Genomic DNA, 112,879 nt, shown 5'->3' with positions numbered 1-112,879 from the left:
TACGGCATGCAACTGTCCAATTCCTGGGCCGCGCCGGAGCGTGGCGAGCGCCTCGCAGAAATGGCCGGCAGCGGTAAACAGGACGGTCGCAGCATGATCGCCATGCAGTACGACCAAACCACCACGTTCGCCGCCAAGCTGAAGAAAATGTTCGAAGCCCCGGGCATGGCACAGCCGCTGAAACAGGCGATCGATGCCCTGCCGGAAGCCGACCGCAGCAAGGCCCGCGAAGCCTACACCCGCTTGATGGCGTTCGACGGCAAACTCAGCCCGACCTCCGCCGACGCGGCGATCTACGAGCTGTTCCTGCAGGAAAGCATGAAGCAGATTTTCCTCGACGAACTCGGCCCGCAAAGCAGCCCGGCGTGGAAAGCGTTTATCGCCAATGGCGATCTGTCCTACGCCGCCCAGGCCGATCACTTGCTGGGCCGCGAAGACAGTCCATTCTGGGACGACGCCCGTACCCCGCAAAAAGAAGACAAACCGGCGATCCTGGCCCGCAGTCTGGCGGCCGCGATTACTGCCGGCGACAGTCAGTTGGGTGGCGATCACAAAGCCTGGCAGTGGGGAAAACTGCACCGCTACGAGTGGAAGAATGCCAACGGCCAGACCGTCCGCGGCCCGATCGCGGCTGGCGGCGATCACACGACGCTGAATACGGCGGCGTTTGCCTGGGGCCAGGACTTCAACACCACGCGTGCGCCGTCGATGCGCTTTATCGTCGACTTCGGTCAGAGCGAGCCGTTGATGGGGCAGAACGGCACAGGACAATCCGGAAATCCGGTGAGCCCGAACTACCTGAACGGCATCGATCCGTGGCTCAAGGGCCAGTACATCGGCTTGCCGATGCAGCCGCAGAACTTTGACCGGGTGTATGGCAAGACGCGGTTGACGCTTACCCCCGGCAAATAGCGCTACTCCCCAAAAGATCAAAAGCCCCCTCACCCTAACCCTCTCCCTTAGGGAGAGGGGACTGATCGGGGAATATTCAAGAGGTTCGCCGACCTGAACTTGCTGCACCGAATCCAGATGCGTATTGCTGCTTGGCAGATCCATAATCGACGCGGCCTCACAGATCGATGTACCTCGCCAGACACCTCCGTAGGCCCCCTCTCCCTCCGGGCGGTCCGACGCTTCGGGAGGGCTGGGGTGAGGGTGCTTTTGAAAATCAATAGAACTTCTGACTTCGCGCCAACCTCATAGCTAACAAGTCCCTCCATTCCGGTAACGCCATGGACCTTGTTATCGCCCGCCCCGAAGGCCTCTACTGCCCCGCCGGGGACTTCTATATCGATCCGTGGCGCCCGGTGGAGCGTGCGGTCATTACCCATGCTCATGGCGACCATGCCCGTACCGGCAACACTCACTATCTGGCCACCAGCGCCGGCGAAGGGATTCTCCGCGCGCGCCTGGGTCAGGACATCAACCTGCAAACCGTGGAGTACGGGCAGCGTCTGTCCCACCATGGTGTCACCCTGAGCTTCCACCCCGCCGGGCATGTCTTGGGTTCGGCGCAGATTCGCCTGGAGTACGGCGGCGAAGTCTGGGTCGCGTCCGGCGACTACAAGATCGAACCCGACGGCACCTGCGCCCCTTTCGAACCGGTGCGCTGCCACACCTTCATCACCGAATCGACCTTCGGCCTGCCGATCTACCGCTGGCAGCCGCAGGCGCAGGTGTTTGGCGAGATCAATCAGTGGTGGCAGGCGAATATCCAGGCTGGCAGGACCAGCGTGCTGTTCTGCTATTCGTTCGGCAAGGCCCAGCGAATCCTGCATGGCATCGACGAAACCCTCGGGCCGATCCTCAGCCACGGCGCGGTGGAGCCACTGAACCGGGTCTATCGCGAGGCCGGCGTGTATCTGCCACCGACGATCTACGCCGGCGACGTGAAGAAAAACGATCCCATGATGCGCCAGGCGCTGGTCATCGCCCCGCCGTCGGCCGGCGGCAGCAGCTGGATGCGCCGTTTCGGCGATTACAGCGACAGCTTCGCCAGCGGCTGGATGCGCCTGCGTGGTACCCGTCGGCGGCGCGGCGTGGATCGCGGTTTCGTGCTTTCGGATCACGCCGACTGGCCCGGCCTGTTGTGGGCCATCGAACAGACCGGCGCCGAACGGGTGATGGTCACTCACGGCTCGATCGGTGTGCTGGTCCGCCACCTGCGGGAAAAAGGGCTGGATGCTCAAGGTTTCAACACCGAATACGGTGACGATGAACAGGACACCCTCGCCGTCGAACCCACCGTGGCCGAGGTGCAACCATGAAAGACTTCGCCGGGTTGTACGCCGAACTCGACGCCACCACCTCCAGCAACGCCAAACTGGCGGCCATGCAGGCCTACTTTGCTCACGCGGCGCCGCAGGACGCGGCCTGGGCGGTGTACTTTCTGTCCGGCGGACGGCCACGGCAACTGGTGCCCGTACGGATCCTGCGCGAACTCGCCGTCGACGTGTCGGGACTTACGCCGTGGCTGTTCGAGGAAAGCTATCAGGCCGTCGGCGATCTGGCGGAAACCATCTCGCTGGTGCTCCCGGAAAACCCGTACACCTCCGAGGCCGGCCTTGCTCAATGGATCGAGCACAAGCTGCTGCCCCTGCGTGGTGAAACCCCGGAATACCTCGCCCATCAGTTGCCGGCACTGTGGGCACAACTGGATCGGCCGAGCCTGATGCTGTGCATCAAACTGATCACCGGCAGCTTCCGGGTCGGCGTGTCCAAACTGCTGGTGACCCGCGCCCTGGCCTCCATGGCCGGGCTCGACAGCAAACGCGTGGCGCAGCGGCTGGTGGGTTACACCGATTTGTCCAACCGGCCGAACGCCGCCAGCTACCTGAAACTGATCGCCCCCGAATCCAGCGACGAACATGCCCAGCGCGGTGGTCAGCCCTACCCGTTCTTCCTCGCCCATGCGCTGGCGCAACCGGTGGAAACCTTCGACGCGTTGCTCGGCCCCGCGAGCGACTGGCAAGTCGAATGGAAGTGGGATGGCATTCGCGCGCAGGTGGTCAAACGCGACGGGAAACTGTGGGTCTGGTCGCGCGGCGAGGAATTGGTGACAGAGCGTTTTCCCGAATTCGACACCCTGCTGCACGGTTTACCCGACGGCACGGTGATCGACGGCGAAATCGTTGTGTGGAAAAACAACCGCCCGGTCACCGAAGACGCTTTTGCTCCGCAGTCGACAGAAGCGCCGGCGGTGCAACCGTTCGCCTTGTTGCAGCAACGGATCGGCCGTAAGTCGCTGGACCGGAAAATCCTCGAAGACGCGCCGGTGGTAGTACTCGCCTACGACCTTTTGGAGTGGCAGGGTGAAGACTGGCGCAACCAGCCTCAGGCCAGGCGTCGTGCACAACTGGAACACGTCATTACCCAGTGCAACAACCCGGTGTTGCTGCCGTCGCCGATTCTGACGGGTGACGACTGGTTCGACCTCGCCCGTCAGCGCGAGGCCTCCAGGCGCCTGGGGGTCGAAGGCATGATGCTCAAGGCCCGGGACGCGATGTATGGCGTCGGCCGGACCAAGGACATGGGCGTGTGGTGGAAATGGAAGGTCGACCCGTTCAGCGTCGACGCGGTGCTGATCTACGCCCAGCGCGGGCATGGTCGCCGCGCCAGCCTCTACAGCGATTACACCTTTGCAGTGTGGGACGGCCCGCCCGGTTCCAGTGCACGGGCGCTGGTGCCGTTTGCCAAGGCCTATTCCGGGCTGACCGATGCAGAAATGCGTGAGGTCGACAGCATCGTGCGCAAGACCACTGTGGAAAAATTCGGTCCGGTCAGCAGCGTGAAGCCGAGTCTGGTGTTCGAACTGGGCTTCGAAGGCATCGCCCTCTCTCGCCGGCACAAGAGCGGCATCGCCGTGCGCTTCCCGCGCATGCTGCGCTGGCGTCAGGACAAGACCGTCGAGGAGGCCGACAGCCTGGCGACCTTGCAAAACCTGTTGGTCTGATCCTTGCCCTCACGCCTCCCCCATCGTTCCCACGCAGAGCGTGGGAACGATCCCTCCGAACCATCCTGGTGCAGCATTTGCGGCGTGCCCGTTTTCGTGCACTGACCGTCCCCGGCATGCACTTCATACACCTTTTAAAACACTTGTTCGGGACTCTGGTTCGGAAATTGCTACTTTCTATAAGTCGTAAGCGTTCCAGTAACAATCATTCTGCGCCACAAGCGCTCATATTGGTTCTTAGGGATTGAATAATGAAAAAAGCATTGCTGACCCTTTCTGCACTGGCGTTGTGCATGGCCGCCGGCTCCGCGCTGGCCAAGGAATACAAAGAGCTGCGTTTTGGCGTCGATCCTTCCTACGCACCGTTCGAGTCGAAAGCGGCCGACGGCAGCCTGGTGGGCTTTGACATCGATCTGGGCAACGCGATCTGCGCCGAGCTGAAGGTCAAGTGCAAATGGGTCGAAAGCGACTTCGACGGCATGATTCCGGGCCTCAAGGCCAATAAGTTCGACGGCGTGATCTCGTCGATGACCGTTACCGAAGCCCGCGAAAAAGTCATCGACTTCTCCAGCGAGCTGTTCTCCGGCCCGACGGCCTACGTGTCGAAGAAAGGTTCGGGCATTACCGACGACGTCGCCTCGCTGAAAGGCAAAACCGTCGGTTACGAGCAAGGCACTATCCAGGAAGCCTATGCCAAAGCCGTGCTGGACAAGGCCGGCGTGAAAACCCAGGCCTACCAGAATCAGGACCAGGTGTATTCCGACCTGACTTCCGGCCGTCTCGATGCGGGCATTCAGGACATGTTGCAGGCCGAACTGGGCTTTCTGAAGTCGCCGCAGGGCGCCGACTATGAAGTCAGCAAGCCGGTCGACAACCACTTGCTGCCAGCCAAGACCGCTGTCGGTATTAAGAAAGGTAACACCGAGCTGAAAGCACTTTTGGATAAAGGTATCAAAGCGTTACACGATGACGGCAAATACGCCGAGATTCAAAAGAAACACTTTGGCGATCTGAATCTGTACAGCGGCAAATAATGCCCCGGCGCCCATCCTCGATGGGCGCCTTTTTCATTCAGTCAGGTTGCTGATTTATGTTCGAAAACCTCTTACAAAATCTGGGGCTATCCGCCTTCAGCCTCAAGGGCTTTGGTCCTTTGCTGTTGGAAGGCACCTGGATGACCATCAAATTGTCGGCGTTGTCGCTGCTGGTGGCCGTGCTGCTCGGCCTGCTCGGCGCCAGTGCCAAGCTGTCAAAAGTCAAACTGCTGCGCCTGCCCGCCCAGCTCTACACCACGCTGATTCGCGGGGTACCGGACCTGGTCCTGATGCTGCTGATCTTCTACAGCCTGCAAACCTGGCTGACGACGCTCACTGACTACCTGGAATGGGAATACATCGAGATCGACCCGTTCACCGCCGGGGTCCTGACCCTGGGCTTCATTTATGGCGCGTACTTCACTGAAACCTTTCGCGGCGCGATTCTCGCGGTGCCGCGCGGGCAGGTCGAAGCCGCCACCGCCTATGGCCTCAAGCGCGGCCAGCGCTTTCGTTTCGTGGTGTTCCCGCAAATGATGCGCTTCGCCCTGCCGGGCATCGGCAACAACTGGATGGTGATGCTCAAGGCCACCGCACTGGTTTCGATCATCGGCCTGGCCGATCTGGTCAAGGCAGCGCAGGACGCCGGCAAGAGCACCTATCAACTGTTTTACTTCCTGGTCCTCGCCGCGCTGATTTATCTGCTGATCACCAGTGCCTCGAACTTCATCCTGCGCTGGCTCGAACGCCGCTACGCCGCCGGTGCCCGGGAGGCCGTACGATGATCGAACTCCTGCAGGAATACTGGAAAGCCTTCCTTTATACCGACGGCCAGAACATCACCGGGCTGGCCATGACGATGTGGCTGCTCAGCGCCTCGATCTTCTTCGGCTTCATCGTGTCGATTCCGTTGTCGATCGCCCGGGTCTCGCCGCACTTCTACATCCGCTGGCCGGTGCAGTTCTACACCTACCTGTTCCGCGGCACGCCTCTCTATATCCAGCTGCTGATCTGCTACACCGGGATCTACAGCCTGGCCGCGGTGCGCGCCCAACCGCTGCTCGACAGTTTCTTTCGCGATGCGATGAACTGCACGATCCTGGCTTTCGCCCTCAACACCTGCGCCTACACCACGGAGATTTTCGCCGGGGCGATCCGCAGCATGAACCACGGCGAAGTCGAAGCGGCCAAGGCCTACGGCCTGACCGGCTGGAAACTGTATGCCTACGTGATCATGCCGTCGGCGCTGCGCCGGTCGTTGCCGTACTACAGCAACGAAGTGATCCTGATGCTGCACTCGACCACCGTGGCCTTCACCGCGACCATCCCCGACATCCTGAAAGTCGCACGGGACGCCAACTCGGCGACCTTCCTGACCTTTCAGTCGTTCGGCATCGCCGCGCTGATCTACCTGACCATCACCTTTGCGCTGGTCGGCCTGTTCCGCCTCGCCGAACGCCGATGGCTGGCCTTCCTTGGCCCGACCCACTAGGACCCTTTTGAGATGCGCCACCAGATACACGATCTGCTGGCCCCGCTGCCGGGGACTGCACGACAGATTCACAGCTTTCATTTCGGCCCGGACAAGGCCCAAGGCAAGATTTACATCCAGTCCTCGCTGCACGCCGACGAACTGCCCGGCATGCTCGTGGCCTGGCACCTCAAGCAGCGTCTGGCGGAGCTGGAAGCCGCCGGGCGGCTGATCAGCGAATTCGTGCTGGTGCCGGTGGCCAACCCGGTCGGCCTCGAACAAGTGCTGATGGACGTGCCACTGGGCCGCTACGAACTGGAGAGCGGGCAGAACTTCAATCGCTGGTTCGTCGACCTCAGCGAAGAAATCGGCAACGAGATCGAAGCGCTGCTGTGCGACGATCCGCAGCGCAACCTGGAACTGATCCGTACCAGCCTGCGCAATGCCCTCGCCCGCCACACCGCCACGACTCAGCTGCAATCCCAGCGCCTGACCCTGCAACGGCTGGCCTGCGATGCGGACATGGTGCTGGACCTGCACTGCGATTTCGAATCCGTGGTCCATCTCTACACCACGCCCGAGGCCTGGCCGCAGGTCGAGCCGCTGGCGCGCTATATCGAATCCCAGGCGAGCCTGCTGGCCACCGACTCCGGCGGTCAGTCGTTCGACGAATGCTTCACCCTGTTGTGGTGGCAATTGAAGGAGCGCTTCGGCGAACACTTCGAAATTCCACTGGGCAGTTTCTCGGTCACCGTCGAGTTGCGTGGCCAGGGGGATGTCACCCATCCGCTGGCCAGTCGCGATTGCCAGGCGCTGATCGATTACCTGATCCATTTCGGTGCCATTGCCGGCGAGCCCAAAGCCTTGCCGGCGCTGCCACACCCCGCCACACCGCTGGCCGGCGTGGAACCGGTGGCCACTCCCGTCGGCGGCCTGCTGGTCTACACCGCCACGCCCGGCCAGCTTCTGGAAGCCGGGCAGAAAATTGCCGAAATCATCGACCCGATCAGCGACCGGGTCACGCCAGTCCATTGCACCGCTTCCGGTCTGCTCTATGCCCGCTCGCTGCGGCGCATGGCCACGGCCGGTATGGTGATCGCCCACGTCGCGGGCGCCGAAGCCTATCGCAGCGGCTACTTACTTTCGCCTTGAGGATGCCTGTCCCATGTACAAATTGACCGTTGAAGGCCTGCACAAAAGCTATGGCGACCATCAGGTGCTCAAAGGCGTCTCGCTCAAGGCCAAAACCGGCGACGTGATCAGTCTGATCGGCGCCAGCGGCTCGGGCAAAAGCACCTTTTTGCGCTGCATCAACTTTCTCGAACAACCCAACGACGGCGCGATGAGCCTCGACGGCCAGGCGATCCGCATGGTCACCGACCGCCACGGCATGCACGTCGCCGACCCCAATGAACTGCAACGCCTGCGCACGCGCCTGGCGATGGTGTTCCAGCATTTCAATCTGTGGAGCCACATGACCGTGCTGGAAAACATCACCATGGCACCGCGCCGGGTGCTGGGCTGCAGCAAACAGGAAGCCGACGACCGCGCCCGGCGTTATCTGGAAAAGGTCGGTCTGCCGGCGCGGGTGGCCGATCAATACCCGGCGTTCCTCTCCGGCGGCCAACAACAACGGGTGGCGATTGCTCGGGCGCTGGCGATGGAACCGGAAGTCATGCTGTTCGACGAACCGACTTCGGCACTCGACCCGGAACTGGTCGGCGAAGTGCTCAAGGTGATTCAGGGCCTGGCCGAGGAAGGCCGGACCATGATCATGGTGACCCATGAAATGAGCTTTGCGCGCAAGGTGTCGAGCCAGGTGCTTTTTCTGCACCAAGGGCTGGTGGAAGAAGAAGGCGCGCCCGAAGAAGTGCTGGGCAATCCGAAAAGCGAACGCCTGAAGCAATTCCTCAGCGGCAATCTCAAGTAAAACTATTGCCCGGCCGGCGCGGTCACTGAAGGAACACCTTCAGAGCACTCGTCGCCGGCATGGGCACTTCCACCGACTTCGCCAAACACTGGTTCAGCGCCCGCGACTGGAAGCCGTTCGCCTTTCAGAAGCAGGTGTGGGTCGCGGTAAAACGTGGCGAGTCCGGCCTGCTGCACGCCAGCACCGGCGCCGGTAAAACCTACGCGGTGTGGTTTGCCGCGCTCAATCGCTTTGCCCGCTCCGGGCCTGTTGCTGAAACCACCCGTAAACGCAAACCGCCCGCCGAACCGCTGACTGTCTTGTGGATCACGCCGATGCGCGCACTGGCCGCCGACACCGCGCGCGCCCTGCAAACGCCGCTGGACGATTTGCTCATTCCCTGGAGCGTCGGCCTGCGTACCGGCGACACTGGCAGCAGCGAACGCGCCCGGCAGAACCGGCGCCTGCCGACCACGCTGATCACCACCCCGGAAAGCCTGACCCTGATGCTCGCCCGCGCCGACGCGCAAACGGCGCTGTCGACCTTGCGCATGGTCGTGGTCGATGAGTGGCATGAACTGCTCGGGAACAAGCGCGGCGTGCAATTGCAGCTGGCCCTCGCCCGGTTGCGCCGCTGGCATCCTGAGCTGATTGTCTGGGGTGTTTCCGCGACGCTCGGCAATCAATCCCATGCCGAACAGGTACTGATCCCGCAGGGCGGTGGCGTGAGTGTTCAGGGTCAAAGCGAAAAAACCCTGCGTGTCGATACCCTGCTCCCACCACAGATCGAGCGCTTTCCCTGGGCCGGGCATATCGGTCTGAAGATGTTGCCGCAGGTGGTCGCCGAACTTGAGGTTTGCGCCAGCAGCCTGGTGTTCACCAATACTCGGGCACAATCGGAAATCTGGTATCAGGCCTTGCTGGAAGCGCGGCCGGACTGGGCCGGGTTGATCGCCTTGCATCACAGCTCGCTATCCCGCGATACCCGGGACTGGGTCGAGCAGGCGCTGAAGAATGGCCAGCTCAAAGCCGTGGTCTGCACTTCGAGTCTCGATCTGGGGGTGGACTTTCTGCCGGTGGAGCGGGTTCTGCAAATCGGTTCGGCCAAAGGCGTGGCGCGCCTGATGCAGCGGGCCGGCCGTTCGGGCCATGCGCCCGGTCGAACGTCGCGGGTCACCCTGGTGCCGACCCACAGTCTGGAACTGATCGAAGCCGCTGCCGCACGCGATGCCGTGGCGCAGCGCAGAATCGAGCCGCGTCTGTCACCGCACAAACCGCTGGATGTACTGGTGCAGCACCTGGTGAGCATGGCCCTGGGCGGTGGTTTTATTCCCGATGAACTGTACGAAGAAGTCCGCAGCGCCTGGGCCTATCGTGACCTGTCGCTCGCGGACTGGGCCTGGGCGCTGGCATTCGTGCGCCACGGCGGGATGTCGCTGACGGCGTATCCGGATTACCGTCGTGTCGAGCCGGATGAGCACGGAATCTGGCGCGTCCCCGATGCCCGGTTGGCGCGTCGCCATCGGATGAGCATCGGCACCATCGTCAGCGATGCCAGCATTCACCTGAAATTCTGGAGCAAGGGCGGTGGTGGCAAGCAACTGGGCAGCGTTGAAGAAGGCTTCATTGCCCGACTCAAACCCGGCGACGGTTTCCTGTTCGCCGGACGCTTGCTGGAACTGGTGCGGGTGGAAAACATGACCGCCTACGTCAAACGCAGCACCGCCAAAAAAGCCGCCGTGCCGCGCTGGAATGGCGGGCGCATGCCGCTGTCCAGCGAACTCGCTGACGCGGTGGTCAGCCGATTCAGCGCGGCGGCGCAAGGCGAGTTTGCAGGCCCGGAAATGCAGGCCTTGCAGCCGCTGCTGGAAACGCAGATGCGCTGGTCGGGCCTGCCGACCGTCAACAATCTGCTGGCCGAGGTGCTGAAATCCCGCGAAGGCTGGCACCTTTTCCTCTACCCGTTTGCCGGACGTCAGGTGCATCTGGGGCTGGCCAGTCTGTTGGCGTGGCGAGTCAGCCAGCGCCTGCCTGTGACTTTCTCGATTGCGGTCAATGATTACGGACTGGAATTGCTCAGTGCCACACCGGTTGACTGGTCTGCGCAACTGGATGGCACCCTGCTCAGCCCCGAGGATTTATTGAGGGATGTGTTGGCGAGTCTCAACGCAGGGGAACTGGCGCTGCGCAGGTTCAGGGAAATCGCACGGATCGCCGGACTCGTATTCGCTGGCTACCCCGGCGCGCCGAAAAGTACCCGTCAGGTACAGGCCTCCAGCGGGTTGTTTTTCGAAGTGTTCAAACAATACGACGCCGACAACCTTCTACTGGCCCAGGCCGGGGAAGAAGTCCTGCGCGAAGAACTGGATATTCATCGACTGGAACAGGCACTGGAGCGAATCAACCGGATGAAACTGGACATACACCTGATCAAACACCCGACTCCACTCGGCTTTCCATTGCTGGTGGAACGCATGCGCGAAAGCATGAGTTCGGAAAAACTCGCCGACCGTATCCGGCGCATGGTCGGTGATCTGGAGAACACTGCCGACAAGGGCCAATCCAGATGAACGCGCCCTACCCTGTGCGTCTGGCGGGTGAAGAACTCTGGCTGTTGCCGGAAAAGGCATTGTATTGGCCGGCGCAACAGGCGCTGTTGATTGCCGATGTGCATTTCGGCAAGGCTGCCGCCTACCGTCGCCTGGGGCAGCCGGTGCCGCAGGGCACCACGGCGAGCAACATCGCGGTGATCGAGCAGTTGCTGGCGAAACTGCCGTGTCGACAACTGATCTTTCTTGGGGACTTTCTGCACGGGCCCGGCTCCCATGCCCCCGACACTTTGCAGGCATTGGCGCAGTGGCGGGCGCGTCATGCCGATCTGCCGATCACGTTGATTCGCGGTAATCACGACAAGCGCGCCGGTGATCCACCGCAGACGCTGAACATTCGGGTGGTGCCGGAGCCGTTACTGCTCGGGCCCTTCGCATTGCAGCACGAACCCGATCCGCACCCTGAACGCCACGTACTCGCAGGACATGTGCATCCGGTTTATCGATTGAACGGCAAGGGGCGTGAGCGTCTGCGGCTGGCGTGTTTCAGTCTGGGAGAACGCATCAGCCTGCTGCCGGCGTTCGGTGCCTTCACCGGCGGCTATCCGGTGGAGAAGGACGAGCGTTGTCGGATCTTTGTCATTGGCGACAACGAAATATGGCCCGTCGGCTGACGTCCTGTTCAGGATTCAGCCGACGGGCCATGCATTCAATCACGCGACAGGCGCAGGTGGCGGTTTGTCCGGCAACGTCGGCTCGCCGGGCTCGGTCGGTTCTTCGTTAGGGGTATCGGGATCGGGCTGGTGAGGAATTCCGCCAGCCAGGGTGACGGGCGGGTGTGCCAGCAACGACCAGGCCAATACGCCAACCTGATTGGGCTCGAGCCTTGCCAGTTCGGCAGTGATTTGCGGATCGATCTTCATGGAGCACTCCTCGGCGAAGGCCCGTCCCGCTGTTCGCGAAACGGGCAGTACACCCCATAGAGTGTCTACCCGCCGAAGAATTCCCGGTAACTGCCGGATGGACGGATCAGGTGCGTGGCAGGGTCACGCCACGCTGGCCCTGGTACTTGCCGGCGCGGTCCTTGTAGGAGACTTCGCATTCCTCGTCGGATTCGAGGAACAGCATCTGCGCCACGCCTTCGTTGGCGTAGATCTTCGCCGGCAGATTGGTGGTGTTGGAGAACTCCAGGGTCACCTGGCCTTCCCACTCGGGCTCGAGCGGGGTGACGTTGACGATGATGCCGCAACGGGCATAGGTGCTTTTGCCCAGGCAGATGGTCAGGACATTGCGTGGAATACGGAAGTATTCAACGGTCGTGGCCAGGGCGAAGGAGTTCGGCGGGATGATGCAGACGTCGCTGTGGACGTCGACGAAGCTGCCGGCGTCGAAGTTTTTCGGATCGACAATGGCCGAATTGATGTTGGTGAACACCTTGAAATGGTTGGTGCAGCGCACATCGTAGCCGTAACTCGACACGCCGTAGGAGATCACACGGCTGTCGTCGCTGCCGCGTACCTGGCGCTCGACGAACGGCTCGATCATGCCGTGTTCCTGCGCCATGCGGCGAATCCACTTGTCCGATTTGATGCTCATGGCGGGGTGTCCTGAATAGCGAGGTGGAAAAAACTGTCCGGCATCTTACCGGGCGCGCCGCCCGGTTCAAAGTCCGTGGTGCAAATCTCGCCGAACATGCAGGAATTACACGGCTTCGCGACGAACCGTCACACCGCCGATCCTTAAAACGGAGAAACCTTCGCAAGAAGCATTGGCACGTTCCGGAAAAAGGGTTAAGGTGGCGCCACTGTGCTGCTTGTGTCACTGAGAATCTCTACACGATATGTTGAATTTCGATCCAACCATCTACAAGAATTTTTCCTGCTCTTTGCACTCAGTCTCGGCCAGGGTTCTTCCTGAGTCGCAGTTATCTTTGTTCAAGGAGTTACACCATGTCTAATCGCCAAACCGGTACCGTTAAGTGGTTCAACGATGAAAAAGGCTTCGGCTTCATCACTCCACAATCCGGTGACGACCTGTTCGTTCACTTCAAAGCTATCCAGTCCGACGGCTTCAAAAGCCTGAAAGAAGGCCAACAGGTTTCTTTCATCGCTACCCGCGGTCAGAAAGGCATGCAAGCTGAAGAAGTACAAGTTATCTAACTTGTAGCTTCTTTGGTAAAAAGCCCCGCCCTTAAAAGCGGGGCTTTTTTGTGGGCGCCTGTTTTGTACAGGCAAAAAAAATCGCAGCCTGTCGAAGGCTGCGATTTTTTCGGCCGGGCGTTACCAGGCCACGCCAAATCCTGCGGTGTAGCGGGTCTTGTTCAGATCCGCGTCCTTGGTACCACTGATGATGTCACGCTCGGCCTTGAGATTGAGCGAGGCCCAGTCCGTCACCTTGTAGCGCAGGCCCACTTCCGAATCCAGGGCATAGTTGGCGACGTCCGACAATGGCTTGCCCAGTTCGCCGGTGGTGAAGAACTGTACCTTCTTGCCGATCAGGTAGCGGTTATAGTCCCACTTCATGGCAACGGAATAGAAGTTGTCCTTGCCGCCGTCGCTGTACTCATAATCGGTGCGGTTGAGCAGCGAGCCGAGGGAAAATGCGCCCAGCTCATCATCCCAGAACTGATAGCCAGGACCCGTACCGACCACACGCTGGCGTGACAACTCTTCGACGTAGTCACGCTTGTAGTTCAACCGTCCCTGCCAGAACCACTTGTCGGTCAGGAAGCGGTCCAGGGCGTATTCGGCGCGCCAGTTGTTGGTGGTCACCACCTCATCCTGAACTTCACGGTTGTACTCGCCCTCAGCGGTATGACGCCAACGGCCATGGCGCGCGGTGGTCTTGAAGCCGACGTCGTAATCATCGGTGTCTTTTTCGGCACGCTGATAATCCAGGGCCAGGTCGACATTGCCCTTCCATACCAGATCCTCGACCACGGGTTTGGGCTTGAGAATCTGCTGGATGCTCGCCAGCTCGACGGTTTTCGGCGCTTCGCCGTTGGCCAGAGTGACCTTGCCGTCTTCGGCGGCAGTCAGCGATTTGGCCTTCTCACCGCTGTAGGCATCCTGCTTGACCAGCAGCTCTTGATCGCTTTCCAGGGTCTTGACCTGCTTCCAGTCGATGGTGACCGCGCCGGCGTACTGGGTCTGGACCAGCAACTTGCCGCCATCGAACAGGGTGATTTTGCCGCTCAGCTTGTCACCGTTCTTCAACCAGACGGTATCGGCAAGCAAGGGCGTGGACGCACTGAAGACAGCAAGGCACAACAGGGTTCTGGACAACATAAGCGAATCGGAAACTCGGGTTTGCGAAAAAGGGTCGGCATTATCCGTAGGAATAATCCTCTGACAAGGAGTGACCCGGCTATTTCTGTTGAGTTCATTTCTCAATTGCCCGATCACGGATTACCCTTGAACCCCATGAATCGATCTTGTTCAGGAACGGCGCCCGTGACAGACCCGATACCTGCCTGCGAAAACGACCCGCAAATCCGACGCACGGCACTCTATTCGACCCTTGCCCAAGTGCCCGAAGGCAAGGTCGTCAGCTATGGTCAGTTGGCCGAACTGGCCGGGTTGGGGCGCGCCGCCCGCTGGGTCGGCCGTACCCTGAGCCAGTTGCCCGGCGACACGAAGCTGCCCTGGCACCGCGTGCTCGGTGCCGGCGGTCGGCTCAGTCTGCCGGCGGGCAGCCCTTCAGGCGATGAACAGCGGGCACGATTGCGTATGGAGGGCGTTACGATCCTGAACAATCGTGTGGATATTCAGCGTCATGGCTGGCGCCCGGTAGAGCACAGCGGTTAGAGTGCGCGCTTTGTTTTCGCAATCTTGAGGCAGACTTCAGCCCATGCCCCGTAAAACCTGGCGCGCCGCGCTCGCCGCCTATGCCAGTCCTTCGACGCTCGTGCTGTTGTTGCTGGGTTTCGCCGCCGGCCTGCCGTACATGCTGGTGTTCTCGACACTTTCGGTCTGGCTGCGTGAAGCCGGTGTAGCCCGCGAGACGATCGGCTATGCCAGCCTGATCGGTCTGGCCTATGCCTTCAAATGGGTCTGGTCGCCCCTGCTCGATCAATGGCGCCTGCCATTGCTGGGCAAGCTGGGTCGACGCCGTTCGTGGCTGGTGCTTGCGCAATCGCTGGTAATCCTCGGCCTGATCGGCATGGGTTTCTGCGACCCCCAGAAACATTTGTCCTGGCTGATCGCCATCGCCGTGATCGTCGCCTTCGCCTCCGCCACCCAGGACATCGCAGTCGACGCCTACCGCCTGGAGATCGCCGAAGACAACCGCCAGGCCGCGCTGGCCGCCAGTTATATGTCCGGTTATCGGGTCGCCGCCCTGCTCGCGACGGCCGGTGCCCTGTTCTTCGCTGAAGGTTTCGGCTCCACCGGGTTCAACTATCAGCATTCCGCCTGGACCGGCACCTATGTGCTGTTCGGCGCCTTGATGGTCCCCGCCCTGATCACCACCCTGCTGATGCGCGAACCGCCGGTACCGCTGCGTACCCAGCTGCAGGCCGGACGCTACACCTTCATGCATCAACTGATGTCGGTGTTCGTACTGATCGTCCTGCTGGTTTCCGTACCGGCCATGTTTACCCAGCTCTACAACACCGATTTCGCCAGTGTGCTGTTCGGCAGCATGAGCCCGCTGGACCTGCTGCTGGAAGACCGGGCGTTCCTGCGTGCCATCCTCTACACCCTGCTGACCGGTCTGTGCCTCTCGGCCATGGGTCGCCGTGGCCTGGCGCCAGTACTGACGCCAGTCAATGACTTCATCCTGCGTTACCGCTGGCAGGCCCTGCTGCTGCTCGGTCTGATCGCCACCTATCGCATGTCGGACACGGTGATGGGCGTAATGGCCAACGTGTTTTACATCGACCAGGGATTCACCAAGGACCAGATCGCCAGCGTCAGCAAGATCTTCGGCCTGATCATGACCCTGGTGGGTGCCGGGATGGGCGGTCTGCTGATCGTTCGCTTCGGCATCCTGCCGATACTGCTCATCGGCGGTGCGGCGTCTGCGGGCACCAACCTGTTGTTCGTGATGCTGGCGGACATGGGCCCGAACCTGAAGATGCTGATCGTGACTATCTCCCTCGACAACTTCAGTTCGGGCATGGCCACTTCGGCGTTTGTCGCTTACCTGTCCAGCCTGACCAATCTGAAATTCTCCGCGACCCAGTACGCGCTGCTCAGCTCGATCATGCTGTTGCTGCCTCGCCTCATCGGCGGCTACTCCGGGGTGATGGTGGAGAAGTTCGGCTACCACAACTTCTTCATGATCACCGCACTGCTCGGTGTGCCGACCCTGGTGCTGATCGCCCTGCACTGGTTCCAGGAGAGTCGCCGCGAAGGCCCGACGCCGACACCGGACCCCGTGCCGACGCCCGTCGCCGAAGAGTCGTAAGACATCTCGCACCCGGCGCAGGGTATTGCGCCGGCCCTGCGCTTCTGTACGTAGGCAGCTCTCGCCGGTACACTGCTCCGTCATTTCCAGTCATAGCAACCGACAACGGCCAACCATGCGCACCAGTCAATTTTTGCTCGCCACACAGAAAGAAACGCCTTCCGACGCGGTCGTCATCAGCCATCAGCTGATGCTGCGCGCCGGCATGATCCGCAAACTCGCCTCGGGCCTGTATACCTGGCTGCCGATGGGCTTGCGAGTGATGCGCAAGGTGGAAGCCATCGTTCGCGAAGAGATGAACGCCGCCGGCTCTCTGGAAGTGTTGATGCCGAGCACCCAACCGGCCGAGCTGTGGCAGGAATCGGGGCGCTGGGAAGAATACGGCCCTGAGCTGCTGCGCATCAAAGACCGCCACGGTCGCGATTTCTGCGCGGGCCCGACCCACGAAGAAGTGATCACCGATCTGATGCGCAACGAGTTGAGCAGCTACAAGCAGCTGCCGATCAACCTGTACCAGATCCAGACCAAATTCCGTGACGAAATCCGTCCACGCTTCGGCCTGATGCGCGGTCGCGAATTCATCATGAAAGACTCGTACTCGTTCCATGCGGATCAGGCGTCGCTGCAGATCACCTATGACCGCATGCACGAAGCGTACTGCAACATCTTCACCCGCCTGGGCCTGAAGTTCCGTCCGGTGGAAGCCGACAACGGTTCGATCGGTGGCGCCGGCTCCCACGAGTTCCACGTGCTGGCCGAGTCCGGCGAAGACGATATCGTCTTCAGCAACGGCTCCGACTATGCGGCGAACATCGAGAAGGCCGAAGCCGTACCGCGTGAAACCTCGCGCGCCGCGCCAAGCGAAGAACTGCGTCTGGTCGATACGCCAGACACCAAGACCATCGCGGCCCTGGTGGAGAAATTCAGTCTGCCGATTGAAAAGACCATCAAGACCCTGATCGTGCATGCCGAAGAAGAAGGCAAGCTGATCGCCCTGATCATACGTGGCGATCACGAGCTGAACGAAATCAAGGCCGCCAAGCAGCCAGGCGTTGCCAGCCCGCTGGTCATGGCCTCCGATGCCGAACTGCGTGACGCTATTGGCGCCGGCGCCGGATCGCTCGGCCCGCTGAACCTGCCGCTGCCGATCATCATCGACCGTTCGGTCGAGCTGATGAGTGACTTCGCCATCGGTGCCAACATCGATGACAAGCACTACTTCGGCGTGAACTGGGAGCGTGATCTGCCGGTTCCGACCGTGGCCGACCTGCGCAACGTCGTGGCCGGCGACCCAAGCCCGGACGGCAAGGGCACCCTGGAAATCAAGCGTGGCATCGAAGTCGGGCACATCTTCCAGCTGGGCAACAAGTACAGCAAGGCGATGAAGTGCGAAGTGCTGGGCGAGAACGGCAAGCCGGTCACCCTGGAAATGGGTTGCTACGGCATTGGCGTGTCCCGCGTGGTGGCTGCCGCCATCGAGCAGAACAACGACGAGAACGGCATCATCTGGAGCGACGCCCTGGCACCGTTCCAGATCGCCCTGGTGCCGCTGCGCTATGAAACCGAGCAGGTGCGCGAAGCCACCGACAAGCTGTACGCGGAACTGACCGCGGCCGGCTTCGAAGTGCTGCTGGACGACCGCGACAAGAAAACCAGCCCGGGCATCAAGTTCGCGGACATGGAGCTGATCGGCATTCCACACCGGATCGTGGTCAGCGACCGCGGCCTCGCCGAAGGCAACCTGGAATACAAGAGCCGTACCGAAGGCCAGGCGCAAGCGCTGCCGGTTGCCGACGTACTGTCCTTCCTGCAGGCCCGTATCCGCCGCTGAAACCAGATAGAGTCCTCATGTTCAAGCGAAACACCTTAGGCCTCGGTGGTGCCGCCCTGTGCGGCACCCTGCTGGTCAGCGGCTGCGCCAATCACATGTCACAGCGCAGCGAGCACGAAGAGCGGGTCGAGCGAAAGTTGCTCGATCACAGCCTGCAGATCGATGTCGGTGAGCCTAAGGTGCTTGAGCTGCCGCAGCGCCGCGTGAAGATCAACGAGCAGAAAACCTTCGAGGTCACCGAATACGAAGTGACCCGTCGTTATGACCGCTACACGCCTTACCAGCCCTGGCGCGAAATCTACGAGATTCCGCTGGGTGCCGTGGCGGTGGTGGCCGGCGTCGGCGCCAACGTGGTCAATGTGTTCGCTCTCGGCAACCTGCCGGACAGCGTGACCAAGGACTGGCTGAGCTACGGATTCGCCGGGCTCAATCCGTTCATGAACGTGCAGTCCCACGGTCGTGCGCAACAGAACCTGGCCGGTATCGATGAAGTTCAGCGCGACAAGCGCATGGAGTATTCGAGCCTGCCGTGGAGCGAGCGCCCGGTGCAGGTCAAGGCCGGCAAGCAGACCTTCGACATGACCACCGATCGTAACGGCGTGCTGCGTCTGAACCTGCTGGACAGTCCGTTCGCCGAAAACGATCTGAATCACGTGGGCAAACTGCAGATCAGCGTCGAAGACGCCAAGGATGACGTGCATTCCGACTCGTCCCTGACCATCAGCAGTCACCTGCGCGGCAAGCTGCTGGAAGCGCATGGCCTGATTTACGACGATCTGGAAGACGACGAAGTGAGCCAGTGGGTGCACCGGGTCAAGCGCCTGTCGGAACTGGGTCTTGAAGAAGAAGCCAGTGAGCTGGAGCAAAGCCTGATCGAGCTGACGCGCAACGATCCCGAGTTGCAGGCCGAGTTTCTCAAGTCTCTGACCAAGGATGCCGGGCGACTGGTGGCGGACCCTGGTCCGAACTGACAACACTTATAGAAGAGCCCGAACCTGTTTCGGGCTTTTTTATGCGCGCTACCGCTCGAACAACTCCATCTGCTCGAACCCGCCGCGCAAATCCTCAAGCCGCACCCCGACCCCGAGCAGTCGCACCGGTTTGCCACCGCGATTGAAAGCCTGCGTCAGCATCAATTGATAACTGCCCAGATCCCGCCCTGCCCCGGCCTGCTCCAGCGTGGTCTGGGTGAAATCATGGAATTTCACTTTGACGAACGGCTTGCCCGGTCGATAGCTGCTGTCGATCCGAGCCATGCGGGTTTTCAGGGTCTCGAGCAATTCAGGAAGCTTGTCCAGGCAACTGCGCAGGTCGGGCAGATCGACGTCGTAAGTGTTTTCGACACTGATCGACTGACGACGACTGTCGTTATGCACCTGCCGCTCATCTATCCCACGGGCCAGACTCCAGAGTCGCTCGCCAAAACTGCCGAATTCGCGCACCAACGCCAACTTGTCCCACTCGCGCAGTTGCGAGCAGTCGTTGATTCCAAGCTTGCCCAATTTGTCCGCAGTGACCTTGCCAACGCCATGCAACTTGCTCACCGGCAGGCCGCTGACGAAGTCTTCGACCTGATCCGGGGTGATGACAAACAGGCCGTTGGGCTTTTTCCAGTCGCTGGCGATCTTGGCCAGAAACTTGTTTGGCGCGACGCCGGCGGAGACGGTGATGTGCAATTGATTGGAGACGCGGCGCCTGATGTCCTGGGCGATCCGAGTGGCACTGCCACCAAAATGCGCACTGTCGGAGACATCGAGGTAGGCCTCGTCCAGTGATAGCGGTTCGATCAGGTCGGTGTAGTCGCGAAAGATCGTGTGAATTTCCTTCGATGCCTCGCGGTAGGCGTCCATCCGCGGCTTGACGATGGTCAGGTCCGGACACAACTTCAACGCATGCCCGGAAGACATCGCCGAACGCACCCCGTAAGCCCGCGCCTCATAGTTGCAGGTAGCAATCACCCCGCGCCGGTCTGCCGAACCACCCACCGCCAGCGGTTTGCCGGCCAGACGCGGGTCATCCCGCATCTCGATGGCGGCGTAGAAACAGTCACAGTCGATGTGGATGATTTTTCGCTGAGTCATGGCAGAAAAGGAAACATGGCAAGCCGGACGGGCAGTATCTCACTGACACCTGTATATAGCACCAGTGGTATGAAGGTTCTTTTCCATCAGTAGGAAACTTCCTTTGAATTTATTTTCTCAATCGAAATTCACCACCCGATAGAGCTGAGACCCACGTCCTGCCTGACCTGCGGCCCCGCGAGCACCCTCCAAAAAGAGCTAAGCAATTGAACCAGAACAGATTTCACCCGGATACAAGGTTGACACCCCGGCAATTCTCTGTAGAATGCCGCCACACAGACGCGGGATGGAGCAGTCTGGTAGCTCGTCGGGCTCATAACCCGAAGGTCGTCGGTTCAAATCCGGCTCCCGCAACCAAACATCAAAAAAGGCTACTCGAAAGAGTGGCCTTTTTTGTGCGCGTCTGTTTTTCATTTGGCAATCATCCGGGCCAAACAGGAATTCGTTGCAATTCCGAAACTTACCCCCTCTTCTGCGGCGGATTGACGCGATTTCACACTTATTTGACCCTTCCCGGGATTATCGGTTGACACCCCGCCGTTCGCCTGTAGAATGCCGCCACACAGACGCGGGATGGAGCAGTCTGGTAGCTCGTCGGGCTCATAACCCGAAGGTCGTCGGTTCAAATCCGGCTCCCGCAACCAAACATCAAAAAAGGCTGCTCGAAAGAGTGGCCTTTTTTGTACCTGTGGAAAAAGTCCTTTCGCAACAATGATCTGTCATCGTGCAGTGAACCGTTCAGGATCGTCAGACCCGCGAGTTGCGACTATGCTTGAGTCGCAGGCAAGAGGTCTCCAATCCGAGACCTGCCCTCGCCGATACCCGACGAGAGGCGTAGTATTTTGTGATTATTTTTTTCTACAGGGATTGGTAACTTGGCTGGATACCCCCATCCTGTCGCGCACAATCCAAGAGGTGATTGATGCGCGCCAACTCGTCTGATCCACAAGACACCCTCACCGAGAATCCATCGATCAAGCCCGAGCGCATGCGCCTGCTGGATCGAATCAGCAAATACCGGCAACCGATCGGTCTGGCGGTCACGTTGCTGCTGTTCGCCATCGCACTGATCGCCTGCCGCCATCTGCTCAGCGAACTCGATCTCTATGCCTTGCACGACTCGATACTCGATGTGCCCAAGCCGGCCCTGCTGGGTGCTTTCGGTGCAACGGTCGTGGGTTTCATCATTCTGCTGGGCTACGAATGGTCGGCCAGTCGCTACGCCGGCGTGACCATCCCGCCGCGCACGCTGGCGCTCGGCGGCTTCACCGCATTCGCGATCGGCAATGCCATCGGTCTGTCGATGCTGTCCGGCGGCTCGGTGCGCTACCGTTTATATGCTCGGCTTGGCCTGGGCGCTTCGGAAGTTGCGCACATGACCTTGTTCGCCAGCCTGTCGCTGGGTTGTGCGCTGCCGCCACTGGCGGCGCTGGCTACCCTGAGTGACCTGCCGGCAGCCTCCCAAGCCCTGGGCCTGTCCGAGGGCCTGCTGGCCACGATTGCCTCTGCCGTGCTGCTGCTCGGCGCTATCCTGGCCGTCGGTATCTATCGTCGGCGCCTGCCGGAGCAGCCTTATCGCGACAACCTGCTGGTCAAGGTCGGCCGCCGCACCCTGCGCTTGCCGGGCCGACGCCTGACGTTCCTGCAACTGGTCATCACCGCCCTCGACGTGGCCGCTGCCGCTACCGTGTTGTACATGCTGCTGCCGGAAGCACCGCCATTCGGCGCGTTCCTGTTGGTGTATCTGCTGGCCCTTGCTGCCGGCGTGCTCAGCCACGTGCCGGGCGGGGTCGGGGTTTTCGAGGCGATTCTTCTGGCCGCGTTCGCCGACAAGCTCGGCGCGGCGCCACTGGCCGCCGCCCTGCTGCTCTATCGCATGATCTATGTAGTGCTGCCATTGCTGGTGGCTTGCGTGCTGCTGCTGATCAATGAAGGTCAGCGCCTGTTTCAAACCCAGACCATGCGCGCCGCTTCCGGTCTGGCGGCACCGATCCTCGCGGTGCTGGTGTTCCTGTCCGGCGTGGTGCTGCTGTTTTCCGGCGCGACACCTGAAATCGACACGCGCCTGGAACACATCGCCTACCTGATTCCCCATCGCCTCGTCGACGCCTCGCACTTCGGCGCCAGCCTGATCGGCGTGCTGTGCCTGATGCTCGCACAGGGCCTGCGTCGCCGACTGTCGGCTGCGTGGATGCTGACCACCATTCTGCTGCTGGTGGGCGCCCTGCTCTCGCTGCTCAAGGGTTTCGACTGGGAAGAAGCCACGCTGATGACCCTCACCGCCGCACTGCTGGGGGTGTTCCGCCGCTCGTTCTATCGCCCGAGCCGCCTGACCGAAGTACCGTTCTCGCCGCTGTATCTGGTGGCCAGTCTGTGTGTCCTCGGCGCCTCGACCTGGCTGCTGCTGTTCGCTTACCAGGACGTGCCGTACAGCCATCAGTTGTGGTGGCAGTTCACCCTCGACGCCGACGCCCCGCGCGGTCTGCGCTCGCTGCTGGGTGCGGCGGTGCTGTTGCTGGTGATCGCCCTGACCTGGTTGCTGCGTACCGCCCGCCCGGTGATTCATCTGCCGACAGCGGACGAACTGGAGCGCGCCACGAAGATCCTGATGGCCTCCTCGCAACCGGACGGCGGCCTGGCCCTGACCGGTGACAAGGCGCTGCTGTTCCACCCCAACGACGAAGCCTTTCTGATGTACGCCCGTCGCGGCCGCAGCCTGGTGGCGCTGTACGACCCGATCGGCCCTGGTCAGCAACGCGCGGAAATGATCTGGCAGTTCCGCGACCTGTGCGACATCCACCACGCCCGTCCCGTGTTCTATCAAGTGCGTGCCGAGAACCTGCCGTACTACATGGACATTGGTCTGACCGCGATCAAACTGGGCGAGGAAGCCCGGGTCGACCTGCATCGCTTTGACCTGGATGCCAAGGGCAAGGAGATGAAGGACCTGCGCTACACCTGGAACCGCGGCACCCGCGACGGCCTGTCGCTGGAAATCCACGAGCCGGGCCAGGCACCCATGGATGAGCTCAAGGTGATTTCCGATGCCTGGCTGACCGGCAAGAACGTACGCGAGAAAGGCTTCTCCCTCGGCCGTTTCAGCGACGATTACCTGAAGCATTTCCGCATCGCGGTGATTCGCTTCGAAGGCCGTCCGGTGGCGTTCGCCAACCTGCTCGAGACTTATAGCCATGACCTGGCCAGTCTCGACCTGATGCGCTCGCACCCGGACGCCCCCAAGCTGACCATGGAGTTTCTGATGGTCGGCCTGATTCAACATTATAAGAGTCACGGATACGCGCGTTTCAGCCTGGGCATGGTGCCGCTGTCGGGGTTGCAACCCCGTCGTGGTGCACCGCTGACCCAGCGTCTGGGCTCGATGGTTTTCCGCCGTGGTGAGCAGCTGTACAACTTCCAAGGCTTGCGCCGCTTCAAAGACAAGTTCCAGCCTGACTGGGAACCCCGTTATATGGCGGTGCCCGCCGGACTCGATCCGCTGGTGGCACTGGCCGATACTGCTGCCCTGATCGCGGGCGGCTTGACTGGATTGGTGAAACGCTGATGATTCAACGCTCCCTGAAGTACATCCTGGCCGCACTGATCGTGCTGGCCGTGATTGCCGGTGGCGGTTACTGGTACCTCAAACGCCCGGCACCGGAACCGACCCTTGAAAAGCTCACGCCGGCTGACGGCACCGTCATGACCCGGCTCATCCCCGGCACCAAGCCCAAGGCCCAGGTGCTTGTGGCGGTCGAGGACGACAAGAAACTCACCGACAATCAACTGACCACCCTGAGCCGCAGCGCCTCGGCGCAGATCGTTCAGGTGATTCTGCCCAAGGATTGCCTGCTGCAGAGCCGCGCACTGCAAAGCGGTCTGCGCGAACTGAACGGCCCGGCGACCCTGGTCAGCGGCATCGGCCCTGGTGCAGTGCTGGCCTGGCGCTGGCTGTCTGAACAGAAGGACGACAAGGCCCAGGCCGTGTCGGTCGACCTGGCGCTGGAAAAAGGTGGCTGCACCCACCTGCTGCCAAAATCCGCCGCCCACGGCCACTGGCTGGTGGCCTGGAACGACAACCCGGACGACACCAGCGCCGGTTTCGTGCGCGACCAACCGAACGCCGAAACCAGCATCAGCGACTACGACATCAACCTGCCGCAAGTGCTGAACAACGAACTGCGCAAGATTCTTGTCGGTGGTGACAAGGCGGCCGGCGGCCTGCAGATCCCGGTCGTGGAAGTCCCGGCCGGCCAGGCCAAGGACACCGTGACGCTGTTCCTGTCCGGTGACGGCGGCTGGCGAGATCTCGACCGCGATGTGGCCGGTGAGATGGCCAAGATCGGCTACCCGGTGGTCGGCATCGACACCCTGCGCTACTACTGGCAGCACAAGAGCCCGGAACAGAGCGCGCTGGACCTGACCGAACTGATGCAGCACTACCGCCAGAAGTGGGGTACCAAGCGCTTCATACTGACCGGCTACTCGTTCGGTGCCGACGTCCTGCCGGCCATCTACAACCGCCTGCCGGAAACCGAGCAGCAACGCGTCGACGCAATCATCCTGCTGGCCTTCGCCCGCACCGGCAGCTTCGAAATCGAAGTCGAAGGCTGGCTCGGCAACGCCGGCAAAGAAGCCGCCACCGGCCCGGAAATGGCCAAGCTGCCACCGGCCAAGGTTGTGTGCATCTACGGCGCCGAAGAAACCGATGAGAGCGGCTGCACTGACAAGACGGCAGTGGGCGAAGCGGTGAAACTGCCCGGCGGCCACCACTTCGACGAAAACTACCCGGCGCTGGCCAAGCGTCTGGTGGATCTGATCGAGAAGCGTCAGACCAAGGATCAGCCGGCAGAGTGATCTGAAGCGCACCAACGAAAAGCCCCCGCCAGTCGCAAAACTGACGGGGGCTTATTGTTTAAAGGCGCCTTTCAGCAGCGCCATACACCTCTTTGTCACGTCGAACCCCCACCGCAACGATCAACACCTGGATTTCCCGACCATCGACTCGATAAACGATTCGCGTGTCGCCCGTTCGAATTCGTCTGCAACCCGCAAGACTGGCTCGCAGAGGCTTACCACTTTTGTCTGGCTCGCCATGGATGATCCGTTCTTCGATCACATCCAATATCCGGTTGGCAGCTACTGATCCCAATTGATCAAGATCCCCTTGGACTTCCGGATGATAAATCACTCCCCAAACCATCCAGCGCTCCCTTAATCCTTCCGAGCGTACCTTGCCCGCATATCCTCATGGCTGACAGCCTTGGTCTGATCAAAATTGCTCAGACGTTCACGGGCAGCCGCTTCGATGCGAAGGTTCTCAAGTTCATCCAGCATTTCCTGATAGGCCTGCACGTTGATGATGACCGCTGCCGGTTGATTGTCCTTGAAGATGACCAGACGCTCAGTGGCACGACTGGAAATCTCCTTGAGCTTCGCGCTGAAGCTCCTGACCATGGCAGTCACGGAAATTGCCTGGTCAGCACGCTCTAATAATGCCGTCATAATCACCTCTCACTCACATGCTGATGCGTACGTTAATGCACAGAGTATTGTGCTGAATTAAACATAGTGCAACTTGCTGTTTCCACTATCCGACCAAGCCCTCGTAAACCGAACACGCACAAAAAAGCCCCCGCCAGCCGCAAGGCTGACGGGGGCTTTTTGATGACGCCGGTTTACATCTCCACCTGCGTCCCCAACTCAATCACCCGGTTCAGCGGCAGATTGAAGAACCGCAGATTGCCGTTGGCATTCTTCAACATGAACGCAAACAGCGCTTCACGCCAACGGGCCATGCCTTCGAGTTTCGAGGCGATGACCGTTTCGCGGCTGAGGAAGTAGGTGGTGCGCATCGGGCTGAAGTCCAGGTCGTCCAGATGGCAGAGTTTCAGCGCCTGCGGCACGTCCGGCTCGTCGGTGAAACCGAAGTGCAGGATCACCCGGAAGAAGCCTTCACCGTGGGCTTCGACTTCGAAGCGTCGGGATGGTGGAACGCGCGGAATGTCTTCGTAGACCACGGTCAACAGCACAACCTGCTCGTGTAATACCTGGTTATGCAGCAGGTTGTGCAACAGCGCATGCGGGACAGCGTCGGAGCGAGCAGTCAGGAACACAGCTGTACCCTGCACACGATGCGGCGGCTGGACGCGGATACTGCTGATGAAGATCGGCAGCGGCAGTGCGCCTTCGTCCAGGCGCTCGACCAGCAATTGCTTGCCGCGCTTCCAGGTGGTCATGAGGATGAACAAGGCGATACCGGCGATCACCGGGAACGCACCGCCCTGGACGATTTTCGGCACGTTGGCGGCGAAGTACAGACCGTCCACCAGCAGGAAGCCGATCAGCACCGGCACCGCCAGCACCGGTGGCCACTTCCACAGCAGCAACATGACGGCCGACACCAGAATCGTGGTCATCAGCATGGTCCCGGTCACAGCTACGCCATAGGCCGAGGCCAGTGCGCCCGAGGACTCGAAACCGATCACCAGCAACACCACGCCCACCATCAGCGACCAGTTCACCGCGCCGATGTAGATCTGGCCCTGCTCATCGCTGGAGGTATGCTGGATGTACATGCGCGGGATGTAACCGAGCTGGATCGCCTGACGGGTCAGCGAGAACGCGCCAGAGATCACCGCTTGCGAGGCGATCACCGTGGCCAGGGTCGACAGACCCACCAGTGGAATCAACGCCCAGCTCGGGGCCAGCAGGTAGAACGGGTTGCGCGCCGCTTCCGGGTTATCCAGCAGCAAGGCGCCCTGACCGAAGTAATTGAGCACCAGCGCCGGCAGCACCAACAGGAACCACGCCCGGGCAATCGGTTTGCGACCGAAGTGGCCCATGTCGGCATACAGCGCTTCGGCACCGGTCAGCGCCAGCACCACGGCGCCGAGGATCGCCACGCCCATGCCGGCATGCACCATGAAGAAACGCACGGCCCAGATCGGGTTCAGTGCCTTCAGCACTTCCGGGGAATGGCTGATGCCATAGACGCCAAGGGCTCCGAGCACCAGGAACCAGGTGACCATGATCGGCCCGAAGAGAATGCCGATCCGCGCCGTACCGTGACGCTGGATCAGGAACAGGCCCACCAGCACCACCAGTGACAGCGGCACGACCCAGTGGTCGATGCCATCGAACGCCAGTCCCAGACCTTCAATGGCCGAGAGCACGGAAATTGCCGGGGTAATCATGCTGTCACCGTAGAACAGCGCCGCGCCGATCAGGCCGCAAACCACCAGCAGCGAACGCAACGTCCTGCGCTTGCCCGCCGCCCGCCGTGCCAGCGCGGTCAGTGCCATGATCCCGCCTTCGCCCTGGTTGTCGGCGCGCAGGACGAACATCATGTACTTGATCGATACGACCCAGATCAGCGACCAGAAGATCAACGACAGAATACCCAGCACTCCGTCGTGATTGACCGGTACGCCGTAACCGCCGGAAAACACTTCTTTGAGGGTGTACAACGGGCTCGTGCCGATGTCGCCGTAAACTACCCCGACTGCCGCGACCAGCATGCTCAGCGGTTTTGCAGCCGAATGCTCGGCGCCCGCCGCCTGACTACTTGCCTGACCCATCCAACACTCCTGATTCTCGAACCGGCTTCTTTGAATGAAGCACTATGCTTTGTGGTGCAGCATGCGCTGTTTTACCTGTTGTTACAGACGTTTTGTTGACTGTAAAAAATCGGTAAAGCTTCACGGCGCGAAGCATAGCGCAGCACTCGTCGTATTTCCCTGCATAAAGCTGGTCAAGTGCGTTGCTCATCGCTAGAATTGCGCACTTTTTGATCAGAGGCGCGTTTCAAGCGCCCGTCCGTCGGTTTCCGAACCAGGCAAGCGACGTCACAAAACACCGAGGTTAGACATGTCCACCACTCCTGCGCCGGCCAATCCAAAGGTTGGCTTCGTATCTCTGGGTTGCCCGAAAGCACTGGTCGACTCCGAGCGCATCCTGACCCAGCTGCGCATGGAAGGCTATGACGTGGTGTCCACCTATCAGGACGCCGACGTGGTCGTGGTCAACACCTGTGGGTTCATTGACTCGGCCAAGGCCGAATCCCTGGAAGTCATCGGCGAAGCGATCAAGGAAAACGGCAAGGTCATCGTGACCGGCTGCATGGGCGTGGAAGAAGGCAACATCCGTGACGTGCACCCGAGCGTGCTGGCCGTCACCGGTCCGCAGCAGTACGAGCAAGTGGTCAACGCCGTCCACGAAGTCGTACCGCCGAAACAGGATCACAACCCGCTGATCGACCTGGTGCCGCCGCAAGGCATCAAGCTGACCCCGCGTCACTACGCGTACCTGAAGATCTCCGAAGGCTGCAACCACAGCTGCAGCTTCTGCATCATCCCGTCGATGCGCGGCAAACTGGTCAGCCGTCCGGTCGGCGACGTGCTCGACGAAGCTCAACGTCTGGTCAAATCCGGCGTGAAGGAACTGCTGGTGATTTCCCAGGACACCAGCGCCTACGGCGTTGACGTCAAGTACCGCACCGGTTTCTGGAACGGCGCGCCGGTGAAAACCCGCATGACTGAACTGTGCGAAGCACTGAGCACCCTCGGCGTCTGGGTCCGTCTGCACTACGTTTACCCGTACCCGCACGTCGACGAGCTGATCCCGCTGATGGCCGCCGGCAAGATCCTGCCGTACCTGGACATCCCGTTCCAGCATGCCAGCCCGAAAGTCCTCAAGTCGATGAAACGCCCGGCGTTCGAAGACAAGACCCTGGCGCGGATCAAGAACTGGCGCGAGATCTGCCCGGACCTGATCATCCGTTCGACCTTCATCGTCGGCTTCCCCGGCGAAACCGAAGAAGACTTCCAATACCTGCTGGACTGGCTGACCGAAGCCCAGCTCGACCGCGTCGGCTGCTTCCAGTACTCGCCGGTCGAAGGCGCACCGGCCAATGACCTGAACCTCGACATCGTCCCGGACGACGTCAAGCAGGATCGCTGGGAACGCTTCATGGCGCACCAGCAGGCCATCAGCTCGGCCCGTCTGCAGATGCGCATCGGCCGCGAGATCGAAGTGCTGGTGGACGAAGTCGACGAGCAAGGCGCGGTCGGTCGCTGCTTCTTCGATGCTCCGGAAATCGACGGCAACGTGTTCATCGACAACGGCAGCAACCTCAAGCCGGGCGACAAGGTCTGGTGCAAAGTGACCGACGCCGACGAATACGACCTCTGGGCCGAACAGATCTAAACGCGGAAAATACGAAAAGCCCCGCTCTCTTTTACGAGATGCGGGGCTTTTTTACGGCTATCGTTTGTGAGGGGAAGGACTCCCTCATTAATGACAAAGAGGCTAACGGGCATGCGTCACCATTCGGTCATTCACACACCGAAACTCAGCGATTATCAGGAACTGACCCGGGTCTGGGAGGCCTCGGTTCGCGCGACCCATGATTTTCTGCCGGACAGCTATATCGAGCTGTTGCGCAATCTGGTGCTGACCCGCTACCTCGACGCAGTGATGCTGATCTGTACCAAGGACAACCACCAGCGCATCACCGGGTTTGCCGGCGTGGCGGCGGGCAAGATCGAAATGCTGTTCATCGACCCCGAGCATCGCGGCCAGGGCCTGGGCAAAAAGCTGCTGAGATACGCCATGGAACACCTCAACGCCGATGAACTGGACGTCAACGAGCAGAACCCGCAGGCCCTGGGTTTTTACTTCAAGCAGGGCTTCGAGGTGATCGGACGGTCGGAAGTCGATGGCATGGGCCAGCCGTATCCGTTGCTGCACATGCGTCTGAAACAACCGGAACAGCGCGCCGTACGCGGCTAAAAGCCACACGGTACAAATGCAATCGCGATTAACCGGCGCCAGGCAGGTACAATGCCCACCCCTTTTTTGTTACGGCCCCTGTCATGACTGACCCGATTCGCCTCTCCAAACGCCTCATCGAACTGGTCGGTTGCTCCCGCCGGGAGGCCGAACTGTTCATCGAGGGCGGCTGGGTCACCGTGGACGGCGAAGTCATCGACGAGCCGCAGTTCAAGGTCGGCGACCAAAAGGTCGAACTCGACAAGGACGCCAAGGCCACTGCGCCGGAGCCGGTGACCATTCTGCTCAACGTGCCGGCCGGCATGGATGTCGATACGGCGATGCAGTCGCTGAGCGCCGACACCCTCAGCGAAGAACACCGCTACGGCAAGCGACCGCTGCGCGGGCACTTCCTGCGCCTGACCGCCAGCGCCGACCTGCAACCCAAGGCCAGCGGCCTGCTGGTGTTCACCCAGGACTGGAAGGTGCTGCGCAAGCTCACCGCCGACGCGGCGAAGATCGAGCAGGAATACGTGGTCGAAGTCGAAGGCGACATGGTCGCCCACGGCCTCAATCGCCTGCAGCATGGCCTTACCCACAAGGGCAAGGAGCTGCCACCGGTCAAGGCCAGCTGGCAGAACGAAAACCGCCTGCGCTTCGCCATGAAGAACCCGCAGCCGGGGATCATCGCCCAGTTCTGCGAATCGGTCGGGCTGAAGGTCGTCGGCATCCGCCGTATCCGCATCGGCGGCGTATCGATCGGCAAGGTGCCAGCCGGCCAATGGCGATACCTGTCCGGTAAAGAGAAGTTCTAAGGCCCCGTTGCCGCCATACATTCCGGCATCGCGCCTGCGCGGTGCCCACAGCGAACGATCAGGATTGCAAACATGGTTCATAACGACGTATTGCGCAGCGTGCGCTACATGCTCGACATCAGCGACAAGAAAGTCGTCGAAATCATCAAACTGGGTGGCATGGACGTAACTCTTGCCGACGTGGTGACCTGGCTCGACAAGAAGGAAGAAGACGAAGAAGGTTTCGTGCGCTGCCCGGACGAAGTCCTCGCGCACTTCCTCGACGGTCTGGTGATCTTCAAGCGCGGCAAGGACGAGAGCCGTCCACCGCAGCCGATCGAAGTGCCGGTGACCAACAACATCATTCTGAAAAAACTGCGCGTGGCCTTCGAACTGAAGGAAGACGACATGCACGCGATCCTCAAGGCTGCCGAGTTCCCGGTGTCCAAGCCTGAGCTGAGCGCGTTGTTCCGCAAGGTCGGCCACACCAACTACCGTCCGTGCGGCGACCAGTTGCTGCGCAATTTCCTCAAGGGCCTGACCCTGCGCATTCGCGGCTGATCCTTGAAAAAACGGCGACTTCGGTCGCCGTTTTCATGCATGCCTCTCCATTCCCTCAAAAAATAGTGGCTCCGCTTTTCGCGGCCGGCGACTAGGGTGTACTGAACCCTAGCCCTCAGGATTCGCCATGCACCCGTATTTCTCCCTGCAAGGCCGCACCGCCCTGGTGACCGGCGGCACCCGTGGTATCGGCAAAATGATCGCCAAGGCGTTTGTCGAGGCCGGCGCCCGTGTGTACGTCTGCTCCCGTGACGCTGAAGCCTGCCATCAAACCGCTGAAGAACTCAGTGCTCTGGGCACTTGTCGGGGCATGGCGGCGAATCTGGCGACGGAAGAAGGCGTAAAAGAGCTGGCCGCGCGACTGGGCGAGCAGATCACTCATCTGGACATTCTGGTGAACAACGCCGGTACCACCTGGGGCGCGCCGCTGGAGAGCTACCCGGTCAAGGGCTGGGAAAAGGTCATGCAGCTCAACGTGACGTCGGTGTTCAGTTGCATCCAGCAGTTTCTGCCGTTGCTGCGCAAGGCGGGCTCGGCGGCGAATCCGGCACGGATCATCAACATCGGTTCGGTGGCCGGCATCTCTTCCTTCGGCGAACAGGCCTACGCCTATGGGCCGAGCAAAGCGGCGCTTCATCAATTGTCACGAATCCTCGCCCGTGAACTGGTGAGCCAGCACATCAACGTCAACGTCATCGCGCCGGGGCGTTTCCCGAGCAAGATGACCCGGCACATCGTCAGCGACCAGCGGGCGTTGGCCGAAGACACCGCGCTGATCCCGATGAAACGCTGGGGCCGTGAAGAGGAAATGGCAGCGCTGGCGATCAGCCTGGCGAGCACTGCCGGGGCCTACATGACCGGAAATGTCATTCCGCTGGATGGCGGGTTCAGTCTTTAGGTCGGCAACAAGGCCTGCCGGGTTATCATGCCCGCCCTGTTTCCTGCCTTGACCCAAGACCATGACTTACAGCGTCTCCCCCATCGGCTTCGTCCGCTCTTGCTTCAAGGAGAAGTTCGCCATCCCGCGTCAGCCGCAACTGGCCCCTGCCGCCCGTGGCGTGCTGGAACTGATGGCGCCGTTCGACCAAGGCGACGCGGTGCAGGGGCTGGAGCAGGTCAGTCACGTCTGGCTGCTGTTCCTGTTCCATCAGGCGCTGGAGGAAAAGCCGCGACTGAAGGTCCGCCCTCCCCGTCTGGGTGGCAACAAATCCATGGGCGTGTTCGCCACCCGCGCCACTCACCGGCCGAACGGCATTGGTCAGTCGGTGGTGAAACTGGACAAGGTCGAAGCCAATCGCCTGTTCATCTCCGGCATCGATCTACTGGACGGTACGCCGATTCTCGACATCAAACCCTACGTGCCGTACGCCGACATCATTGCTGACGCCTCCAACAGCATCGCCAGTGCCGCGCCGCAACTGATCGACGTGCAGTGGACGGACGCGGCGCTGCAACAGGCGCACACGCACGCTCAGCGCCTGGCCGAGCCGCTGGTCGAGTTGATCGAGCAATGCCTGGCCCAGGATCCGCGTCCGGCGTATCAGACGCCCGTGCCCGAACGCGAATACGGCGCGCAGTTCTGGGATCTGGACGTTCGTTGGCACTACCCGACGCCCGAACAGATCCGCGTTCTGGAAGTGATTCCCGCCGCTGACTGAATCGCGGAAACGAAAAAGCCCGCGCTGCCTTCTCAGGCAACGCGGGCTTTTCTATCGGCATCGTCGGGATTATTTCTCGACGAATGCACGCTCGATCAGGTAGTCACCCGGCTCGCGCATACGCGCCGAGATCTTCAGGCCGAAGCTGTCGAGCACTTCGCTGGTCTCGTCGAGCATGCTCGGGCTGCCGCAGATCATCGCGCGGTCGTCCTGCGGGTTGATCGGTGGCAGGCCGATGTCGCTGAACAGCTTGCCGCTGCGCATCAGGTCGGTCAGACGGCCCTGGTTCTCGAACGGCTCGCGGGTCACGGTCGGGTAGTAGATCAGCTTGTCACGCAGCGCTTCGCCGAAGAACTCGTTCTGCGGCAGGTGCTCGGTGATGAATTCGCGGTAGGCGACTTCGTTGACGTAACGAACACCGTGAACCAGGATCACTTTCTCGAAGCGCTCGTAGGTTTCCGGGTCCTGGATCACGCTCATGAACGGCGCCAGACCGGTGCCGGTGCTCAGCAGGTACAGGTGCTTGCCCGGGTTCAGGTCGTCGAGCACCAGGGTGCCGGTAGGTTTTTTCGAGATGATGATCTCGTCGCCTTCCTTCAGGTGCTGCAGCTGGGAGGTCAGCGGACCATCAGGCACCTTGATGCTGAAGAACTCGAGATGCTCTTCCCAGTTCGGGCTGGCGATCGAGTAAGCGCGCATAAGCGGGCGGCCGTTAGGCTGTTGCAGGCCGATCATCACGAACTGACCGTTCTCGAAGCGCAGGCCCGGATCGCGGGTGCACTTGAAGCTGAACAGAGTGTCGTTCCAGTGATGAACACTGAGGACACGCTCGTGGTTCATGTTGCTCATGTACGTGGGACTCCTGGAGATTGATCTGCGCTTGCCCGGCTCACGTTGAAGGATGCCGACGGTGCGCAATTGCATCGCATTCTAATAGCGCCGACAATATCTGTTAACTGGATTATTAAGATAAGGGTTATCGGTTATATCGATATGCGATTTACTCTTCGTCAACTGCAAGTCTTCGTCGCTGTCGCCCAGCAGGAGAGCGTGTCCCGTGCTGCGGGCCTGCTCAACCTATCGCAATCGGCCGCCAGCACTTCCATCACCGAACTGGAGCGCCAGTCCAGCTGCCAGCTGTTCGATCGCGCCGGCAAACGCCTGAGCCTCAACGCTCTGGGCAAGCAATTGCTGCCGCAAGCGGTGGCCCTGCTCGATCAGGCCAAGGAAATCGAGGACCTGCTCAACGGCAAATCCGGTTTTGGCTCGCTGTCGGTGGGCGCGACCCTGACCATTGGCAATTACCTGGCCACCCTGTTGATCGGCGGCTTCATGCAGCGTCACCCGGAAAGCCAGGTAAAGCTGCACGTGCAGAACACTGCCAATATCGTGCAACAGGTGGCGCATTACGAAATTGATCTGGGTCTAATCGAAGGCGATTGCAGCCATCCGGACATCGAAGTGCAGAGCTGGGTCGAGGATGAACTGGTGGTGTTCTGCGCCCCGCAGCATCCACTGGCCAAACGCGGTAGCGCGACGATGGAGGAGTTGACCCACGAAGCGTGGATTCTGCGCGAACAAGGCTCCGGCACCCGCCTGACTTTCGATCAGGCCATGCGTCACCATCGCAGTGCGCTGAACATTCGTCTGGAGCTGGAACACACCGAAGCGATCAAACGCGCCGTGGAATCAGGTTTGGGGATTGGCTGTATTTCGCGCCTGGCGCTGCGTGATGCCTTTCGGCGCGGCAGTCTGGTACCGGTGGAGACGCCGGATCTGGATCTGGCGCGGCAGTTCTACTTCATCTGGCACAAACAGAAGTACCAGACCTCCGCCATGCGCGAGTTTCTCGATCTGTGCCGCGCCTTCACCGCCGGGGTCCAGCGCAGCGACGAGATCGTCCTGCCGACAATCGCTTAAAGCAGAATCACCGCCCACACCAGGGCAATCATGCTCAGTGCCACGAATTGCGCGGCGCTGCCCATGTCCTTGGCATTCTTGGACAGCGGGTGCAGTTCCAGGGAAATGCGGTCGATAGCCGCCTCCACTGCGGAATTCAGCAGCTCGACGATCAGCGCCAGCAGGCACACGGCGATCAGCAACGCCTGCTCGACACGGCTGACATTCAGGAAGAACGTCAGCGGAATCAGTACTACGTTAAGCAGCACCAGCTGACGGAACGCCGCTTCGCCGGTGAAGGCTGCGCGCAGGCCGTCCAGCGAGTAACCGGAAGCGTTGAGGATGCGTTTCAGGCCCGTCTGGCCCTTGAAAGGTGACATAAAATACACAACCGACCAAAAAGAAGTGGGGAAGCTAGTTCAACGAAAGTCAAAAAAGCGTGAAGAGGCCTGGTATTACTGGCTCGGAATTGACTCAAGTTGTTGCAAGAGTAAAGCCGCCTGGGTGCGGGTCCGCACGTTCAGCTTGCGAAAGATCGCCGTGACGTGGGCCTTGATGGTCGCTTCCGACACGCTCAACTCATAAGCAATCTGCTTGTTGAGCAAGCCTTCGCAGACCATGGTCAGCACCCGGAACTGCTGGGGCGTAAGGCTCGCCAGGCCATCGCTGGCAGCCTTGGCCTCGTCGGAAACACTGACGGCCTCGAACGCCTGGGGCGGCCAGAACACATCGCCATCCAGCACTTTGCGTACCGCTTCCTGAATCACGCTCAGGTCGCTCGACTTGGGAATGAAACCGCTGGCACCGAACTCCCGCGACTTGACCATCACCGAAGCTTCTTCCTGCGCCGAGACCATCACCACCGGAATCTGCGGGTACTGTCCGCGCAACATCACCAGCCCGGAAAACCCGAAAGCGCCCGGCATGTTCAGGTCCAGCAGCACCAGATCCCAGTCGGCCTTCTCGGTCAGGCGCGCCTCCAGCTCGGCGATGCTCGCCACTTCCACCATTCGTACATCCGGACCAAGGCCCATCGTCACCGCTTGATGCAGTGCGCTACGAAAAAGAGGGTGATCGTCGGCAATCAGGATGTCGTATGTGGCCATTTTTCAAATGATCCTGTTTTTGATGGCAGACCCGATGCATTCGGGACTCGCCAAGGCAACTCAAGATGCCGACGCTTGTGCGGCGGCATCCACAGGGGCACGTTCAACGCCAATCACGGACAAAAACGGCGTTTCAAACCTTGGCCGTACCCCAATCGGCGCCAAGCATGCCCAGCGAAGCCGGGGTGGTCAAGCAACACGGCCACTGCTTTAGCAGTATGGGCCAGGATCAGGCCGGCACCGGCTGCGGGTTTGCTATAAAAGGCAGCAACTCGGCATGGGCCGGTGTCGATACATTCACCTCAAGCTGCTGCTTGGCGCCCAGGTAATGCTGGCTGAACACATCGAAATAGGCGTCCAGCGCCGAGGCGGCATCTGTGTCACCCGCCAGTTCCAGGCACAGCGCCGCGACTTCGGCGGTGCACAGGTGCTCGCTGCGGGTCGAACGGCGCAGGCGATAACGCGACAGCTTGTCGGGCAGCAGACTGAGGATCGGCAGGCGATCGAAGTACGGGCTCTTGCGGAAGATCTTGCGCGCCTCGGTCCAGGTCGCGTCCAGCAAAATGAACAGCGGACGCTTGCTGCTATCGAGATCCACGGTATTGGTCACCCGCGAAGGCTCGACGTACTCGCCGGGAAACACCAGATACGGCTGCCATTGCGGGTCGTTCAACAGCGCCAGCAGTTGCTCGTCCGGTTCGGTCCGCGACCAGATGAAGGCGTGATTGTCCCGCACGATGTCGGCGATCAACCAGCCTGTGTTGCTTGGCTTGAACACTTCCTTGCCGGTCATGATCAGGCAGACACCGGAGCGGGTTTCAACGGTCGGGCGCCAGGCGCACAGGCAATGGCTGATGATTACCCGGCAGTCGCGGCAACGCTCGGAGCGAAAACCACGGGCCTGGATCGGCTTGATTCCCTCGTCCTCGCGCTGATCGCGCAGGCGGGCCACGGCGTTGGGGGCATGGTTCATTGCGGGCGACGCCGACTGACAGGAAAACTCGACACGAACAACTCTCGGCAAGGCAATAAAGGCCGGCAGTTTATCAGAGCAACGAGCACAAGCCTGTACCCTCCCGACCGGCTCCCCTATAATTCGCCGCCACTGAACGCACAGCCCCGGGGCTGGTCGAACCACCAGTCACTGAATCAGGAGAGTTTCATGCTGCGCCTTATCGTTCCTACCGCGGCCATCGCGCTGGCGTTGTCCTTCAGCGTACAGGCTGCGTCCCTGAAAGAGCAGAACCTGAACAAAGAGCTGCAAAACGTCGCTGCACAAAGCAGCGTCGGCACGCCACGGGCGATCAACGAAGACATCCTCGATCAGGGTTACACCGTCGAAGGCACTACGCTGATCAACCACCTGAGCGTCCAGGCAAGTCATGCCGACAAGATGCGTGCCGATCCCAAGGCCGTGTATTTCCAGCTGGGTGCTTCGGTCTGCAACAACCCGTCGTACCGCAAGTTGATGGCCAAAGGGGCCGTCATGCGTTATGACTTCAGCGAAGTGAAGACCAACAGGGCCATCGGTTCGGCCAGTTATCAGGAATCGGACTGCCCGAAAGCGGCTCCGGCGAAGAAAAAGTAATCATCGCGAATTGGCGCGCCGCTGTTCATCCTCGGCGCGCAGTTCGGCCAGTAAAGCCTGCAGATAGCGCGAGCGGCGCTCCCCTCCCGAAAGACGTCGGCAGCACTCCTCTTCGAGACTCACATGATTGGTCTCGGCCGATGCCTTCAACATTCGATACAGTTGTGTATCGATCTCCAGAATGACTCTGGTCATGTGTCCTGCCTCCTTGCCACCCGCAAATCCTTGAATCGCATGCACCTTGCGTACGCTCGCTGACGCAAAGTTGTCGTACGGCGCCTTTAACTTAGTAAATCAGAGCATTTTGCCCTCGGTGCGACATCGGACGAGCGGTGAAAGCACTTCGCAAAACGACAATAAGCAGTTGCCAGGCAAGACTTTGTGGCGCAATGCTGGATGCAGCGAAAAATGCTTCGAGGGTCTAGATTCAAAGTATTCACGTTGATCACTTCACGGCAGGAAAGGAGCTGCCGGGCGTTTGTTTTTTCTTGCAGCGCGGCACTGACGCCGCACGTCAGGGCCGAAGGCTCTGTGCAGAAGGAGAAGTTGCATGCCTTACCAACCGAATGACCTGCTCAGCCGTCATTTTCAGGAAAGCGGCCACGACCTCACCGGCAAGGTCGAAGAACAACTCAACCTGGTTTCACCCAACAGTCCGAATATTCCCATCTACCGCGACATGATCCTGACCGTGCTGCGCATGGCCCAGGAAGACCACAATCGCTGGAACGCCAAGATCACCCTGCAAGCCCTGCGGGAGCTGGAGCAGGCGTTCCGCACGCTCGAGCAGTTCAGGGGCCGGCGCAAGGTCACCGTATTCGGCTCGGCGCGCACCCCCGTCGAGCATCCGCTGTACGCCATGGCCCGTGAACTGGGCGCAGCCCTGACGAGATCGGACATGATGGTCATTACCGGTGCCGGCGGTGGAATCATGGCGGCTGCCCATGAAGGAGCGGGCCGCGACAACAGCCTGGGATTCAACATCACCCTGCCCTTCGAACAGCATGCCAATCCCACCGTGAATGGCACCGGCAATCTGCTGCCGTTTCACTTTTTCTTCACGCGCAAACTGTTCTTCGTCAAAGAAGCCGACGCGTTGGTGCTGTGCCCCGGTGGCTTCGGTACGCTGGATGAAGCACTGGAAGTCCTGACCCTGATCCAGACCGGCAAGAGCCCACTGGTGCCGGTGGTATTGCTGGATGTGCCGGGGGGCACGTTCTGGCAAGGAGCACTGGATTTCATCCGCCAGCAACTGGAGGAAAACCGCTACATCCTGCCAACCGATCTGAAACTGATGCGGCTGGTCTACAGCGTTGATGAGGCGGTGGAACAGATCAATCAGTTCTACGGCAACTTCCATTCCAGCCGCTGGCTCAAGCGCCAGTTTGTCATTCGCATGAACCACAAACTGAGCGATCAGGCCCTTGATCATATGCAGGAAGCCTTTGCCGATCTGTGCCTGAGTGACCGGTTCCATCAACACGCCTACAGTGGCGAGGAACACGACGAGGCGCAATACAGTCATCTGGTCCGGCTGGCCTTCGCCTTCAACGCCCGGGATCACGGGCGCCTGCGTGAGCTGGTGGATTTCATCAACCTGCCGGAAAACTGGGCCCAGTCCAGGCCTCAAACGACGCAGCACAACCGCGAACCGTCGAAGGTAATCTGAAGGCAAAAAAAAACGGCCCGCTATCGAAATATCGGGCCGTTTTTTATTGAATCGTTTTAATCGTCCATCCCTCTGCCGCTGAACAAGCGGTTGATCATCTCCATTGAGAACCCCCTGTATGCCAGAAACCGGCCTTGCCTGGCTCGCTCCTTGGCGTCGACGGGAAGTTGTCCGGAGAACTTCCTTTGCCACGTGTCTGTTAGCTGTTCCTGCCAACTGATACCGCTCTCGCGCAAGGCAAGTTCGATATCGGCACGCTGCAGGCCGCGCTGGCTGAGTTCTTCTCGAATCCGCAACGGGCCATAGCCTGAACGGGCGCGGTAAGAAACAAAGCTTTCCAGATAACGGGCTTCGGAAAGCAGGCCTTCTTCCGTCAATCGGTCGAGGGCTGTTTCGATCATCTCGGGTGGAGCGCCACGCTGACGCAGCTTACGCGTCAGCTCGACTCGACCGTGCTCGCGGCGTGCGAGCAGGTCCATGGCAGTTCGCCGCACCGCGACGAGGGTATCGAGTACGGCGGTTGTCATCGGTGCAATCAGATGTCAGCGTCAGCCAGGTCATCTTCGGTCTCTTTGACCGCAGAAGCCTTGGAATCAGCGATCACGGCTGGCGACAGCAGCTTGTCACGCAGTTGCTTCTCGAGCTTGGCCGCGACTTCCGGGTTGTCTGCCAGGAACTTGGCCGAGTTGGCCTTGCCCTGACCGATCTTGGTGCCTTCATAGGCATACCAGGCGCCGGACTTCTCGACGAAACCGTGCAGCACGCCCAAGTCGATCATCTCGCCGTTCAGGTAGATACCCTTGCCGTAAAGAATCTGGAACTCGGCCTGACGGAACGGCGAAGCAACCTTGTTCTTCACGACCTTGACGCGGGTTTCGCTACCAACCACTTCGTCGCCTTCCTTCACCGCGCCGGTACGGCGGATGTCGAGACGAACCGAGGCGTAGAACTTCAACGCGTTACCACCGGTGGTGGTTTCCGGGCTGCCGAACATCACGCCGATCTTCATGCGGATCTGGTTGATGAAGATTACCAGGCAGTTGGCGTTCTTGATGTTACCGGTGATTTTACGCAGCGCCTGGGACATCAGACGGGCTTGCAGGCCCACGTGCATGTCACCCATTTCGCCTTCGATTTCAGCCTTCGGTACCAGGGCGGCCACGGAGTCGACGATGATCACGTCAACGGCGTTGGAGCGCACCAGCATGTCGGTGATTTCCAGGGCCTGCTCGCCGGTGTCCGGCTGGGAAACCAGCAGGTCGTCGACATTGACGCCCAGCTTGCCGGCGTACTCAGGGTCGAGGGCGTGTTCGGCGTCGACGAAGGCGCAGGTCGCGCCGGCTTTTTGAGCCTGGGCAATCACGGACAGCGTCAGTGTGGTTTTACCGGAAGATTCAGGACCGTAGATTTCAACAATACGACCTTTTGGCAGGCCGCCGATGCCGAGCGCGATGTCCAGACCCAGAGAGCCGGTGGAAATGGCCGGGATCGCCTGACGATCCTGATCGCCCATACGCATTACGGCACCCTTGCCGAATTGACGTTCGATCTGACCCAGGGCCGCAGCCAAGGCTTTCTTCTTGTTGTCGTCCATTAAAGTCCTCACGTAATCAATAAGGCCTGACGGCCAACACCTGTATAAGTAGCCAGTATTATTCCACAGCGTTCGCGGATCGCCTACCCCTGATTTTCGATTTCTCGTGCCGCTAGTCGCAGGAGCCCCTCTAGCGCGGCCTTCACCGTTTGTCGGCGGACTTCATCGCGGTTGCCGGGGAAGTGCTGAACCTCGCTGGAAACCGCATCACCCACACCCCAGGCCAGCCACACCGTGCCCACCGGCTTGTTCGGTGAACCGCCGTCGGGCCCGGCGATACCGCTGACCGCTACGGCAAAACGCGCTCGGCTGTGTTTCTGCGCACCGCGCACCATGGCTTCGACCACTTCGCGACTCACGGCACCCACCGTGCCGAACAGCTCGGCGGGGACATTCAGTTGCTGGGTTTTCTGTCGGTTGGAGTACGTCACGTAGCCGGCCTCGAACCACGCCGAACTCCCCGGAATGCGGGTGATGGCTTCGGCAATCCCGCCACCGGTGCAGGACTCGGCCGTAGTGACGTGGGCATTGAGCAACTGCAGACGTCGGCCAAGTTCGGCCGCCAGTTGAGTGATTTCTTTCACGGCGCGCTCCGGATCGGATGGAATGGGTACCACCGTACACGAGCCGGTTGCGCTTTCAATACACAAGCTTATTCAAAATGTGCAGGCGCCAGCGCTCTGATATAGGCCTGACAGGCCTGCAAGGCAATCAGTCCGCGGTCGCCTTCGCCGGTGATGGCGACAATTCGTCGAGCATGCGCCGGGTCAAGTCGGGCGCGTACGGCTGCATGATCCACGCTGCTGGCGCCGGAGGCGGCTGGCACACCGCAGCCTTGGGCAGCGTCGCCTGCGTCGATGAGGACTGACAGGCGCAGATCAGCAGTGGCAAGACGATCGCGCAGGCGATCCTGATCACGTTGGGCATCGTTCAGTGCTCGGTAGTGGGTTTGTTCACTGGCCGCGAGCCGTTGCTCCAGGGCCAGGCGCTTGTCCTGCTCGGCCTGTTGCGCAGTGGCGGCAGCCTGAGTCAGCTGGTTGAGGGTTTCGGCATGCTGCCAGGCCTGCTCGGCCAGTTGGCGGCCGTAGCGCCAGTCCTGAAACTGCCAGGCCAGCGCCGCCGAACCTGCGGCCAGCAGCACCATGCCCACTAGCCGCCAGACGCTCAGACCGAAGGCAGGCATAACACCGCCCTCGCCCGCCCCCAGAGTTCCAGGCGATCCTGCAATCCGTTCAACCCGCCGTTGATACGCCGGGTGATGCTGTTGAACTCATCACGGTCGGCCAGCGCGTTCAGGCCGTTCTGCGCCCAGAACCACGCCGCGGATTCGGCCGCCCATTGCGGTTGTTCCAGCAGTTCCGGCAGCGCCAGCAAGCGCTCGTCACCGAACAGCCCGAGGCTGCACTGGCGATAGTTGGTGCGGCCGGTGATCTGGATCAGCCCGCGCCCACGATACTTCTGCCCGTCGCCATCGGCCTCGGGCGTGTTGCCCAGACGCAAGGCCAGCGTACCGGTGTCGTACTTGCTCAGGTATTGGTTGTTACCCAGCTCGCGCACGTACTGCAACTGCCCCGACTCGTGTCCGATTTGCGCGAGAAACGCCGCCACGCGCTTGGGCGTGTCGATACGATGGCGAGCCATGGCATCGTTGAGTGCAGAAACAAAAACGCCCGCTTGGCGGCGGGCGTTGGGCATGATGGTGAGTAGGTTGTCTTCAGTAATTTGCATAATGCTCGATCCTCCCTGGATACGCCGATTGAATCACGGTTGGCGACCAACGCCCCCCAGCCATTTTTTTGCCAGAGTTGTCAGGGTGCTGTTCGGTGCAGACTCCTCAAATGCTTCATTCGAGGGCAACACCTGGCCACCGGACAACAGCCACGCTTGATATTCCAGCCAATCCCGATTGGCAGGATCCTGTGGAACATATGCCAGGTCGCTCAGACGAAGAACGCCGTTGGCGGTCAATTGATAACTCATGGTTTCTCCTAAAATTCGGCGTCGGCAGTCCATTCGATCTGCAAGGTCTGACCGGGCAAGCTGCCGACCGGGGTAACGGTGGCAAACGAAATGGCACGCTCCGTCAATCCCTGCACAATACTGCCGGTACATGGCCCCACGGCCTGATTCCACACCTGATTGCTGGTATTGCCAGGGCAATACATGACGACGGTAGGTAACACCCTCTTTTGCACCAACATGCCTGTCGTCATCGCGAACTGACCGCTATTGGCAGGCGCCGCTTGCGTGAACGTTGAAATGCAGGTGCTAGAGCCATTGTTCGCCCGTACCGGCAACGAAGTGGCAAAGGACTTCTCGAAGTAACGCTGGCAAAGCATCAACTCTTCAGCCACTGGACGATACTCGAAAGGTGTGGATACCGGTCCTTCCTCCATTTGGATCTGCGCCAGATCCACGGTCTGCAGCACATTCAAAGGCAGGTCAAACGCAAGCCTCAGAAAGTTGCTGGCGCCCAGCATTTTCCCGGCAATGCCCGAGACTTGAAACGTTGCGCTGTACTTCTTCCACGATGTGCCCAACTGGAAAACATCGATGGTTCTTTCAACAGATTCGGAGCCTGCAGAACCGAAGTTCTGAGTAACCGACACTCTTAATGGCCGGGCAGCATCGGACCGGGCCCAGAATGTAACGGTGGCGTTTTTACCTGCCAGGGTTCGTACCGACTCAATAGCTTGGGAGATTCTGTGTACGGTGGCTCCGGCTCCCGCCTGGGTTTGTTGCCACCGCAGGAAAAACCGCGGCTCGTCGGCGACTTCCGTTTGACCGGGTGCAAAACCCTGCTGAGATATGGCGACTCCTGCACTGCCATTCCAGTCGCAACGAAAACGATCAGCCACATAGCCGCCAATGTTTGGCCCGAGGTTGGTTGGACCGCGTTGCCAGATATCAAACCCGCCATTGATCAGAACGTTCCGGCGATACACCTGCACCGGAAATTGTTGCAGCGGATCGGGCTTTGCCAATTGACGAATCGCCTGCGCCAATTGATCGGTCTGCTGCTCGTCAGGCTTAAGGCCTGCGGCGGTAATCGCGCCGAGAATTTCCTGAGTAACGCTGTTGCCCCAGCTCGCAGGTATCAACGATCCAGGGGTGCCGGCGATCGCGTCTTCGTCGACGAATCTGCCGTCGACCAGACCTGACCCCGGGACACTTTTTGGGTAGTCCATAATGATTTTCCTTGATAGTCCGGTGTTGCCGCATCGGGCAATCCGCTCAGTTGTTTGCTCGCAGCACACCTTCCAGCCAATCCGGTTCTAGCGGACGCGAACGCGCATCCGGAAACTCCGGATCATTGGGCCAGTCGCGCAGGTCCTGTCGGTAGGCGAGCAGTTGTTTGAATTCTTCGGCGCGCAGTGTGGTGCCCTCGCCGATTTCCAGCTCTTCGGCATCGCGAAGAACCAGCCACTGAGTGCGATCCAATACCTTGTCTCGCCAGGCCCGTTCTGTGGCATCAAGAGTTTGTTCAGCCAGTAGCACCCGTTCCGGGCGTCCGTTGGCAGTCAGGCCAAGCACGGTTCCTTTTGGAGCGTTCGAGACCAGCGCGCAATACTCGCCTTCGCTTAATTCAAACGCGTCCGCGGGGATGTTGGTGCCGTGTAGATCGGAGTGATAAAAGCCGGAAGTGGCCGGAGAAAAGTAATACATACTCAATATCCTATTCCGATGACACGAGCGGCAATGGAGCCTGACGGCCATTCAGGACAACGAACATTGATGCCTGCCTGCCGACTCACGGTCGCGTTGTTGTTCCAGATCAGCTGCGTTCCGGCTGCCGTGCCTTCATGGGTAGCGACTGCAAGGAACAGTGCGTTGGGAAAGACCAGCGGCCATAGGTTCAGATCGCCGTAACCGTTATTCCCCGCCTGGCTGGCCCCCCCGGTGATCCACTGGATAATCACTCCACCCATCCACGAGGGGAAAACGACGTAACCCGATGCCCCCAGCCTTACCATGAACCCGAGCCTGAGTTTTTTAGGGGTCACGACAGAGGTGTCACTGACACCGGCGTTGACCTCTGCCTGAGAAGCAACTTTTGCAATCCCCATCAGCGACTCTGTCGCCTGTTGCATCTTTTTCGCTATGGATTGAAACACTCGTAACGGCGTCATCAACCGGTTGTTGCTGATCCCCGCCTCAGCGTCTTCCTGACTGGCCAGACTGTCGCTTTGCTTCTTCGAGATCAGCGTATCGATTGCCGCCCTGAGCTGAGTGTTATCACTTTCATCGGCGGCCGTCCCTGCGCTCTTGATGACTTCAAGAATCTCTTGCGTCACGCCATTTCCCCAACTCGCCGGAATCAACGAACCTGGTGTTCCGGTCAGAGGGTTTTCGTCAACAAACCTGCCATTCACCAAACCTGCGCTGGGAATGTTTTTTGGATAATCCATTACCTGTCTCCTGAATGTGAATACATCGGCATCCGGTTGCGTCAGGCAGAAACTGCCGTGAACCCTGCTGGCTCCGCCGGCCGTTCAGCGAAGGTCTGAAACGGGCTCGCGGCAGGATCATTGGCTCACCGATTTCAACGTTGACGCCCTCGGGCACCGGAACCATCGCCGCGACAAACTCAGGCGCGAAGAGTTGGTCGATCGCGTAGATGCTGTTCCCTGTGCTGCAATCAGTTGGTTACGCTTGCGCCGGGCACCGTCGGCCAAGTGACTTCGCCGGGAAAGCCGGCCTGTTTTTCGATGCGGTTCAGCTCCACGCTGTAGAGCTTCCATTCGAGCAATTGCAGTTGCTCTTCGTGGCTGGCATCGCCGATGTCTTCGGCGTATTGCAGGGGGGCGATGCGCAGGACGGCGTCGCGCAGCAGCGTGTCGCGTTGATTGAGGACTTTGGTAGTGAGATCCGACCGGTGTCGTTGCTCATCGAGCACCCACCCGTTGTCCTGCCAGACATGAAACTCGTCCGGGCAAGGTTGCGCGGTGAACTCATCCGTCAGCGCACCCAATTCGCTCCAGGTCTGCTGGGCACCGTTGTCCTTGCGGTACACGATGCCGCGCAGATCAATCAGTTCACGCGGAACGCCGTTGGACATCGCCCACGTGCGCCCCTGCTCTGCCGCCGGCAACTCGTAAGCCAGTTGAACGGCATTGGCTGGTAATTGAACGCCGATTCCGGGCGTCACGAAAAACTCCACCGGCCCCACAAGGGCGCCAGCGTCATCGACCAGATAATTGAACATTGAAAAAACCTCAGATGACTTTCATGCGGCCGGGATAGGCAACGTTGCGGGGACGGGATGAGAAGGAATACAAAAGCGTGTTGGCCGTATCCATCTGATAGCTGGTGCCGGCAGGGTAGATCGGGCCTCCGTTGGTAGGCGTGGAGTAGGTTTTCGTTTCGTGAGTCTGCGCGCCGACCGCCGCCAGACTGTCAGACCAACGTGAGCCAATGGCTCCCCCGCCCTGAGCCCCCATGGCATACGAGTGCACCGTACCCGCCTGGTTGCTGCCCATCATGCGGCCCGAGTCGACGTTGCGGCCTTCGTCCAGTACGCGCAGGAACTCGCCACGCAACTCCGGGCCTCGAAATGTCAGAGCACCATCACCCGGCGTCCAGTTGCCCTCGTTGCCCACGCGGGTGGCTTCGGTATTGAGCATTCCGGAGCGCTGCGCGTGGTCCCAAAGCCAAGGCCATTCGGCACGATTCATCAGCGTGCCGTTCAGCGCACCATATCCACCAGGACTGAGCACGATGGTGGTTTCAAAAAACGGCCGCCCCAGTGGCGTGTTGTCGAAGCGCCCCACAGGCCACCAACTGCCAGCACCGTCGCTGCGCAAATGCCACCAGTCACCGCCGCCCATCAATACGAAGAATGGATAACCACTCGGCGAGAGATGGGTGTGAAAGCGTATGCGGTCAGTGCCGGAGGCCTGGATGACCATACGGTTTCCGCTGTTGTCCACGCGACGAACAATCACGTCACGCACGCCAAGAGCGACGTCGGCGGGAGGCAACAAAAGGGTCAAGGCTCCGGGACTGCCGTCAATCAGCAACAGGCCGAGCTCTTGCGCGGACAATGTTTTGGAAGCCGCCAATCGTGTAATGACTGATCGCATCGGACTGGTGTTGCCGACGATCGACTGAATCGCCTTGTACAACTGAGCTGTATCGGTCTCGGCGGCTGCCAGCCCGGCGCCGGTAATCACGTTGAGAATTTCTTGTGTAACGCTGTTGCCCCACACCGCCGGAATCAACGAACCGGGCGTTCCCGCCACCGGGTTTTCATCGACGAAGCGGCCATCGACCAGGCCGACGCTGGGGACGCTTTTTGGATAATCCATGGGATATTCGTTCCTCTGTCATGACAAATGAAACGTGGCGGCACGAAGACTTTCGCAACGGCGCTAGCGTTTCTGTTCCTGAAAATAAAAAGCCCACAATGAAGTGGGCTTGGGTGAAGCGAATGGCGATTACGGGGCCGGGTTGGCCGTCAGTTGATGAATGGCCTGCAGCGCTTCATCGGCGGCAGTGCGAGCCTGATCCATCTGGCTCTTGCCCGCGTACGCACGTATCTGGCTCTTGGCTTTCAGGCGCAAGGTGCGCAGGGTCAGAAGGTTCTCGCTGAGTTGGGCAGCCTTGTCGAGGATCTGCTCGGCCGACTGTTTGGCCGACCGGCCCTTGGCAACCCAGGCAGCAACGGACAGCGGCACTTCCTTTTTCGGGTAGCCGGCGTCCTGGAAGGCCTGAGCGTCGATGGCGGCCTGGGCGTATTCCAGGGCTTTGAGTGGATCACCCGCCAGTGCGGTGCGCGCGCTGTCGGCGGCGGCATCGACATTGGCGCAAAGGCGTTCGATTTCCTGCTGATCCAGCAGCGCTACCTTCTCGGCATTGACGACCCACTGCTCGCCGTCCCAATCATGAGCCGCGGAAGGTTGTGCAAGGCGCAAACCGTCCTCGAACTGATGCAGTTCTTGAATGATGATCATCGGATCAACTCCCAGGCTAAATTGACATTCACAGCAGCGGTAAAGTTGATCGCAATACCATTGGAATAGTCGGTTTGAGCGAAACTCTTGAGGCCCATGCTGAACAGCAATTCGTCACTGGCCGCGGTGCCCGCACCCAGCGTGTGTTCGGCCTGATAGACCTGCCACAGCGAGCGCAATTCGGCGTGGTCAAAACTGGCGGTCAATGTCGAAACAGTGGTATCGCTGACCACGTTACTGGAGAAGATCAGCGCCGCCGCACCTGCCGTAGACCAACCGTCCCAGTTGTTGGAGGTTGCGACAGTCGGGTTCAGGTAGCAGTAGTTGCCCCCCAACCAGCCTCCCGGTGCAAACGACACGCTGGTGATGCCTGTCGGGTGCGGAGTCGGGTTGCCGACCACCAGACGCGCCGCACGTGCATGAGGATCGAGCGGCAGATAGACAACACCATTGCCATTGACGACCTGCGTCCAGCTCAACCGGTTGCGGTTGTAGATTGGCCTGACAATCGGCACCGATCCAGGTCCTGCTGTCACCACCCACGCCAGACAGATATCCAGCGGTGTCGACTGGAAACCACCCCCCGCCGCACCATTGACCGTCCCCTTCAAGCCATCAGGGCTGGCGTCATAGATCGTCCCGCGCTGCATGTAGAACGTCAGCGCACCACCCACCACTTGCGCCCGCAGAAAGTAACCCGAACTCGGCAACAGATCGGCGCTGCTCCAGGCCTGAGTGGTGAACGTACGCGAACGTCCCAACTGCCCCGCCACCACTTCCTGACCGATGCTGACGTAAACACCCGCCGGCACCGACACCCGCCCACCACTGGTCGAGGCCGCAGCCGGCGTGATCGGCATCCGGGCATCCGACGTGGCCACGGTCGGCAACGGCAACGCTGCCAATGGCAACGCCAGGTCCTGATTCCAGCCCTTGGCCGTCACCGTCTGAATCGCCTGCAACAACTGATCGTATTTCTTCTCGTCCGGGGTCAGATCCCCGGCCTTGATCACATTGATGATTTCTTGCGTGACGCCGTTGCCCCAGTCAGCGGGGATCAGCGATCCCGGTGTCCCGGTCAGCGGGTTTTCATCGATAAACTTCCCATTCACCAAACCGGCGCTGGGCACACTCTTCGGATAATCCATTGCGTTATTCCCTAGTCATAATTGATGTGCACCCTGGTGTGCGCCGGCGCCGCCCGATGGATCAGGCATTCCAGCGCCGAGCCCGGATTCACGCCAAAGCGCTCGCCCCAATAGCTCGCGCCGAAACGCCGGCCGAGCAGCAGGCGGCCGCCGGTGTTGAGCGTCCACATGAACTGCGCCTCCCAAGTGCCCCAGTGCGCCGCACCGAAGCGCGAACGGCCCATGCGCGGGGCTTCGAGTTCGGTGATGGTGGCATTGGGATAACCCTGGCTTTTGGCGATTTCCAGGTAGTAGCCGACGGCCTGGCTGCCGACCGCCAGCAAGCGGCGGCGCACAGCGAGGCGACGGTCGTCGAACAGCGGCGTGGCGCCGAGGCACGGGTCGGGCAGGTTCATCACCTGTTCCCAGTCCGGCACCAGTTCGCTGACGCCGGCCGGGTCCATCTCGTTGAGCAGGTCGGCGGCGCGGGCATCGAGGCGTGCCAGTTCGACGGCGACGCCTTGCAGCACTTGCTCAAGCTCCGGCACCCGCTCCGGATCCCATGCCGGGCCACTGGGCAGCAATGCGCGAAGCTGCGCCTGATATTGCGCAGCGGATCTTATGCCCCCCATACGCAACCTCCGAAGGTGAGCAACTCGCTTTTACCGGCAGGCACGTCAGCGGCCGGCGCGGTCAAGGTGTGATCGTACTCACCACCGGCGCTGCTGATGGCTTCGCGGATATGGCTGATCAGCAACGGCACACCCAGGTCGGCTTCACGGTTGTGCAGGTCACGCAGTTGCGATTCGATGGCAGCGCGCACGGCGGTGGTGTCCGGGTTGACACTCTTGAAGCTGTACACCACCGGCACTTGAATCGGTCGCTGCACATTCACTTGCGCCGTCACCGGACGCAGCGGTTCGATGTAATCCTGAACTTCCGCCAACTGCTCATCGTTGGGCACCGGTTGCGGATCTTCATCACGCATGATGAACACCGTCACCGTACCCGGCCCGAGCTGGCCGCCCCGGCACCAGGCCCGTGTCACGCCCGGCACTTCCAGTGCCCAGGTTTCATAGTCGCTGGCCGAACCGCCGTGAGGAATGACGCGATAGGACCGGATCACCCGCGAACGCAGCGACTCCAGACTTTCCCGCGCCACGCCGCCGCTGAGGCCCGGCGCCAGCACGACAAAGCTGTTGCCGACCACACCGGTAACCGGCTGCACCGGAGTCAGCGCCAGTCCGGCCTCGGCATTACCGAGACTGCCGGCATCCAGCGCTGCAATCGTGGTGGTGTTGCTGCCATTGACGGTAGTGCGCGCGGTGGTGACTCTGTAGGTACGGCCATCGCTCGATTGCAGCAGCGTATCAACGTCCAGCACAGCGCCCGCGGTCGCGGTAAAACTGACGCTGCCGGTAGCGACTTGCGCCGGTTTGCGCGGCTGGTTCAAGCGCAGCGCGGCGATGCGTTCGAGGGTCGATTCGTCGGCGGTGTCGGGCAGGATCTGCTCGGCAATCCAGTCAAGGTAGCCATACAGACCGTAAGCCGCACCACCGACGGTGCGGGCCAGGACTTGCGCATCGGACTGGCGCAGCGAATCGCCGGCCAGGTCGCTTTGAGTGCGCTTGATCAGCACCGGCAGCGAAGGGGTTTCAAACGGCATAAATCACCTGCCAACTGTTATCGGGGTTGATGTCCAGGCGCTCGCCGTCGGCCAGGGTCAGGACCGTGCGCAGGTTCAGGCGCTGGGCGTCGAGGCGTTCGCTGATGATGTCGATGGCGCTGCAGTGGCCGTCGTCGATCAGCCATTGCAAGGCTTCGCGGGCATAGAACTCGGCGTCCATCTGGGTCTGGCGGGTCAGCTTGACCCGGCGCAACAGCCACAGCCGCGAGCCGATGCGGTCGTCAGCCACGGTGGGAAAGGTGTCGCCCCACCAGCCGAAACGCTCCTCGTCGTCGAGGGCATCGTCGTCGGCGGCGCGGCGCCAGGTGAACAGGCTGATCAGCACCGAGCGGGTCAGCGCGGCGTGAAGGTTCTGACTGAACAGCATCACTGACCTCCCGCCGGCGCGCCGGTCTGGCCACTGCCCGCCTGCACGCCAACGTGCACGTGCTTGATCTGGCTGATGCCGCCGGCCACTTGATCGCCTTTGGAAACGATCTTGCCGGTCTGGTTGATCACCGGCGTCTCGAAGTTCACGGCGGTGCTGGCGCGGATGTTCAAAGTTGAGGTTTCGATGTCGATGATCCGCCCGCGCCTGAAGTGGATCTTGTCGCCTTCGTCGGTGTAGATCGCCACTTCGCCGGCCGCCAGCGATTGCAGGCGGTAACGGCGGTCGGCGACCACCAGGGCGATGGCGTGGGAACGGTCGCCGCCGAGAAACGTGACGACGCCTTCGGCACCGGCCAGCGGGTGGCTGGTGAAGCCGTAGGGTTCGAAGTGCTCCATGTCGTCGTTCACTTCACCGGCGGTGAGGCGCATTTGCAGCGATTGCAGCTTGGAGGCCGAACTGGCGAGCACGACAGTGCCGCGCGCCAGCAGGCGTGTCAGTAGGCTCATAGGGTTTCCTCTAGACCTCGGCCAGACACTGGCAAACCCTGTGGGAGCGGGCTTGCCCGCGATGGCGGTCGTTCAGGCAAAGATGTGTTGCAGCCACCACAGCTTTCGCGGGCAAGCCCGCTCCCACAGTGTCCGGTGGTGTTTGCAGAACTTGGGCTCAGGTTTTTTTCGGGGGAGTCGGGTTCGCGTCGAAGGTATGCGGTGGCGCTACTTGCAATGTGGTGACCGAGCCTTGCGCCGACAGCGAATACGTCACCTTGGAAATCAGCATGTCTTCATCGAAGCCAAGCACCGGGTCCTTGACCCGCACCAACGTGTTGTGACGCCACAGATCGCCATTGGACTGACGCCAGCCCTGCACCTGATACGTGGTGGTCAGCGCCCGGCCCATACGCGTGGCGCTCTCCCACTGTGCCCGTTGCTGGGCCAGTTCGAACGTCAGTTGCGAGCCTTCGTTGATGATCGTGGTGCGCCGGCGCTTGAAGCTCAGGTCCGTCGCCGTCGATTCAACTTCGCTGACCGCCGCCCCGCTCTTCTTGTCGTTGCCCTTTTGCTGACCGATCACCCGGTACTCGGAAAACACCTGGCTGAAGTCCATCGGTGCATTGGCCGAAAGAATGTTCTTGCCCAGCTCCAGCGCATCGCTGGCGCGGCCAGCGCTGCCGGGTTTGGCGAGCACCAGCCGGCCTTCGGCGTCATCGGTGGAAAACACCCGGTACAGCGAGAGCAGACGGTCGATCGACTGAAACACTGTTTCACCCGGGACGATCGTGTGTTTGCTCAGACGTGCAGTCTCGGGAATTTCGTTGACCACAAACTGCGAGTATTCCCCGGCCAGGGCCTGGACGATGTTCAACAGCGACTGATCCTGCCATTGGCCGGGGATGTTTCGGGCCGCACAATCCACCAGGTCCTGAGTTTTGGAACTGCCTTCGATGCTCAGGCTGATCTGCCGCCCGTCATAACTGATCGGCGCCTTGAACACATAACCGGTGAGCACCAGATCCTGGCCGATCCTCACTTCACAGGGGTCACCGGCCTTGATCCGCTGATCCACGGTCTGCCCCGGCCATTGCCAGGTGATGTCGAGTTTGAAGGTGCGGAACTGGCGCTCCAGGTCCGCGGTGATCTCCACGCTTTTCCAGCCGCCGTATTCCATGCTGTTGACGGTCAGCGTCACGCGGTTGTCAGTCTCGTTCATGACTCACTCCCTGGAAACCTTGACTTCGTTGGGTGAGAAGCTCGGATGAGACAGACCATTGCGCTGAATGACCTCGGTCACCCGAGTGGCGTCGCCAAACTGCTTGTAGGCCACGACCAGCGCCGGGAAGGTTTCCTGGAAGGTTTTGCTGACCAGCCGCACACCGGACGATGCCACAGCCTTGAGGTGCGCGATCAGCGCTTCCTTCACATCGGCGATGGCCTGATAGTGCGCGGGATCGGCCTTGTCCTGGGCCTTTTGCAGCGCTTCGATCAGCTCTTTTTGCAGCGCTTGCAGATCGTCGGTGACCGGCACTTCCTGACGGCTGACCGGCTGTTTCGACTGTTGGTCCAGCGAAGGCGTCGACGACAGTTTCACCGGTGTCGACGCCACCGGCATCGAGGCTACCCATTGCGCCGCTTTGACGATCAGGGTGTCCTGCACCAGATTGGCCAGGGCCTGCGCTGCAGCGGTGGTGTCCTTGCCGGTGGTGATTTTCGGGGCGTCGGCCTTGCGGATGGCTTCGATCTGTTGGGACACGTCGGCAATCACGCCACGGTAGCCCTCCTTCGCGAATGCCTTCAGCTCCTTGATATCGCCAAGCAAGCCCTTGAACTCCGCTGCCACTTCCTTGGGCAGCTCCTTGACGGCCCTGACCAGTTCGGTGATCTGCTTGTACTGCGCGATCAGCGGCTTGAGCTGCTCCTTGATCACGTCGTACACGCCGGTAAGGCTGTTGCGCAGATTGGCGATGCCGATCCGCGCCGCCTTGATCAGGGTCATGGCCTGTTCGAAGCGCGCCACCGCCGAACCGAGCAAACCGTCGGCCTTGATCAACAGGACTTTTTGCGTGCTGACCGTCGCCGTCGGAAACGGCAGCGGTCGGTCCGGGTAGAACTTCAGGGTGAAGGTCACCATCCCGCCGTCCTGGCGAGTGTGGGTCATGTCGCATTCGCCGACCTTGACCTGCAGGCGGCCCAGCCACGGATGCACCAGTTCGCCGCTGCCCTGCTCCAGAGCCTGGAGCAGCTTGTCGCGCTGCTCCAGGCAATCGGCACCGATGATGAACGCCGTCAGATCGTGGGTCTTGGCCTGCTGGCCGAGATCCTCGAAGAACGGCAAGTCCCGTTGCGGGTATTCGTGCAACTGCCCCTTGCGACCGACCGGGGTTTTCGCCTGGTCGATCCAGAAACCGACACCGCGAAAGGATGCCGGCAACAAACGGTCACGCCAGTTCATTGGAACCTCCTGCCGATAGCGAGCGATAGCCGATGCGCGAACTGAGCGCCAGCCCCGGTTGATTGGTTTGCGGTTGATCAGTGCGCAGCCCCGCCGGCGCGTTTTCGAAGCGCACCGTCAGGCCGCCTTCGAGTTGCGTGCGGTTGTTGGCGGCGCTTTGCTGGATCAGGGCGCTGGAGGATTGCGGCAACGAACCGCCCTGCAACGCACTGCCGCCCTCGGGTTTCGAGCTGGCACCGAAGAATGCCGGCGCCAGTTCACCCTTGCCTTCGGCATTGGTCTGGCGCTGCGCCTGGGTCAGGGTTTCGACCTTGCCGGTGACCTTGGCGATCAGCCCGGCGAAGCCGCCGTCGAACAACTCCTTGATCGGCGCGATGACGGTTTGCAGCTTTTGCCACAACTCGCCGAACCACCCGACAATCGGCCCCCAGCTCTCGATGATCTGATCCAGGGGTTTCCATTCGAACAGGCCGTGCAAAAAGTCCACGACCGGCGCGGACAGCGCCAGCACAACACCCCACAGCGCCGAGAAAACCTCACCGATCGGCTGCCAATACTGCGCAATCTGCTCCAGCGGCGACCACTCGAACAGACCGGTGAAAAAACCTTTGACCTGTTGCACTGACGTTTGCAGTGCCGTCCAGATCGGTTCGAAGAATCCAACGACACCACCCCAGGCGCTGGTGATAATTTCCATCGGGAAAAAATCGAACAGTGCCCGCAACGTATCCCGGGTGCTTTGCACGGCCGATTGCAGCGTCGTCCACACCGGCTGGAAGTACGCGACAACACCGCCCCACGCACTGGTGATCATCTGCATCGGCGAGAAGTCGAACAACGACACCAGGAACTCTTTCGCCGTTTGCGCGGCTTTTCGCAGGCCGCTGAACATCGGTTCGAAGAACCTGACAACACCGCCCCATGCACTGTTGATCATCTGCATCGGCGAGAAGTCGAACAGGTTTCTGAGGAACGCCATCATCGGCACACTCAAGGCCTTGAGCAGCTCCCAGATCGCCGAAAAAAGACCGGTCAACGGCCCCCAGTTTTCCAGGATCATGCCTGCGGGCGACCACGAGAAAACCGACTTGAAGAAGTCGATCACCGGCGCGGTCACGACCTTGACCTTGTCCCAGATTCCCGAGAAGAACCCCGTGACCGGCTCCCACAACGCCGCCAGTGCCTCCAGCGGCCGCCAGTCGAGCACCGAGCGCAACGTCGCCATTGCACTGGCCCCGGCGTTTTTCACGCCCTCCCACAATCCGGTGAAGAACGCGGAAATGGGTGTCCAGTTGGCCACGATCAGACCGGCCGCCACGGCAATGCCCATGGCGATCAGCATGATCGGGTTGGTCTTGAGCACCATGCTCATGACGTCCATCACCTGAGTCATACCGGTGACGGCGGTCTGCATGGCGGAAAACGCAATCGCCCCCGCTGCCAGCCCTTCGACCAGCTTCGGGTTGTCGGCCAGCAGGCTGCCGACCTGGGTCAGCATCGGCTCCAGCCCGACCACCAATGCGCCCACCGCCGGCACCAGTGCGGCGTCCACTGCAGCGGACACCTTCTCCATGGATGCGCTGAACACATTCATGTTCTGCGCGGCGGCTTTCGGTGTTTCCGGCAGGTCGACGGTTTTCGCCGCCTCGCCGACCTCGGCAAGCTTGCCCTGAAACGCCGCAGCCGATTTGATGCCGTCCACGAACGGCGTAATCACGCTGCCGCCCTTGAACAGACCGCTTATGTCCAGTTTGCCGAGGCCGGTCTGTTCGAGGTTTTTCTTGAAGTCATCGACCTTCACTCGCAGGGCGCCGAGTTTGGGTGACAGTTCGTCGATGCCAGTAAGCAGCACCGACGCTTTAGCTTTGGTTTCTTCTGCCATCACTGCACCTGCTGCATCGCATTGATCCGTTGCGCGTGCTCCAGCGATTCGCGAAGCACATCCAGTGGCCTGGCCATCATCTGTTCGGGGTCAACCTTCCAGAACCAGGCCAGGTCATAGGCGACCGAAATCAGGTCGGTGATGGCTCCGACGCCGCACTCATGAAAAAACTCGCAACGGCCCAGCTCAGCGCGTTGAGGTCAGCCAGATCGAGCTGGTTGACCGACGACGGCGGAATGCCGGCGCACACGGCGATGTATTTGGCCGCCACGTCCATGTCGAGGCTGACCTCTTCGCTCTTGTCGATCTTGTACGGCAGCGCCTTGATCGCTCGCACCTCCTGCACCGTCGGACGGCGCAGGACGAGTTCGGTCAGGGGCTCGCCGTGAGCTTCGATCGCAACTTGAAGCTTCACGGCGCCGCTCATTGCCAGGTCCCCTTGATGCCTTCGAATTTCAGTTCGATGGTGGCGTCATCGCCCTTGGAGACTGGCTCTTCGACCAGGTACGCACCGGCCAGCACGTAGACTTTGCCGTTGCTGAATTCGCAGGTGACGGTGATGTCGGTGCCTTCGATCAGCTTCTTCAGCGGGAAGTCGGCGGTGTGCAGCGCGGTCACCTTGAACGATGGCGCGATGTCGGTTTCCTTGTAGAAACCCGGTACGACGGTTTCGCGTTTGACGGCCATCAGCGGGGCTTCGCAGCCGCCGTTGATAGTCAGTTGTGCACCGTCGACCTTGACGTAGCAGGTGCCTGCAATCAGTTGACCCATGGTGTTACTCCCTTCAAATAAAAAGCCCACGCGAGGTGGGCTGAAATCACAGTGTCAAACGAGCCGATCAGGCGACGTCGTCGTACTGCAGACGGAACTGGTTGAGCAGTGCGAACACGCGCAGACCGTTGATGTAATCCGGCGGGAACAGCACGTTCACGCGGCTCGGGTCCTGCACGTCGCGCTCGACGATCAGGTGCTCGGCGAACAGCTCGGCGTTTTCCACGTGGCCTTCGAGTTCGAGCTTGGCGTACTGGGCGATCAGCTCACCGCGAATGGTCGCCGGGGTGACGATCGGCTGGCCGGCGCCGAAACGGGTGCCGTCGGAGGCCAGTTTGTGGCGACCGTATTTGCTGGTGATCACGCTTTGCAGGCGACGCACGATGAACGCCGACTGGTGCATGGTTTCGCTGTCCAGGTACGAGTTGTCGGCCTGGCCGTAAGCGTTCTTCTGGTAGGTCGTAATCGAGCGCTGGATACGCACGTAGCCGCCTTCGTAGTACGCGGTGGCGATGCCGTAGTTAAGCAGCGACTGACGCTCGGTCAGGGTGAAGCGTTCGCTGGCCGGGGCCGGATCGACGCCTGGCAGGCTGCCGCTCTGGGTCGGACGGCTGGCGTCAGCGGAGATGAACACCGCGGTGCGCGCAGCCAGTGCCGCAGCTTGTACCCACACCGGTTGCGGAACGCCCGGCTCCAGCGCCTGAATGGTCATGTGCTGGTCGTTGCGCGCCTGACCGGCCGCCACCAGAGTACCGACGGTGCCACGCTTGGCGCTGTAGACATGACCGAACAGTTGCTTGGCCCACGACCAGCGACCGGTGCTGTCATCCATCACCGCTTGCCAGGTGTTGAGGGTGGCCAGGTCGGACCACGGCAGTGTGATGAACTCGAACGGCTCGTCGCCCAGTGCCGCAACCGCTTCAACCTGGTCAGGCACACCGACGCCGCCGGTCATGGCGGTGATGGCGGTGGTCAGGCCAGCCGGGGTTTCTTCGCCGTTGCTCTTGCCCAGGCGATTGAATTGCAGGCTGATGTCGTTGCCGCTCTCGCCAGTCCATTTGGCGCTCAGAGTGACGACGCCTTCGGCGGCGGCTGCGCTCACCGGCAGATCGGCGGTGGCGTTGATTTTCTGTGCCAGGGCGGTGGCCGCCTGGGCAGCGGTGGCACCGTTGACCACGGTGGCCTGGACGCGAACGCCGCCGACATACAGGTTGAGCATGCCAGCCTGAGTCGCGGTGCCGGTCAGGGTCAGCACGCCTTTGGCGATGGCGCCGGTGGCGTTGTGCAGCGGCAGGCACCAGATCTCACCGATCGGGTCGGCCTTGCGGAAAGTCTCGTACATGGAAGCCAGCATCGAGCCCTGGCCGCCAATGCTCTTGGCCAGTGCCACGCTGGAGACCAGCACCAGTTTGCCGACTTCGCTCGGGGCGATGTTGTCGTTGACCTGCGCCACGATCAGGCGGCGCATGGACGAGGACGCGCTATTGGCGGCCGAGTTGTCCATTTCGGCATAGAACAGCGGTACACGGATGTCCGCAGGGATGTTGCTGAATCCGATCGCCATTATTTGGCTCCCTTTTGTTTGGTTGTAGCGGTTTTGAGGGTGATATCGCCGTCGGCCAGACGTCGGCGCCACCAGGCGCTGTCCAGCACTTCACGGCCTTCCAGTGGCAGCAGGTCGCCGGCTTCAGGGTCCGGCACGGCACGGCCGGCGGCCGGCACTACGGTGATGCGGTTGCTCATGGGGTTACGTCTCCAGAGAAAGTCATTTCCACGCGCCCGTCAGGGCCCGGGCGTTTCAGATTGGGGTCGGCCGGGTCGATCGCATCGACCCGCACGGTGACCCCGGTAAAGGACGACAAACCGTCCAGTTCGCGTTCGTGCCAACTCTCCGCAGGCTGACTTGGCAGATTGCGGCCCAGCTGGAACTCGGCAAAAAAGCGCAGCCGGTAGAACGCGCGGCTGCTGTTGATCGAGACCGTTTCGCCGCCGTCGTAAACGATGGCGCTGTCGTTGGAATCGGGTTTGAAACCCACCAGCGCACGCCACAGTTCGGCGCGCAGGTCGTGCAACAGATCCAGCGCTTTTGTGCCGTCCGTGGCATCGAGTGCCAGGATGATTTCGAAGCGGTCGCGGATCGGTTGGCTGGGGGAGTTCTGGGCGGTGCCGGCGCTGGCTACGTCAGCCAGCGGTAAAACATGGGCCGAGGGCATCGGCAGATTCGGGTCGCCTTGCAGCAGCGCCAGGTCGACACCTGTCGCGATATGGCCGGCAAGGCTTGGGCATTGCGCACGCAGCTGCGTGAGGATCGGGGAGATCTTCATGGGGAGCGTTCCAGGATGTGTGAGTGGCCACAGTGATGCGTGTGGCGGGTGAGACCGGGGGGGATCAGTCCTTGGCTTTTGCCTCGGGATCCCGGCCGTTTGCTTCAATCAGGCAGCGATAACTTTCTTCGGGCTTGCCGCTGGCAGTCACCTTTTCAATCGACCAGCGACCGCGCATGAAGTCCGGCCAGGAATCGTCGAGCACCAGCAGACCTTCGGCCGCCAGCAACGGATCGCCCGGACAGGTGACCTTCAGCTTGTATTTCTCGCGCAGCATCTTGCGTACTTCGGCCTCGCCGATGGCTTTGGCTTCTTCTTCGCTGGCCAGTTTCTGGCGCATGACCTTGTAGGGTTCGGACCCGGTGATCACCTCCCGCAGCTTGCCGAGCGCACTGTCCCAGAAGCTGGTCTTGCAACCCTGATTCTGGGTACGGGCGGTCTCTTCCAGCGTGGCGCTGATGAAGGCGTGATCGCCCGGCCGGTTGTTGTGGGTCACCGACAGCCTGACATCCGGTATCACCTGGCCCGACAGGTTTTTCAGTTGCGCCGGTTTCGCCAGTACGTAGAGGTCGTTGAACGGTTTGGCCACCGCGTCGTACTTTTTCGCCAGGCGTGTGATGAAGCTCATGTCGGTTTCGTTCGACTGGTCGACATGAGCGATCCTGATCAGCGCCAGTTCGGGATCCACGCGCGGCGAGAATCCGTGTCTCGAGACCAGCTCGCGAAACAGTCCGCCAAGGGTTGTAGGGCCATGACTGGCCGTGCGCCGTTCCTTGAATCCGGTGTCGTCCTTGCCGCTGAAAGGCGCGGCGGTCGCGACCAGCGTCAGGCGCAGCGGGAACAGCGTCGGTGTGAGTCGAGTCACCTTGAACTGGCCCTTTTCGACCAGTCCGGTCTCCAGATAGCCCACCCGCAGGCCGATTGTTCCGCCCAGGGTCGGCAAGCCTTCAAGGCCTTCCAGGTCGAGCACCAGCGTCAGTTGATCGGACTCCATACCGGCGGCATCGATGTGTTCCCAACTGATCAGGCGCTGATTAAGCAGAGCCGCGTTGGCGCCGTAGATTTCGATCGCCGGCGTAAATCCCTGTGCCATGCAGCCTCCTTAATCCCAGGCCAGAACCGGTTTGATCGCGGCGGGTTTCGAGTCGAGTTCCGGCAGCGTCACCCAGACACCCGCCGGCAGGATCGGGCCGTGCTCGGCCAGGGTCGGGTTGAGCGTCCACAGGGCTTCCTCGGCGCTGTCATCGCTGCGACCGGTCTCGCGGTACAGCAACAGATTCACCGAATCACCGGCCACGCTTCGTACCTTACGCATTGTTGAACTCCGACAATCCGATGACCCACTTGATCACCATCGCGGTGCCGTCATCGATGACCTCGCTCTGGTTTTCGTCGATGCTGTTGATCCGCCACAAACCCCAGTTGCGACCAATGCCGTCAATTAACGGCAGCGGTACTCTCAACGCTTGCAGCGCACGCAGTTCATCGAGCCGCTCCATCGCCACGGCGTACATCGAGGTGCCGGAGATGGTCAGGGTTTCAGGCTTCTGTCCTGTCTGATGGGACCTGGGTTTGCTGTTGAGAATCTGCAGGTCAGTCCAGCCCCCCTCGGATTTTCGCGACAGCGTGCTGTAGGCAAAATCCCGAGACAGGCCGAAGATGAAACTGCCCAGTGCCATTTGTTGTTTCATGTACCGGCTCCGTCAGTCAGGGCTGCATCACGACGCGTCCCGAGTGGGTTTGCGCCCATCAGCAGCGGCATGAATTGGCCATGGAATTGACCGGAAATCTGTTGCTCGATAATCGACTGAATCTGTTGGGCAGTATCGGGGGCAGGACAGGTGACCTGGATCGTCGGAGAGAAGGAAACCTGCTGGTTTTGCGTCTGTGCGCCAGCCAGGTCTTTGGCGACTTCGGCCGGCGGGGCGAGTTTGTCCGGCGCGCTGGACATGAGCTTCTCACCTAAAAAGCCTCCTCCCTCAGCGCCCAGCCATCCCCCGACCAGTCCACCAATCAAACCGCCAAGTGCAATGCCCGGCGCCAGCCCCACACTTCCTATGGAGGCGCCGATCGAGCTGCCGGCGACCGCACCGGCCCAGGCGCCACCAGCGGCACCGAGACCTTGCGCGATCTGCTGTTTGTCACCGCTGGCAATACCTGCGGCGACAGCCGAAGCACCAATCGCCGCCTTCGCCTGCCAAGGCATCCAGCGCGAGGCCGGCTGCACCGATGCGAGCACAGGCTCCAGCCCCGGGGCAGCAACCCTTGCAGTCTGTTCGAGTATTTTCAGACCGTTGCCAGCGCTGGCACTGCGACTGGCCAGAGCCAAGCCCTGAGTTTCAGCCACGGCCGTCGCAGAGGTTGCTGCAGACAAGCCGAGCTTTGAACGACCGGGAAGGTAACTGGCAGCTTTATCAACGATCCATTTGCCTCCCCGGTCTTTCAGTTCACCGACCACCGCATCGGTCACGGCGTCGAACACCGGTTTGATCCAGGCCGTCGCCGTCAGAACAGCACCCGTGGTTTTCGGGTAGGTTTCGGCCAAATCGCTCAGCGCGTCTATCGAATGGCTCTCACCGGTTTTTTCGATATCCGGCGCCAGTGCATTGCCTTTGGCGACCGACAAACGTTCCTCACGGGCATTCTTGATGTTCCACTGCCCCTGCTGAGTATCGGCAAGTGCCAGTGCGGACTGTCTTACCGAGCCTTTGTCACCCAGCTTCGATGTCGCGTATCGGCTTTTGTCGCTCACAAGGAAAAAGGCTTCATTCACCTTGCCCAGGTCCTGGGACAGCGACAACGCGGCCTCTCCACTGTCCGCGAACAAGGTCCGGGCTAATGTCGAGCGCTGTTCTACCGGTCTGGCATTCAGCGCTGCAAGCACTGATAGAACGGCGCCTTGGGCATTCTGTTTGTCAGGATCACGCATGGCTTCGGCCACTGCCTTGGGATCCAGACCCAACTGCTTCCAGGCACCTTTTTCGGCTATGGATGCTTGATCGCCCTTGCCCAGCGCACTGGAAATGTTCTTCAGCGCATTGCCAGCATCGTCTTTTTTCGCGCCGCTGTTAAGCAACGCTGCCGTCAACGCCGCAGCCTGTTCAGGCTGCAAGCCGGCGCTGATTGCCGCCTCGCCCGACTGCTGCAAGACAGTACCGATATCCGCTGTCTGCACATCTCCGGGCATTTTGCCGAGATGGTTGGCCGCATCCGCAAGATCAAGGGCTTGATCGCGCGAGAGCTTCATCGAGGTGCGCCAGACCTTCAACATTTCGCCGGCTTCCAGCCCCGAAACCTTGAATGCCGATGCAGTGATGGCCGCATCGCTGGCAAAGGTCAGCAACTCGTGCTTTCTGCCCTCCTCGTTCACCGCTTCGCTGCCGATTCCCGCCTTGGCTGCCAGGGTTTCAATCCTGACCAGTTCGACCCCGGTCGTACCTCCGGCAGCCACCAGGGTGGCACTGGCCATTTTCAGGCTCGTGAGCGCCATGTCTTTCCCGCCATCGCGGGAAAGCTGCGCCACACTGGCGAGAGTGGCCGCCGCCGAATCCATGGCCATCGCGGCCTTGCGCATCTCGGGAAGCTCAGCTCCCCCGGAGGATTTTTCCGGTGTTTTCTGTCCGCCGGACGACTCACTCCTGGCTCCGGCACTCACTGCCTGCGGCAACGCACGCAAGGCGGACAGTGTCACGCTCAATGCATCGATTGCCGTCGTCAGCAGCTCGATTTTACCGCTGGCCGTCATCAGTGCCTGACGCAGGCCGCTGGTCTGTTCCACGGCAAACTGCCCGGCTCCTGCGTTCAGCGCGGCAGTGCTCAGGGTGATACTGCCGAATCCTGCGCTTGTGCTGTCACCGGCATTCATGAGCGTATTTTTACTCTCTGCCATGCCGCTCTACTCCCTTTTCACGCCAAGGCGAGTGATCGCTATGTCGTAGCGGCGCAACGCCTTTTCGGCGTCCCACTCCAGAATTTCCGCCTCACTTACCGGGTAAATGAGCGGCACGATATCGAGGATTACTTCGATGTCGCGCTCTGAAAGAAGGCCGCCGGCTGGTTTAAAAAATCGTCGATGCGCACCTGCAATTGCGTCCAGTCCGGCACGCTCAACAGGGCCAGATCGGGGATCATCAGGCCGGTGCAATGGGCGGTGATGAACTCGGCGCGTTCCTTGGCCGTTTTCAGTTTCTTCATCACTTTGGTGGCCCGCAGCGCCGGCATTTCCAGGCTCAGCGAAGTCACGGTGCGGCCGGTGACGGCGAGCGGTTGCAGCAGTTGCACCTGATCGGGATCGTCGGATTTTTCCGCGTCTTCGACCTGGTCGAGAAAGTACGACGCCGGACGGGTCGACATCTCGTGCACGTATTGCGCGATGGTCACGTAGTCCGGACGCTTGAGCTGGTCGAGTTCCTTGACCGACAAGCCGGTGGCCAGCAGCGCCAGTTCGAAGAACTGATCGTCTTCATCGTCGCCAGCGCGTTCCAGCGCTTCTTTCTGGGCGGCGTAGAACAGCGGCTTGAGCTGAATCGATTCGATCTGCGAGCCGTCGTCACCGGTAATCGGCGACAACAGGTCATGCTTGGGTGGCATCCACGACATGTATGAATTCCTTGGTGATTCTTGAGGGGGTGTTGCTAAACATCGGCCAGTCACACTGGCCCAATGTGGGAGCGGGCTTGCTCGCGAAGGCGGCCTATCAGATGAATGTGTGGCGACTGTCACACCGCATTCGTCGGATCGCCACCCGGAGCAAGCCCGCTCCCACAGGGGCAAGTGCCTGGTTTGCTTACAGCGTTACGGCATCAGCACCGCACGACGGGCATCACCGAGGATGTCGACGCCGTTGAGCACGAACTTCTGGGTGCGCACGTCGATGTCGATCACCGGCACGCCGTTTTCCAGGCGGTTGTAGGTGCGGCAGGAGAACTCAAGAGTCGTCAGGGCTTTGCTACCCATTTTGATTGCTTCTTCACCCATGGTTTTGAGCTTGCCGCCAATGGTGTGATAGGTGAACCAGGTGTTGCCGTCCTGATCCTGACCGGCTTCACGCACGTTCAGCAGAATGTCGTCGCCCAGTTTCACGCCCATCGCCAGCAGCACTTCAGCGCCGGTGCCTTGCAGCTTGAGCGTGGCGTTCAGCGGCTTGGCGCTCTTGGCCATTTCCTCGACGATGAAGCGCCCGCCCGTCATGCTTTCCATGTCGAAGTCGATCTTCGGCGGAGTGAATTCCTCAACGGTCGCCGACAACGGCAGGCCTTGCAGGGTGGCCGCGATGGCCTGTCTTACGCGGTTGGTAAACATTAGAGAACGTCCTCCAGGAACTGCTCGATGATTTCATCGCGGGCGTTGAGTTGATAAACCATGTGTTCGTTCGGCGCGTAGCGGCCGTAGTCGATGACCACGTACCAGGTGCCGTTCTTGTACTTCTCGACGCTGTTGAGTTCCGGATGCAGATACACGCTGCCGCCGGGAATGGTTTCGTCGGCGACCAAGGTTTGCAGCCAGTCGTTGATGCGTTTGACTTCCTGATCCATGAACGACTTGGTCAGGTTCTTGGCCATGGCTTTCTGGCCGGCCTTCACCAGCTTGCGGCTGATGGCGTCCTCCAGACCGACGTAGCTGATGAACTTGCCGGTAATCGAGCGGTTGCCCAGCAGCGAGAAGCCGCCAAGGATGGTGCGGGCGTAGTAGCTGACGCCGTAGCGGTTGAGCAGATCGCCTTCGGTGGAGGTGTCGAGGATGTTGTACTCAACGACCCGCGACACGTCTTCGGCGTAGGTCACCTGGTTGCCCGGGCTTTCCCACTGTTTGACCTTGGCCAGCGCGGCAATCGCCAGGCTGGATGGCGCGAGGAAGACGTTTTTCTTCGCGGCTTTCGAGTACACGGCCGGCATGTTGTGCACCACCAGGCAACGGTCGAAACCCAGATCCGCACCGCCCAGTTCCTGGCTGTACAGCACCTGATCGGCGACCGAGACATCCTTGCCGTCCAGCACCACACGGGCCTTGATGCGCTTGCCGAACGAGGCGAACTCGCTGGCCACCGCTTTAGTGCCGGTGAAGCCCGGCGCGCCGATGATGGTCAGGTCTTCCGGGACGCTGCCCAGTGCGGCCAGACCGAGCTTGCGGCCGGTGGCCGGTTCAACACCGCCGATCACCGCATTGACGGTATCGGCCGGGGTCGCGCCTGCTTCGACGATCACTACGTACACCGGCACCTTGACCACTTTGAGGATCTGGTAAACGGCGTGGTACAGGGTGCCCTCTTCCGAACCGGTCGGATCCAGCAGCGCGTGGGTGGTGAAGCTGTTGATGCGAAACGGTGCGTTGCGCGGAATCAGCGGATCGGCTTTCGGCGCGGTGCCGACCAGACCGATAACGTTGTCGCCCAAGCCACCCATGGCCTCGGGGGATTCGGTGGCATTGACGGTAATGCCGTTGTGCTCGAAGTTCAGAACCTCAGCCATAGTCAGTCAGCCTTCTTGGCAGCGGCCTTCACGGCCTTGGTGGTAGGTGTTTTCAGCTCCAGTCGACCGGCGCTGTGCAGCGCACTGGCCTCGACATCGAGCAGATCGAGTTCCTGGCCGACGCTCGACCAGTGCCCACCGCCGGTGGGGAATGGAACGAGCACGGTGTAGGTTTGGCGGGTTGCCATTTTTCGTTTCTCCATAAACGGGAAAGCCCCTCGTTGGGAGGGGCTTGGCGGGTGTTGAATGTGTTGGGCGGACAAGAAAATGCCCCGGGGTGCGGGGCGTTTATTCGAGATCTGCGGTATCGGTCGACGATGAATCCGGCCAGCCCTCGGCCAGCATTTCGTCGTGGTACTCGCCTGCCTCGATTGCGCGTAACAACGTCAGCTCGCGGTCAAAACAGGCCTGTACGTGCGCCCGCACGGCTTTCGCAATTTCGATGATTTGCGCAGCGCCAATCTCGACGAACCCCTTCGCTGTTTTGAAATTGCAGCGGTATTCGGGATCGAGAATGGCTGAAAGCCCCGTGCTTGCGATCAGCGCCTGGCTGACGCGAGTTGTCTCAATCAGAAGCTCACCGACCGACACGCCAGAGGCTTCCCGGCGGAATCGCTCGGCAGCGATGACGTCTTCTTTTGAGACCGGGGCATTTCCGGTTTTTGAAGCGATGTAGGCCAGATAGCGGACATCGTCTTCCGTAACGACGCCCTGGTTCGGCCAATACGCCTCATCTTGCGGCTCTGCAAAAACCGCCGTCACGGCAAGCTGGTGCTCGTCCGTAAATTGGACATAGATGCTCATAGGTCAGCCTTAAAATGTATATGCCGAGATGTTGATGCTAAAGGTTGCGATACCCGCAGACGCCGACAGGGTGTGATACAGCGTCTGAGGACTCGTCAGCGGCAGAAGCGGAAAAGGACTTTGAGGGCCACCGTTTGCAGCGCCAGAGGGATTGCAAGCGAACTGTACGTTGCCCACACCATTTTCGCCGCCCAAGGCTGCATAGGTATTGACACCAGCCGTGGCGTTGGAAAGCCCAATGTAGCCTTGACATTGCTTTGCATTCATCGGAACAGCAGAAGCCACCGAGAACGGCGCAAAGCTGGACCTGCCGCCCTGTGTCGACAACACTTCCTTGCCATTACCGGAGAACATTCGGTTTTCCTGATAACCATTCGGGAACTGGCCGCTGGCGTTCGTTGGCCACACCCCGATCAGCGCCGAGTAGGTGTAACCCGCTGGTGGAGCCGACCCACCGTACATAACAGGCGCCACAGCCGACGTGCAGTTCCACGCCATCACGCCCTGAGCTTCGGTTACCGGGTTGTAAAAGGCATAGAGGGCCACATAGCCATTGACTGGCGCAGCCCCTGCATCCATGGCCCCGAGGCCCTTGGCTGCCGACGCCAGATCAACCAACTGGCTGAAGTTTCGCAGGGTGCGCGTCTTGCCATTGGCATTGCCGACAACAACCTCCGCCACCTTGATCGTTCCGGACGACGACGCGACCGAAATCTGCATCTTGTCGCCACGCATGCTCCCAACAAGTGGGCCATTGCTGGAGGCGGTTTCAACGGCCGCTGCGAGTGCGGCTATATCGATCGTTCCCTGGTTGACCGGCGCGTTCCAGGCTTTGATGCACCACATGACGCTGATGTTTCGTGGGCGAGTGCCAACAAGGTTGCCACGCTCAAACATCAACGGTGTGTCTAAAAAGGACTTCCCAGGGTTGTCAGCCGTGCTGACGGTAATGCCGGTTCCCGGATACATGGCCTTGTTGACCACGTCGCCACCAACGTATGAATGAGCATTTTCGGTAAGGGTCGGACCCAGCGTGAATGCAACTGTGGTGTCTTGCAGCGCCTTGAGATCAGGAGTTGTCGCGTCAGTCGCCAAAAGCGTTGCCTTCTGGAAACTTCCCAGCTCCCGTCCAGCGTCCACACCTCGTCCATGATCCCAACCTCGCAGGAACTCACCGCGAGACTCTGGCAGGCGGAAATTGCCCGCGCCTTCGTCCCCTTTGTTGAACTTTGTTCCGAGATACGCCGCCAGATCCGGGTAGGTCGCAATGCTCTGCACGCTGCCATCCAGCTCCAGATAACCGGCAGGCACGACCCCCATTGGAAACGACAGAACAGCACCCACCGGAACAGACGATTTCAGCTGCGAGACTTCCTTGGCCAGTGCAGCCACATCGATGCTTCCCTGATTGATCGGCGCGTTCCAGGCCTTGATGCACCACATGACGGCGAGGTTGCGTGGTCGCGCCTCGCTGCCTCCCGACGTGTTCATGTAGCTGGCGAAGTTGGAACTGCCTGTCTGCGTTCCATTGTCGGCAACGATACCCGCGGCGTTGGCGCCACCGGTATTGCCGAAAACGGGAATCCGGGTGTAGGTGTGGGCGTGAGCCTTGTTGTCATCCGCCTGCCAGCTACCGAGCCCGCGACCTATATCGATCCCGCGACCATGATCCCAGCCACGCAGGAATTCTCCGCGAGACTCCGGCAAACGGAAATTACCGGTGCCCTCATCGCCCTTGTTGAATTTTGTGCTCAGGTACGCCGCCAGATCCGGATAGGTCGCAATGCTCTGCACGCTGCCATCCAGCTCAAGAAAGCCGGGCGGTACGATCCCCGTTGGAAACGCCATGACAGCACCCACCGGAACGGCCGACCCCAGCCGGGAGACTTCCTTGACCAATGCTGCTACGTCGATGTTTCCCTGATTGACCGGGGCGTTCCAGGCTTTGATGCACCACATGACGGCGATGTTGCGTGGACGCGCCTCTGAACCGCCCGCCGAGGAAGTAGTGACATTGGAACTCTGAAAGTCACGCCCTGGACCAGCCGCCAAATGACCATACGAGTAAATCGTACCAACGGCTGTATGCGTATGTGCCTTGTTGTCATCAGCCTGCCAACTGCCAATGCCACGCCCGGCATCCACCCCACGCCCATGATCCCAACCCCGCAAGAATTCCCCACGCGCCTCAGGCAACCGGAAATTCCCGACACCCTCATCCCCCTTGTTGAACTTGCCACCCAGATAGGCGCTCAAGTCAGGGTAGGTCGCGCTGCTCTTGACGCTGTTGTCCAGCTCCAGAAAACCCGGTGGCGGTGTATCGACAGGGAACGCCACAATCGATCCCACCGGCAACGCAGAAGCCTTGGCAATCAGCGCCTCGACTTCAGCCTTGGTGTACGAATCTTTGATGCCAAACCCGGACAACGTGTCGGGATTCGAGCCGGCCGTCGCGCGGCCGTATTCGTCGACGCTCAGACTCTTGTAAGTCCCGGCGGCAATCCCGGTGCGCCCTGCCAGCATCTTGAATGTCAGCGCGGTTGTGCCAAGAGTGATCGGCGCGTTGGTGGTCAGGTGCCACAGCGAATCGCCGTTGAGCGTACCCTCCTCCACCATCACCGTCAGGCCCGGTGTGACCTTGGCGCTGACGTTGGCATCGTTGGCCCGAACCCAGTCGCCGTTGGCGACGATCCACAGGCCGTTGTCCTTGGCCAGGGTCTGATTCGGCAGCAGCACACGGTCGCCGGCGATCACCGCCACGCCGTCGATCTGCTGCGCGCCGTTCAACACCACGTTGGCGGTGGCGGCGACGCGAGCCGACTGTTTGCCGTCGAGTTTGCCGAGTTCTTCGGCGAGGTAGCTCATGACCCACGCCCGAGTGGCCTTGACCACCGTGTCATCGATCAGCAGCGTCACCAGTGAGGCATTGCTGGTCTCGAAAATCGAGCGGATGTAGAACTCTTTGCCCGAGCCTGAAGTGGCCAGCACCGGTTTGAACGACTCCGGGTATTTGACGATGGCGTAGAGAATGCCGGTGTCGGTCCAAAGGCCGGCTTCACGCACGTACCAGCCGCCGACGTCCGGCGGGATGGTGACTTCGGCGAGCAGCCAGCTCGGATTCTTCTCGTCCTGGAACAACGCATTGAGCGGTCCGCGCCAGACTTCGCGTTTGAGCGCGGTGGCGGTCGCGGCCGGGTTGTAGACCGCGCCGCCGCCGTCGCCGACGGAAATCTGCGTCAACTTGATCGGTACGCCCGCTGCCTTGCAGGCGGTTTCGTAGGCAATCCCTGCATTGGTGAGCAGGGTGTAATAGTCAGCCATTCAGGCCCCCTGAGGATAAATAGTGGATGTTTCGACGGTGTACAGCGCAGCCGCCATGAAGGCCTCGCCAGATGTCTCGAGCCCTTCGAGGAACACCGGATAAACCGTGGTCAACTCACCGCAGAAGGTCGCGGCGCCGATGACGTGTTTGCCGAAGGCGCTAAGCCCTACCGACACCGACAGCACGTCCCGTTCGCTCTTGGCATCGGCCAGGCGTCGGTCGAGACGGGCGTCGATTTCTTCGCTGTAGGGTTGTTCGCTGAAGGCCCGCACGGAAAAGCTGTAGGGTTCGCCGGGCGGTGTCTGTTCATACCAGGCGCGGACTTCAGGCCTGAGTTGCAAGCCCTTGGCAGCGTTTTCCAGTGCCTTGTGGGTGCCGGCCTGACGCGCGGTTGGCCAGGCCAGTTCGACGGTCAGGCGCTTCTCGGCTTCCGGTGCGTCGGTGCTCCATTCGGCCACGCCGCGATCCGCTGCGAGATACGGCAGGAACGCGAGGGGTGTCGAGCTCGGGTTCATCAGTTCGGGGAACGGCGGCGCGATGCGGTCGAGCAAAGCGCCGAGGCCGATGTCGAGTGCCCGTTCCAGCGCCGAGCTATTGGCCGGCAGCAGGGTCGGTCGCGGTGTCTGATCGGTCATAGCGTCTGCACCTCGACTTCGACCGCCGTGCAGTACGGTGCTTGAAACGCGCTGCACACGATCGGTGTCAGCGGTTCAAGAATCCGCAATTGCACGGCGCCGGCGCTGTGCAGCGTGTAGTCGATCCAGCTCGGGTCGATCCGGCCTTCCAGGCGATGGCAGCTGTCGGCGTAGGCTTGCAGATGTTGCTCGGCGGCGACTTTGGTCAGGCCCGAATCGGGGCCGGAATTGATCTTTGCCACGACGCGGATTTTGTAGCGCTGAATCTCGGCGCCTTTGACCGTGACCTTGTCGGTTTCCGGACAGACATCGGGCCGGGCGAAGTGCTGGCGCACGCCGTCGAGCAGTGCGGCGGACGGTGTGCCGTCGGCGTCGCGGGACAGCACCGTCACCTGCACTTCACCGGGGGCCGTGCGGCGGCCATTGCCATCCTTGACCTGCGCAGCGAGGCCGTCCGGGGCAAAGGTGTAGGTGACGTTGACGACGCCGGCATCGGTGGATTCGACTTTCACCGCCGGCCGTTCGCCGAGGGTGAACACCTCGCGGCGATACTGCATCCGCGACCCCGCCGCCGGCGCATGGGGCGCCAGGTAATAACGCAACCGGGCATCATCGTCGCTCTCGTAAATCGCCGGCACCGGCGGAAACGCTGCCGGGTCGCCCGGGTCGAGCAACTGCCGCTCCAACCCCATGTCCGCGAGCCGCGCATCAAGGTTGCTGCCGGTGGCCCACCACGCCAGCATTTGCTTGATGCGAGCGTTGTATTTGCGTTCGTGGCTTTGCAAGCGAACGCAAAACGCTTCGAGCGCCATCGTCAGCAATTCGCTTTCGTTGTCCAGGCTGGTCTTGAGTTTCGCAGCGCTCTGCGGCGAGCGGGTACCGACGTATTCCAGGACGAAGGTCTTGAACTCGGCCAGCAGATCCTCGAAGGCCTCGACCTTGATCAAAGAGGGTTCGGCCAGTTGGTTCTGGCCCGGGATCAACATGCTCATGTCACGACCTCGAAAGTCTGTTGGCGGTTTTTCCAGGTGCCGGCGAAACGCAGCAGCAGACCGGCGCCCTGACGCGTGGCGACGATCACGCCTGGCTGGAAATCTCCGATGCCGTTCTGCGCGTTGTAGAAAGCCTGCGCAGCGTGACTCTGGGCCAGAAGCAGAACGTCATCGCCCAGGTTTTGCCCCAACAGCGTGGGGATCAACGAACCATAAAGGGGCCTTTTTTGCCGGGTGCCCAGCGGCGTGGTCAGGGCCCGGGTCGCGCGCTGCACGAATTGCAGCCAGTCGTCGACCGTGGCCCCGGTGTCTCTATCGATTCCGATCATGGGAAGCTCTTGATTCAGGGGCTGATGACGCGACCCTGGTGATCCACCAACGGGCCGCTGAAGTGCACGCCCGAGGCGTCGATGGTCAGGCCGACCGCGCCCAGCTGCAGGTTGATCGCTTGCGCTGTCATCGCCAGCCGCGCCGGGCCGATGCTCAGTTCAAGCGATTCTCGGGAGCCGTTGAAGGCGGCCGGACCGTTTTGCCAATGCAGCGTGTGAGTGGCGTCGTCGTAGCCGCTTTCGCTGCCGTCCTGATGGACGCGACGGGTCAACGTCGGCACCGTCGAGGTCGGTGGAAAACGGTCACTGTTCAGGCCGAACAACGCCACGCTTTGCGCGCCGCTTTCGCCGCTGCCGTAGTTGAACAGCAGGCATTGTTCGCCCACCGTCGGGATCCGCGACTCGCTCTGCGCGCCGGCGCTGGGGTTGAAGAACTTGATGGCCGGGGTGAGCAATCCACCGTGGCTGACCTTGCAGGTGTTGCTCGCCGCATCGACCTCCTGACAGATGCCGATGCGGCAATAACTCTCGGCGCGTCGGTGCAGGTCTTCGATCTCGGCCTCCATTTCCGCCAGGCGTTCGATGATCGGGCCCAGTTGCATACGCAGTAATGCGTCGAACATCGGTCAGGCCTCCAGCGTGGTGTATTGGTCGGGATCGTCGATGTCGCTGACTTCCCAGGTGCGGGCGAATTTCGGTGTGCCGAGCGGGTCGTCCAGCAGGGTCGGACCCAGGTACAGGGTCTGATTGAAGGTCAGTGTCCAGGCCTTGTTGGGCTGATCGGCGCGAATCGCCAGTGACGGCAGCCCATCGATATTCATCGGCAGATCGCATTGATCGCCGGGCAGGCCCCAACGATTGTCGGTGATCAGGTTTTTCAGGGCGGCGATCAGGTCACAGGCAGCGAACGCCGTGGCGGAAAGCGCCGGGATGACTTGCAGTGACAGCGTCAGCACATGGGCGATACGCCCGTTGGCAGCGCGTTCTCCTGGTGCATTGCGTTCGATGTCGATCAGCACCCAGGCCTTGTCGCCGGGGGCCGTGAAGTCATCCTGACTGCCGACCTGCACGTTCAGGTCGGCGTTGTTGCGCAAGGCTGTCGCCATTGCCGTGAACAGTTGCGACGGCTGCCGGATCGGTGTAGGCATGCATGACCTCCTTTTCGAATGTCCACGCGCAGTCCCACCGCACAGCGTGCAGCGAGACAGGAAAGTGAAAGGGTTACTGCGGATCGCGCGGGGGAACTTCGCAGACGCCAATGCGCTTGGCGGCCCAGCGTTCGTACAGACCGATGGCCACGTCGGCACCGGCCATGGCCGTCAGGCAGCCAAACGCGCCAGCAGCCCAGATCGACATGCCGGCGGCGTACAGCAGCATGATCGCCGAGACGCCGCAGATCATGCAGGCGCCGGAGCGCAGGGCGAGCCGCCGAAGCAGTGGCCAGCCACGGGCGCCCTCCTTGTCGGCGCGCCACATTTCGCCGGACACCCCGCCCACGACGGCAAGGAGGATGACCAGCCAGATCGGCATGTCAGCCAACGCTTGTTGCTCGGTTGTCATGTCACGCCTCCTTGAAAGTTTGATGTGTGATGTATTTTGGTTTCAAACGATGTCTCTGAAAGCGGGCACTCAAGGAGTGCCCGCAGGCTATCCCTTAAAGAGGTACTACGCTGACCTTGTCAATGAACGCGAAATGAGCATTGGGATTCTGCTCGTTCCAGAAGCTCAGGGTCGTTTGCGAAGTAGTGGCGGTGAAGTCCAGACTTCTGGTTTCCCATACGGTTGCATCACCTGTCGCCACAGGCGTGTCGAAGCTTGTGGTTTGTCCGGCTATCTTGACGTTGATGACACCATTGCCGGTGCGATTCACATACTTCGAGTTACCGGCGCTAAAAGTCAGGCGATACTTTGCGCCCACGACGGTGTTGATGTTTTGCTGAATTCCGCCGCCGTTTTCGTAAACATAGTTGGCAAGATCAACGGCCATTGCGCCATCGGCAGCAACCGAACTGCCGATGGCGGCGCGGACGTTCATGTACTCGACACCGGACAGGAACGTTGTCCAGCCGCTGATGAAGTCAGCCTGAGCGGGTGTATTCAAGATGCAGTCGTTAGCGCAACCGGGGGTTTCAAAGCTTCCATTGACGACCAGTTCGGCCGCAAAGGCGGAACCGCTGGCAGCCAGCAGCGTCAGGGACAACAGCATCGAACCCAGATGAGTTTTGATCGATTTCATTTTTTACCTATAGAGTCGGATAGTCTTGTGCACTTGATTGTGCTCATGTCGCTCACAGGCGATCGCTCGAGACTCGTGGCCTTCACATGATTCAATGTTCCGCAGCGGGAACATTTGATCTGGAGTTCTGTGTACTCACCCACCCGGGCGAGCAGTCGTTTGCAATAGCCGCAACGGCAGTCTTTCAGCATCTGCAAATCCTTTTGATTCTCCGCCTGACTGCGTTTATGCCGTGAAGCTTCGGTGAAGCGGCCTGCGTCAGGTAGGCATTCCAAAAAGCCCGGCAGTCCGCCGGGCTTTTCAGTAATGCGCTCCTTCGCCTTCCTTCAATCCTGTGTACGTGTGAAGGAAGCTGACTTTTCGGCGCTACTGGCGCGGTACGAGTCCATTCAAATTGTTTTTCCGACCGCGGTCCCTGCCCGCCGGATAACTGCTTCTGGTGCTTTACGCTGCACACCCGGGTCAGTTGCCAACCCTCTGAACCGTTGAGGCCGGTTCATCGCTGCCTGTTCTTGTGGAACTAAAGAGCTGTTGTTGCCAGCCGCTTTGTCGAGCGGCTTGGTGGCAAGAATATGCATGGATGCATATACAGTCAATGCGTAAATGCATTTATTTATGCATGAGAAATGCGCGGATGCATGAAACCCCCGCCAATCAAGGGTTGTCCGGTTTTCTAGGGGCGAAAAAAAACCCGCCGTGGGCGGGTTCTATCTGAGAGAGGGATCGTTATCGGGCGTACATGCCCCACCAGAAGACGTGACCGAGGATGACGATCTGCTCGTCCTGCATATCCTGGAAGCTGTAGTCCTCGTCCGGATGCTCGTCGCGATTGAAGCTGCGCAGACGGATACCGGTAGGCAGGCGGTAGAGCTGTTTCACCCGCAATTGACCGTTGTGGTTGATCGCATAAAGGTCGCCATCGATGATGTCGCCGATCCCGCACTTGCCGGCGTTGACACCGACCGTGGCGCCGTCGCGCAGCACCGGCAACATGCTGTTGCCCCGTACGGTCACGCATTTGGCCTGGTCGAACTGCACGCCATTATGGCGCAGGCTGCGCTTGCCAAAGCGCAGGCTGGAGCGCTCGCTCTCTTCGATGACGAATCTTCCTGATCCAGCAGCCAATTCAACCTCGCGAAGGAAGGGCACGGACACCTCGTCGTCATCGACGGGCGTGTCATCGTCCCACAGGCTTATGTCCTTGAGTTCGGAATGCAACTCCTCGCGCCCGCCGCCGGCAACCGGCGCGACATCCGCGCGCCCGCGCAACTGATCGGTGCTCACGGCGAAGTACTCGGCAATCTTCGAAATATGTTTATCCGAAGGATCGACGATCTTCCCGCTGAGAATCCGCGAGAGAGTGGATTGAGGCACGCCGGTGCGACGGTGGAGCTCCGTGGGGGAGATCCCGTGCTGATCGAGCAGTGCTCTTAAGACGGAGGATACGTTGCGTTTTTGCATAACGCGCATAGTGCTTGAAGTTTTTCGGGATGACAAATGCTGATTTGCATAAATCGTGCATAGTCGAGCTTTTTGCGCCATATACCTGTCACCCGGCCGCGATGCCTGCGTCCAACAGACCGCCCATGGTAACCTTGCGCCCATCGCGGAAAAGCCCGGCGACCGCCCCGCTTTTGCCCCACATCTTCCAACGAGTTACCTGACAATCCGATGAATAAAGCCGTCTCCGACCTGTCCTCCCACACTCCGATGATGCAGCAGTACTGGCGCCTGAAGAATCAGCACCCGGACCAGCTGATGTTCTACCGCATGGGCGACTTCTACGAGATCTTCTACGAAGACGCGAAGAAGGCGGCCAAGTTGCTGGACATCACCCTGACCGCCCGCGGGCAGTCGGCAGGGCAGGCAATTCCGATGTGCGGGATTCCGTATCACGCGGCGGAAGGCTATCTGGCGAAACTGGTCAAGCTGGGCGAGTCGGTAGTGATCTGCGAGCAGGTTGGCGACCCGGCCACCAGCAAGGGCCCGGTCGAGCGTCAGGTAGTGCGAATCATCACCCCGGGCACGGTCAGCGATGAGGCATTGCTGGATGAGCGTCGCGACAACCTGATCGCGGCGGTGCTGGGGGACGAGCGCCTGTTCGGCCTCGCGGTACTGGACATCACCAGCGGCAACTTCACCGTGCTGGAAATCAAGGGTTGGGAAAACCTGTTGGCGGAGCTTGAGCGGGTCAACCCGGTCGAGCTGCTGATCCCGGATGACTGGCCAAAGGATCTGCCGGCGGAAAAACGCCGAGGCGTTCGCCGCCGCGCACCGTGGGATTTCGAGCGCGACTCGGCGCTGAAAAGTCTCTGCCAGCAGTTTTCGACCCAGGATCTGAAAGGTTTCGGCTGCGAAACGTTGACCCTGGCCATCGGCGCTGCCGGTTGCCTGCTGGCGTACGCCAAGGAAACCCAGCGTACCGCCCTGCCCCACCTGCGCAGCCTGCGTCATGAACGGCTGGACGACACCGTGGTGCTGGACGGTGCCAGCCGCCGCAACCTCGAACTCGACACCAACCTGGCCGGTGGCCGCGACAACACCCTGCAATCGGTGGTCGACCGTTGCCAGACCGCCATGGGCAGCCGCTTGCTGACCCGCTGGCTGAACCGCCCACTGCGCGATCTCACCGTGCTGCTGGCGCGCCAGACCTCGATCCGTTGCCTGCTCGACGGTTATCGTTTCGAAAAACTGCAACCACAGTTGAAAGAGATCGGTGACATCGAGCGGATTCTCGCCCGGATCGGTCTGCGCAATGCCCGTCCTCGCGACCTCGCCCGTCTGCGTGACGCACTCGGCGCCCTGCCTGAACTGCAAGTGGCGATGACCGACCTCGAAGCGCCGCACCTGCAACATCTGGCAAGCACCACCAGCACCTACCCGGAACTGGCAGCGCTGCTGGAAAAAGCCATTATCGACAATCCACCGGCGGTGATCCGTGATGGCGGCGTGCTGAAAACCGGTTACGACAGCGAACTCGACGAGCTGCAGTCGCTGAGCGAAAACGCCGGACAATTCCTGATCGATCTGGAAGCCCGGGAAAAGGCCCGTACCGGCCTGGCCAACCTGAAAGTCGGTTACAACCGGATTCACGGCTACTTCATCGAATTGCCCAGCAAGCAGGCTGAATCGGCTCCGGCGGACTATATCCGTCGTCAGACCCTGAAGGGCGCAGAGCGCTTCATTACTCCCGAGCTGAAAGAGTTCGAGGACAAGGCACTGTCGGCCAAGAGCCGCGCCCTGGCTCGCGAGAAGATGCTCTATGAGGCGTTGCTGGAAGATTTGATCAGCCAGTTGCCGCCGCTGCAGGACACCGCTGGTGCGCTGGCAGAACTGGATGTGCTGAGCAATCTCGCCGAACGTGCTCTGAATCTCGACCTGAATTGCCCGACCTTCGTCAGCGAACCGTGCATGCGCATCAACCAGGGTCGCCATCCGGTGGTCGAGCAAGTGCTGACCACACCGTTCGTGGCCAACGATCTGAGCCTGGACGACAACACCCGGATGCTGGTGATCACCGGTCCGAACATGGGCGGTAAATCCACCTATATGCGCCAGACCGCGTTGATCGTGCTGTTGGCGCACATCGGCAGCTTCGTGCCAGCGGCCAGCTGCGAACTGTCGCTGGTGGACCGGATTTTCACCCGCATCGGTTCCAGCGACGACCTGGCCGGCGGCCGCTCGACCTTCATGGTGGAAATGAGCGAAACCGCCAACATCCTGCACAACGCCACCGAACGCAGCCTGGTGCTGATGGACGAAGTGGGTCGCGGCACCAGCACGTTCGACGGCTTGTCGCTGGCATGGGCGGCGGCCGAGCGACTGGCGCATTTGCGCGCCTATACTCTATTTGCCACGCACTATTTCGAACTGACCGTGTTGCCGGAAGCCGAGCCGCTAGTTGCCAACGTGCATCTCAACGCGACCGAACACAACGAACGTATCGTGTTCCTGCACCATGTCCTGCCGGGGCCGGCGAGCCAGAGCTATGGCCTGGCCGTGGCGCAACTGGCCGGTGTACCCAGCGAAGTGATCGCGCGAGCCCGCGAGCACTTGAGCCGACTGGAAGACACTGCGCTGCCTCATGAAGCGCCAAAGCCGGCCGTCAAAGGCAAGCCGGCCGCCCCGCAACAGAGCGACATGTTCGCCAGCCTGCCGCACCCGGTACTGGACGAATTGGCCAAGCTGGATCTCGATGACGTGACACCGCGCCGGGCACTCGAAATGTTATATGCACTTAAGAACCGGATCTAAGCACTGAAGAACCGGATATAACGCAAACGGCTTCAAGCTGTTAGAATCTCGCGCGGTTCGGGATGCTGCTGGCTATTTAGCCTGGCTGGCAGACATCGCTCCCGAACCTGGCGACCCCAACCGTGAAGGGGCAACGCTGCCGCCGCCTGAGGAGAAAATTAGAAATGACCTTCGTCGTCACCGACAACTGCATCAAGTGCAAGTACACCGACTGCGTAGAAGTCTGTCCGGTGGACTGCTTTTACGAAGGCCCGAACTTCCTGGTGATTCACCCGGATGAATGCATCGACTGCGCACTGTGCGAACCGGAATGCCCGGCCGTCGCCATTTTCTCCGAGGACGAAGTTCCGGAAGAAATGCAGGAGTTCATTCAGCTGAACGTTGAATTGGCCGAAATCTGGCCGAACATCACCGAGAAGAAAGAATCGCTGCCAGACGCCGAAGAGTGGGATGGTGTCAAAGGCAAGATCAAAGACCTCGAACGCTGATTACCCCCGCGTTCACGCAAAAGGCCTCATGAGGGCCTTTTTGCTTTTCTGCGTTTTGCTTTTCTACAGGCAAAAAAAAGGGGCGGTTTGACCCGCCCACATTTTTTCCCTATTCCCTGTGTTCCTTTTCATCGTCCTGATGAATCGCGTCCTGCGATGTCCATTCCCCTCTTCCGTGAAGGGCGTGTCTATCCGTCGACACAACCCAGATACTAAAGAGTTCCCCGGTTTGGGCAACCGGCCCGTTCCGGTAAAGTCTCGTGTCATAAGCATTTAACATTTGAAAATATTCATATAAATCAAAAACTTGATCACGTCTCCACAGCGCAATGGATGTCTTCCGCAGTGTAAAAATAACGAACACTTACGAAAGAGTAAGCCAGGGCTTACACCGCGAGACTACAAACCCGGGAAATGACGACCGATCGTCAGGTTCCAGGCCGCTCGCCAGAGCCGGCCAACAAAAAGCCCCGAACGGTCGGGGCTTTTTGTTGGCGGTCATGCAGAACGCTTACTGGAACAGCGACTCGCTCGACAGGCCGTTTTTCTCAAGGATTTCCCGCAGGCGCTTGAGGCCTTCCACCTGGATCTGTCTCACCCGTTCCCGGGTCAGGCCGATCTCCAGGCCTACATCTTCCAGCGTGCTGCTCTCGTGACCGCGCAGACCGAAGCGGCGTACCACCACCTCGCGTTGCTTGTCGGTCAGCTCCGAGAGCCATTGATCGATGCTCTGCGACAGATCGTCATCCTGCAGCAGTTCGCATGGATCGGTCGGACGGTCGTCCGTGAGGGTGTCCAGCAGGGTTTTATCCGAATCCGGACCCAGCGAGACGTCGACCGAAGAAACCCGCTCGTTCAGGCCCAGCATGCGCTTGACTTCGCCCACCGGTTTTTCCAGCAGGTTGGCGATTTCTTCGGGTGAAGGTTCGTGATCGAGTTTTTGCGTCAGCTCCCGTGCCGCCCGCAGGTACACGTTGAGTTCCTTGACCACATGAATCGGCAGCCGGATCGTCCGGGTTTGATTCATGATCGCGCGCTCGATGGTCTGACGGATCCACCAGGTCGCGTAGGTCGAGAAGCGGAAGCCGCGCTCGGGATCGAACTTTTCCACCGCCCGGATCAGCCCGAGGTTGCCCTCTTCGATCAGATCCAGCAGCGACAGCCCCCGGTTGACGTAACGCCGGGCGATCTTGACCACCAGCCGCAGGTTACTTTCAATCATGCGCTTGCGCCCGGCGGGGTCGCCACTTTGCGACAGACGCGCAAAATGAACTTCTTCCTCCGGGGAGAGCAATGGGGAAAAGCCGATTTCGTTGAGGTACAGCTGCGTGGCATCGAGTGCCCGGGTGTAGTCGATGTACTTGTGTTGTTTAAGTGAAGCGGAGTGTTTGGATTTGGCACGAACGGAAGGTGGAGCAGCCCCTTCATCATTCGACATCGAATCCGAATCGATGCCGGTCTCCATCAGGAGAACCTCATCGTCGATGTCAAACTCCGGCACTTCTTTACTGAGAGCCATTGTTATAGTCCTTTGGTGAGTTCGACCCCAAGCTCAAGCGGCGCCTTTATCCTTGGCAACGCTGGAGCCTGTCCCCTCTACGTGAAAGAACAGGCTGGTCTGCAAATCAACGTCTTGGCAGGAACTGCAGCGGATCTACAGGTTTACCTTGTCGGCGAATCTCAAAATGCAGTTTCACCCGGTCTGTACCCGTTGACCCCATTTCGGCAATTGTCTGTCCGACTTTGACCTGCTGCCCCTCCCGTACCAACAGCCGACGGTTGTGTCCGTAAGCACTGACGTAGGTTTCGCTGTGTTTGATGATGACTAATTCGCCGTAGCCCCTTAAGCCACTCCCGGCGTAAACCACAGTCCCATCAGACGCAGCTAAAACAGGCTGTCCCAAATCTCCGGCGATATCAATTCCTTTATTCAAACTACCGTTTGAAGAGAATTTACCAATCAGAATGCCATTAGATGGCCATCCCCAGCCGGTCGGGGCTGGGCCCGGTGGAGGCAATGGAGCCGGTGCCGGCTTGTTGGCGACGGACGGTACAACCGTCGTCGAAGCGGCCCCGGAACCGGTGGTTGTGGTGGTCGTCGTGCCATTCGCCTGGCGCCGGATTATCGTGGTTTTGCTCGACGAAGACGGTGCCGAACCACTGCTGCTGGCCACCGCAGTCGACGTTGAACCCGGGCGCCCATCAAAGCGAATCGTCTGACCCGGGTGGATCGTGTACGGCGTAGGAATATTGTTCCGGGCAGCGAGGGCTTTATAGTCCCAGCCGTAGCGAAACGCGATGGAAAACATCGTGTCACCCGGACGGACTACATACTGTCCGGTCGTCACTGTAGGACGCTGGGCGACCGCGTTGTTGCGATCGACGACCCGAACGTTGTTCGATTTGGTGCTGGAGCAACCGACCAGCAAGGTGCTCAAGACAAGGCCAGTCACCAGGCGCTGAAAGCTCGTGTTACCCATACGCTGCGCAATGACTGTGAGACTCACCCGCCGCTCCCTTTGTGGTGGCTGAAAAATGTGGAATGCCGATTTCGGCCTGTAACGTCGCAAGTATAACGGGCGAATGCGGCTTTACCTTTAATGAAGCGTTATCGCTCGGCGCACACGTTTGCTCATGGACGATGAATTCTGTTTAAACAATCGGTGCCGGTGTAAGACAGGTGCACTCGCAAGGAATTCAGCGCCGAAAAACAAATGCTCAGGCCAGAGGCCCGTTGAGCAATGGCACAAAACGCACCGCCCCGAGGACGTGTCGGGAAAAGCCGTTTTCTTCGCGCACGATCAACATCAATTGCTGAACTTCGCCCGAGCCGACCGGGATGACCATCCGCCCGCCCGGTGCCAGTTGATCGAGCAGCGCCTGCGGCACATCGGTCGCCACTGCGGTGACGATGATGCCGTTGTACGGCGCCAGCGCCGGCCAGCCTTCCCAGCCATCACCCCAGCGGAACACCACGTTACGCAGGTTGAGCTCGACCAGTCGTTCCTTGGCCCGGTCCTGCAGCACCTTGATGCGCTCCACCGAGAACACCCGCTCGACCAGTTGCGACAACACAGCGGTCTGGTAACCGGAACCGGTGCCGATCTCCAGCACCTTGTCCAGCGGCCCCGCCTCGAGCAGCAGCTCGCTCATGCGCGCGACCATATAAGGCTGGGAGATGGTCTGGTTGTGGCCGATCGGCAGCGCGGTGTCTTCATAAGCACGGTGCGCCAGCGCTTCGTCGACGAAGAGATGACGCGGCGTGCGGCGGATCACTTCCAGCACGTTCGCGTTGGACAAGCCTTCTTCATACAGTCGCTGAATCAGGCGTTCACGGGTGCGCTGGGAGGTCATCCCGATACCACTGCGCAACCGGTCGTCGTGTTCACGAGCCATCAGTTGAGCCCCTCCAGCCAGCCGTCGAGACTTCTGAAAGCATCATTGAAGGTGCGATCGAGCTGCAACGGAGTGATGGAAACGTAGCCCTGCATCACCGCGTGGAAATCGGTGCCCGGCCCGCCGTCCTCTGCATCGCCGGCGGCGGCGATCCAGTAACCGGCCTTGCCACGGGGATCGACCACTTTCATCGGCGCTGCCGCACGGGCGCGATGCCCCAGGCGCGTCAACTGAATGCCACGAATGTGATCGATCGGCAGGTTGGGAATGTTCACGTTCAATACCGTACGCGGTGGCAGATCGAGCCCGGCGTGGGCCTCGATCAGTTTGTGCGCAAAGTGGGCGGCCGTGGGCAGATTGTCCACCTGCCGGGAAACCAGCGAGAAGGCAAACGACGGTCGCTCGAGAAAACGGCCCTCGAGGGCTGCCGCCACCGTTCCGGAATACAGCACGTCGTCGCCCAGGTTGGCGCCGAGGTTGATGCCCGAGACCACCATGTCCGGCTGGCGCTCCAGCAGGCCGTTGAGTCCCAGATGTATGCAGTCGGTCGGCGTACCGTTTAGGCTGATGAAGCCATTGGCCAGGTATTGCGGGTGCAGCGGACGATCCAGCGTCAGCGAACTGCTGGCGCCGCTCTTGTCCTGCTCCGGGGCGATAACCACGCATTCGGTGTAATCCGCCAGCGCAGCATAAAGCGCGGCGAGACCGGGTGCGGTTACCCCATCGTCGTTTGAAATCAGAATACGCATGGGCTGTCCGTCTGCCCCACCGGCACCAGATCAACGAGTTCGCGCACCAATACGGTGGCGAAGCATCCGGCCGGGAGGACGAATTCCAGTTGCAGAATGTCAGGCTCGGGATAATGCCACGTCAACCCGCCAATGGGCAGCCGCAGGATACGACGTTCGTGGCTCATACCGGCATTAATCAACCAATCGCGCAGATCCGCCTCGCGTGCGGCAATTGCCTGCTCCAGATCATGGACAGCGCCGGCGGCCGGTGAGTCACCTTCGCCCCACTGCGGGCCGGTCGGATGCAGGTCGAGAATCGCCAGGCGCGGGTCGCTGCATTCGGCAACACCCGCCGGGAAAAAGCTGCGGCTGTCGGTGAACGCCAGCAGATCGCCGACCTGGGCGCGCTGCCAGGTGCCATCGGCAACACGCGCCGCCAGCACCTGGTTGAACAGAAAACTGCGGGCGGTCGACAGCAGGCGCGAACGCACATTGCGCTGCTCCGGCAAAGCCTTGCGCGCTGCCCATGAACGAGCGTCGACCACATTGCCGCCGTCATGGCCGAAACGCTGGGCGCCGAAGTAGTTCGGGATACCTTGTTTGGCAATCTGTTGCAGGCGCTCGTCAATGGCGGCCTTGTCGCCATTGAACTGGGTCAGGCGCAAGGTGAAACCGTTGGCCGAATGCGCGCCGCGTTGCAGCTTGCGTTTGTGGCGGGTGGTTTTGAGGATCTTCAGCGTGTCGTTTTCCGCCGCCGACAGATCCGGGTCGGCCTTGCCCGGCAATTGCACGCTGAACCACTGGCGCGTCAGCGCCTGACGGTCTTTCAGGCCGGCATAGCTGACCGTGCGCAGCGGCACACCGGCGGCCTTGGCAATGCGTCGAGCCGCTTCCTCGGTGTTCAGACCGCGCTTTTCCACCCAGATCCACAGGTGCTCGCCGTCACCGCTGAACGGAATGTCGAGGACTTCATCGACCTGGAAATCTTCGGCGATGGCTTTCAGTACCGCGGTGCCAAGGGCGTCGCCATAGGCCCGCGGGCCCAGCAGTTGCAGTTCGTTCATGCGCGCAACAACAAGGCAACGGAATGCACGGCGATGCCTTCTTCGCGACCGACGAAGCCAAGCTTCTCGGTGGTGGTGGCTTTTACGTTCACTAGATCCAGTTCTACTTGCAGATCCGCGGCAATCAGCGCGCGCATCGATTCGATATGGGGGGCCATTTTCGGGGCCTGGGCAACGATGGTGTTGTCGACGTTGCCGACCTTCCAGCCTTTGGCGTGGATCAGACTGACCACATGACGCAACAGCACACGGCTGTCGGCGCCCTTGAATTGCGGGTCGGTGTCCGGGAAGTGTTTGCCAATGTCACCTAACGCAGCCGCGCCGAGCAAGGCATCGCTCAAGGCGTGCAGCAGGACGTCACCGTCGGAGTGGGCGAGCAGCCCGAAGCCGTGTGCGATTCGCACGCCGCCCAGAGTAATGAAATCGCCTTCAGCGAAACGGTGCACATCATAGCCGTGGCCAATACGCATAAAAAAACGCCCCGATTTTTGTCAGGGCGTGATTCTACCTGCATTAGCCCTTGAGGGCGCGCGCGTGATGCTGCAAGTGGTCGTCAATGAAGCTCGCAATGAAGAAATAGCTGTGGTCATAACCCGGTTGCAGGCGCAACGTCAGCGGATGCCCCGCCTGTTTTGCCGCTTGTTGCAGCGCTTCCGGTTTGAGCTGGGTGGCGAGGAAGTCGTCGCGATCACCCTGATCGGCCAGCAGTGGCAGTTTCTCGTCCGCCTCGGCAATCAGTGCACAGGCATCCCACTCGCGCCACTTCGAACGGTCTTCGCCCAGATAGCGGGAGAACGCCTTTTGCCCCCACGGGCAATCCATAGGGTTGTTGATCGGCGAAAACGCCGACACCGACTGGTAACGCCCCGGATTGCGCAATGCACAAACCAATGCGCCGTGACCGCCCATGGAATGGCCGCTGATGCTGCGTTTGTCCGAGGCCGGGAAATGCGCTTCAACCAGTGAAGGCAATTCCTGCACGACGTAGTCATGCATCCGATAGTGCCGCGACCACGGCTCCTGCGTGGCATTCAGATAGAACCCGGCGCCCAGACCGAAATCCCACGCGCCATCCGGATCCCCCGGAACGTCGGAGCCACGAGGGCTGGTGTCCGGTGCCACAATGATCAACCCCAGCTCGGCCGCCATGCGCATGGCACCGGCCTTCTGCATGAAGTTTTCGTCCGTGCAGGTCAGGCCCGACAGCCAGTACAGCACCGGCAGTTTGCCGCCCTGCTCTGCCTGCGGCGGCAGATACACGGCGAACACCATGTCGCAGCCCAGCACATCGGAGCGATGGCGATAGCGCTTGTGCCAGCCACCGAAACTCTTCTGACAGGAGATGTTTTCCAGACTCATGTAGGACTCCTACGCAGCCACGGCTGCGCATTGCAGCCGTGGCATCGCGATTGATCAGAAATGAATGACGGTGCGGATGCTCTTGCCTTCGTGCATCAGGTCGAAGGCCTTGTTGATGTCTTCCAGCCCCATGGTGTGGGTGATGAAAGTGTCCAGCGGGATCTCGCCGCTTTGCGCCATGTCGACGTAGCTTGGCAATTCGGTACGGCCACGCACGCCGCCGAATGCCGAACCGCGCCAGACGCGACCGGTCACCAGCTGGAACGGACGGGTGGCGATTTCCTGGCCGGCACCGGCAACGCCGATGATCACCGACTCGCCCCAACCTTTATGGCAGCACTCGAGGGCTGCGCGCATCAGTTGCACGTTGCCGATGCATTCGAAGGAGAAGTCGACGCCGCCGTCGGTCATGTCGACGATCACTTCCTGGATAGGACGATCGAAGTCTTTCGGGTTCACGCAGTCGGTGGCACCCAGTTGTTTGGCGATTTCGAATTTGGCCGGGTTGATGTCGATGGCGACGATGCGCGAGGCCTTGGCCTTCACTGCACCAATCACGGCCGACAGACCGATGCCGCCGAGACCGAAGATCGCCACGGTGTCACCCGGTTTGACCTTGGCGGTGTTGATCACCGCACCGATACCGGTGGTCACGCCGCAACCGAGCAGGCAGACCTTTTCCAGCGGGGCATCCTTGGAGATCTTGGCCACGGAGATTTCCGGCAGCACGGTGTACTCGGAGAACGTCGAAGTACCCATGTAGTGGAAAATCGTTTGGCCCTTGTAGGAAAAGCGCGAAGTGCCGTCCGGCATCAGGCCCTTGCCCTGAGTGGCGCGAATCGCCTGACACAGGTTGGTCTTGCCCGACTTGCAGAATTTGCACTGGCCGCATTCCGGGGTGTACAGCGGAATCACGTGGTCGCCGACGGCCACGGAAGTCACGCCTTCGCCGATCGCTTCAACGATTGCGCCGCCTTCATGGCCGAGGATCGACGGGAAAATACCTTCCGGGTCAGCGCCCGACAGGGTGTAGGCGTCAGTGTGGCAAACCCCGGAAGCCACCACGCGCAACAACACTTCACCGGCCTTGGGCATGGCGACATCGACTTCTACGATTTCCAGCGGCTTCTTGGCCTCGAAGGCAACGGCGGCGCGCGACTTGATCATGCTGACTCTCCAGTGAATCCATTGAATAAAAACCAGACAGGGAGTGTAGTCCAGCGCTGCTTGATGAATAATCCGGACAAAAGCAAAACATTATTGCCATACAGGGATAATCCCCATGTCCGAAAACCGCTGGGAAGGCATCGACGAGTTCGTCGCCGTAGCCGAATGCAGCCAGTTCACCGCCGCTGCCGAACGCCTGGGCGTTTCTTCCTCGCACATCAGTCGACAAATCGTACGGCTGGAAGAGCGTTTGCAGACGCGGCTGCTGTATCGCAGCACCCGGCGCGTCACCCTGACCGAAGCTGGCCAGACGTTTTTGCAACATTGCCAGCGCCTGCAGGATGGTCGCGAAGAGGCGCTGCGTGCAGTCGGTGATTTGACCAGCGAACCCAAAGGCATGCTGCGCATGACCTGCGCCGTGGCTTATGGCGAGCGCTTCATCGTGCCGCTGGTGACCCGGTTCATGGGGTATTACCCGCAACTGCGCATTGATATCGAACTGACCAACCGCCAACTCGACCTGGTGCACGAAGGCCTGGACCTGGCGATCCGCCTCGGGCGCCTTCAGGATTCCCGCCTGGTAGCAACTCGACTGGCCCCACGGCGCATGTACCTCTGCGCATCGCCGTCCTACCTCGAACGGTATGGTCGGCCACACAGCTTGTCGGAACTGAGTCGACACAATTGCCTGATCGGCAGCTCGGACATCTGGCAACTTGAACAGAACGGGCGGGAATTTTCCCAGCGGGTGCAGGGAAACTGGCGCTGCAACAGTGGGCAAGCGGTGCTGGATGCGGCGCTACAAGGTGTCGGACTGTGTCAATTGCCGGACTATTACGTGCTGGAACATCTGCACAGCGGCGCGTTGATCTCTTTGCTGGAAGCGCATCAACCGCCGAATACGGCGGTGTGGGCGCTGTATCCGCAGCAGCGGCACTTGTCGCCGAAGGTGCGCAAACTGGTGGATTTTCTCAAGGAAGGTTTGGCCGAGCGGCCGGAGTACCGGATTTAACGACGGTTGGCCCAGCGCTGGCGCAACCATTCCAAGTCTTCCGGACGGGTGACTTTCAGGTTATCCGCACGGCCCTCGATCAGACGCGGCGCCATGCCGGCCCACTCCATCGCCGAGGCTTCATCGGTGATCAGCGCATCGGCCACCAGACTGTCCGCCAGTGCCCGGTGCAAGGCACCCAGGCGAAACATCTGCGGCGTGTAGGCCTGCCAGATCACGCTGCGATCCACGGTTTCCACCACACGACCGTGCTTGTCGACCCGTTTCAGGGTGTCCTTCGCCGGCACAGCCAGCAAACCACCGACCGGATCGTTCGCCAGCTCAGCGAGCAATTTGTCGAGATCGTCACGGCTCAGGTTCGGCCGCGCCGCATCGTGCACCAACACCCAGTCCTCGTCATCAGCACCTTGCGCGTGCAAATGCAGCAAGGCGTTGAGCACGGAGCCGGAACGTTCGGCACCACCGTCGACCCGTTGAATTCGCGGATCGCTGGCGCTGGCCAAGTTCGGCCAATAAGGATCATCAACGGCAAGACTGACCACCAGGCCCTTGAGGCTCGGGTGATCGAGGAAACAGCCGAGGCTGTGTTCAAGAATGGTGCGCCCGCCCAGTTGCAGGTATTGCTTGGGACGGTCCGCGGCCATACGGGCACCGACGCCCGCGGCAGGAATCACGGCCCAGAAGGCCGGCAGAGAATCGATCATTGGGCCAACTGGTAAAGGGTTTCGCCGTCCTTGACCATGCCCAGTTCGTGACGAGCCCGTTCTTCAACGGTCTCCATACCTTTCTTCAACTCGCTGACTTCAGCGTCCATCACCCGATTGCGCTCCAGCAAGGCTTCGTTCTCGGCGTGTTGATCAGCAATCTGCTGATTCAGTTCGGCGACTTGCGCCAGACTGCCATTGCCCACCCACAGGCGGTACTGCAGACCGGCCAGCAGCAAGAGCAAGACGAGAAACAACCAGTAAGGACTGCGCATCGAATATCAGGTATCCAGTGAAAAAAGACAGCCACGCAAAAAACTTTGAAGCATCTGATAGCACGAAGCCTGGAATATCCAGGCTTGTGCATATAAGGCATCAGATTAGTGGCAAATCCATCGCTGTCACGACTTTTCCGACACAATCCGGTGTCTTTTTAACATGTGTGCCTTGCTTCACCAATACGCTTCACTTTTGGCGAGTGACTGTTGCCGTCAAGCAAGGCGCCGCGACGAGTCATAGCGCGCTATGGCGAGGAGCGGCAACGCTGCGTGACGGCAACAGGCGCCGCCAAAATGAAGCAGTATTGGTGAGGCAGGGCACTTAATCAGCCGCGGAACTCGGAGCGACCGTTGTACTTGGCCTTGCCATTCAACTGCTCTTCGATACGCAGCAGTTGGTTGTACTTGGAAACGCGGTCGGAACGGCACAGCGAACCGGTCTTGATCTGGCCAGCCGAAGTGCCCACAGCCAGGTCGGCAATGGTCGAATCTTCGGTTTCGCCCGAACGGTGCGAGATCACGGCGGTGTAACCGGCAGCCTTGGCCATCTGGATGGCTTCCAGGGTTTCGGTCAGGGTGCCGATCTGGTTGAACTTGATCAGGATCGAGTTGGCGATCTTTTTATCGATGCCTTCTTTCAGGATCTTGGTGTTGGTCACGAACAGATCGTCGCCGACCAGTTGGGTCTTCTCGCCGATCTTGTCGGTAAGGATCTTCCAGCCAGCCCAGTCGGACTCGTCCAGACCGTCTTCGATCGAGATGATCGGGTAACGCTCGGTCAGACCTTTGAGGTAGTCGGCGAAACCTTCAGCGGTGAACACCTGGCCTTCGCCGGACAGGTTGTACTTGCCGTCTTCGAAGAATTCGCTGGCTGCGCAGTCCAGAGCCAGGGTCACGTCGGTGCCCAGCTTGTAGCCGGCGTTGGCGACAGCTTCGGAGATCACTTTCAGCGCGTCTTCATTGGAAGCCAGGTTCGGCGCGAAACCGCCTTCGTCACCCACAGCAGTGCTCAGGCCACGGGCCTTCAGAACGGCTTTCAGGTGATGGAAAATCTCGGTGCCCATGCGCAGACCTTCCGAGAAAGACTTGGCGCCAACCGGCTGAACCATGAATTCCTGGATGTCGACGTTGTTGTCGGCGTGTTCGCCGCCGTTGATGATGTTCATCATCGGAACCGGCATCGAGTACACACCCGGGGTGCCGTTCAGGTTGGCGATGTGTGCGTACAGCGGCAGGTCCTGATCCTGTGCAGCCGCCTTGGCCGCAGCCAGGGACACGGCGAGGATGGCGTTGGCGCCCAGGGTCGCTTTGTTTTCGGTACCGTCGAGCTTGATCATCGCGTGATCCAGGGCTTTCTGGTCGCTTGGGTCGGTGCCCAGCAGCAGATCGCGGATCGGACCGTTGATGTTGGCTACCGCCTTGAGCACGCCCTTGCCCAGGTAACGGCTCTTGTCGCCATCACGCAGCTCGAGCGCTTCACGCGAGCCAGTGGATGCACCGGACGGCGCGCAAGCGCTGCCGATGATGCCGTTGTCGAGAAGCACGTCCGCTTCCACGGTGGGATTGCCACGGGAGTCGAGAACTTCACGACCTTTGATGTCGACGATTTTTGCCATTGTTGTAAACACTCCAAAGTTGACGAAAACGACGCAGCTAGAGGAAATCTTTTGACCGTCGGCAAGTGGTGTGCAGCGGGCAGCTTGCAGACGACAACGCTCATACCCGAGGGCATGAGCGACAAATCGTGCGGTACTTTACCGGAGAATTGAGGTTTACGCGGTTTCTACCGTCGGAAAACTCTTCACCAGTTCGTCCAGGGCTTTGAGCTGGGCCAGGAATGGCTCCAGTTTGTCCAGACGCAAGGCGCAAGGGCCGTCGCATTTGGCGTTGTCCGGGTCCGGGTGCGCTTCGAGGAACAGACCCGCCAGCGACTGGCTCATGCCAGCCTTGGCCAGGTCGGTGACCTGGGCGCGGCGACCGCCGGCGGAGTCGGAACGACCGCCAGGCATTTGCAGCGAATGGGTCACGTCGAAGAATACCGGGTACTCGAACTGCTTCATGATGCCGAAGCCGAGCATGTCGACCACGAGGTTGTTGTAACCGAAGCTCGAACCGCGCTCGCAGAGGATCAACTGATCGTTACCCGCTTCCACGCACTTGTTCAGGATGTGTTTCATTTCCTGAGGCGCGAGGAACTGGGCTTTCTTGATGTTGATGACGGCATTGGTCTTGGCCATCGCGACGACCAGATCGGTCTGGCGCGACAGGAAGGCCGGCAGCTGGATGATGTCGCAGACCTCGGCGACGACCGCGGCCTGGTCAGGCTCGTGGACGTCGGTGATGATCGGCACGCCGAAGGCTTGTTTGATGTCCTGGAAGATGCGCATGCCCTCTTCCAGGCCAGGACCGCGATAGGAGGTCACAGAAGAACGGTTGGCCTTGTCGAAGCTGGCCTTGAACACATAAGGGATACCGAGTTTTTCGGTGACCTTCACATACTCTTCGCAAACCTGCATGGCCATGTCACGGCTTTCCAGCACGTTCATGCCGCCGAACAGCACCATGGGTTTGTCGTTGGCAATCTCGATGTCGCCGACGCGGATGATCTTCTGTGCCATCGGGTTACGCCTTCTTCTGGTGTTGAGCCAACGCTGCTTTCACGAAACCGCTGAACAGCGGGTGACCGTCACGCGGAGTCGAGGTGAATTCCGGGTGGAACTGGCAAGCGACGAACCATGGATGATCCGGTGCTTCGACCACTTCAACCAGCGCTGCATCGGAAGAGCGACCGGAGATTTTCAGGCCGGCCTCGATGATCTGCGGCAGCAGGTTGTTGTTCACTTCGTAACGGTGACGGTGACGCTCGACAATCACATCCTTGCCGTAGCAGTCGTGCACCTTGGAGCCGGGTTCGAGCAGGCATTCCTGAGCGCCGAGGCGCATGGTGCCGCCCAGGTCGGACGCTTCGGTACGCACTTCAACAGCACCGGTGGCGTCTTCCCACTCGGTGATCAGACCGACAACCGGATGGCCGCTGGCGCGATCAAACTCGGTGGAGTTTGCGTCTTTCCAGCCCAGCACGTTACGGGCGAACTCGATGACCGCCACTTGCATGCCCAGGCAGATCCCCAGGTACGGAACCTTGTTTTCGCGAGCGTATTGAACGGCAGTGATCTTGCCTTCCACGCCACGCAGACCGAAGCCGCCCGGTACGAGGATCGCGTCGACGCCTTCCAGCAGCGCAGTGCCCTGGTTCTCGATGTCTTCGGAATCGATGTAGCGCAGGTTGACCTTGGTACGGTTGGTGATGCCGGCGTGACTCATCGCTTCGATCAGCGACTTGTAGGCGTCCAGCAGTTCCATGTACTTGCCGACCATCGCGATGGTGACTTCGTGCTCCGGGTTCAGCTTGGCATCGACGACCTTTTCCCACTCGGACAGGTCGGCGCCATTGCATTGCAGGCCGAAACGCTCGACGACGAAATCGTCCAGACCCTGAGCGTGCAGCACGGCCGGGATCTTGTAGATGGTGTCGACGTCTTCCAGGGAGATCACCGCACGCTCTTCAACGTTGGTGAACAGCGCGATCTTGCGGCGCGACGACACATCCACCGGATGGTCGGAGCGGCAGATCAGCACGTCTGGCTGCAGACCGATCGAACGCAGTTCCTTCACGGAGTGCTGGGTCGGCTTGGTTTTGGTTTCGCCCGCGGTGGCGATGTACGGCACCAGAGTCAGGTGCATCAGCATCGCGCGCTTGGAACCGACTTCCACACGCAACTGGCGGATGGCTTCGAGGAACGGTTGCGATTCGATGTCGCCAACGGTACCGCCGATTTCCACCAGGGCCACGTCGGCATCGCCGGCACCCTTGATGATGCGACGCTTGATTTCGTCGGTGATGTGCGGAATCACCTGGATGGTTGCACCCAGGTAGTCACCACGGCGCTCTTTGCGCAGCACGTGCTCGTAGACACGGCCGGTGGTGAAGTTGTTGTTCTGGGTCATGGTCGTGCGGATGAACCGCTCGTAGTGGCCCAGGTCCAGGTCGGTCTCGGCGCCGTCGTGGGTGACGAACACTTCACCGTGCTGGAACGGGCTCATGGTGCCCGGGTCGACGTTGATGTACGGATCCAGCTTCAGCATGGTGACCTTAAGCCCCCGCGCCTCCAGGATGGCCGCCAATGAAGCCGATGCAATGCCTTTCCCCAAAGAAGAAACAACACCGCCCGTGACGAATATGTAGCGCGTCATGAAAAACCCTAGAAGTCTGCGTTAAAGCGGTCCGAGCCGCCGGGGAAAGCGAAGGAAGGCCGAAGCCCCCGATCACCTGCATTAATCACAGTGCACCTTTCAAAAAAACCGCCGCGTTGGGACAGACCGGAAGTGAAAACACCGGTACGTTGCTCGCTACACATTTTTTGGAATCGCCCAGCAAAGACTGCTTGGTAATCGGCAACTCCTGCAATTCAGGCGAATCCACAGAAGTTGTATCAAGAAGGGAGCGTAGTCTACCGGAATGCCCCCTTCATCTCAAACCTTGATCTTCGTCCGAAGGCTGCCAATGCAATCGCCAGCCTTCCAGCGCATTGCCGTCGAGCCCCGGCAGGTTCGCCACGGCGAGCAATTCTTCACCGCGAAACAGCAGCGGCAATCTGCCACGCACGAAGGCCGGCACCGCGCGCTCATTGAGCAGACGCTTGAGATCGCGATGTCCGCGATCCGTCAGATGCATCACTTCACCGCCCTGACGATAGCGGATCTGCAGTGCTCCTGCGGGAGTCTGACCGGTGAACATGACACGCCCGTTATCGGGCAAGCGTAGCGCCAGCGACGGCGCCTGCCAGTCGCCGCAGACCGCCGGCGTACGCAGCCAATGGCCGCTGAGCCACCACAGGCGACCGGCGCTGCGGTGCAACTCGCCATCAGCCAGACGCCAGACCGCCGAAGCATCGTTGCCGGCATCGCGCAGGTCCACCCAACCCGACCAATGGTCGGTGTCCGGCAGTCGCGTATGCGGTTCGAGCCAGTGACTGAGTGCATTTCGCTGGCGCGCAGCCGACAGTCCCGCCATGGCTGCAAGCTCCAGGGATGGCACTCCCAGCCATGCAAACTCGCTGGATGTCATCGCTGACTTCAGATCGATCTGCGCCAACTCATCAAGCAAGCCCTGCGCCTCGCGCAGATGTGCCGCACTGCGGGCCATGCTGGCGTGTGCCTGCGGCCAGCGACCGGTCAGCAGCGGCATGACCTGATGACGCAGGTAGTTGCGCGAGAACTGTCGATCCTGATTCGACGGGTCGTCTACCCAGTGCAGCTGATGTTCCTGCGCATAGGCTTCAAGTTCAGCACGCGTGACGTCGAGCAAGGGCCGAACCAGACTGCCCTGCCCCAGCGCACGCCGGGCTGGCATGCCGGAGAGACCCCGAACCCCGGCACCACGCAGCAGACGGAACAGCAGCGTTTCGGCTTGATCGTCGCGGTGCTGGCCAGTCAGCAACACATCATTGACCCGGGTTGCTGCACTGAACACCGCGTAACGCGCATCCCGCGCCGCGCGCTCCAGGCTGGCACCCTTTGGCACGGTGACGTGAACAACCGTCAATGGCACGCCCACGCCGTCACAGACAGACTGACAATGCTCCGGCCACGCATCCGCCACAGCCTGAAGGCCGTGATGGACATGGATGGCGCTTAGCAACGGAAGGGATTCGGTTTTGGCCAGAGTTGCCAGAAGGTGCAGCAGGACGGTGGAATCGAGGCCACCCGAGAAAGCGATACGCCAATGAGCCGCATCGAGCCAGGGCTTGAGACTGCCCAAAAGCCTGGAAGGTAAATCAATCGAGGGCTGACCCATTTTTCTACCTTTTCACAAACCAAAAGCGGGAGCGGGCTTGCTCGCGAAAGCGGTGAAACAGCCAACACAGTCGTTGAATGTTACATCGCATTCGCGGGCAAGCCCGCTCCCACAGTGTTTTGCGTTGTCAGCCAAAACGGCGTTCGATCAGAGGCCGTAGCTCATCAGACGATCATAACGACGCTTGAGCAGCGCTTCGTTGTCGAACTTCTTCAGCATCGCCAGTTGCGAGCTCAGCTCGGCGCGGATCGATGCTGCGGCAGCGGCCGGATCACGGTGGGCGCCGCCCAGAGGCTCGCTGATCACCTTGTCGACGATGCCCAGGCCTTTCAGACGCTCGGCGGTGATGCCCATCGCTTCAGCGGCATCCGGCGCCTTTTCTGCGGTTTTCCACAGAATCGAAGCGCAGCCTTCCGGCGAGATCACCGCGTAGGTCGAGTACTGCAGCATGTTCAGCTGGTCGCACACACCGATCGCCAGTGCACCGCCGGAACCACCTTCACCAATCACGGTGGCGATGATCGGGGTTTTCAGGCGGGCCATGACGCGCAGGTTCCAGGCAATCGCTTCGCTCTGGTTGCGCTCTTCAGCATCGATGCCAGGGTAGGCGCCCGGGGTGTCGATGAAGGTCAGGATCGGCATCTTGAAACGCTCGGCCATTTCCATCAGGCGGCACGCCTTGCGGTAGCCTTCCGGACGCGGCATGCCGAAGTTGCGGCGTACCTTTTCACGCACTTCACGGCCCTTCTGGTGACCGATCACCATCACTGGCTGGTCTTCCAGACGTGCCACGCCGCCTACAATGGCCGCGTCGTCGGAGAAGTGACGATCACCGTGCAGCTCGTCGAACTCGGTGAAGATGTGCTCGATGTAGTCCAGGGTGTAGGGACGTTTCGGGTGACGTGCCAGACGTGCGATCTGCCAGCTGGTCAGCTTGCCGAAGATGTCTTCGGTGAGCGTCTTGCTCTTGTCCTGCAGGCGGGAGATCTCATCGCCGATATTCAGCGAATTGTCATTACCGACCAAGCGCAACTCTTCGATCTTGGCTTGCAGGTCGGCGATCGGCTGTTCGAAATCCAGGAAATTCGGGTTCATAGGCGTCCGTCTTGGGTCGTGTCCCAATTGAGCTTGGGCCGGCCGGTTGTCTATTCGCGCCCTACCTTAAGGGAGAGGCGCGCTGAGGTCGAGATTAAAAATTCAGGTTGTGGGCAGGCGGCGTGTTCTCACCTGCCGGTCAACGGTATTGGAGGAAGACGTTGTCTCGCCCGAACTGGTCACGCAGGGCTTGAATCAAGGCATCCGCCGGGTCGATCCGCCAGGTCTCGCCAAACTGCAGCAAGGTCTTCGCATCAGGGCTGGTGTACTCCATGGTAATCGGGCACGCCCCGCGGTGACGCTTGAGCAAATCCCCCAACCAGCGTAGCTGATCGCCTTTCAGATCCTGGGTCTGCAACTTCAGGCGCAGGCTCTCGGCCAGGTTGGTGCGCGCATCTTCCATGCTCATCACCCGTTTGACCCGCAGGCGCAGGCCGCCGGAGAAGTCGTCGTTGCTGACCTCGCCTTCGACCACCACCATCGCATCGGTCTGCAACAGCGATTGCGCAGAATGGAACGCATCGGCAAACAGCGACGCCTCGATCCGCCCGGAGCGGTCGTCGAGGGTGATGAAGCCCATCTTGTCGCCCTTTTTGTTCTTCATCACCCGCAGGGCAATGATCATCCCCGCCACGGTCTGGGTGTCCCGGGCCGGTTTCAGATCGATGATGCGCTGGCGGGCGAAACGGCGGATTTCACCTTCGTATTCATCGATCGGGTGACCGGTCAGGTACAGGCCCAAGGTGTCTTTTTCACCTTTGAGCCGCTCCTTGAGGGTCAGCTCTTTCGCCTTGCGGTGGATCGCGTAAACGTCCGCGTCCTCTTCGACGAACAACCCGCCAAACAGGTCGGCATGGCCGCTGTCACGGGTACGGGCAGTCTGCTCGGCCGACTTGATCGCCTCTTCCATCGCCGCCAGCAACACCGCGCGGTTACGGTCGATGTTGGCCTGATACGCCTTCTGCTCGTCGTGGAAGTACGGGCCGAGGCGATCCAGCGCGCCGCTGCGGATCAGACCGTCCAGCGTGCGCTTGTTGATACGTTTGAGGTCGACCCGGGCGCAGAAGTCGAACAAGTCCTTGAACGGGCCGGCCTGACGAGCCTCGGTGATTGCTTCCACCGGGCCTTCGCCGACGCCTTTGATCGCGCCCAGGCCATACACGATGCGGCCTTCGTCGTTCACCGTGAACTTGAATTCCGACGTGTTCACGTCCGGCGCATCGAGGCGCAGCTTCATCGTGCGCACTTCCTCGATCAAGGTCACGACCTTGTCGGTGTTGTGCATATCCGCCGAAAGCACCGCAGCCATGAACGGCGCCGGGTAGTGAGCTTTCAGCCAGGCGGTCTGGTACGACACCAGACCGTAGGCGGCGGAGTGGGATTTGTTGAAGCCGTAACCGGCGAATTTTTCCACCAGGTCGAAAATGTTACCCGCCAGGTCCGCGTCGATATTGTTCGACGCACAGCCCTCAATGAAACCGCCGCGCTGCTTGGCCATTTCCTCGGGTTTTTTCTTACCCATCGCCCGACGCAGCATGTCCGCACCACCGAGGGTGTAACCGGCCATGACCTGGGCGATCTGCATCACCTGTTCCTGATACAGGATGATGCCGTAGGTCGGCGCCAGCACCGGTTGCAGGCCTTCGTACTGGTAATCCGGGTGCGGATACGCCAGTTCCGCGCGACCATGCTTGCGGTTGATGAAGTCATCCACCATGCCGGACTGCAGCGGGCCCGGACGGAACAGGGCCACCAGTGCGATCAAGTCTTCGAGGCAGTCGGGCTTGAGCTTTTTGATCAGCTCTTTCATGCCGCGGGATTCGAGCTGGAATACCGCGGTGGTTTCAGCTTTTTGCAGCAGTTGATACGTCGGCTTGTCATCCAGCGGGATGAACGCGATGTCCAGCGGCGGCTCGTTGACCTTGGCGCGGTCACGGTTGATGGTTTTCAGTGCCCAGTCGATGATCGTCAGGGTCCGCAGACCGAGGAAGTCGAACTTCACCAGACCGGCCGCCTCCACATCATCCTTGTCGAACTGGGTCACCAGACCGTCGCCGGCCTCGTCGCAATAAATCGGCGAGAAGTCGGTCAGTTTGGTCGGCGCGATCACCACACCACCGGCGTGTTTACCGACGTTACGCACCACGCCTTCGAGCTTGCGCGCCATCTCCCAGATTTCCGCCGCTTCTTCATCCACCTTGATGAAGTCGCGCAGGATTTCTTCCTGCTCGTAGGCTTTTTCCAGGGTCATGCCGACTTCGAACGGAATCATCTTCGACAGGCGATCCGCCAGGCCGAACGACTTGCCTTGGGCCCGCGCCACGTCTCGCACCACAGCCTTCGCCGCCATGGAACCGAAAGTGATGATCTGGCTCACCGCATTGCGGCCGTATTTTTCGGCCACATAATCGATTACCCGGTCGCGACCGTCCATGCAGAAGTCGACGTCGAAGTCCGGCATCGATACCCGTTCCGGGTTGAGGAAACGTTCGAACAGCAGGTCATATTCCAGCGGGTCGAGGTCGGTGATCTTCTGTACATAGGCCACCAGCGATCCGGCACCCGACCCCCGGCCAGGGCCCACCGGCACACCGTTGTTCTTGGCCCACTGGATAAAGTCCATCACGATCAGGAAGTAACCGGGGAACCCCATCTGGATGATGATATCCAGCTCGAAATTCAGCCGGTCGACGTAGACCTGTCGCTTGGCCTCGTAATCTTCAGTGGTGTCCTTGGGCAGCAGTACGCTGAGACGCTCTTCCAGACCGTCAAACGATACCTTGCGGAAATACTCGTCGATGGTCATGCCATCGGGAATCGGATAGTCCGGCAGGAAGTGTTTGCCCAGCTTCACGTCGATGTTGCAGCGCTTGGCGATCTCGACGGTGTTTTCCACCGCATCCGGCAAGTCGCTGAACAGCTCGGCCATTTCCTCGGCGCTTTTCAGGTACTGCTGATCACTGTAGTTCTTCGAACGCCGCGGGTCGTCGAGGGCCCGGCCCTCACCGATGCAGACGCGGGTTTCGTGGGCGGCGAAGTCTTCCTGCTTGATGAAGCGCACATCGTTGGTAGCGACCAGTGGCGCACCGAGCTTCTCGGCCAGGGCCACGGCACCGTGCAGTTGCTCTTCGTCGTTCGGACGGTTGGTACGCTGGATTTCCAGATAAAAACGATCCGGGAACACCGACATCCACTCGCGGGTGAGGGCCTCGGCCTCGGCGGGGTTGCCGCCGATCATGGCCATGCCGATCTCGCCTTCTTTGGCGGCGGACAGCATGATCAGGCCTTCGTTGGCCTCGGCGACCCATTCGCGCTCGATGATGACCATGCCGTTGCGCTGACCGTCGATGAAGCCACGGGAAATCAGCTCGGTGAGGTTGCGATAGCCCTGGGCATTCATGACCAGCAGACTGATCCGGCTCAACGGCCCGTCCGGATCCTTGTTCGACAGCCACAGGTCGGCGCCGCAGATCGGTTTGATTCCCGCGCCCATGGCGTTTTTATAGAACTTGACCAGCGAACACATGTTGTTCTGGTCGGTAACCGCAACGGCCGGCATGCCCATACCGGTCAGGGCCTTGACCAGCGGCTTGATCCGCACCAGCCCGTCGACCAGGGAGTATTCAGTGTGCAGGCGTAGATGAACGAATGAAGCCGGCATAGTGATCCTGTCCAGTTACATAGAAACAACAAGGCCCGGATTGTACCGGGCCCAGAATAAAACATCAGCCTCGCCGCTAAACCGGCGTGAGACCTTCCAGCGCCTCGTAAGCCTGTCGCACCGGGGCAAACGAACGGCGATGAATCGGCGTCGGCCCGAGGCGCACCAGCGCTTCCAGATGAACGGGGGTCGGGTAGCCTTTGTGGCCACCGATGCCATAACCCGGATAAATCAACTCGAACGCCGCCATCTCACGGTCGCGGCTGACCTTGGCCAGAATCGACGCCGCCGCAATGGCCGGAACCTTGCTGTCGCCCTTGACCACCGCTTCGGAACGCATCGGCAGTTTCGGGCAACGGTTGCCGTCGATCATCGCCAGTTTCGGCTGGATGTGCAGGCCGGCCACCGCACGCTGCATCGCCAGCATGGTGGCGTGCAGAATGTTCAGTTCGTCGATCTCTTCGACCTCGGCGCGGGCGATGCACCAGCTCAGCGCCTTTTCGCAGATTTCGTCGTAGAGCTTTTCCCGCCTGGCTTCGGTGAGTTTTTTCGAGTCGTTGAGACCGATAATCGGACGGTTCGGATCGAGGATGACCGCCGCCGTGACGACTGCACCGCACAACGGGCCGCGACCGACTTCATCAACGCCGGCCACCAGTTCTTCGACTTCGGCGACCAGGGTGAAATCCAGGCCCATCTGCATGCTTGTCTTGCTCATCGTTTTTGCCCGATCAGGTTCAGAACGGCGTCAGCCGCCTGATTGGAGGCGTCCAGACGCAGGGTGCGGTGGATTTCGTCGAAGCCACGAGTCTGTTCTTCACCGCCGTCGATCAGCGGCGAAAGGGTCTGGGCCAGTGCCTCGACCGTCGCATCATCCTGCAACAATTCCGGCACCAACAGTCGCTGGGCCAGCAGGTTGGGCAGAGAGACGTACGGGCTCTTGACCATGCGCTTGAGAATCCAGTACGTCAGCGGCGCAAGACGGTAGGCCACGACCATCGGGCGCTTGTACAGCAGCGCCTCAAGGGTCGCCGTACCCGACGCGATCAGGACCGCGTTGCACGCGGCCAACGCCAGGTGGGACTTGCCGTCGAGCAGGGTCACTGGCAGGTCGCGACCGGCCAGCAACGCTTCAAGCTGGGCCCGACGTTCGGGGTTGGCGCACGGCATGACAAAGCGCAGCCCCGGGCGCATGGCACGCAGGCGTTCGGCGGTATCGAGGAACAGCGCACCCAGACGACTGACTTCGCCGCCGCGGCTGCCCGGCATCAAAGCCACCAGCGGGCCGTCAGACAGCCCCAGCTCGGCACGCGCGGACGCACGATCAGCCTCCAGTGGAATGGTATCGGCCAGCGTATGACCGACGAACCGCACCGGCACGCCCTTCTCTTCGTAAAACTTTGCTTCGAACGGCAACAACGTGAGCATCAGGTCGCAGCCTTCGCGGATCTTCAGCACCCGCTTCTGCCGCCAGGCCCATACCGAAGGGCTGACGTAGTGCACGGTCTTGATCCCGGCCTGACGCAGTTTGAGTTCGATATTGAGGTTGAAATCCGGTGCATCAATGCCGATGAAGGCATCCGGTTTTTCGGCGATCAGCGTGGCGATCAGGTCCTTGCGGCGCTTGAGCAACTCGCGCAACCGCCCCAGGACTTCCACCAGCCCCATGACCGACAGACGTTCCATCGGAAAATAGGAGGTCAGGCCTTCGGCCTGCATCAGCGGACCGCCGACTCCGATGAACTCCACCGCAGGATGCTGTGCCTTGAGGGCGCGCATGAGACCGGCGCCCAGAATGTCACCGGAAGCCTCCCCCGCCACCAGCGCAATACGCAGATTGGCCATGGTCAGCGGGTGATGCCGCGGGTCGACGACTGGATGGAGTCACGGAACATCGCGACTTCCGGGAACTGTGCAGACGGCTCGGCCAGTTCGGCCAGCGCCTGTTCGACGGTCAGGCCCTGGCGATACACCGTTTTGTACGCCCGGCGCAGGGCGTGAATGGCGTCTTCGCTGAAACCGCGACGGCGCATGCCCTCGAAGTTCATGCTGCGCGCTTCGGCCGGGTTGCCGAATACGGTAACGAACGCAGGAACGTCCTTGCCGATCGCTGTGCCCATGCCGGAAAAGCTGTGGGCGCCAATGTGGCAATACTGATGCACCAGGGTGAAACCGGACAGAATTGCCCAGTCATCAACGTGCACATGGCCGGCCAACGCAGTGTTGTTGACCAGGATGCAATGGTTGCCGATGACACTGTCGTGACCGATGTGGGCATAGGCCATGATCAGGTTATGGTCGCCCAGCGTGGTTTCGGAACGATCCTGAACCGTGCCACGGTGAATCGTCACGCCTTCTCGGATCACGTTATGGTCGCCGATCACCAGACGGGTGTCTTCGCCCTTGTACTTGAGATCCGGCGTGTCTTCGCCTACCGAGGAAAACTGGTAGATGCGGTTGTGCTTGCCGATTCGGGTTGGACCTTTGAGGATCACGTGAGGCCCGATCACTGTTCCCTCGCCGACTTCCACACCTGCGCCGATGATCGACCACGGGCCGACCTCGACACCCTCGGCCAGTACGGCCGAAGGATCGATGATTGCGCGAGGGTCAATCAAACTCATAGCTTGCGTTCCGCGCAGATGATTTCAGCGGAGCAGACCGGCTTGCCATCGACCGAAGCCTGGCATTCGAACTTCCAGATCTGGCGTTTGCAGCTGATGAACTTGGCTTCGAGGATCAACTGGTCACCCGGCAGCACTGGCTGACGGAAACGCAGTTTGTCGGAACCGACGAAATAGTAGAGGGTGCCATCGGCCGGTTTCACATCGAGCATCTTGAAACCAAGGATCCCGGCAGCCTGAGCCATCGCTTCGATAATCAGCACGCCCGGCATGATCGGGTGGGCCGGGAAGTGACCATTGAAGAACGGTTCGTTGATGCTGACATTCTTGTAGGCGCGAATGCGCTTGCCTTCCGTATCCAACTCCACTACCCGGTCCACCAGCAGGAACGGGTAACGGTGAGGCAGGTATTCGCGAATCTCGTTGATGTCCATCATTTCGGGGGGAAGCCTATGTAAAGATTGGGAGCGCGACTGACGCGCACTCCTCTAGCAAATCAAGGAGGCAGTCCAGAGGCTGTGCACACTTGATATGGAAATGGTATCAGCCTTCAGATGAAGCATTGCCGCCAGGGGTCACTTCCCCTACGCGCTTTTCAAGCTGTTTCAAACGCCGCGCGAGGTCATCGAGCTGACGAATGCGCGCCGCGCTTTTACGCCATTCGGCAGCCGGCTGCATGGCTGTACCGGAAGAGTAGGCACCCGGCTCGGTGATCGAGTGGGTAACCATGGTCATTCCAGTCAGGAAAACGTTGTCACAAATATCGATGTGCCCTACCAGGCCGACACCCCCGGCGAGCATGCAGTGCTTGCCGATTTTGGTGCTGCCCGAAATCCCCACGCACGCGGCCATGGCGGTGTGATCACCGACCTGTACGTTGTGGGCGATCTGAATCTGGTTGTCGAGCTTCACGCCGTTGCCGATCACGGTGTCGGCCAGCGCACCGCGGTCGATGGCGGTATTAACGCCGATCTCCACATCGTCGCCGATGGTCACGCCACCGATCTGGGCGATTTTCTGCCAGATGCCTTTCTCGTTGGCAAAGCCGAAGCCTTCACCGCCGAGCACGGCACCGGACTGAATCACCACTCGCTTGCCGATACGCACATCGTGATACAGCGTCACCCGCGGAGCCAGCCAGCCGCCCTCGCCGATTTCGCTACGGGCACCGACGACGCAATGCGCGCCGAGGGTTACACCGGCCCCAATCCGCGCACCCGCCTCGATCACCACAAAGGGACCGATGCAGGCAGTCGGATCAACGACGGCGTCCGGCGCGATCACCGCACTCGGGTGGATACCGGCAGTGGATTTCGGCTTCGGATCGAACAGGTGGGAAATACGGGCATAAGCCAGGTAAGGATCCGGCACCACCAGTGCATTCCCGGCATAGCCTTCGGCGTCGGCTGCCTTGAGCAACAGCGCTGCGGCTTGGGAGCCGGCCAGGTATTTGCGGTATTGAGGGTTTGCCAGAAAGCTCAACTGAGCTGGGCCAGCCTCCTGCAAGGTGGCTAGCCCAGTAATTTGCTGCTCGGGATCGCCACTCAGGGTGGCGCCGAGGAACTCGGCCAACTGGCCGAGCTTGATAGTCACGGTCATGGGTTACTTCAGCTGATTCATGCGCTCGATAACCTGGCGCGTGATGTCGTACTGAGGTTTGACATCGATGACTGCGCCACGCTCGAACACCAGGTCAAAACCACCTTTCTTGATGACTTCTTCCACTGCGCTATCCAGTTTCGGCTTCAGTTGCTTGAGCATTTCGCGGTCAGCAACGGCCTTGGCTTCGTTCAGCTCCTTGGACTGGAACTGGAAGTCCCGGGCCTTTTGCTTGAATTCCAGCTCCAGACGCTCACGCTCGCCCTGCTGCATCTTGTCGCCACCGGCCATCAGGCGATCCTGAATACCCTTGGCGCTGCTTTCCAGCGTCTTGAGCTTGGTCAGTTGCGGGCCGAACTTCTTCTCGGCATCCACGGCGTACTTCTTCGCCGCATCGGATTCCAGCAGTGCCATTTGATAGTTCAGAACAGCGATTTTCATGTCGGCAAACGCCGGGCCTGCCACCAGTACGGAGGCCAGGAGAACCAATTGAGTCAACTTACGCACGATGCACTCCTACAAAATCCATTGTCGTTATCTTGGGTCAGACGCTTAGAACGTCTGGCCGAGGGAGAATTGGAACACTTGAGTTTCAGCGTTATCCGGTTTCTTGACCGGCGTGGCCAGCGCGAAGCTCAAAGGACCCAGTGCGGTAACCCAGGTCACGCCGACACCGACGGAACTGGCCATGTTGCTGAAGCTGATGTCGTTGCACTGCGTCTTGGACTTGGTGATGCCGTCAGTGTTGAGTGTCTGCTGGCACTTGGAGTCGAAAACGTTACCCACATCCCAGAACACGGAAGTACGCAGCGAACGCTGATCCTTGACGAACGGCATCGGGAACAGGACTTCCACACCACCTTGGATCAGGACGTTGCCACCGAACGGCAGCGGATCCTGGTCCGGGTCTGCGATCGTGCCGACGTTACCGGTCTTATCCTTACCACGGCTAGGCGTACTGCGTGGACCCAAGGTGCTGTCCTTGAAGCCGCGAACCGAGTTGAAACCACCAGCATAGTAGTTTTCATAGAACGGCAAGCCATCGGTCGAACCGTAACCATCACCATAGCCCAGCTCGGTGTGCAGACGCAGGGTGTAGTTCTCGGTGATCGGCTGGAACAGCTGACCACGGTAGTCGAGTTTGTAGAACGACAGGTCGCTGCCCGGAATGGTGCTTTCCAGGGTCAGGCTCTGGGAACGACCACGGGTCGGCAGCACGCCTTTGTTCAGGGTCGATTCAGACCAGCCGGCCGACGCCTTGAAGTTCAGGTACTGGTCGCCTTCGCGGTTCACGAAGTCGAAAATCTCGTCGACGGTGTACTGACCGGTCTTGATCTTGTCCTGTTGCGCGGACAGGCCGAAGGTCAGACGCGAAGTCTCGCTGATCGGGTAACCGACGTTCACGCCGGCACCCAGGCTGTCTACCGCATAGCTTGCTACGTCGACGTCGAGGTCTTTGTAGTCGGTGGTGCGATAGAACGCGTTGTAGCCCAGGCTCACGCCGTCGGCGGTCCAGTAGGGGTCAACGTAGCCGAAGTTGTAGCGGCTCTGGTATTCACTACGGGTGAGGCCGACGCTGACGCGGTTACCGGTACCCAGGAAGTTGTTCTGGGTGATAGAACCACCGAGGATCAGACCGGCGCTCTGGGCAAAACCGACGCTGGCGGTGATCGAACCGGAAGCCTGCTCTTCAACGGCATAGTTCACGTCAACCTGGTCGTCGACACCTGGAACAGCCGGGGTCTCGACGTTGACTTCCTTGAAGAAGCCCAGACGTTCAAGACGGGTCTTGGACTGGTCGATCAGGTAGGTAGAAGCCCAGCCGCCTTCCATCTGGCGCATTTCACGACGCAGCACTTCGTCCTCGGACTTGGTGTTGCCACGGAAGTTGATACGGTTGACGTAGGCACGCTTGCCTGGATCTACAGCGAACAGGATGTCCACGGTGTGGTCATCGTCGTGCGGCTGCGGAACACCGTTGACGTTGGCGAAGGTGTAGCCCTCGTTGCCCAGACGACGGGTAATCAGTTCCGAGGTGGTGGTCATCAGCTTGCGCGAGAAAACCTGACCTTTCTGCACCAGCAGCAGGGACTTGACCTGGTCTTCAGGCACTTTCAGGTCACCACTGAGCTTGACGTCACGAACGGTGTACTTCTCGCCTTCGTTGACGTTGACAGTGATATAGACGTGCTTTTTGTCCGGAGTAATGGAAACCTGGGTCGAAGCGATATCCATGTTGATATAGCCGCGGTCCAGGTAGTAGGAACGCAGACGCTCCAGGTCACCGGAAAGCTTTTCACGGGCGTATTTGTCGTCGTTCTTGAAGAACGACAGCCAGTTGGTGGTTTTCAGCTCGAACAGGTCGACCAGGTCTTCCTCGGGGAAAACCGTGTTGCCCACCACGTTGATATGCTGAATGGCAGCAACGGTGCCTTCGTTGATCTTCACTTTCAGGCCGACACGGTTACGCGGCTGCGATACCACTTCGGTATCGACGGTAGCCGAGTAACGACCTTGCGCAACGTACTGACGTTGCAGCTCGTTACGCACGCCTTCGAGGGTCGCGCGCTGGAAGATCTCGCCTTCGGCCAGACCGGATTGCTTGAGGCCCTTCATCAGGTCTTCGGTGGAGATCGCCTTGTTGCCTTCGATCTCGATGCTTGCGACCGATGGACGTTCGACGACGGTGATCACCAGAACGTTGCCTTCGCGGCCCAGCTGGATATCTTGAAAGAAACCGGTTTTGAACAACGCACGAGTGGATTCCACCAGGCGACGATCATCCGCCTGCTCGCCGACGTTCAACGGCAAGGCACCAAAGACGCTACCCGCGGAGACCCGCTGGAGGCCGTTGACGCGAATATCAGAGATAGTGAAGGACTCGGCGTGAACTTCGGCGATCATCAATACGGTGAGAACCGCAGTTAGCAGCAGACGTTTCATGAAGTCCTTTCTTATTCCAACTGGCAATAAACAAACTGCCGCAAAATGCGGCAGATTCGCAATTCAGCGAAGCGTTACAGACGACCCAGGTCGTTGACCAGAGCAAGCAACATCACCCCGACCACCAAACTGATACCGATCTGTATCCCCCAACCTTGCACCCGATCCGACAAGGGACGACCACGCGCCCACTCGATCAGATAAAACAACAAATGCCCCCCATCCAGTACAGGAATGGGCAGCAAATTCAGAACCCCCAGGCTAATACTCAGATAAGCAAGGAAATTCAGGAAATCAGCAACGCCCGACTGGGCAGAAGCGCCCGCCACTTTAGCAATGGTTATCGGTCCACTCAAGTTTTTTACCGAGAGCTCGCCGAACAGCATTTTCTTCAGTGAATCCAGCGTCAGGACACTCATGGTCCAGGTACGACGGGCACCCTCGCCAATCGCGGCCAAAGGGCCGTAGCTGACCTCGCGAATCATCTCCGGTGGCCAGTCGACGGCCTTCACCCCCGCCCCCAGATAACCGCTTGGCGACTTGCTCTCGCCGCGCGCCGCCAGTGTCACCGGGACGTCGATTTGAGCACCGTCGCGCTCGACGCGCAGCATGATTTTGGTATCAGGACGCGTACGTACCGTATCGACGACCTGCTGCCAGTCATCCAGCGCCTTGCCATCAAGGGCCAGAAGGCGATCACCGGTTTTCAGCCCGGCAGCCTGTGCCGGGCCTTTCGGATCGAGCTCAGCGAGCACTGGCGGCAGCGCAGGGCGCCATGGGCGAATACCCAGGGAGCGAATCGGATCCGGCTCGTCAGCCCCTTTGAGCCAATGATCCAGCGCAAGCTCCCGTGGCGAATCAGCAGTAGAGCCCTGCTCGCGCACCAGCACCTGCAGCGAACCACTTTCCCCCAGGCGACGTACCAATTGCAGATTGACCGCAGCCCAGCCGGACGTCGGCTCGCCGTCGATGGCCACGATTTCCTGGCCCGCACTCAGGCCGGCCTTCGCCGCGATACTGCCGGACTCGACTGCACCGATGACCGGACGCACCTGTTCGCTGCCCAGCATGGCCAGCACCCAGAAGAACACCATGGCCAGCAGAAAGTTGGCAACGGGACCGGCGGCGACGATGGCAATGCGCTGACGAACGGACTTGCGATTGAAAGACTGATGGAGCTGATCGGCCGGCACTTCACCTTCACGCTCATCCAGCATCTTGACGTAGCCGCCCAGCGGAATGGCCGCGACGACGAACTCGGTTCCCTGCTTGTCGTGCCAGCGCAGCAACGGCATGCCGAAGCCCACGGAAAAGCGCAGAACCTTGACGCCACAGCGACGCGCGACCCAGAAGTGGCCGAATTCGTGAAAGGTGACCAGCACACCCAAGGCGATCAGGGTGCCGGCAATCATATAGAGCGCGCTCATCTACTTTCTCCGCAATCCTGTTCCGTTCCGCCTGAAGCCGTGTGCTTTCTTCAGGTCTATCGACCGTGGCGAGTCAGCCATTGACCGGCCAGCGTGCGTGCCGCCGCGTCCGCGGTAAACACCGCATCAAGATCATTCAGCGCAACCACCGGCTCGAGATTCAACACTTCCTCGATGATACTCGCGATTTCGAGGTAGCGAACCCGCCCGTCGAGAAACGCTGCTACCGCCACTTCATTCGCGGCATTGAGCATGGCAGGCGCACTGTTGCCCGCCTCGGCTGCCTGACGTGCCAGTCGCAGGCACGGAAAGCGCTTCTCATCGGGTGCCTCGAAATCCAGTCGCGCGATGGCAAACAGATCCAGTGGAGCCACACCCGAATCAATACGCTCCGGCCAGGCCAACGCATTGGCGATGGGGGTACGCATGTCGGGATTGCCCAACTGCGCCAGCACCGAGCCATCCACATAGTCGACCAGGGAGTGAATCACGCTTTGCGGATGGATCACCACCTCGACTTGCGACGGTCGGGCATCGAACAGCCAGCAGGCCTCGATCAGCTCAAGCCCCTTGTTCATCATGCTGGCTGAATCCACCGAGATCTTGCGCCCCATGGACCAGTTCGGATGAGCACAGGCCTGATCGGGTGAAACATGCGCCAGTTCGGCCATCGGCGTCTGCCGGAAGGGACCGCCAGAGGCTGTCAGTAAAATCCGACGCACACCGACATTGCTCAAACCACGGGAAAAATCCTGCGGCATGCACTGAAAAATCGCATTGTGCTCACTGTCGATTGGCAGCAGGACCGAACCGCTCTTGCGCACGGCTTCCATGAACAAGGCGCCGGACATCACCAGCGCTTCCTTGTTCGCCAAAAGAATTTTCTTGCCCGCCTCGACCGCGGCGAGGGTCGGGCGCAGACCGGCAGCACCGACGATGGCCGCCATCACCGCGTCCACCTCGGGAGCAGCCGCCACCTGACACAGCCCCTCCTCGCCCACCAGCACGCGAGTCGACAGACCGGCAGCACGCAGATCGTCCTGCAAGCCACGCGCCGCTGCGACTTCCGGCACCACCGCGAATTGCGGCACATGGCGCACGCACAGGGCAAACAGCTCGCTCAGGCGCGTGAAACCACTCAGGGCAAAAACCTGATAACGCTCAGGATGACGAGCAATGACATCCAGAGTGCTCAAACCGATCGAACCGGTCGCCCCCAGAACGGTAATCTGCTGTGGGCGACTCACGGTGCCGCCATCCACAGCAATACCGCGAATACCGGGATCGCCGCTGTCAGGCTGTCAATCCGGTCCAGTACACCGCCATGACCCGGCAGCAGATTGCTGCTGTCCTTGATGCCGGACTGACGCTTGAACATGCTTTCCGTCAGATCGCCCACCACGGAGATGAACACGATCAGCGCTGCACCGATCAAGCCCTTGAACAATTGCGCGACCGTCCAGTCACGAAACAGCGCAACCAGCGTGGTAATCACCAGGCTCAGCGCCAGACCGCCGTACACGCCTTCCCAGCTTTTGCCCGGACTGACTTGCGGGGCCAGCTTGCGCTTGCCGAAAGCACGACCAGAGAAATAGGCACCGATATCAGCGCCCCAGACCAGCACCATCACGGCCAGGATCTGAAGGTTACCCAGCTGGTTCTGCTTGATGTAGATCAGCCCTTGCCAGGCCGGCAGGAGAATCAGCAGGCCGATCACCAACTTGCTGGCAGCACTGGCCCAGCGCTCGCTGGAGCGCGGATAGGTCAGCACCAGCCAGGTCGCCACCGCCCACCAGATTACCGAGGCACCGAGCACCCAGGGCGCCAGCCCCGGCAGGATGTACATGACGAACAGCATCAGCGCGACGATTGCCGCATAACCAACGCGAAACGATTGCGCAGCGAAACCGGCCAGGCGCGCCCATTCCCAGGCACCCAGACTGACAACCAGGCCGATGAACAGCGCAAAGCCGGATCCCTCGAGCAGGAAAAAACCGCCCAGTGCGATCGGCAGCAGGATCAGCGCAGTGATGATTCGTTGTTTAAGCATTAAACCCGGGCTCCAGCTTCGATCTGCTCGCTCGTTTTACCGAAACGACGCTGACGCGAAGCGAAATCGGCCAGCGCATTACGCATGGCATCGTGTTTGAAGTCCGGCCAGAACAGGTCGGAGAAGTACAACTCGGCATAGGCCAGTTGCCACAGCAGGAAGTTGCTGATGCGGTGCTCGCCGCCCGTGCGGATACACAGGTCCGGCAACGGCAGATCACCGGTCGCCAGACAGGTTTGCAGCAGATCAGGCGTGATGTCTTCAGGACGCAGATGTCCGGCCTGAACCTCGCGAGCAAGACGCTGCGCAGCCTGCGCGATATCCCACTGACCGCCGTAGTTGGCGGCGATCTGCAGAATGAAGCGATTGCTTCCCGCGGTCATGGCTTCCGCTTCGCGCATGGCAGCCTGCAGCTCGGGATGGAAACGCGAACGGTCGCCAATGATGCGCAGGCTGATGTTGTTGTCGTTGAGCCGCTTGGCCTCGCGACGCAATGCCTTGAAGAACAGATCCATCAAGGCACTGACCTCATCGGCCGGGCGCTGCCAGTTCTCACTGGAAAAGGCGAACAGCGTCAGCACCTCGACCCCGGCCTCGGCACACACCTCGATCACCGCCCGCACAGCATCCACACCCGCTTTATGCCCGGCAACACCCGGCATAAAGCGTTTTTTCGCCCAGCGATTGTTGCCATCCATGATGATCGCGACATGGCGCGGCACCGCGGACGGCGCAGTCTGCTTGGTCTTTTCCATTTAAAGCTCGACCCTTATACGGCCATCAGGTCTTTTTCTTTCTCGGCAAGCTTAGCGTCGATTTCGGCCACGAACTTCTTGGTCAGATCATCGATCTCGCCAGTTGCGCGACGCTCTTCGTCTTCGCTGATTTCCTTTTCCTTGACCAGATCCTTCAGCGAGCTGTTGGCATCGCGACGGATGTTGCGCACGGCAACACGGGCATCTTCAGCCACGTCACGCGCCTGCTTGGTGAAGCCGCGACGGGTTTCTTCGGTCAGGGCCGGCATGCTGATCAGCAGCAGCTCGCCAAGGTTGGTCGGGTTCAGGTTCAGACCCGCACTGCCGATCGCCTTGTCGACCGCGCCCAGCATGTTGCGCTCGAACGCCACGACCTGCAGGGTACGAGCGTCCTTGACGGTGATGTTGGCCACTTGCTTGATCGGGGTGTCGGCACCGTAGTACGGAACCATCACGCCTTCCAGAATGCTTGGGTGCGCCTGGCCGGTACGGATGCGGCCGAAGTTGTGAGACAGGGACTCGACAGACTTCTGCATGCGCTCTTTAGCGTCTTTCTTGATTTCGTTGATCATTGTTGAACTTCCTCGATCAGGGTTCCTTCAGCGCCGCCGTGCACGATGTTCAGCAGGGCGCCGGGCTTGTTCATGTTAAATACGCGCAGCGGCATCTTGTGGTCGCGGCACAGGCAGATGGCCGTCAGATCCATTACGCCCAGCTTGCGATCCAGCACTTCATCGTAAGTCAGATGATCGAACTTCTCGGCATGCGGGTCTTTGAACGGGTCGGCAGTATAGACACCATCGACCTTGGTCGCTTTAAGCACGACATCCGCGTCGATTTCGATGGCACGCAGGCAGGCTGCCGAATCCGTGGTAAAGAACGGATTGCCGGTACCGGCCGCGAAAATCACCACGTCCTTGGAGTTCAGGTGACGCATGGCCTTGCGACGATCATAGTGATCGGTCACACCGACCATGGAAATGGCCGACATCACGATGGCCGAGATATTGGCACGTTCCAGCGCATCGCGCATGGCCAGGGCGTTCATCACAGTGGCCAGCATGCCCATGTGGTCGCCCGTAACCCGATCCATGCCGGCCTTGCTCAGAGCTTCACCGCGGAACAGGTTGCCGCCGCCGATCACCAGACCGACCTGAACGCCGATACCGACCAGTTGGCCGACTTCCAGCGCCATGCGATCCAGCACTTTCGGATCGATCCCGAACTCTTCCGAGCCCATCAGGGCCTCGCCGCTAAGCTTGAGTAGAATGCGTTTATAGCGAGCCTGATAACCACTGCCCTGCTGAGCCATTGCGAATCTCTCCTGCGGCGTATTTAAAAAATTCTTTGCGAGCTGTTTGCAGCTGCGTTCACTCTAGCGTGGCGCTGCTTCAGCGCCATCGGAACATGGCTTTGTAAGTCAGTTCCAAGGGGAAACCAATTAAAAATTGGTAACCCTATCTGAAAAGAGGCTGCGCGCGTGAGCGGGCAGCCTCTTTCGGGCGACAGTTGAAAAACCGTCTTATTGCTTGGCGGCAGCCAGCTGTGCAGCAACTTCTTCAGCGAAGTTGTCGACTGGCTTCTCGATGCCTTCGCCTACTTTGAAGTAAGTGAAGGAAACGATTTCAGCGCCGCCTTTCTTGGCCAGCTCGCCAACCTTGATTTCAGGGTTCTTGACGAACGCCTGCTCAACCAGGCTCGCTTCTGCCAGGAACTTGCTGATACGGCCTTTGACCATGTTCTCAACAATGTTTTCCGGCTTGCCTTTGATTTTTTCTTCGTTCAGCTGCAGGAACACAGCCTTTTCACGCTCGATCGCTTCGTTCGAAACCTGCGAAGGCAGCAGGAATTCAGGGTTGCTTGCAGCAACGTGCATCGCGATGTCTTTGGCCAGCTCAACGTCGCCGCCTTTCAGGACAACGGCAACACCGATCTTGTTGCCGTGCAGGTAGGTGCCGACTACGTCACCTTCCACGCGCACCAGGCGACGGATGTTTACGTTTTCGCCTACTTTGGCAACCAGCGCTTCGCGAGCAGCTTCTTGAGAAGCGATCAGCGGAGCTGCGTCGGTCAGCTTGTCAGCGAATGCTTTGTCAACGCTGGCAGCAACGAAGTTTTTGAAGTCGTCCTGCAGAGCCAGGAAGTCGGTCTGCGAGTTGACTTCGATCAGAACGGCAGCCTTGCCGTCGTCCTTGATGGCGATAGCGCCTTCAGCGGCAACGTTGCCGGCTTTCTTGGCAGCCTTGATCGCGCCCGAAGCACGCATGTCATCAATGGCTTTTTCGATGTCGCCGCCAGCCTTTTCCAGGGCCTTCTTGCAATCCATCATGCCTTCGCCGGTACGCTCGCGCAGTTCTTTGACCAACGCTGCAGTAATTGCTGCCATTTTCAAATTCCTCTTGGATAGGTTTTCAACCATTCCACCCGATCGAACGGGCGTTCAATTCTTCCCGAACCTGTTTGTAGCCGCTGCACGTTACAGATGCTGTAGCTGCGCTGCCGACAGATGGTTTTCGAGGTGGCAAAAAGGGGGCCAAGCCCCCTTTTTGCTTACTGAGTCAACGCCAGGGCGTCAATTACTCAGCTGCAGCCTGAGTTTCTTCAGCTGCGAATTCAACAGTACCGCCAGCAACATTGTTGCGACCACGGATTACTGCGTCAGCCATCGAACCCATGTACAGCTGGATAGCGCGGATT

The 112,879-nt window shown here is 60.4% G+C and carries 116 protein-coding genes and 2 tRNA genes (2 of these 118 running past the window's edge); 31 read left to right on the top strand and 87 right to left on the bottom strand.

All coding sequences use genetic code 11. The annotated features are described in order from the left end of the window. From NE357_RS06185 to pdeM, 10 genes are all read left to right on the top strand, one after another. Positions 1-912: the 3' end of a penicillin acylase family protein gene (locus tag NE357_RS06185; RefSeq protein ID WP_169429136.1), read on the top strand. 1,539 nt of this gene lie to the left of the window's left edge; the window shows 912 of its 2,451 coding nt (coding positions 1,540-2,451); its start codon lies off the left edge, out of view; the stop codon is at positions 910-912. Between the two features lie 320 nt (positions 913-1,232). After that, positions 1,233-2,267, top strand: a complete 1,035-nt coding sequence (locus NE357_RS06180) for a ligase-associated DNA damage response exonuclease (RefSeq protein WP_169429135.1) — start codon at positions 1,233-1,235, stop codon at positions 2,265-2,267. After that, a complete protein-coding gene (locus NE357_RS06175; RefSeq protein ID WP_169429134.1) occupies positions 2,264-3,952 on the top strand; it encodes an ATP-dependent DNA ligase in 1,689 nt (562 codons plus the stop codon). The genes NE357_RS06180 and NE357_RS06175 overlap by 4 nt, the downstream gene beginning before the upstream one ends. A gap of 251 nt (positions 3,953-4,203) precedes the next feature. Continuing rightward, on the top strand, positions 4,204-4,986 hold the full coding sequence (locus NE357_RS06170) for a transporter substrate-binding domain-containing protein (RefSeq protein WP_011332769.1): 783 nt from the start codon (positions 4,204-4,206) through the stop codon (positions 4,984-4,986). Between the two features lie 56 nt (positions 4,987-5,042). Next, positions 5,043-5,771, top strand: a complete 729-nt coding sequence (locus tag NE357_RS06165) for an ABC transporter permease (RefSeq protein WP_169429133.1) — start codon at positions 5,043-5,045, stop codon at positions 5,769-5,771. Continuing rightward, positions 5,768-6,478 carry an ABC transporter permease gene (locus tag NE357_RS06160; RefSeq protein WP_011332767.1) on the top strand — a complete coding sequence of 237 codons (711 nt, stop codon included), beginning with the start codon at positions 5,768-5,770 and terminating at the stop codon, positions 6,476-6,478. Before NE357_RS06165 ends, NE357_RS06160 begins: the two co-directional genes overlap by 4 nt. 12 nt (positions 6,479-6,490) lie before the next feature. Then, a complete protein-coding gene (locus NE357_RS06155) occupies positions 6,491-7,609 on the top strand; it encodes a succinylglutamate desuccinylase/aspartoacylase family protein (RefSeq protein WP_169429132.1) in 1,119 nt (372 codons plus the stop codon). A 13-nt stretch (positions 7,610-7,622) separates the two neighbouring features. Then, positions 7,623-8,387, top strand: a complete 765-nt coding sequence (locus tag NE357_RS06150; protein WP_085697407.1) for an ABC transporter ATP-binding protein — start codon at positions 7,623-7,625, stop codon at positions 8,385-8,387. Positions 8,388-8,446: 59 nt separating this feature from the next. Then, positions 8,447-10,936, top strand: coding sequence for a ligase-associated DNA damage response DEXH box helicase (locus NE357_RS06145; protein WP_169429131.1), 2,490 nt, complete (start codon positions 8,447-8,449; stop codon positions 10,934-10,936). After that, positions 10,933-11,589: a ligase-associated DNA damage response endonuclease PdeM gene (gene pdeM / locus NE357_RS06140; protein WP_169429130.1), complete on the top strand. Its 657-nt coding sequence runs from the start codon at positions 10,933-10,935 to the stop codon at positions 11,587-11,589. Before NE357_RS06145 ends, pdeM begins: the two co-directional genes overlap by 4 nt. 39 nt (positions 11,590-11,628) lie before the next feature. Here the strand turns inward: pdeM and NE357_RS06135 are convergent, their stop codons facing one another. Together NE357_RS06135 and dcd are read right to left on the bottom strand one after the other, a co-directional pair. Beyond that, positions 11,629-11,838 (bottom strand): hypothetical protein, encoded by a 210-nt coding sequence (locus NE357_RS06135; RefSeq protein WP_065259270.1) that lies wholly within the window; start codon positions 11,836-11,838, stop codon positions 11,629-11,631. Positions 11,839-11,944: 106 nt separating this feature from the next. After that, the gene (gene dcd, locus NE357_RS06130; protein ID WP_007954988.1) at positions 11,945-12,511 is read right to left on the bottom strand and encodes a dCTP deaminase; all 567 of its coding nucleotides are present in this window, start codon (positions 12,509-12,511) and stop codon (positions 11,945-11,947) included. Between the two features lie 353 nt (positions 12,512-12,864). Here dcd and NE357_RS06125 point away from each other — a divergent pair, with 353 nt between their 5' ends. Then, the gene (locus tag NE357_RS06125; protein WP_002554837.1) at positions 12,865-13,074 is read left to right on the top strand and encodes a cold-shock protein; all 210 of its coding nucleotides are present in this window, start codon (positions 12,865-12,867) and stop codon (positions 13,072-13,074) included. Between the two features lie 120 nt (positions 13,075-13,194). On the opposite strand, the gene NE357_RS06120 is transcribed toward NE357_RS06125, so the two are convergent. Continuing rightward, entirely contained in the window at positions 13,195-14,202 is a 1,008-nt protein-coding gene (locus NE357_RS06120) for a DUF481 domain-containing protein (protein WP_169429129.1), read from the bottom strand. A gap of 135 nt (positions 14,203-14,337) precedes the next feature. Here NE357_RS06120 and NE357_RS06115 point away from each other — a divergent pair, with 135 nt between their 5' ends. The 4 genes from NE357_RS06115 (at position 14,338) to NE357_RS06100 (ending at position 19,126) form a co-directional block, all read left to right on the top strand. Further along, on the top strand, positions 14,338-14,721 hold the full coding sequence (locus NE357_RS06115; RefSeq protein WP_169429128.1) for an MGMT family protein: 384 nt from the start codon (positions 14,338-14,340) through the stop codon (positions 14,719-14,721). Between the two features lie 43 nt (positions 14,722-14,764). Then, the gene (locus NE357_RS06110; protein ID WP_169429127.1) at positions 14,765-16,324 is read left to right on the top strand and encodes an AmpG family muropeptide MFS transporter; all 1,560 of its coding nucleotides are present in this window, start codon (positions 14,765-14,767) and stop codon (positions 16,322-16,324) included. A 115-nt stretch (positions 16,325-16,439) separates the two neighbouring features. Continuing rightward, complete coding sequence (locus NE357_RS06105; protein WP_169429126.1) at positions 16,440-18,155, top strand: proline--tRNA ligase; 1,716 nt, start codon at positions 16,440-16,442, stop codon at positions 18,153-18,155. 17 nt (positions 18,156-18,172) lie between these two features. Continuing rightward, positions 18,173-19,126 carry a hypothetical protein gene (locus tag NE357_RS06100; RefSeq protein ID WP_169429125.1) on the top strand — a complete coding sequence of 318 codons (954 nt, stop codon included), beginning with the start codon at positions 18,173-18,175 and terminating at the stop codon, positions 19,124-19,126. A gap of 48 nt (positions 19,127-19,174) precedes the next feature. Here NE357_RS06100 and dinB read toward each other — a convergent pair whose 3' ends face one another. Next, positions 19,175-20,236: a DNA polymerase IV gene (gene dinB, locus NE357_RS06095; RefSeq protein ID WP_114881690.1), complete on the bottom strand. Its 1,062-nt coding sequence runs from the start codon at positions 20,234-20,236 to the stop codon at positions 19,175-19,177. Between the two features lie 280 nt (positions 20,237-20,516). On the opposite strand from dinB, the gene NE357_RS06090 reads away from it, so the two are divergent. The 4 genes from NE357_RS06090 (at position 20,517) to NE357_RS06075 (ending at position 25,090) form a co-directional block, all read left to right on the top strand. Further along, a tRNA-Met gene (locus NE357_RS06090) sits at positions 20,517-20,593 on the top strand. A gap of 210 nt (positions 20,594-20,803) precedes the next feature. Continuing rightward, positions 20,804-20,880, top strand: a tRNA-Met gene (locus tag NE357_RS06085). A 278-nt stretch (positions 20,881-21,158) separates the two neighbouring features. Beyond that, positions 21,159-23,798: a bifunctional lysylphosphatidylglycerol flippase/synthetase MprF gene (gene mprF / locus NE357_RS06080; RefSeq protein ID WP_169429124.1), complete on the top strand. Its 2,640-nt coding sequence runs from the start codon at positions 21,159-21,161 to the stop codon at positions 23,796-23,798. Further along, positions 23,798-25,090, top strand: coding sequence for a virulence factor family protein (locus NE357_RS06075; RefSeq protein WP_169429123.1), 1,293 nt, complete (start codon positions 23,798-23,800; stop codon positions 25,088-25,090). Before mprF ends, NE357_RS06075 begins: the two co-directional genes overlap by 1 nt. A 58-nt stretch (positions 25,091-25,148) precedes the next feature. Here the strand turns inward: NE357_RS06075 and NE357_RS06070 are convergent, their stop codons facing one another. From NE357_RS06070 to NE357_RS06060, 3 genes are all read right to left on the bottom strand, one after another. Next, complete coding sequence (locus NE357_RS06070) at positions 25,149-25,436, bottom strand: type II toxin-antitoxin system RelE family toxin (RefSeq protein ID WP_169429122.1); 288 nt, start codon at positions 25,434-25,436, stop codon at positions 25,149-25,151. 11 nt (positions 25,437-25,447) lie between these two features. Then, complete coding sequence (locus NE357_RS06065; protein ID WP_007954962.1) at positions 25,448-25,738, bottom strand: Phd-YefM; 291 nt, start codon at positions 25,736-25,738, stop codon at positions 25,448-25,450. A 173-nt stretch (positions 25,739-25,911) separates the two neighbouring features. Further along, entirely contained in the window at positions 25,912-27,753 is a 1,842-nt protein-coding gene (locus NE357_RS06060; RefSeq protein WP_432760324.1) for a potassium transporter Kup, read from the bottom strand. A 349-nt stretch (positions 27,754-28,102) separates the two neighbouring features. Here NE357_RS06060 and rimO point away from each other — a divergent pair, with 349 nt between their 5' ends. The 6 genes from rimO to tsaA all read left to right on the top strand — a co-directional run bounded on the left by rimO (position 28,103) and on the right by tsaA (position 33,017). Continuing rightward, complete coding sequence (rimO, locus tag NE357_RS06055) at positions 28,103-29,440, top strand: 30S ribosomal protein S12 methylthiotransferase RimO (RefSeq protein ID WP_007954955.1); 1,338 nt, start codon at positions 28,103-28,105, stop codon at positions 29,438-29,440. A gap of 111 nt (positions 29,441-29,551) precedes the next feature. After that, positions 29,552-30,025 (top strand): GNAT family N-acetyltransferase, encoded by a 474-nt coding sequence (locus tag NE357_RS06050; RefSeq protein WP_169429120.1) that lies wholly within the window; start codon positions 29,552-29,554, stop codon positions 30,023-30,025. An 83-nt stretch (positions 30,026-30,108) separates the two neighbouring features. Next, positions 30,109-30,819 carry an rRNA pseudouridine synthase gene (locus NE357_RS06045; RefSeq protein WP_169429119.1) on the top strand — a complete coding sequence of 237 codons (711 nt, stop codon included), beginning with the start codon at positions 30,109-30,111 and terminating at the stop codon, positions 30,817-30,819. A 72-nt stretch (positions 30,820-30,891) separates the two neighbouring features. Next, positions 30,892-31,359: a YehS family protein gene (locus tag NE357_RS06040; RefSeq protein ID WP_169429118.1), complete on the top strand. Its 468-nt coding sequence runs from the start codon at positions 30,892-30,894 to the stop codon at positions 31,357-31,359. Between the two features lie 127 nt (positions 31,360-31,486). Then, complete coding sequence (locus NE357_RS06035) at positions 31,487-32,257, top strand: SDR family oxidoreductase (RefSeq protein ID WP_169429117.1); 771 nt, start codon at positions 31,487-31,489, stop codon at positions 32,255-32,257. 61 nt (positions 32,258-32,318) lie between these two features. Further along, positions 32,319-33,017, top strand: a complete 699-nt coding sequence (gene tsaA / locus NE357_RS06030; protein WP_169429116.1) for a tRNA (N6-threonylcarbamoyladenosine(37)-N6)-methyltransferase TrmO — start codon at positions 32,319-32,321, stop codon at positions 33,015-33,017. A gap of 69 nt (positions 33,018-33,086) precedes the next feature. On the opposite strand, the gene fpr is transcribed toward tsaA, so the two are convergent. Next, on the bottom strand, positions 33,087-33,866 hold the full coding sequence (fpr, locus tag NE357_RS06025; protein WP_003222277.1) for a ferredoxin-NADP reductase: 780 nt from the start codon (positions 33,864-33,866) through the stop codon (positions 33,087-33,089). 144 nt (positions 33,867-34,010) lie between these two features. On the opposite strand from fpr, the gene NE357_RS06020 reads away from it, so the two are divergent. Continuing rightward, positions 34,011-34,937, top strand: a complete 927-nt coding sequence (locus tag NE357_RS06020) for a LysR family transcriptional regulator (protein ID WP_085729869.1) — start codon at positions 34,011-34,013, stop codon at positions 34,935-34,937. Here the strand turns inward: NE357_RS06020 and NE357_RS06015 are convergent. The 3 genes from NE357_RS06015 to NE357_RS06005 form a co-directional block, all read right to left on the bottom strand. Next, complete coding sequence (locus NE357_RS06015) at positions 34,934-35,296, bottom strand: diacylglycerol kinase (protein ID WP_003222276.1); 363 nt, start codon at positions 35,294-35,296, stop codon at positions 34,934-34,936. The two genes, NE357_RS06020 and NE357_RS06015, sit on opposite strands and share 4 nt — an antisense overlap. Before the next feature lie 75 nt (positions 35,297-35,371). Further along, positions 35,372-36,022, bottom strand: a complete 651-nt coding sequence (gene erdR / locus NE357_RS06010) for a response regulator transcription factor ErdR (RefSeq protein WP_085647827.1) — start codon at positions 36,020-36,022, stop codon at positions 35,372-35,374. A 229-nt stretch (positions 36,023-36,251) separates the two neighbouring features. After that, positions 36,252-36,995 (bottom strand): tRNA-uridine aminocarboxypropyltransferase, encoded by a 744-nt coding sequence (locus tag NE357_RS06005; RefSeq protein ID WP_085712903.1) that lies wholly within the window; start codon positions 36,993-36,995, stop codon positions 36,252-36,254. Positions 36,996-37,184: 189 nt separating this feature from the next. Here NE357_RS06005 and NE357_RS06000 point away from each other — a divergent pair, with 189 nt between their 5' ends. Beyond that, complete coding sequence (locus NE357_RS06000) at positions 37,185-37,610, top strand: PA3611 family quorum-sensing-regulated virulence factor (protein WP_169429115.1); 426 nt, start codon at positions 37,185-37,187, stop codon at positions 37,608-37,610. On the opposite strand, the gene NE357_RS05995 is transcribed toward NE357_RS06000, so the two are convergent. Beyond that, a complete protein-coding gene (locus NE357_RS05995) occupies positions 37,611-37,805 on the bottom strand; it encodes a hypothetical protein (RefSeq protein ID WP_085712901.1) in 195 nt (64 codons plus the stop codon). Positions 37,806-38,160: 355 nt separating this feature from the next. Between NE357_RS05995 and NE357_RS05990 the strand changes: the two genes are divergently transcribed. Next, the gene (locus NE357_RS05990) at positions 38,161-39,279 is read left to right on the top strand and encodes an LOG family protein (protein WP_169429114.1); all 1,119 of its coding nucleotides are present in this window, start codon (positions 38,161-38,163) and stop codon (positions 39,277-39,279) included. A gap of 56 nt (positions 39,280-39,335) precedes the next feature. Here NE357_RS05990 and recX read toward each other — a convergent pair whose 3' ends face one another. The 44 genes from recX to NE357_RS05770 form a co-directional block, all read right to left on the bottom strand. Continuing rightward, positions 39,336-39,806 carry a recombination regulator RecX gene (recX, locus tag NE357_RS05985; protein ID WP_096819568.1) on the bottom strand — a complete coding sequence of 157 codons (471 nt, stop codon included), beginning with the start codon at positions 39,804-39,806 and terminating at the stop codon, positions 39,336-39,338. 8 nt (positions 39,807-39,814) lie between these two features. After that, entirely contained in the window at positions 39,815-40,873 is a 1,059-nt protein-coding gene (recA, locus tag NE357_RS05980) for a recombinase RecA (RefSeq protein WP_003222269.1), read from the bottom strand. A gap of 83 nt (positions 40,874-40,956) precedes the next feature. After that, entirely contained in the window at positions 40,957-41,457 is a 501-nt protein-coding gene (locus NE357_RS05975; RefSeq protein ID WP_085729865.1) for a CinA family protein, read from the bottom strand. Between the two features lie 68 nt (positions 41,458-41,525). After that, on the bottom strand, positions 41,526-42,056 hold the full coding sequence (locus NE357_RS05970) for a lysis system i-spanin subunit Rz (RefSeq protein ID WP_169429113.1): 531 nt from the start codon (positions 42,054-42,056) through the stop codon (positions 41,526-41,528). Then, complete coding sequence (locus NE357_RS05965; RefSeq protein ID WP_169429112.1) at positions 42,038-42,601, bottom strand: glycoside hydrolase family 19 protein; 564 nt, start codon at positions 42,599-42,601, stop codon at positions 42,038-42,040. The genes NE357_RS05970 and NE357_RS05965 overlap by 19 nt, the downstream gene beginning before the upstream one ends. Before the next feature lie 33 nt (positions 42,602-42,634). Next, positions 42,635-42,853: a hypothetical protein gene (locus NE357_RS05960; RefSeq protein ID WP_169429111.1), complete on the bottom strand. Its 219-nt coding sequence runs from the start codon at positions 42,851-42,853 to the stop codon at positions 42,635-42,637. Between the two features lie 8 nt (positions 42,854-42,861). Then, positions 42,862-44,061 carry a carbohydrate-binding protein CenC gene (locus NE357_RS05955; protein WP_169429110.1) on the bottom strand — a complete coding sequence of 400 codons (1,200 nt, stop codon included), beginning with the start codon at positions 44,059-44,061 and terminating at the stop codon, positions 42,862-42,864. A gap of 46 nt (positions 44,062-44,107) precedes the next feature. Beyond that, positions 44,108-44,539 (bottom strand): phage tail assembly chaperone, encoded by a 432-nt coding sequence (locus NE357_RS05950; protein WP_169429109.1) that lies wholly within the window; start codon positions 44,537-44,539, stop codon positions 44,108-44,110. A gap of 2 nt (positions 44,540-44,541) precedes the next feature. Continuing rightward, on the bottom strand, positions 44,542-45,282 hold the full coding sequence (locus tag NE357_RS05945; protein ID WP_169429108.1) for a gp53-like domain-containing protein: 741 nt from the start codon (positions 45,280-45,282) through the stop codon (positions 44,542-44,544). 230 nt (positions 45,283-45,512) lie between these two features. Next, on the bottom strand, positions 45,513-46,079 hold the full coding sequence (locus NE357_RS05940; RefSeq protein WP_169429107.1) for a tail fiber assembly protein: 567 nt from the start codon (positions 46,077-46,079) through the stop codon (positions 45,513-45,515). A gap of 10 nt (positions 46,080-46,089) precedes the next feature. After that, entirely contained in the window at positions 46,090-47,181 is a 1,092-nt protein-coding gene (locus tag NE357_RS05935) for a phage tail protein (RefSeq protein WP_169429106.1), read from the bottom strand. 129 nt (positions 47,182-47,310) lie between these two features. Continuing rightward, positions 47,311-47,826 carry a phage tail protein gene (locus tag NE357_RS05930; RefSeq protein ID WP_169429105.1) on the bottom strand — a complete coding sequence of 172 codons (516 nt, stop codon included), beginning with the start codon at positions 47,824-47,826 and terminating at the stop codon, positions 47,311-47,313. Then, on the bottom strand, positions 47,823-48,974 hold the full coding sequence (locus tag NE357_RS05925) for a phage tail protein (protein WP_169429104.1): 1,152 nt from the start codon (positions 48,972-48,974) through the stop codon (positions 47,823-47,825). The genes NE357_RS05930 and NE357_RS05925 overlap by 4 nt, the downstream gene beginning before the upstream one ends. Before the next feature lie 11 nt (positions 48,975-48,985). Continuing rightward, positions 48,986-49,585: a YmfQ family protein gene (locus NE357_RS05920; protein WP_169429103.1), complete on the bottom strand. Its 600-nt coding sequence runs from the start codon at positions 49,583-49,585 to the stop codon at positions 48,986-48,988. Continuing rightward, on the bottom strand, positions 49,573-50,619 hold the full coding sequence (locus NE357_RS05915; RefSeq protein WP_169429102.1) for a baseplate J/gp47 family protein: 1,047 nt from the start codon (positions 50,617-50,619) through the stop codon (positions 49,573-49,575). The genes NE357_RS05920 and NE357_RS05915 overlap by 13 nt, the downstream gene beginning before the upstream one ends. Beyond that, the gene (locus tag NE357_RS05910; protein WP_169429101.1) at positions 50,609-51,007 is read right to left on the bottom strand and encodes a phage GP46 family protein; all 399 of its coding nucleotides are present in this window, start codon (positions 51,005-51,007) and stop codon (positions 50,609-50,611) included. The genes NE357_RS05915 and NE357_RS05910 overlap by 11 nt, the downstream gene beginning before the upstream one ends. Further along, on the bottom strand, positions 51,007-51,516 hold the full coding sequence (locus NE357_RS05905) for a phage baseplate assembly protein V (protein WP_169429100.1): 510 nt from the start codon (positions 51,514-51,516) through the stop codon (positions 51,007-51,009). Before NE357_RS05905 ends, NE357_RS05910 begins: the two co-directional genes overlap by 1 nt. Before the next feature lie 157 nt (positions 51,517-51,673). After that, on the bottom strand, positions 51,674-52,717 hold the full coding sequence (locus NE357_RS05900; RefSeq protein WP_169429099.1) for a phage baseplate assembly protein: 1,044 nt from the start codon (positions 52,715-52,717) through the stop codon (positions 51,674-51,676). A gap of 3 nt (positions 52,718-52,720) precedes the next feature. Next, positions 52,721-53,956: a DNA circularization protein gene (locus NE357_RS05895; protein ID WP_169429098.1), complete on the bottom strand. Its 1,236-nt coding sequence runs from the start codon at positions 53,954-53,956 to the stop codon at positions 52,721-52,723. Next, positions 53,943-55,838 carry a phage tail protein gene (locus tag NE357_RS05890; RefSeq protein WP_169429097.1) on the bottom strand — a complete coding sequence of 632 codons (1,896 nt, stop codon included), beginning with the start codon at positions 55,836-55,838 and terminating at the stop codon, positions 53,943-53,945. Before NE357_RS05890 ends, NE357_RS05895 begins: the two co-directional genes overlap by 14 nt. 130 nt (positions 55,839-55,968) lie before the next feature. Beyond that, positions 55,969-56,265 (bottom strand): phage tail assembly protein, encoded by a 297-nt coding sequence (locus NE357_RS05885; protein WP_003222226.1) that lies wholly within the window; start codon positions 56,263-56,265, stop codon positions 55,969-55,971. Continuing rightward, positions 56,262-56,609: a phage tail tube protein gene (locus NE357_RS05880; RefSeq protein WP_007908779.1), complete on the bottom strand. Its 348-nt coding sequence runs from the start codon at positions 56,607-56,609 to the stop codon at positions 56,262-56,264. The genes NE357_RS05885 and NE357_RS05880 overlap by 4 nt, the downstream gene beginning before the upstream one ends. Positions 56,610-56,676: 67 nt before the next feature. Beyond that, positions 56,677-58,173 carry a phage tail sheath subtilisin-like domain-containing protein gene (locus tag NE357_RS05875; protein ID WP_169429096.1) on the bottom strand — a complete coding sequence of 499 codons (1,497 nt, stop codon included), beginning with the start codon at positions 58,171-58,173 and terminating at the stop codon, positions 56,677-56,679. Further along, positions 58,173-58,352 carry a DUF2635 domain-containing protein gene (locus NE357_RS05870; protein WP_169429095.1) on the bottom strand — a complete coding sequence of 60 codons (180 nt, stop codon included), beginning with the start codon at positions 58,350-58,352 and terminating at the stop codon, positions 58,173-58,175. Before NE357_RS05870 ends, NE357_RS05875 begins: the two co-directional genes overlap by 1 nt. Then, entirely contained in the window at positions 58,349-58,933 is a 585-nt protein-coding gene (locus tag NE357_RS05865) for a phage tail terminator protein (RefSeq protein ID WP_169429094.1), read from the bottom strand. Before NE357_RS05865 ends, NE357_RS05870 begins: the two co-directional genes overlap by 4 nt. Before the next feature lie 64 nt (positions 58,934-58,997). Next, positions 58,998-60,026 (bottom strand): phage late control D family protein, encoded by a 1,029-nt coding sequence (locus tag NE357_RS05860; RefSeq protein ID WP_169429093.1) that lies wholly within the window; start codon positions 60,024-60,026, stop codon positions 58,998-59,000. Positions 60,027-60,035: 9 nt separating this feature from the next. Beyond that, a complete protein-coding gene (locus tag NE357_RS05855) occupies positions 60,036-60,248 on the bottom strand; it encodes a tail protein X (RefSeq protein WP_007954888.1) in 213 nt (70 codons plus the stop codon). Then, positions 60,241-60,624 carry a phage tail protein gene (locus tag NE357_RS05850; RefSeq protein ID WP_085683333.1) on the bottom strand — a complete coding sequence of 128 codons (384 nt, stop codon included), beginning with the start codon at positions 60,622-60,624 and terminating at the stop codon, positions 60,241-60,243. The genes NE357_RS05855 and NE357_RS05850 overlap by 8 nt, the downstream gene beginning before the upstream one ends. Next, positions 60,621-62,822, bottom strand: a complete 2,202-nt coding sequence (locus NE357_RS05845) for a phage tail tape measure protein (protein ID WP_169429092.1) — start codon at positions 62,820-62,822, stop codon at positions 60,621-60,623. Before NE357_RS05845 ends, NE357_RS05850 begins: the two co-directional genes overlap by 4 nt. 128 nt (positions 62,823-62,950) lie before the next feature. Continuing rightward, positions 62,951-63,532, bottom strand: a complete 582-nt coding sequence (locus NE357_RS05840) for a phage tail assembly protein (RefSeq protein ID WP_169429091.1) — start codon at positions 63,530-63,532, stop codon at positions 62,951-62,953. Positions 63,533-63,727: 195 nt separating this feature from the next. Next, entirely contained in the window at positions 63,728-64,234 is a 507-nt protein-coding gene (locus NE357_RS05835; RefSeq protein WP_169429090.1) for a phage major tail tube protein, read from the bottom strand. After that, complete coding sequence (locus NE357_RS05830; protein WP_064379034.1) at positions 64,234-65,400, bottom strand: hypothetical protein; 1,167 nt, start codon at positions 65,398-65,400, stop codon at positions 64,234-64,236. The genes NE357_RS05835 and NE357_RS05830 overlap by 1 nt, the downstream gene beginning before the upstream one ends. Before the next feature lie 2 nt (positions 65,401-65,402). Beyond that, entirely contained in the window at positions 65,403-65,588 is a 186-nt protein-coding gene (locus tag NE357_RS05825) for a hypothetical protein (RefSeq protein WP_039771239.1), read from the bottom strand. Positions 65,589-65,688: 100 nt separating this feature from the next. Beyond that, a complete protein-coding gene (locus NE357_RS05820) occupies positions 65,689-66,204 on the bottom strand; it encodes a DUF4376 domain-containing protein (RefSeq protein WP_169429089.1) in 516 nt (171 codons plus the stop codon). A gap of 9 nt (positions 66,205-66,213) precedes the next feature. Next, the gene (locus NE357_RS05815) at positions 66,214-69,525 is read right to left on the bottom strand and encodes a phage tail protein (protein ID WP_249314380.1); all 3,312 of its coding nucleotides are present in this window, start codon (positions 69,523-69,525) and stop codon (positions 66,214-66,216) included. Continuing rightward, on the bottom strand, positions 69,526-70,161 hold the full coding sequence (locus tag NE357_RS05810; RefSeq protein WP_169429088.1) for a phage tail protein I: 636 nt from the start codon (positions 70,159-70,161) through the stop codon (positions 69,526-69,528). Then, the gene (locus NE357_RS05805; protein WP_169429087.1) at positions 70,158-71,153 is read right to left on the bottom strand and encodes a baseplate J/gp47 family protein; all 996 of its coding nucleotides are present in this window, start codon (positions 71,151-71,153) and stop codon (positions 70,158-70,160) included. The genes NE357_RS05810 and NE357_RS05805 overlap by 4 nt, the downstream gene beginning before the upstream one ends. After that, positions 71,150-71,482, bottom strand: coding sequence for a phage baseplate protein (locus NE357_RS05800; RefSeq protein ID WP_169429086.1), 333 nt, complete (start codon positions 71,480-71,482; stop codon positions 71,150-71,152). The genes NE357_RS05805 and NE357_RS05800 overlap by 4 nt, the downstream gene beginning before the upstream one ends. Before the next feature lie 14 nt (positions 71,483-71,496). Next, positions 71,497-72,105 (bottom strand): phage baseplate assembly protein V, encoded by a 609-nt coding sequence (locus tag NE357_RS05795; RefSeq protein ID WP_169429085.1) that lies wholly within the window; start codon positions 72,103-72,105, stop codon positions 71,497-71,499. 3 nt (positions 72,106-72,108) lie between these two features. Further along, entirely contained in the window at positions 72,109-72,630 is a 522-nt protein-coding gene (locus NE357_RS05790; RefSeq protein WP_169429084.1) for a hypothetical protein, read from the bottom strand. Between the two features lie 73 nt (positions 72,631-72,703). Beyond that, positions 72,704-73,042, bottom strand: coding sequence for a phage holin family protein (locus tag NE357_RS05785; RefSeq protein ID WP_108559842.1), 339 nt, complete (start codon positions 73,040-73,042; stop codon positions 72,704-72,706). Positions 73,043-73,136: 94 nt separating this feature from the next. After that, the gene (locus NE357_RS05780) at positions 73,137-73,718 is read right to left on the bottom strand and encodes a DUF642 domain-containing protein (RefSeq protein WP_169429083.1); all 582 of its coding nucleotides are present in this window, start codon (positions 73,716-73,718) and stop codon (positions 73,137-73,139) included. Beyond that, a complete protein-coding gene (locus NE357_RS05775) occupies positions 73,715-73,909 on the bottom strand; it encodes a Com family DNA-binding transcriptional regulator (RefSeq protein WP_169429082.1) in 195 nt (64 codons plus the stop codon). The genes NE357_RS05780 and NE357_RS05775 overlap by 4 nt, the downstream gene beginning before the upstream one ends. A gap of 535 nt (positions 73,910-74,444) precedes the next feature. Then, entirely contained in the window at positions 74,445-75,179 is a 735-nt protein-coding gene (locus NE357_RS05770; protein ID WP_169429081.1) for a LexA family transcriptional regulator, read from the bottom strand. Between the two features lie 210 nt (positions 75,180-75,389). Between NE357_RS05770 and mutS the strand changes: the two genes are divergently transcribed. Together mutS and fdxA are read left to right on the top strand one after the other, a co-directional pair. Next, positions 75,390-77,972 carry a DNA mismatch repair protein MutS gene (mutS, locus tag NE357_RS05765; RefSeq protein ID WP_169429080.1) on the top strand — a complete coding sequence of 861 codons (2,583 nt, stop codon included), beginning with the start codon at positions 75,390-75,392 and terminating at the stop codon, positions 77,970-77,972. Between the two features lie 164 nt (positions 77,973-78,136). Then, on the top strand, positions 78,137-78,460 hold the full coding sequence (gene fdxA, locus NE357_RS05760) for a ferredoxin FdxA (protein ID WP_007908827.1): 324 nt from the start codon (positions 78,137-78,139) through the stop codon (positions 78,458-78,460). Positions 78,461-78,971: 511 nt separating this feature from the next. Here the strand turns inward: fdxA and rpoS are convergent. From rpoS to NE357_RS05720, 8 genes are all read right to left on the bottom strand, one after another. Then, positions 78,972-79,979: an RNA polymerase sigma factor RpoS gene (rpoS, locus tag NE357_RS05755; RefSeq protein ID WP_007954831.1), complete on the bottom strand. Its 1,008-nt coding sequence runs from the start codon at positions 79,977-79,979 to the stop codon at positions 78,972-78,974. Between the two features lie 106 nt (positions 79,980-80,085). Next, the gene (locus tag NE357_RS05750) at positions 80,086-80,967 is read right to left on the bottom strand and encodes a peptidoglycan DD-metalloendopeptidase family protein (protein WP_169429079.1); all 882 of its coding nucleotides are present in this window, start codon (positions 80,965-80,967) and stop codon (positions 80,086-80,088) included. Between the two features lie 211 nt (positions 80,968-81,178). Beyond that, positions 81,179-81,814 carry a protein-L-isoaspartate(D-aspartate) O-methyltransferase gene (locus NE357_RS05745; protein WP_169432601.1) on the bottom strand — a complete coding sequence of 212 codons (636 nt, stop codon included), beginning with the start codon at positions 81,812-81,814 and terminating at the stop codon, positions 81,179-81,181. Positions 81,815-81,855: 41 nt separating this feature from the next. Further along, positions 81,856-82,605 (bottom strand): 5'/3'-nucleotidase SurE, encoded by a 750-nt coding sequence (gene surE / locus NE357_RS05740; protein WP_169429078.1) that lies wholly within the window; start codon positions 82,603-82,605, stop codon positions 81,856-81,858. Then, entirely contained in the window at positions 82,593-83,651 is a 1,059-nt protein-coding gene (truD, locus tag NE357_RS05735; protein ID WP_134825650.1) for a tRNA pseudouridine(13) synthase TruD, read from the bottom strand. The genes surE and truD overlap by 13 nt, the downstream gene beginning before the upstream one ends. Next, a complete protein-coding gene (gene ispF / locus NE357_RS05730) occupies positions 83,648-84,121 on the bottom strand; it encodes a 2-C-methyl-D-erythritol 2,4-cyclodiphosphate synthase (protein ID WP_169429077.1) in 474 nt (157 codons plus the stop codon). Before ispF ends, truD begins: the two co-directional genes overlap by 4 nt. A gap of 43 nt (positions 84,122-84,164) precedes the next feature. Beyond that, positions 84,165-85,010, bottom strand: a complete 846-nt coding sequence (gene fghA, locus NE357_RS05725) for an S-formylglutathione hydrolase (RefSeq protein WP_169429076.1) — start codon at positions 85,008-85,010, stop codon at positions 84,165-84,167. A 54-nt stretch (positions 85,011-85,064) separates the two neighbouring features. After that, positions 85,065-86,177 carry an S-(hydroxymethyl)glutathione dehydrogenase/class III alcohol dehydrogenase gene (locus NE357_RS05720; RefSeq protein ID WP_169429075.1) on the bottom strand — a complete coding sequence of 371 codons (1,113 nt, stop codon included), beginning with the start codon at positions 86,175-86,177 and terminating at the stop codon, positions 85,065-85,067. A gap of 115 nt (positions 86,178-86,292) precedes the next feature. Between NE357_RS05720 and NE357_RS05715 the strand changes: the two genes are divergently transcribed. Then, positions 86,293-87,189 (top strand): LysR substrate-binding domain-containing protein, encoded by an 897-nt coding sequence (locus tag NE357_RS05715; protein ID WP_169429074.1) that lies wholly within the window; start codon positions 86,293-86,295, stop codon positions 87,187-87,189. Here the strand turns inward: NE357_RS05715 and ispD are convergent. From ispD to rpsB, 23 genes are all read right to left on the bottom strand, one after another. Next, positions 87,186-87,893: a 2-C-methyl-D-erythritol 4-phosphate cytidylyltransferase gene (gene ispD, locus NE357_RS05710; protein ID WP_169429073.1), complete on the bottom strand. Its 708-nt coding sequence runs from the start codon at positions 87,891-87,893 to the stop codon at positions 87,186-87,188. The genes NE357_RS05715 and ispD overlap by 4 nt on opposite strands. Beyond that, positions 87,890-88,168, bottom strand: a complete 279-nt coding sequence (ftsB, locus tag NE357_RS05705) for a cell division protein FtsB (protein ID WP_003222158.1) — start codon at positions 88,166-88,168, stop codon at positions 87,890-87,892. The genes ispD and ftsB overlap by 4 nt, the downstream gene beginning before the upstream one ends. 329 nt (positions 88,169-88,497) lie before the next feature. Next, positions 88,498-89,787, bottom strand: a complete 1,290-nt coding sequence (gene eno, locus NE357_RS05700; protein ID WP_007954808.1) for a phosphopyruvate hydratase — start codon at positions 89,785-89,787, stop codon at positions 88,498-88,500. A 156-nt stretch (positions 89,788-89,943) separates the two neighbouring features. Beyond that, positions 89,944-90,789, bottom strand: a complete 846-nt coding sequence (gene kdsA, locus NE357_RS05695; protein ID WP_007954807.1) for a 3-deoxy-8-phosphooctulonate synthase — start codon at positions 90,787-90,789, stop codon at positions 89,944-89,946. A gap of 4 nt (positions 90,790-90,793) precedes the next feature. Next, positions 90,794-92,425 carry a CTP synthase gene (locus NE357_RS05690; RefSeq protein WP_085697338.1) on the bottom strand — a complete coding sequence of 544 codons (1,632 nt, stop codon included), beginning with the start codon at positions 92,423-92,425 and terminating at the stop codon, positions 90,794-90,796. Between the two features lie 274 nt (positions 92,426-92,699). Next, on the bottom strand, positions 92,700-94,028 hold the full coding sequence (gene tilS, locus NE357_RS05685; protein WP_169429072.1) for a tRNA lysidine(34) synthetase TilS: 1,329 nt from the start codon (positions 94,026-94,028) through the stop codon (positions 92,700-92,702). Between the two features lie 147 nt (positions 94,029-94,175). Further along, positions 94,176-95,123, bottom strand: coding sequence for an acetyl-CoA carboxylase carboxyltransferase subunit alpha (locus NE357_RS05680; protein WP_011332694.1), 948 nt, complete (start codon positions 95,121-95,123; stop codon positions 94,176-94,178). Between the two features lie 139 nt (positions 95,124-95,262). Beyond that, positions 95,263-98,784, bottom strand: coding sequence for a DNA polymerase III subunit alpha (dnaE, locus tag NE357_RS05675; protein WP_169429071.1), 3,522 nt, complete (start codon positions 98,782-98,784; stop codon positions 95,263-95,265). Between the two features lie 76 nt (positions 98,785-98,860). Then, on the bottom strand, positions 98,861-99,487 hold the full coding sequence (gene rnhB / locus NE357_RS05670) for a ribonuclease HII (protein WP_249314427.1): 627 nt from the start codon (positions 99,485-99,487) through the stop codon (positions 98,861-98,863). Between the two features lie 11 nt (positions 99,488-99,498). Next, on the bottom strand, positions 99,499-100,629 hold the full coding sequence (gene lpxB / locus NE357_RS05665) for a lipid-A-disaccharide synthase (protein WP_169429069.1): 1,131 nt from the start codon (positions 100,627-100,629) through the stop codon (positions 99,499-99,501). A gap of 2 nt (positions 100,630-100,631) precedes the next feature. Then, positions 100,632-101,408: an acyl-ACP--UDP-N-acetylglucosamine O-acyltransferase gene (gene lpxA / locus NE357_RS05660; RefSeq protein WP_169429068.1), complete on the bottom strand. Its 777-nt coding sequence runs from the start codon at positions 101,406-101,408 to the stop codon at positions 100,632-100,634. Then, entirely contained in the window at positions 101,405-101,845 is a 441-nt protein-coding gene (fabZ, locus tag NE357_RS05655) for a 3-hydroxyacyl-ACP dehydratase FabZ (protein WP_003222142.1), read from the bottom strand. Before fabZ ends, lpxA begins: the two co-directional genes overlap by 4 nt. A 106-nt stretch (positions 101,846-101,951) precedes the next feature. After that, on the bottom strand, positions 101,952-103,007 hold the full coding sequence (gene lpxD, locus NE357_RS05650; protein ID WP_169429067.1) for a UDP-3-O-(3-hydroxymyristoyl)glucosamine N-acyltransferase: 1,056 nt from the start codon (positions 103,005-103,007) through the stop codon (positions 101,952-101,954). Positions 103,008-103,010: 3 nt separating this feature from the next. Further along, on the bottom strand, positions 103,011-103,514 hold the full coding sequence (locus tag NE357_RS05645; RefSeq protein ID WP_003222140.1) for an OmpH family outer membrane protein: 504 nt from the start codon (positions 103,512-103,514) through the stop codon (positions 103,011-103,013). Positions 103,515-103,559: 45 nt separating this feature from the next. Continuing rightward, a complete protein-coding gene (gene bamA, locus NE357_RS05640) occupies positions 103,560-105,950 on the bottom strand; it encodes an outer membrane protein assembly factor BamA (protein WP_169429066.1) in 2,391 nt (796 codons plus the stop codon). A 74-nt stretch (positions 105,951-106,024) separates the two neighbouring features. Further along, positions 106,025-107,377, bottom strand: a complete 1,353-nt coding sequence (rseP, locus tag NE357_RS05635; RefSeq protein ID WP_169429065.1) for a sigma E protease regulator RseP — start codon at positions 107,375-107,377, stop codon at positions 106,025-106,027. Positions 107,378-107,433: 56 nt separating this feature from the next. Next, positions 107,434-108,624 carry a 1-deoxy-D-xylulose-5-phosphate reductoisomerase gene (gene ispC, locus NE357_RS05630; protein ID WP_169429064.1) on the bottom strand — a complete coding sequence of 397 codons (1,191 nt, stop codon included), beginning with the start codon at positions 108,622-108,624 and terminating at the stop codon, positions 107,434-107,436. Next, the gene (locus NE357_RS05625) at positions 108,621-109,427 is read right to left on the bottom strand and encodes a phosphatidate cytidylyltransferase (protein WP_169429063.1); all 807 of its coding nucleotides are present in this window, start codon (positions 109,425-109,427) and stop codon (positions 108,621-108,623) included. The genes ispC and NE357_RS05625 overlap by 4 nt, the downstream gene beginning before the upstream one ends. Next, entirely contained in the window at positions 109,427-110,182 is a 756-nt protein-coding gene (gene uppS / locus NE357_RS05620) for a polyprenyl diphosphate synthase (protein WP_169429062.1), read from the bottom strand. The genes NE357_RS05625 and uppS overlap by 1 nt, the downstream gene beginning before the upstream one ends. A 14-nt stretch (positions 110,183-110,196) precedes the next feature. Beyond that, positions 110,197-110,754, bottom strand: a complete 558-nt coding sequence (gene frr, locus NE357_RS05615) for a ribosome recycling factor (protein ID WP_008019552.1) — start codon at positions 110,752-110,754, stop codon at positions 110,197-110,199. Beyond that, the gene (gene pyrH / locus NE357_RS05610; protein ID WP_011332683.1) at positions 110,751-111,494 is read right to left on the bottom strand and encodes a UMP kinase; all 744 of its coding nucleotides are present in this window, start codon (positions 111,492-111,494) and stop codon (positions 110,751-110,753) included. The genes frr and pyrH overlap by 4 nt, the downstream gene beginning before the upstream one ends. A gap of 210 nt (positions 111,495-111,704) precedes the next feature. Next, a complete protein-coding gene (tsf, locus tag NE357_RS05605; RefSeq protein ID WP_169429061.1) occupies positions 111,705-112,568 on the bottom strand; it encodes a translation elongation factor Ts in 864 nt (287 codons plus the stop codon). Between the two features lie 190 nt (positions 112,569-112,758). Continuing rightward, positions 112,759-112,879 carry the final stretch of a 30S ribosomal protein S2 gene (rpsB, locus tag NE357_RS05600; protein ID WP_003222119.1) on the bottom strand. It continues 617 nt past the right edge of the window, so 121 of the gene's 738 nt are visible here — the last part of the coding sequence; its start codon lies off the right edge, out of view — the gene reads right to left on this strand; its stop codon occupies positions 112,759-112,761.

This window comes from Pseudomonas sp. G7(2022), assembly GCF_052660475.1.
The sequence above is the reverse complement of the archived record's forward strand: the minus strand, read 5'-3'. Positions and strand labels throughout refer to the sequence as shown.

Excerpts from the sequence above, each read along its gene's own strand:
- NE357_RS05890 (WP_169429097.1), bottom strand. The coding sequence starts at position 55,838 with ATGGCAGAAGAAACCAAAGCTAAAGCGTCGGTGCTGCTTACTGGCATC.
- mutS (WP_169429080.1), top strand. The coding sequence starts at position 75,390 with ATGAATAAAGCCGTCTCCGACCTGTCCTCCCACACTCCGATGATGCAG.
- NE357_RS05875 (WP_169429096.1), bottom strand. The coding sequence starts at position 58,173 with ATGGCGATCGGATTCAGCAACATCCCTGCGGACATCCGTGTACCGCTG.
- tilS (WP_169429072.1), bottom strand. The coding sequence starts at position 94,028 with ATGGGTCAGCCCTCGATTGATTTACCTTCCAGGCTTTTGGGCAGTCTC.
- NE357_RS06005 (WP_085712903.1), bottom strand. The coding sequence starts at position 36,995 with ATGAACCATGCCCCCAACGCCGTGGCCCGCCTGCGCGATCAGCGCGAG.
- NE357_RS05955 (WP_169429110.1), bottom strand. The coding sequence starts at position 44,061 with ATGGACTACCCAAAAAGTGTCCCGGGGTCAGGTCTGGTCGACGGCAGA.
- NE357_RS05680 (WP_011332694.1), bottom strand. The coding sequence starts at position 95,123 with ATGAACCCGAATTTCCTGGATTTCGAACAGCCGATCGCCGACCTGCAA.
- fabZ (WP_003222142.1), bottom strand. The coding sequence starts at position 101,845 with ATGATGGACATCAACGAGATTCGCGAATACCTGCCTCACCGTTACCCG.
- NE357_RS05940 (WP_169429107.1), bottom strand. The coding sequence starts at position 46,079 with ATGTTCAATTATCTGGTCGATGACGCTGGCGCCCTTGTGGGGCCGGTG.
- NE357_RS06050 (WP_169429120.1), top strand. The coding sequence starts at position 29,552 with ATGCGTCACCATTCGGTCATTCACACACCGAAACTCAGCGATTATCAG.
- lpxA (WP_169429068.1), bottom strand. The coding sequence starts at position 101,408 with ATGAGTTTGATTGACCCTCGCGCAATCATCGATCCTTCGGCCGTACTG.
- NE357_RS05780 (WP_169429083.1), bottom strand. The coding sequence starts at position 73,718 with ATGAAATCGATCAAAACTCATCTGGGTTCGATGCTGTTGTCCCTGACG.
- NE357_RS06115 (WP_169429128.1), top strand. The coding sequence starts at position 14,338 with ATGAATCGATCTTGTTCAGGAACGGCGCCCGTGACAGACCCGATACCT.
- NE357_RS05835 (WP_169429090.1), bottom strand. The coding sequence starts at position 64,234 with ATGTTTACCAACCGCGTAAGACAGGCCATCGCGGCCACCCTGCAAGGC.
- NE357_RS05815 (WP_249314380.1), bottom strand. The coding sequence starts at position 69,525 with ATGGCTGACTATTACACCCTGCTCACCAATGCAGGGATTGCCTACGAA.
- NE357_RS05910 (WP_169429101.1), bottom strand. The coding sequence starts at position 51,007 with ATGCTGTTCAGTCAGAACCTTCACGCCGCGCTGACCCGCTCGGTGCTG.
- uppS (WP_169429062.1), bottom strand. The coding sequence starts at position 110,182 with ATGGAAAAGACCAAGCAGACTGCGCCGTCCGCGGTGCCGCGCCATGTC.
- NE357_RS05970 (WP_169429113.1), bottom strand. The coding sequence starts at position 42,056 with ATGCCTGCCTTCGGTCTGAGCGTCTGGCGGCTAGTGGGCATGGTGCTG.
- NE357_RS05885 (WP_003222226.1), bottom strand. The coding sequence starts at position 56,265 with ATGAGCGGCGCCGTGAAGCTTCAAGTTGCGATCGAAGCTCACGGCGAG.
- ftsB (WP_003222158.1), bottom strand. The coding sequence starts at position 88,168 with ATGCGCAGTCCTTACTGGTTGTTTCTCGTCTTGCTCTTGCTGCTGGCC.
- NE357_RS05860 (WP_169429093.1), bottom strand. The coding sequence starts at position 60,026 with ATGGCACAGGGATTTACGCCGGCGATCGAAATCTACGGCGCCAACGCG.
- NE357_RS05905 (WP_169429100.1), bottom strand. The coding sequence starts at position 51,516 with ATGAGCCTACTGACACGCCTGCTGGCGCGCGGCACTGTCGTGCTCGCC.
- rnhB (WP_249314427.1), bottom strand. The coding sequence starts at position 99,487 with ATGCAGATGGGCCTGGATTTCACCCTGGTCGCCGAAGTCGAAGAACTG.
- NE357_RS05845 (WP_169429092.1), bottom strand. The coding sequence starts at position 62,822 with ATGGCAGAGAGTAAAAATACGCTCATGAATGCCGGTGACAGCACAAGC.
- NE357_RS06105 (WP_169429126.1), top strand. The coding sequence starts at position 16,440 with ATGCGCACCAGTCAATTTTTGCTCGCCACACAGAAAGAAACGCCTTCC.
- NE357_RS06015 (WP_003222276.1), bottom strand. The coding sequence starts at position 35,296 with ATGTCACCTTTCAAGGGCCAGACGGGCCTGAAACGCATCCTCAACGCT.
- erdR (WP_085647827.1), bottom strand. The coding sequence starts at position 36,022 with ATGGCCACATACGACATCCTGATTGCCGACGATCACCCTCTTTTTCGT.
- rimO (WP_007954955.1), top strand. The coding sequence starts at position 28,103 with ATGTCCACCACTCCTGCGCCGGCCAATCCAAAGGTTGGCTTCGTATCT.
- NE357_RS05895 (WP_169429098.1), bottom strand. The coding sequence starts at position 53,956 with ATGAACTGGCGTGACCGTTTGTTGCCGGCATCCTTTCGCGGTGTCGGT.
- NE357_RS05925 (WP_169429104.1), bottom strand. The coding sequence starts at position 48,974 with ATGGATTATCCGAAGAGTGTGCCCAGCGCCGGTTTGGTGAATGGGAAG.
- NE357_RS05690 (WP_085697338.1), bottom strand. The coding sequence starts at position 92,425 with ATGACGCGCTACATATTCGTCACGGGCGGTGTTGTTTCTTCTTTGGGG.
- fdxA (WP_007908827.1), top strand. The coding sequence starts at position 78,137 with ATGACCTTCGTCGTCACCGACAACTGCATCAAGTGCAAGTACACCGAC.
- NE357_RS05870 (WP_169429095.1), bottom strand. The coding sequence starts at position 58,352 with ATGAGCAACCGCATCACCGTAGTGCCGGCCGCCGGCCGTGCCGTGCCG.
- NE357_RS05945 (WP_169429108.1), bottom strand. The coding sequence starts at position 45,282 with ATGGATTATCCAAAAAACATTCCCAGCGCAGGTTTGGTGAATGGCAGG.
- NE357_RS05855 (WP_007954888.1), bottom strand. The coding sequence starts at position 60,248 with ATGCGTAAGGTACGAAGCGTGGCCGGTGATTCGGTGAATCTGTTGCTG.
- NE357_RS05795 (WP_169429085.1), bottom strand. The coding sequence starts at position 72,105 with ATGTTCGACGCATTACTGCGTATGCAACTGGGCCCGATCATCGAACGC.
- NE357_RS06160 (WP_011332767.1), top strand. The coding sequence starts at position 5,768 with ATGATCGAACTCCTGCAGGAATACTGGAAAGCCTTCCTTTATACCGAC.
- mprF (WP_169429124.1), top strand. The coding sequence starts at position 21,159 with ATGCGCGCCAACTCGTCTGATCCACAAGACACCCTCACCGAGAATCCA.
- NE357_RS06045 (WP_169429119.1), top strand. The coding sequence starts at position 30,109 with ATGACTGACCCGATTCGCCTCTCCAAACGCCTCATCGAACTGGTCGGT.
- NE357_RS06165 (WP_169429133.1), top strand. The coding sequence starts at position 5,043 with ATGTTCGAAAACCTCTTACAAAATCTGGGGCTATCCGCCTTCAGCCTC.
- tsaA (WP_169429116.1), top strand. The coding sequence starts at position 32,319 with ATGACTTACAGCGTCTCCCCCATCGGCTTCGTCCGCTCTTGCTTCAAG.
- NE357_RS05930 (WP_169429105.1), bottom strand. The coding sequence starts at position 47,826 with ATGATCATCATTCAAGAACTGCATCAGTTCGAGGACGGTTTGCGCCTT.
- recA (WP_003222269.1), bottom strand. The coding sequence starts at position 40,873 with ATGGACGACAACAAGAAGAAAGCCTTGGCTGCGGCCCTGGGTCAGATC.
- NE357_RS05720 (WP_169429075.1), bottom strand. The coding sequence starts at position 86,177 with ATGATCAAGTCGCGCGCCGCCGTTGCCTTCGAGGCCAAGAAGCCGCTG.
- NE357_RS05990 (WP_169429114.1), top strand. The coding sequence starts at position 38,161 with ATGCCTTACCAACCGAATGACCTGCTCAGCCGTCATTTTCAGGAAAGC.
- kdsA (WP_007954807.1), bottom strand. The coding sequence starts at position 90,789 with ATGGCACAGAAGATCATCCGCGTCGGCGACATCGAGATTGCCAACGAC.
- NE357_RS06060 (WP_432760324.1), bottom strand. The coding sequence starts at position 27,753 with ATGCTGGTCGCGGCAGTCGGGGTAGTTTACGGCGACATCGGCACGAGC.
- NE357_RS06145 (WP_169429131.1), top strand. The coding sequence starts at position 8,447 with ATGGGCACTTCCACCGACTTCGCCAAACACTGGTTCAGCGCCCGCGAC.
- NE357_RS05950 (WP_169429109.1), bottom strand. The coding sequence starts at position 44,539 with ATGTATTACTTTTCTCCGGCCACTTCCGGCTTTTATCACTCCGATCTA.
- NE357_RS05865 (WP_169429094.1), bottom strand. The coding sequence starts at position 58,933 with ATGAAGATCTCCCCGATCCTCACGCAGCTGCGTGCGCAATGCCCAAGC.
- rpoS (WP_007954831.1), bottom strand. The coding sequence starts at position 79,979 with ATGGCTCTCAGTAAAGAAGTGCCGGAGTTTGACATCGACGATGAGGTT.
- eno (WP_007954808.1), bottom strand. The coding sequence starts at position 89,787 with ATGGCAAAAATCGTCGACATCAAAGGTCGTGAAGTTCTCGACTCCCGT.
- truD (WP_134825650.1), bottom strand. The coding sequence starts at position 83,651 with ATGAACGAACTGCAACTGCTGGGCCCGCGGGCCTATGGCGACGCCCTT.
- dinB (WP_114881690.1), bottom strand. The coding sequence starts at position 20,236 with ATGACTCAGCGAAAAATCATCCACATCGACTGTGACTGTTTCTACGCC.
- NE357_RS05770 (WP_169429081.1), bottom strand. The coding sequence starts at position 75,179 with ATGCAAAAACGCAACGTATCCTCCGTCTTAAGAGCACTGCTCGATCAG.
- NE357_RS06150 (WP_085697407.1), top strand. The coding sequence starts at position 7,623 with ATGTACAAATTGACCGTTGAAGGCCTGCACAAAAGCTATGGCGACCAT.
- NE357_RS05820 (WP_169429089.1), bottom strand. The coding sequence starts at position 66,204 with ATGAGCATCTATGTCCAATTTACGGACGAGCACCAGCTTGCCGTGACG.
- NE357_RS05880 (WP_007908779.1), bottom strand. The coding sequence starts at position 56,609 with ATGGGTCAACTGATTGCAGGCACCTGCTACGTCAAGGTCGACGGTGCA.
- NE357_RS05805 (WP_169429087.1), bottom strand. The coding sequence starts at position 71,153 with ATGAGCATGTTGATCCCGGGCCAGAACCAACTGGCCGAACCCTCTTTG.
- NE357_RS06075 (WP_169429123.1), top strand. The coding sequence starts at position 23,798 with ATGATTCAACGCTCCCTGAAGTACATCCTGGCCGCACTGATCGTGCTG.
- NE357_RS05965 (WP_169429112.1), bottom strand. The coding sequence starts at position 42,601 with ATGCAAATTACTGAAGACAACCTACTCACCATCATGCCCAACGCCCGC.
- dnaE (WP_169429071.1), bottom strand. The coding sequence starts at position 98,784 with ATGCCGGCTTCATTCGTTCATCTACGCCTGCACACTGAATACTCCCTG.
- NE357_RS06065 (WP_007954962.1), bottom strand. The coding sequence starts at position 25,738 with ATGACGGCATTATTAGAGCGTGCTGACCAGGCAATTTCCGTGACTGCC.
- NE357_RS06000 (WP_169429115.1), top strand. The coding sequence starts at position 37,185 with ATGCTGCGCCTTATCGTTCCTACCGCGGCCATCGCGCTGGCGTTGTCC.
- rseP (WP_169429065.1), bottom strand. The coding sequence starts at position 107,377 with ATGAGCGCGCTCTATATGATTGCCGGCACCCTGATCGCCTTGGGTGTG.
- ispF (WP_169429077.1), bottom strand. The coding sequence starts at position 84,121 with ATGCGTATTGGCCACGGCTATGATGTGCACCGTTTCGCTGAAGGCGAT.
- NE357_RS06170 (WP_011332769.1), top strand. The coding sequence starts at position 4,204 with ATGAAAAAAGCATTGCTGACCCTTTCTGCACTGGCGTTGTGCATGGCC.
- NE357_RS06125 (WP_002554837.1), top strand. The coding sequence starts at position 12,865 with ATGTCTAATCGCCAAACCGGTACCGTTAAGTGGTTCAACGATGAAAAA.
- NE357_RS05840 (WP_169429091.1), bottom strand. The coding sequence starts at position 63,532 with ATGTCGTGGATGCCACCCAAGCATGACCTGTTGTCGCCGATTACCGGT.
- bamA (WP_169429066.1), bottom strand. The coding sequence starts at position 105,950 with ATGAAACGTCTGCTGCTAACTGCGGTTCTCACCGTATTGATGATCGCC.
- NE357_RS05920 (WP_169429103.1), bottom strand. The coding sequence starts at position 49,585 with ATGGGGGGCATAAGATCCGCTGCGCAATATCAGGCGCAGCTTCGCGCA.
- dcd (WP_007954988.1), bottom strand. The coding sequence starts at position 12,511 with ATGAGCATCAAATCGGACAAGTGGATTCGCCGCATGGCGCAGGAACAC.
- NE357_RS05960 (WP_169429111.1), bottom strand. The coding sequence starts at position 42,853 with ATGAGTTATCAATTGACCGCCAACGGCGTTCTTCGTCTGAGCGACCTG.
- NE357_RS06135 (WP_065259270.1), bottom strand. The coding sequence starts at position 11,838 with ATGAAGATCGATCCGCAAATCACTGCCGAACTGGCAAGGCTCGAGCCC.
- NE357_RS05915 (WP_169429102.1), bottom strand. The coding sequence starts at position 50,619 with ATGCCGTTTGAAACCCCTTCGCTGCCGGTGCTGATCAAGCGCACTCAA.
- lpxD (WP_169429067.1), bottom strand. The coding sequence starts at position 103,007 with ATGACCGTGACTATCAAGCTCGGCCAGTTGGCCGAGTTCCTCGGCGCC.
- fpr (WP_003222277.1), bottom strand. The coding sequence starts at position 33,866 with ATGAGCAACATGAACCACGAGCGTGTCCTCAGTGTTCATCACTGGAAC.
- fghA (WP_169429076.1), bottom strand. The coding sequence starts at position 85,010 with ATGAGTCTGGAAAACATCTCCTGTCAGAAGAGTTTCGGTGGCTGGCAC.
- NE357_RS06120 (WP_169429129.1), bottom strand. The coding sequence starts at position 14,202 with ATGTTGTCCAGAACCCTGTTGTGCCTTGCTGTCTTCAGTGCGTCCACG.
- NE357_RS05715 (WP_169429074.1), top strand. The coding sequence starts at position 86,293 with ATGTCCGAAAACCGCTGGGAAGGCATCGACGAGTTCGTCGCCGTAGCC.
- NE357_RS05830 (WP_064379034.1), bottom strand. The coding sequence starts at position 65,400 with ATGGCTGAGGTTCTGAACTTCGAGCACAACGGCATTACCGTCAATGCC.
- NE357_RS05785 (WP_108559842.1), bottom strand. The coding sequence starts at position 73,042 with ATGACAACCGAGCAACAAGCGTTGGCTGACATGCCGATCTGGCTGGTC.
- ispD (WP_169429073.1), bottom strand. The coding sequence starts at position 87,893 with ATGATCGATTCTCTGCCGGCCTTCTGGGCCGTGATTCCTGCCGCGGGC.
- NE357_RS06110 (WP_169429127.1), top strand. The coding sequence starts at position 14,765 with ATGCCCCGTAAAACCTGGCGCGCCGCGCTCGCCGCCTATGCCAGTCCT.
- NE357_RS05800 (WP_169429086.1), bottom strand. The coding sequence starts at position 71,482 with ATGATCGGAATCGATAGAGACACCGGGGCCACGGTCGACGACTGGCTG.
- frr (WP_008019552.1), bottom strand. The coding sequence starts at position 110,754 with ATGATCAACGAAATCAAGAAAGACGCTAAAGAGCGCATGCAGAAGTCT.
- NE357_RS06175 (WP_169429134.1), top strand. The coding sequence starts at position 2,264 with ATGAAAGACTTCGCCGGGTTGTACGCCGAACTCGACGCCACCACCTCC.
- recX (WP_096819568.1), bottom strand. The coding sequence starts at position 39,806 with ATGACAACCGCCGTACTCGATACCCTCGTCGCGGTGCGGCGAACTGCC.
- pdeM (WP_169429130.1), top strand. The coding sequence starts at position 10,933 with ATGAACGCGCCCTACCCTGTGCGTCTGGCGGGTGAAGAACTCTGGCTG.
- NE357_RS06040 (WP_169429118.1), top strand. The coding sequence starts at position 30,892 with ATGGTTCATAACGACGTATTGCGCAGCGTGCGCTACATGCTCGACATC.
- NE357_RS05790 (WP_169429084.1), bottom strand. The coding sequence starts at position 72,630 with ATGCCTACACCGATCCGGCAGCCGTCGCAACTGTTCACGGCAATGGCG.
- NE357_RS05995 (WP_085712901.1), bottom strand. The coding sequence starts at position 37,805 with ATGACCAGAGTCATTCTGGAGATCGATACACAACTGTATCGAATGTTG.
- pyrH (WP_011332683.1), bottom strand. The coding sequence starts at position 111,494 with ATGGCTCAGCAGGGCAGTGGTTATCAGGCTCGCTATAAACGCATTCTA.
- NE357_RS05825 (WP_039771239.1), bottom strand. The coding sequence starts at position 65,588 with ATGGCAACCCGCCAAACCTACACCGTGCTCGTTCCATTCCCCACCGGC.
- NE357_RS05900 (WP_169429099.1), bottom strand. The coding sequence starts at position 52,717 with ATGAACGAGACTGACAACCGCGTGACGCTGACCGTCAACAGCATGGAA.
- tsf (WP_169429061.1), bottom strand. The coding sequence starts at position 112,568 with ATGGCAGCAATTACTGCAGCGTTGGTCAAAGAACTGCGCGAGCGTACC.
- surE (WP_169429078.1), bottom strand. The coding sequence starts at position 82,605 with ATGCGTATTCTGATTTCAAACGACGATGGGGTAACCGCACCCGGTCTC.
- NE357_RS05625 (WP_169429063.1), bottom strand. The coding sequence starts at position 109,427 with ATGCTTAAACAACGAATCATCACTGCGCTGATCCTGCTGCCGATCGCA.
- NE357_RS05775 (WP_169429082.1), bottom strand. The coding sequence starts at position 73,909 with ATGCTGAAAGACTGCCGTTGCGGCTATTGCAAACGACTGCTCGCCCGG.
- NE357_RS05850 (WP_085683333.1), bottom strand. The coding sequence starts at position 60,624 with ATGAAACAACAAATGGCACTGGGCAGTTTCATCTTCGGCCTGTCTCGG.
- NE357_RS06100 (WP_169429125.1), top strand. The coding sequence starts at position 18,173 with ATGTTCAAGCGAAACACCTTAGGCCTCGGTGGTGCCGCCCTGTGCGGC.
- NE357_RS06035 (WP_169429117.1), top strand. The coding sequence starts at position 31,487 with ATGCACCCGTATTTCTCCCTGCAAGGCCGCACCGCCCTGGTGACCGGC.
- NE357_RS06180 (WP_169429135.1), top strand. The coding sequence starts at position 1,233 with ATGGACCTTGTTATCGCCCGCCCCGAAGGCCTCTACTGCCCCGCCGGG.
- lpxB (WP_169429069.1), bottom strand. The coding sequence starts at position 100,629 with ATGGCCAATCTGCGTATTGCGCTGGTGGCGGGGGAGGCTTCCGGTGAC.
- NE357_RS05935 (WP_169429106.1), bottom strand. The coding sequence starts at position 47,181 with ATGGATTATCCAAAAAGCGTCCCCAGCGTCGGCCTGGTCGATGGCCGC.
- NE357_RS05810 (WP_169429088.1), bottom strand. The coding sequence starts at position 70,161 with ATGACCGATCAGACACCGCGACCGACCCTGCTGCCGGCCAATAGCTCG.
- NE357_RS05745 (WP_169432601.1), bottom strand. The coding sequence starts at position 81,814 with ATGACCTCCCAGCGCACCCGTGAACGCCTGATTCAGCGACTGTATGAA.
- NE357_RS06070 (WP_169429122.1), bottom strand. The coding sequence starts at position 25,436 with ATGGTTTGGGGAGTGATTTATCATCCGGAAGTCCAAGGGGATCTTGAT.
- NE357_RS06155 (WP_169429132.1), top strand. The coding sequence starts at position 6,491 with ATGCGCCACCAGATACACGATCTGCTGGCCCCGCTGCCGGGGACTGCA.
- NE357_RS06020 (WP_085729869.1), top strand. The coding sequence starts at position 34,011 with ATGCGATTTACTCTTCGTCAACTGCAAGTCTTCGTCGCTGTCGCCCAG.